Origin of the sequence: Chryseobacterium sp. UNC8MFCol (assembly GCF_000482305.1) — a bacterium.
Lineage (GTDB): Bacteria > Bacteroidota > Bacteroidia > Flavobacteriales > Weeksellaceae > Chryseobacterium > Chryseobacterium indologenes.
On the sequence record NZ_KI535290.1, the window covers coordinates 325,221 to 440,563 of the forward strand.

General features: G+C 36.5%; 97 protein-coding genes, 3 tRNA genes and 1 riboswitch (2 of these 101 cut by a window edge). Of the genes, 40 read left to right on the plus strand and 60 right to left on the minus strand.

The annotated features are described in order from the left end of the window. Nucleotides 1-457, minus strand: partial view of a pyridoxine 5'-phosphate synthase gene (locus M030_RS0115790; RefSeq protein ID WP_027374383.1) — the 5' portion only. Its footprint begins 263 nt before the window's first position; the window shows 457 of its 720 coding nt (coding positions 1-457); its start codon is at nucleotides 455-457; its stop codon lies off the left edge, out of view. 137 nt (nucleotides 458-594) lie between these two features. Further along, the gene (locus M030_RS0115795) at nucleotides 595-1,857 is read right to left on the minus strand and encodes a mechanosensitive ion channel family protein (RefSeq protein WP_027374384.1); all 1,263 of its coding nucleotides are present in this window, start codon (nucleotides 1,855-1,857) and stop codon (nucleotides 595-597) included. A gap of 118 nt (nucleotides 1,858-1,975) precedes the next feature. On the opposite strand from M030_RS0115795, the gene M030_RS0115800 reads away from it, so the two are divergent. After that, complete coding sequence (locus M030_RS0115800; RefSeq protein WP_027374385.1) at nucleotides 1,976-2,467, plus strand: DUF456 domain-containing protein; 492 nt, start codon at nucleotides 1,976-1,978, stop codon at nucleotides 2,465-2,467. Nucleotides 2,468-2,483: 16 nt separating this feature from the next. Further along, the gene (locus M030_RS0115805; protein ID WP_027374386.1) at nucleotides 2,484-2,993 is read left to right on the plus strand and encodes a hypothetical protein; all 510 of its coding nucleotides are present in this window, start codon (nucleotides 2,484-2,486) and stop codon (nucleotides 2,991-2,993) included. Here the strand turns inward: M030_RS0115805 and M030_RS0115810 are convergent. From M030_RS0115810 to M030_RS0115820, 3 genes are all read right to left on the minus strand, one after another. Continuing rightward, nucleotides 2,980-3,621: a uracil-DNA glycosylase gene (locus tag M030_RS0115810; RefSeq protein WP_027374387.1), complete on the minus strand. Its 642-nt coding sequence runs from the start codon at nucleotides 3,619-3,621 to the stop codon at nucleotides 2,980-2,982. The genes M030_RS0115805 and M030_RS0115810 overlap by 14 nt on opposite strands. A gap of 101 nt (nucleotides 3,622-3,722) precedes the next feature. Then, nucleotides 3,723-4,748: an acyltransferase family protein gene (locus M030_RS0115815; RefSeq protein ID WP_027374388.1), complete on the minus strand. Its 1,026-nt coding sequence runs from the start codon at nucleotides 4,746-4,748 to the stop codon at nucleotides 3,723-3,725. Nucleotides 4,749-4,804: 56 nt separating this feature from the next. Beyond that, on the minus strand, nucleotides 4,805-5,323 hold the full coding sequence (locus tag M030_RS0115820; RefSeq protein ID WP_027374389.1) for a GNAT family N-acetyltransferase: 519 nt from the start codon (nucleotides 5,321-5,323) through the stop codon (nucleotides 4,805-4,807). Nucleotides 5,324-5,445: 122 nt separating this feature from the next. On the opposite strand from M030_RS0115820, the gene M030_RS0115825 reads away from it, so the two are divergent. The 3 genes from M030_RS0115825 (at nucleotide 5,446) to M030_RS0115835 (ending at nucleotide 9,342) form a co-directional block, all read left to right on the plus strand. Then, nucleotides 5,446-7,593, plus strand: a complete 2,148-nt coding sequence (locus M030_RS0115825) for an endonuclease MutS2 (protein ID WP_027374390.1) — start codon at nucleotides 5,446-5,448, stop codon at nucleotides 7,591-7,593. Between the two features lie 238 nt (nucleotides 7,594-7,831). Continuing rightward, nucleotides 7,832-8,629 (plus strand): hypothetical protein, encoded by a 798-nt coding sequence (locus tag M030_RS0115830; RefSeq protein ID WP_194295703.1) that lies wholly within the window; start codon nucleotides 7,832-7,834, stop codon nucleotides 8,627-8,629. 33 nt (nucleotides 8,630-8,662) lie between these two features. Next, a riboswitch (cobalamin riboswitch) is annotated at nucleotides 8,663-8,844 on the plus strand. A 114-nt stretch (nucleotides 8,845-8,958) separates the two neighbouring features. Then, entirely contained in the window at nucleotides 8,959-9,342 is a 384-nt protein-coding gene (locus M030_RS0115835) for an acyl-CoA thioesterase (protein ID WP_027374392.1), read from the plus strand. Nucleotides 9,343-9,503: 161 nt separating this feature from the next. Here the strand turns inward: M030_RS0115835 and M030_RS0115840 are convergent, their stop codons facing one another. Both M030_RS0115840 and M030_RS0115845 read right to left on the minus strand, forming a co-directional pair. Next, nucleotides 9,504-10,094 carry an HD domain-containing protein gene (locus M030_RS0115840; protein ID WP_027374393.1) on the minus strand — a complete coding sequence of 197 codons (591 nt, stop codon included), beginning with the start codon at nucleotides 10,092-10,094 and terminating at the stop codon, nucleotides 9,504-9,506. 8 nt (nucleotides 10,095-10,102) lie between these two features. Next, on the minus strand, nucleotides 10,103-10,795 hold the full coding sequence (locus M030_RS0115845; RefSeq protein ID WP_027374394.1) for an XAC2610-related protein: 693 nt from the start codon (nucleotides 10,793-10,795) through the stop codon (nucleotides 10,103-10,105). 387 nt (nucleotides 10,796-11,182) lie between these two features. Here M030_RS0115845 and M030_RS0115850 point away from each other — a divergent pair, with 387 nt between their 5' ends. The 5 genes from M030_RS0115850 to M030_RS0115870 all read left to right on the plus strand — a co-directional run bounded on the left by M030_RS0115850 (nucleotide 11,183) and on the right by M030_RS0115870 (nucleotide 15,865). Then, the gene (locus M030_RS0115850; RefSeq protein WP_027374395.1) at nucleotides 11,183-11,512 is read left to right on the plus strand and encodes a PadR family transcriptional regulator; all 330 of its coding nucleotides are present in this window, start codon (nucleotides 11,183-11,185) and stop codon (nucleotides 11,510-11,512) included. Nucleotides 11,513-11,523: 11 nt separating this feature from the next. After that, on the plus strand, nucleotides 11,524-13,248 hold the full coding sequence (locus M030_RS0115855; protein WP_027374396.1) for a PspC domain-containing protein: 1,725 nt from the start codon (nucleotides 11,524-11,526) through the stop codon (nucleotides 13,246-13,248). Between the two features lie 316 nt (nucleotides 13,249-13,564). Next, nucleotides 13,565-14,149, plus strand: a complete 585-nt coding sequence (locus M030_RS0115860) for a 1-acyl-sn-glycerol-3-phosphate acyltransferase (protein WP_027374397.1) — start codon at nucleotides 13,565-13,567, stop codon at nucleotides 14,147-14,149. Between the two features lie 46 nt (nucleotides 14,150-14,195). Next, a complete protein-coding gene (locus M030_RS0115865) occupies nucleotides 14,196-14,627 on the plus strand; it encodes a PaaI family thioesterase (RefSeq protein ID WP_027374398.1) in 432 nt (143 codons plus the stop codon). Nucleotides 14,628-14,893: 266 nt separating this feature from the next. Continuing rightward, nucleotides 14,894-15,865 (plus strand): chorismate-binding protein, encoded by a 972-nt coding sequence (locus M030_RS0115870; protein WP_027374399.1) that lies wholly within the window; start codon nucleotides 14,894-14,896, stop codon nucleotides 15,863-15,865. 93 nt (nucleotides 15,866-15,958) lie between these two features. On the opposite strand, the gene M030_RS0115875 is transcribed toward M030_RS0115870, so the two are convergent. From M030_RS0115875 to M030_RS25030, 11 genes are all read right to left on the minus strand, one after another. Continuing rightward, nucleotides 15,959-16,156 (minus strand): hypothetical protein, encoded by a 198-nt coding sequence (locus M030_RS0115875; protein WP_027374400.1) that lies wholly within the window; start codon nucleotides 16,154-16,156, stop codon nucleotides 15,959-15,961. Between the two features lie 5 nt (nucleotides 16,157-16,161). Further along, entirely contained in the window at nucleotides 16,162-16,764 is a 603-nt protein-coding gene (locus M030_RS0115880) for a MarC family protein (RefSeq protein ID WP_027374401.1), read from the minus strand. A gap of 44 nt (nucleotides 16,765-16,808) precedes the next feature. Further along, on the minus strand, nucleotides 16,809-18,536 hold the full coding sequence (locus M030_RS0115885; RefSeq protein WP_227533338.1) for a BatD family protein: 1,728 nt from the start codon (nucleotides 18,534-18,536) through the stop codon (nucleotides 16,809-16,811). An 11-nt stretch (nucleotides 18,537-18,547) separates the two neighbouring features. Next, nucleotides 18,548-19,288, minus strand: coding sequence for a tetratricopeptide repeat protein (locus M030_RS0115890; RefSeq protein ID WP_027374403.1), 741 nt, complete (start codon nucleotides 19,286-19,288; stop codon nucleotides 18,548-18,550). Nucleotides 19,289-19,388: 100 nt separating this feature from the next. After that, on the minus strand, nucleotides 19,389-20,396 hold the full coding sequence (locus tag M030_RS0115895; protein WP_027374404.1) for a vWA domain-containing protein: 1,008 nt from the start codon (nucleotides 20,394-20,396) through the stop codon (nucleotides 19,389-19,391). Further along, complete coding sequence (locus tag M030_RS0115900) at nucleotides 20,396-21,388, minus strand: VWA domain-containing protein (protein ID WP_027374405.1); 993 nt, start codon at nucleotides 21,386-21,388, stop codon at nucleotides 20,396-20,398. The genes M030_RS0115895 and M030_RS0115900 overlap by 1 nt, the downstream gene beginning before the upstream one ends. Further along, nucleotides 21,381-22,277: a BatD family protein gene (locus M030_RS0115905; protein ID WP_034722791.1), complete on the minus strand. Its 897-nt coding sequence runs from the start codon at nucleotides 22,275-22,277 to the stop codon at nucleotides 21,381-21,383. The genes M030_RS0115900 and M030_RS0115905 overlap by 8 nt, the downstream gene beginning before the upstream one ends. Nucleotides 22,278-22,331: 54 nt before the next feature. Continuing rightward, nucleotides 22,332-23,195: a DUF58 domain-containing protein gene (locus tag M030_RS0115910; protein ID WP_027374407.1), complete on the minus strand. Its 864-nt coding sequence runs from the start codon at nucleotides 23,193-23,195 to the stop codon at nucleotides 22,332-22,334. Between the two features lie 38 nt (nucleotides 23,196-23,233). Then, on the minus strand, nucleotides 23,234-23,692 hold the full coding sequence (locus M030_RS0115915) for a GNAT family N-acetyltransferase (RefSeq protein WP_027374408.1): 459 nt from the start codon (nucleotides 23,690-23,692) through the stop codon (nucleotides 23,234-23,236). Continuing rightward, nucleotides 23,692-24,696, minus strand: a complete 1,005-nt coding sequence (locus tag M030_RS0115920; protein WP_027374409.1) for an AAA family ATPase — start codon at nucleotides 24,694-24,696, stop codon at nucleotides 23,692-23,694. Before M030_RS0115920 ends, M030_RS0115915 begins: the two co-directional genes overlap by 1 nt. A gap of 316 nt (nucleotides 24,697-25,012) precedes the next feature. Further along, complete coding sequence (locus tag M030_RS25030; RefSeq protein ID WP_051585116.1) at nucleotides 25,013-26,308, minus strand: hypothetical protein; 1,296 nt, start codon at nucleotides 26,306-26,308, stop codon at nucleotides 25,013-25,015. A gap of 287 nt (nucleotides 26,309-26,595) precedes the next feature. Between M030_RS25030 and M030_RS0115930 the strand changes: the two genes are divergently transcribed. From M030_RS0115930 to M030_RS0115965, 7 genes are all read left to right on the plus strand, one after another. After that, nucleotides 26,596-27,885: a peptide-N-glycosidase F-related protein gene (locus M030_RS0115930; RefSeq protein ID WP_185097399.1), complete on the plus strand. Its 1,290-nt coding sequence runs from the start codon at nucleotides 26,596-26,598 to the stop codon at nucleotides 27,883-27,885. Nucleotides 27,886-28,211: 326 nt separating this feature from the next. Then, on the plus strand, nucleotides 28,212-28,682 hold the full coding sequence (locus M030_RS0115940; protein WP_002977558.1) for a DinB family protein: 471 nt from the start codon (nucleotides 28,212-28,214) through the stop codon (nucleotides 28,680-28,682). Nucleotides 28,683-28,770: 88 nt separating this feature from the next. After that, nucleotides 28,771-29,508 carry a 23S rRNA (guanosine(2251)-2'-O)-methyltransferase RlmB gene (gene rlmB / locus M030_RS0115945; RefSeq protein WP_034722742.1) on the plus strand — a complete coding sequence of 246 codons (738 nt, stop codon included), beginning with the start codon at nucleotides 28,771-28,773 and terminating at the stop codon, nucleotides 29,506-29,508. 37 nt (nucleotides 29,509-29,545) lie between these two features. Further along, nucleotides 29,546-30,595 (plus strand): DUF6263 family protein, encoded by a 1,050-nt coding sequence (locus M030_RS0115950; RefSeq protein ID WP_027374412.1) that lies wholly within the window; start codon nucleotides 29,546-29,548, stop codon nucleotides 30,593-30,595. A gap of 72 nt (nucleotides 30,596-30,667) precedes the next feature. After that, on the plus strand, nucleotides 30,668-30,901 hold the full coding sequence (locus tag M030_RS0115955; protein WP_027374413.1) for a hypothetical protein: 234 nt from the start codon (nucleotides 30,668-30,670) through the stop codon (nucleotides 30,899-30,901). A gap of 31 nt (nucleotides 30,902-30,932) precedes the next feature. Beyond that, nucleotides 30,933-33,473: a YfhO family protein gene (locus M030_RS0115960; RefSeq protein ID WP_027374414.1), complete on the plus strand. Its 2,541-nt coding sequence runs from the start codon at nucleotides 30,933-30,935 to the stop codon at nucleotides 33,471-33,473. A gap of 17 nt (nucleotides 33,474-33,490) precedes the next feature. Further along, entirely contained in the window at nucleotides 33,491-34,780 is a 1,290-nt protein-coding gene (locus tag M030_RS0115965; RefSeq protein WP_027374415.1) for a glycosyltransferase family 4 protein, read from the plus strand. Between the two features lie 110 nt (nucleotides 34,781-34,890). Here M030_RS0115965 and M030_RS0115970 read toward each other — a convergent pair whose 3' ends face one another. Then, a complete protein-coding gene (locus M030_RS0115970; protein WP_027374416.1) occupies nucleotides 34,891-35,532 on the minus strand; it encodes a hypothetical protein in 642 nt (213 codons plus the stop codon). 198 nt (nucleotides 35,533-35,730) lie between these two features. Here M030_RS0115970 and M030_RS0115975 point away from each other — a divergent pair, with 198 nt between their 5' ends. Beyond that, on the plus strand, nucleotides 35,731-36,699 hold the full coding sequence (locus M030_RS0115975) for a YpdA family putative bacillithiol disulfide reductase (RefSeq protein ID WP_027374417.1): 969 nt from the start codon (nucleotides 35,731-35,733) through the stop codon (nucleotides 36,697-36,699). Nucleotides 36,700-36,813: 114 nt separating this feature from the next. Here M030_RS0115975 and M030_RS0115980 read toward each other — a convergent pair whose 3' ends face one another. Next, nucleotides 36,814-37,995, minus strand: a complete 1,182-nt coding sequence (locus tag M030_RS0115980; RefSeq protein WP_081735591.1) for an MFS transporter — start codon at nucleotides 37,993-37,995, stop codon at nucleotides 36,814-36,816. Between the two features lie 382 nt (nucleotides 37,996-38,377). Beyond that, complete coding sequence (locus M030_RS0115985) at nucleotides 38,378-40,051, minus strand: glutamine--tRNA ligase/YqeY domain fusion protein (RefSeq protein WP_027374419.1); 1,674 nt, start codon at nucleotides 40,049-40,051, stop codon at nucleotides 38,378-38,380. Between the two features lie 152 nt (nucleotides 40,052-40,203). Between M030_RS0115985 and M030_RS0115990 the strand changes: the two genes are divergently transcribed. The 5 genes from M030_RS0115990 (at nucleotide 40,204) to M030_RS25785 (ending at nucleotide 45,072) form a co-directional block, all read left to right on the plus strand. Then, complete coding sequence (locus M030_RS0115990; protein WP_034735614.1) at nucleotides 40,204-41,334, plus strand: alpha/beta hydrolase; 1,131 nt, start codon at nucleotides 40,204-40,206, stop codon at nucleotides 41,332-41,334. An 834-nt stretch (nucleotides 41,335-42,168) separates the two neighbouring features. Further along, a complete protein-coding gene (locus tag M030_RS0115995) occupies nucleotides 42,169-42,996 on the plus strand; it encodes a phosphatase PAP2 family protein (protein ID WP_051585117.1) in 828 nt (275 codons plus the stop codon). Beyond that, a complete protein-coding gene (eptA, locus tag M030_RS0116000) occupies nucleotides 42,983-44,503 on the plus strand; it encodes a phosphoethanolamine--lipid A transferase EptA (RefSeq protein WP_027374422.1) in 1,521 nt (506 codons plus the stop codon). The genes M030_RS0115995 and eptA overlap by 14 nt, the downstream gene beginning before the upstream one ends. Nucleotides 44,504-44,702: 199 nt before the next feature. Then, nucleotides 44,703-44,858, plus strand: coding sequence for a bacteriocin-like protein (locus tag M030_RS25595; protein ID WP_155857880.1), 156 nt, complete (start codon nucleotides 44,703-44,705; stop codon nucleotides 44,856-44,858). Nucleotides 44,859-44,919: 61 nt separating this feature from the next. Continuing rightward, nucleotides 44,920-45,072, plus strand: a complete 153-nt coding sequence (locus tag M030_RS25785) for a bacteriocin-like protein (RefSeq protein WP_164464860.1) — start codon at nucleotides 44,920-44,922, stop codon at nucleotides 45,070-45,072. A gap of 13 nt (nucleotides 45,073-45,085) precedes the next feature. Here M030_RS25785 and M030_RS0116015 read toward each other — a convergent pair whose 3' ends face one another. Both M030_RS0116015 and fbp read right to left on the minus strand, forming a co-directional pair. Then, nucleotides 45,086-46,090, minus strand: a complete 1,005-nt coding sequence (locus tag M030_RS0116015) for an o-succinylbenzoate synthase (RefSeq protein ID WP_027374423.1) — start codon at nucleotides 46,088-46,090, stop codon at nucleotides 45,086-45,088. Beyond that, nucleotides 46,091-47,107 (minus strand): class 1 fructose-bisphosphatase, encoded by a 1,017-nt coding sequence (gene fbp / locus M030_RS0116020; protein WP_027374424.1) that lies wholly within the window; start codon nucleotides 47,105-47,107, stop codon nucleotides 46,091-46,093. It abuts the gene before it with no gap. A gap of 502 nt (nucleotides 47,108-47,609) precedes the next feature. On the opposite strand from fbp, the gene M030_RS0116025 reads away from it, so the two are divergent. The 6 genes from M030_RS0116025 to M030_RS0116050 all read left to right on the plus strand — a co-directional run bounded on the left by M030_RS0116025 (nucleotide 47,610) and on the right by M030_RS0116050 (nucleotide 53,195). Beyond that, nucleotides 47,610-48,848, plus strand: a complete 1,239-nt coding sequence (locus M030_RS0116025; protein ID WP_027374425.1) for an aspartate kinase — start codon at nucleotides 47,610-47,612, stop codon at nucleotides 48,846-48,848. 22 nt (nucleotides 48,849-48,870) lie between these two features. Further along, nucleotides 48,871-50,712: a lysophospholipid acyltransferase family protein gene (locus tag M030_RS0116030; protein ID WP_027374426.1), complete on the plus strand. Its 1,842-nt coding sequence runs from the start codon at nucleotides 48,871-48,873 to the stop codon at nucleotides 50,710-50,712. Between the two features lie 109 nt (nucleotides 50,713-50,821). Then, nucleotides 50,822-50,894, plus strand: a tRNA-Phe gene (locus M030_RS0116035). A gap of 321 nt (nucleotides 50,895-51,215) precedes the next feature. Continuing rightward, on the plus strand, nucleotides 51,216-52,562 hold the full coding sequence (locus M030_RS0116040; RefSeq protein WP_027374427.1) for a DUF3472 domain-containing protein: 1,347 nt from the start codon (nucleotides 51,216-51,218) through the stop codon (nucleotides 52,560-52,562). 147 nt (nucleotides 52,563-52,709) lie between these two features. Continuing rightward, nucleotides 52,710-52,782: transfer RNA gene (locus M030_RS0116045), tRNA-Phe, on the plus strand. 340 nt (nucleotides 52,783-53,122) lie between these two features. Next, nucleotides 53,123-53,195 (plus strand) — tRNA-Phe (locus M030_RS0116050). A 253-nt stretch (nucleotides 53,196-53,448) separates the two neighbouring features. Here the strand turns inward: M030_RS0116050 and M030_RS0116055 are convergent. The 5 genes from M030_RS0116055 to M030_RS0116075 form a co-directional block, all read right to left on the minus strand. Then, nucleotides 53,449-55,650, minus strand: coding sequence for a peptidase domain-containing ABC transporter (locus M030_RS0116055; protein WP_027374428.1), 2,202 nt, complete (start codon nucleotides 55,648-55,650; stop codon nucleotides 53,449-53,451). A gap of 43 nt (nucleotides 55,651-55,693) precedes the next feature. Next, nucleotides 55,694-56,578 (minus strand): hypothetical protein, encoded by an 885-nt coding sequence (locus M030_RS0116060; RefSeq protein ID WP_027374429.1) that lies wholly within the window; start codon nucleotides 56,576-56,578, stop codon nucleotides 55,694-55,696. A gap of 4 nt (nucleotides 56,579-56,582) precedes the next feature. Continuing rightward, nucleotides 56,583-57,932, minus strand: a complete 1,350-nt coding sequence (locus tag M030_RS0116065) for a radical SAM/SPASM domain-containing protein (protein WP_027374430.1) — start codon at nucleotides 57,930-57,932, stop codon at nucleotides 56,583-56,585. An 88-nt stretch (nucleotides 57,933-58,020) separates the two neighbouring features. Beyond that, nucleotides 58,021-58,164 carry a hypothetical protein gene (locus M030_RS25600; RefSeq protein ID WP_155857879.1) on the minus strand — a complete coding sequence of 48 codons (144 nt, stop codon included), beginning with the start codon at nucleotides 58,162-58,164 and terminating at the stop codon, nucleotides 58,021-58,023. 193 nt (nucleotides 58,165-58,357) lie between these two features. Next, a complete protein-coding gene (locus M030_RS0116075; RefSeq protein ID WP_123840884.1) occupies nucleotides 58,358-58,573 on the minus strand; it encodes a hypothetical protein in 216 nt (71 codons plus the stop codon). Between the two features lie 247 nt (nucleotides 58,574-58,820). On the opposite strand from M030_RS0116075, the gene M030_RS0116080 reads away from it, so the two are divergent. Beyond that, the gene (locus M030_RS0116080) at nucleotides 58,821-60,527 is read left to right on the plus strand and encodes a helix-turn-helix domain-containing protein (protein WP_172523103.1); all 1,707 of its coding nucleotides are present in this window, start codon (nucleotides 58,821-58,823) and stop codon (nucleotides 60,525-60,527) included. Between the two features lie 30 nt (nucleotides 60,528-60,557). Here M030_RS0116080 and M030_RS0116085 read toward each other — a convergent pair whose 3' ends face one another. From M030_RS0116085 to M030_RS0116115, 7 genes are all read right to left on the minus strand, one after another. Next, nucleotides 60,558-61,322: a LytR/AlgR family response regulator transcription factor gene (locus M030_RS0116085; RefSeq protein WP_027374433.1), complete on the minus strand. Its 765-nt coding sequence runs from the start codon at nucleotides 61,320-61,322 to the stop codon at nucleotides 60,558-60,560. Nucleotides 61,323-61,396: 74 nt separating this feature from the next. Continuing rightward, a complete protein-coding gene (locus M030_RS0116090; RefSeq protein WP_027374434.1) occupies nucleotides 61,397-62,716 on the minus strand; it encodes a RagB/SusD family nutrient uptake outer membrane protein in 1,320 nt (439 codons plus the stop codon). Nucleotides 62,717-62,728: 12 nt separating this feature from the next. Next, nucleotides 62,729-66,067, minus strand: a complete 3,339-nt coding sequence (locus M030_RS0116095) for a SusC/RagA family TonB-linked outer membrane protein (RefSeq protein WP_027374435.1) — start codon at nucleotides 66,065-66,067, stop codon at nucleotides 62,729-62,731. Between the two features lie 6 nt (nucleotides 66,068-66,073). Continuing rightward, on the minus strand, nucleotides 66,074-68,659 hold the full coding sequence (locus M030_RS0116100; protein ID WP_027374436.1) for a zinc-dependent metalloprotease: 2,586 nt from the start codon (nucleotides 68,657-68,659) through the stop codon (nucleotides 66,074-66,076). 114 nt (nucleotides 68,660-68,773) lie between these two features. Next, a complete protein-coding gene (locus M030_RS0116105; RefSeq protein ID WP_034722744.1) occupies nucleotides 68,774-70,369 on the minus strand; it encodes a histidine kinase in 1,596 nt (531 codons plus the stop codon). A gap of 218 nt (nucleotides 70,370-70,587) precedes the next feature. Beyond that, nucleotides 70,588-71,154: a cysteine hydrolase family protein gene (locus M030_RS0116110; RefSeq protein ID WP_027374438.1), complete on the minus strand. Its 567-nt coding sequence runs from the start codon at nucleotides 71,152-71,154 to the stop codon at nucleotides 70,588-70,590. Between the two features lie 11 nt (nucleotides 71,155-71,165). Next, a complete protein-coding gene (locus M030_RS0116115; RefSeq protein WP_027374439.1) occupies nucleotides 71,166-72,110 on the minus strand; it encodes an alpha/beta hydrolase in 945 nt (314 codons plus the stop codon). Nucleotides 72,111-72,253: 143 nt separating this feature from the next. Here M030_RS0116115 and M030_RS0116120 point away from each other — a divergent pair, with 143 nt between their 5' ends. Next, a complete protein-coding gene (locus M030_RS0116120; protein WP_034722746.1) occupies nucleotides 72,254-72,628 on the plus strand; it encodes a winged helix-turn-helix transcriptional regulator in 375 nt (124 codons plus the stop codon). An 18-nt stretch (nucleotides 72,629-72,646) separates the two neighbouring features. On the opposite strand, the gene M030_RS0116125 is transcribed toward M030_RS0116120, so the two are convergent. From M030_RS0116125 to M030_RS0116135, 3 genes are all read right to left on the minus strand, one after another. Continuing rightward, nucleotides 72,647-73,315, minus strand: a complete 669-nt coding sequence (locus tag M030_RS0116125) for a hypothetical protein (RefSeq protein ID WP_027374441.1) — start codon at nucleotides 73,313-73,315, stop codon at nucleotides 72,647-72,649. Nucleotides 73,316-73,325: 10 nt separating this feature from the next. After that, entirely contained in the window at nucleotides 73,326-74,345 is a 1,020-nt protein-coding gene (locus M030_RS0116130; RefSeq protein WP_051585119.1) for an alpha/beta hydrolase, read from the minus strand. A 159-nt stretch (nucleotides 74,346-74,504) separates the two neighbouring features. Beyond that, entirely contained in the window at nucleotides 74,505-75,614 is a 1,110-nt protein-coding gene (locus tag M030_RS0116135) for a helix-turn-helix domain-containing protein (protein WP_027374443.1), read from the minus strand. A gap of 274 nt (nucleotides 75,615-75,888) precedes the next feature. On the opposite strand from M030_RS0116135, the gene M030_RS0116140 reads away from it, so the two are divergent. The 3 genes from M030_RS0116140 to M030_RS0116150 are packed head-to-tail and all read left to right on the plus strand — an operon-like array spanning nucleotide 75,889 to nucleotide 77,907. Further along, a complete protein-coding gene (locus M030_RS0116140) occupies nucleotides 75,889-77,064 on the plus strand; it encodes a thioredoxin family protein (RefSeq protein ID WP_027374444.1) in 1,176 nt (391 codons plus the stop codon). Nucleotides 77,065-77,072: 8 nt separating this feature from the next. Beyond that, nucleotides 77,073-77,696: a DUF3575 domain-containing protein gene (locus M030_RS0116145; protein WP_027374445.1), complete on the plus strand. Its 624-nt coding sequence runs from the start codon at nucleotides 77,073-77,075 to the stop codon at nucleotides 77,694-77,696. 4 nt (nucleotides 77,697-77,700) lie between these two features. Then, the gene (locus M030_RS0116150) at nucleotides 77,701-77,907 is read left to right on the plus strand and encodes a hypothetical protein (RefSeq protein ID WP_027374446.1); all 207 of its coding nucleotides are present in this window, start codon (nucleotides 77,701-77,703) and stop codon (nucleotides 77,905-77,907) included. Here the strand turns inward: M030_RS0116150 and M030_RS0116155 are convergent, their stop codons facing one another. After that, nucleotides 77,908-79,104 (minus strand): exo-beta-N-acetylmuramidase NamZ domain-containing protein, encoded by a 1,197-nt coding sequence (locus M030_RS0116155; protein WP_027374447.1) that lies wholly within the window; start codon nucleotides 79,102-79,104, stop codon nucleotides 77,908-77,910. Nucleotides 79,105-79,108: 4 nt separating this feature from the next. Here M030_RS0116155 and M030_RS0116160 point away from each other — a divergent pair, with 4 nt between their 5' ends. Both M030_RS0116160 and M030_RS0116165 read left to right on the plus strand, forming a co-directional pair. Further along, nucleotides 79,109-80,338, plus strand: coding sequence for an ABC transporter permease (locus M030_RS0116160; protein WP_027374448.1), 1,230 nt, complete (start codon nucleotides 79,109-79,111; stop codon nucleotides 80,336-80,338). Nucleotides 80,339-80,473: 135 nt separating this feature from the next. Continuing rightward, on the plus strand, nucleotides 80,474-81,457 hold the full coding sequence (locus M030_RS0116165) for a PLP-dependent cysteine synthase family protein (protein WP_027374449.1): 984 nt from the start codon (nucleotides 80,474-80,476) through the stop codon (nucleotides 81,455-81,457). 50 nt (nucleotides 81,458-81,507) lie between these two features. Here the strand turns inward: M030_RS0116165 and M030_RS0116170 are convergent, their stop codons facing one another. Genes M030_RS0116170 through M030_RS0116180 form a run of 3 tightly spaced genes read right to left on the minus strand, consistent with a single transcriptional unit; the run spans nucleotide 81,508 to nucleotide 83,296 of the window. After that, nucleotides 81,508-82,035: a YcxB family protein gene (locus M030_RS0116170; protein ID WP_027374450.1), complete on the minus strand. Its 528-nt coding sequence runs from the start codon at nucleotides 82,033-82,035 to the stop codon at nucleotides 81,508-81,510. 37 nt (nucleotides 82,036-82,072) lie between these two features. Beyond that, nucleotides 82,073-82,375 (minus strand): chaperone modulator CbpM, encoded by a 303-nt coding sequence (locus tag M030_RS0116175; protein WP_027374451.1) that lies wholly within the window; start codon nucleotides 82,373-82,375, stop codon nucleotides 82,073-82,075. A 3-nt stretch (nucleotides 82,376-82,378) separates the two neighbouring features. Beyond that, entirely contained in the window at nucleotides 82,379-83,296 is a 918-nt protein-coding gene (locus tag M030_RS0116180; RefSeq protein ID WP_027374452.1) for a DnaJ C-terminal domain-containing protein, read from the minus strand. Nucleotides 83,297-83,685: 389 nt separating this feature from the next. On the opposite strand from M030_RS0116180, the gene M030_RS0116185 reads away from it, so the two are divergent. Then, nucleotides 83,686-84,885 carry a dicarboxylate/amino acid:cation symporter gene (locus M030_RS0116185; protein ID WP_027374453.1) on the plus strand — a complete coding sequence of 400 codons (1,200 nt, stop codon included), beginning with the start codon at nucleotides 83,686-83,688 and terminating at the stop codon, nucleotides 84,883-84,885. 6 nt (nucleotides 84,886-84,891) lie between these two features. On the opposite strand, the gene M030_RS0116190 is transcribed toward M030_RS0116185, so the two are convergent. Then, on the minus strand, nucleotides 84,892-85,275 hold the full coding sequence (locus tag M030_RS0116190; protein WP_027374454.1) for a DUF779 domain-containing protein: 384 nt from the start codon (nucleotides 85,273-85,275) through the stop codon (nucleotides 84,892-84,894). A 320-nt stretch (nucleotides 85,276-85,595) separates the two neighbouring features. Then, a complete protein-coding gene (locus tag M030_RS0116195) occupies nucleotides 85,596-87,125 on the minus strand; it encodes an aldehyde dehydrogenase family protein (RefSeq protein WP_027374455.1) in 1,530 nt (509 codons plus the stop codon). A gap of 179 nt (nucleotides 87,126-87,304) precedes the next feature. On the opposite strand from M030_RS0116195, the gene M030_RS0116200 reads away from it, so the two are divergent. Further along, nucleotides 87,305-88,231: an AraC family transcriptional regulator gene (locus M030_RS0116200; RefSeq protein WP_051585121.1), complete on the plus strand. Its 927-nt coding sequence runs from the start codon at nucleotides 87,305-87,307 to the stop codon at nucleotides 88,229-88,231. 87 nt (nucleotides 88,232-88,318) lie between these two features. Here the strand turns inward: M030_RS0116200 and M030_RS0116205 are convergent, their stop codons facing one another. From M030_RS0116205 to M030_RS0116280, 15 genes are all read right to left on the minus strand, one after another. After that, on the minus strand, nucleotides 88,319-89,842 hold the full coding sequence (locus M030_RS0116205) for a RagB/SusD family nutrient uptake outer membrane protein (protein WP_027374457.1): 1,524 nt from the start codon (nucleotides 89,840-89,842) through the stop codon (nucleotides 88,319-88,321). 12 nt (nucleotides 89,843-89,854) lie between these two features. After that, entirely contained in the window at nucleotides 89,855-92,707 is a 2,853-nt protein-coding gene (locus M030_RS0116210) for a SusC/RagA family TonB-linked outer membrane protein (RefSeq protein WP_027374458.1), read from the minus strand. Between the two features lie 489 nt (nucleotides 92,708-93,196). Beyond that, nucleotides 93,197-94,639: a SusD/RagB family nutrient-binding outer membrane lipoprotein gene (locus M030_RS0116215; RefSeq protein ID WP_027374459.1), complete on the minus strand. Its 1,443-nt coding sequence runs from the start codon at nucleotides 94,637-94,639 to the stop codon at nucleotides 93,197-93,199. Nucleotides 94,640-94,650: 11 nt separating this feature from the next. After that, a complete protein-coding gene (locus tag M030_RS0116220) occupies nucleotides 94,651-97,539 on the minus strand; it encodes a SusC/RagA family TonB-linked outer membrane protein (protein ID WP_027374460.1) in 2,889 nt (962 codons plus the stop codon). A gap of 419 nt (nucleotides 97,540-97,958) precedes the next feature. After that, nucleotides 97,959-99,287: a hydroxymethylglutaryl-CoA synthase family protein gene (locus M030_RS0116225; RefSeq protein WP_027374461.1), complete on the minus strand. Its 1,329-nt coding sequence runs from the start codon at nucleotides 99,285-99,287 to the stop codon at nucleotides 97,959-97,961. Nucleotides 99,288-99,453: 166 nt separating this feature from the next. After that, nucleotides 99,454-101,964, minus strand: coding sequence for a M1 family metallopeptidase (locus M030_RS0116230; protein ID WP_027374462.1), 2,511 nt, complete (start codon nucleotides 101,962-101,964; stop codon nucleotides 99,454-99,456). Nucleotides 101,965-101,973: 9 nt separating this feature from the next. Further along, nucleotides 101,974-102,204: a hypothetical protein gene (locus M030_RS0116235; protein WP_027374463.1), complete on the minus strand. Its 231-nt coding sequence runs from the start codon at nucleotides 102,202-102,204 to the stop codon at nucleotides 101,974-101,976. Nucleotides 102,205-102,443: 239 nt separating this feature from the next. Then, nucleotides 102,444-103,883 (minus strand): hypothetical protein, encoded by a 1,440-nt coding sequence (locus M030_RS0116240; RefSeq protein ID WP_027374464.1) that lies wholly within the window; start codon nucleotides 103,881-103,883, stop codon nucleotides 102,444-102,446. Between the two features lie 86 nt (nucleotides 103,884-103,969). Continuing rightward, nucleotides 103,970-104,764, minus strand: a complete 795-nt coding sequence (locus tag M030_RS0116245) for a thymidylate synthase (protein WP_027374465.1) — start codon at nucleotides 104,762-104,764, stop codon at nucleotides 103,970-103,972. A gap of 146 nt (nucleotides 104,765-104,910) precedes the next feature. Further along, nucleotides 104,911-105,561 carry a hypothetical protein gene (locus M030_RS0116250; protein WP_027374466.1) on the minus strand — a complete coding sequence of 217 codons (651 nt, stop codon included), beginning with the start codon at nucleotides 105,559-105,561 and terminating at the stop codon, nucleotides 104,911-104,913. 14 nt (nucleotides 105,562-105,575) lie between these two features. Beyond that, nucleotides 105,576-106,016, minus strand: coding sequence for a GreA/GreB family elongation factor (locus M030_RS0116255; protein WP_027374467.1), 441 nt, complete (start codon nucleotides 106,014-106,016; stop codon nucleotides 105,576-105,578). Between the two features lie 137 nt (nucleotides 106,017-106,153). Beyond that, nucleotides 106,154-107,503, minus strand: coding sequence for an alpha-amylase family glycosyl hydrolase (locus M030_RS0116260; RefSeq protein ID WP_027374468.1), 1,350 nt, complete (start codon nucleotides 107,501-107,503; stop codon nucleotides 106,154-106,156). A 94-nt stretch (nucleotides 107,504-107,597) separates the two neighbouring features. Then, nucleotides 107,598-108,194, minus strand: a complete 597-nt coding sequence (locus M030_RS0116265; protein ID WP_027374469.1) for an IS1096 element passenger TnpR family protein — start codon at nucleotides 108,192-108,194, stop codon at nucleotides 107,598-107,600. Nucleotides 108,195-108,327: 133 nt separating this feature from the next. After that, a complete protein-coding gene (locus M030_RS0116275) occupies nucleotides 108,328-109,359 on the minus strand; it encodes a sensor histidine kinase (RefSeq protein ID WP_027374470.1) in 1,032 nt (343 codons plus the stop codon). 47 nt (nucleotides 109,360-109,406) lie between these two features. Continuing rightward, nucleotides 109,407-110,081 carry a response regulator gene (locus M030_RS0116280; protein WP_027374471.1) on the minus strand — a complete coding sequence of 225 codons (675 nt, stop codon included), beginning with the start codon at nucleotides 110,079-110,081 and terminating at the stop codon, nucleotides 109,407-109,409. 325 nt (nucleotides 110,082-110,406) lie between these two features. Between M030_RS0116280 and M030_RS0116285 the strand changes: the two genes are divergently transcribed. Together M030_RS0116285 and M030_RS0116290 are read left to right on the plus strand one after the other, a co-directional pair. After that, complete coding sequence (locus tag M030_RS0116285; protein WP_027374472.1) at nucleotides 110,407-113,196, plus strand: TonB-dependent receptor domain-containing protein; 2,790 nt, start codon at nucleotides 110,407-110,409, stop codon at nucleotides 113,194-113,196. Between the two features lie 44 nt (nucleotides 113,197-113,240). Then, nucleotides 113,241-114,662, plus strand: coding sequence for a hypothetical protein (locus M030_RS0116290; protein ID WP_027374473.1), 1,422 nt, complete (start codon nucleotides 113,241-113,243; stop codon nucleotides 114,660-114,662). Between the two features lie 331 nt (nucleotides 114,663-114,993). On the opposite strand, the gene M030_RS0116295 is transcribed toward M030_RS0116290, so the two are convergent. Further along, nucleotides 114,994-115,343, minus strand: the end of a protein-coding gene (locus M030_RS0116295; RefSeq protein WP_027374474.1) for an amidohydrolase. It continues 889 nt past the right edge of the window; the window shows 350 of its 1,239 coding nt (coding positions 890-1,239); its start codon lies beyond the right edge, outside the window; the stop codon is at nucleotides 114,994-114,996.

Genomic DNA, 115,343 nt, shown 5'->3' on the forward strand with positions numbered 1-115,343 from the left:
ACAGCTCTATTCTATCGGCTCCTGTTTTTGCAGCAGATTCGATAAGCTCAGGTAACGGATCTAAAAAGATGGAGGTACGAATTCCGGCATTCTTAAATTCCGTAATAATTTCAGTAAGGTACTCAAGGTGTTTTTTAGTATCCCACCCTGCATTGGAAGTAATAGCGTCATCAGCATCAGGAACCAGCGTTACCTGTTCAGGTTTTACCTCCAGCACCATATCAATAAAGCTTTTGTGGGGATTTCCTTCAATATTAAACTCAGTCGTAACCAATGGTTTCAGATCATAGACATCTTTTCTTGTGATATGTCTTTCATCCGGTCTTGGGTGAATTGTAATCCCCTGTCCGCCAAATTCCTGAATTTTTACTGCTGCTTCTGTGACACTTGGTGTCTCACCTCCTCTTGCATTTCTTAAGGTCGCAATTTTATTAATGTTTACGCTTAGTTTTGTCATTTCCTTATTTAGATATTAGATAATATAATTAGGGACATAAATACGGAACCCTATCCTACTGCTTATTTATGTTTTCTAAGTATATTATCATTTAAAATTAAATTAAAAATTATACTGAATAGGTAAGGTTTACTTTGTCAGACCTTAACGCTTACCTGCATTACCTGAAGCTCAAATTCCTTTGATGCGACCAGCAGATGGTCAAAGATATCCGCCTGAATTTGTTCAAAATGCTCCCATTTCGAATCATTGGCAAAACAATAAATTTCCAGAGGAAGCCCTTGTGGAGTGATTTCCAACTGACGGACCATTCTGGTGCCATTTTTATCAACATCAGGATCATTTTCTATATACTTCTGCGCGTAATATCTGAACACCCCGATATTGGTCAATTGCCTGCCATTAATGATTTTATCTCTGTGCTGTAAGCTTTCTTTCTCACTTTTTATTTCCTGCCGTTTCTTTTCCAGGTATTCAGAAATGAGATTGATTTCTTTTAATCTTTCTATATCCTCATCTGTAAGATATTTAAAAGAATTAATATTAAAATAAATAGATTTCTTGATCCTTCTGGTATTGGATTCAGACATCACCTGAAGGTTTTTGATCTCCGTTGTCAGTAAATCGTAAGTAGGAATAGTAGAAACTGTCTTGTCAAAATTGGTGATTTTTGTGGTAAGAAGGTTGATTTCTGTAATATTTCCTTCAATACTGTATTTTGGAATACTGATCCAGTCTCCCACTTTCATATTTTTTGAGGTAGCCACATGGAGTCCGGTTACAAATCCTAAAATAGTATCTCTGAAAACCAATACTAAAACAGCTGTAATGGCTCCTAAACTTCCTAAAATAGTTCCTCCTTTTATCCCGAAAACAATACAGATACCGATAACCGACAGTACAAAAATTCCAAAAATTTTGACTGTTTCAGAAATGGCATTAAGGGTCATGATTTTATAATAATCCTGCTTGATCACAAAGTAGTTTCTGAAAGCTGTCAAAGCCCTGAAAAGCATTCCTGCAATGACAAAGATAGTGGCTACACTTACAATGATTTCCAGCAATGCAAAACTTTTGGGATGTCTGTAAAATACAGACAGTAATGCGTATCCTGCAAAGTTCAGTGCTCCTAAATGAACTACTGAGTTTGTAATTCTTGAATCATAGATTGATTTTAAAACAGGATACTTTTCTTTATCAAAAAAATATTTGAAAACAGTATTAACGATTAATTTAAAGATGAAATCCAAAAGATAGATGAGACCTGCCAGAAATATAAATTTCAACATGATCTGAGTGGGAAGCGCCAAATCAGGATATACATGATCTCTCACAAAATAATGGATCTGATCACTGATATTCTGCAGAAAATCCCGGGTATCTTGTATTTCGTTTTTCATTACAGCAAATTTATGAAATTAAGAATCATGATTTTAGTATTGACAATCAATTTTCATCCCAAATTTTAAAATCTGTTATAAATTATCTTTTTTCATATCTTCGTTTATATTTTAAAGAATGGATACTACAATCATCAATATTCTATGTCTTGTTTTATTATTGGTCGGGATACTGGGAACTTTTCTTCCGGTACTTCCGGGATTATTATTAAGCATCTGTGGTCTTTTGATCTATAAATTCGGGACAGATGCTGATCTTCCTATGATTTATATCTGGGCTTTCAGTATTCTTACCATCGCTTCTGTGGTACTCAGCTATGTCATTCCTGCCAAAACGAACAGAAAATATGGAGGAACCCGCTGGGGAAACATCGGTTCAGTGATCGGAACTATTGTAGGACTGTTCCTTCCCATTCCGCTCGGCTTTCTGATCGGAATGTTTGCAGGAGTGTTTATTGGTGAGATGCTTCATGATAGCAAGGATATGAATAAAGCCCTGCAATCTACCAAGGGAGCGTTGATCGGATTCATTTATGGAACCGGTTTCAGTTTTGTAGTGGGAGTGGCAATGTTTTTGGTGGTACTTTTAAATATGTTCGATATTATTTAACCTAAATAAAGAAACTATGTTCCATAAAATCTTCATACTGAGTCTGGGAATATTTGCATTAACAGGATGCGATGCCCAAAAGAAAATGAAAAACGACCCAAAAAAACCCGATGCGATGTCCGATACAAAAGCAACGAAACCGAATGATCAAAAAGAAGGCATCATTTACTTTACGGAAGGGGAAAATAAATTTCTGAAAGCCTATGGGATGAATGTAACATTCAAGGGAATTTCTGAAGACAGCCGCTGTCCTGAAGGGGTCAACTGTATCTGGGCCGGGGTAGCCGTTGCGCAGATTCAGGTTATGGGAACCGCTACCAGACCGATGACTCTGGAGCTTGCAAGCATGGATCATCCTTCCAGAAATTACCACCAGTCTACAGACTTCAACGGCTATATGATCAGCTTACAGGAAGTAACTCCTTACCCTAAATCAGAAGGAGGTACAGCTGCTCTGGCCGGAAAATACAAAATAGGAATCAGTATAAAAAAGGCTGAAGAACCTTCAGACACTACCAGGAAATAGGCTTCTTGCCTTTAGAAACAAGATATTCATTAATTTTTGAGAACGGCTTACTTCCAAAAAAACCTCTGTAAACAGAGAATGGCGAAGGATGTGCAGATTTCAGAATAAAGTGCTTGGCCGGATCTATCAGTTCGGCTTTTTTCTGTGCAAAAGCTCCCCATAAAACAAAGACTACATTTTCCTTTTTCTCGGAGATCTCTTTAATGATAAAATCGGTGAATTTTTCCCATCCGAGATCTTTATGAGAGTTTGGGGTATGTGCCCGGACTGTAAGGGTTGCATTTAATAACAAAACGCCTTGTTTTCCCCAGTCATCCAGCTCTTTTGACGTTCGCACCACGCCCAAATCATCTTTCAATTCAATAAAAATATTTTTCAGTGAAGGCGGAGCGGCAACCTGCTCGGAAACAGAAAAACACAATCCGTTAGCCTGATAATCATTATGATAAGGATCCTGACCAATGATCACAACTTCTACATCTTCGAATGGAGTAATTTCCAATGCTCTGAAAATCTGATTTTTCGGGGGAAAAACTTTTGTTGTAGCATACTCGTTTTTCACTTTTTCCCAAAGTGTTTTAAAATATTCAGTGCTTTTTATTGGGGCTAAGATTTCTGTCCAGGTCATGATTGATGGGATAATGTGATGATTTAAATACTCCGGCTTTACTTACAAGCAGGTTACAAAAATATCTTTTAATTACCAGAACACCAAATCCCGCTCTTCAGTTAATTAGGCAATAACTTCCTTGCCGGCCTGAATATTTTCACTCTTTTTTCAATTAAGATATAGGAAAAATAAGAGAGTATCAAAGAAAACAGGATCAGGATCAGATTGTTGATGAATACAATATTCACAATGTTTATATATTGTTTTCTGACGATATAATGTATAATGTACAACGAGTATGAAATATTACCCAACAGGTATATTGCTTTGGTTTCCAAAAATGTTTTCACAAAATTCTGTCCTCCTTCGTATAAATTTTTAATGATAAAAGCAGATAATAAAGGGATAAAGAACAATCCCCGATCCGTATACAAAAGTAATACAGACAATATAATGGTAATATAAATGAAATAACCGTCCTTCTTTATCTGGATACTTGAAAAAGATACAACACCAATTCCCAAAAGATAAGAAGAAATTGTTCTTACCAAAGAATTCAACCCGTACGGAATATCAAGATACTTTGAAGATTTCCCTATCTGCATGGGAATATCTGCACCAATATGAAGGGTATCGGGAAGATGTGGAAGAACAAATCTCAGCAACAAACTTGCAATGATTAATATCTCGCTTCGTATTTTGCAACGTATGATAAACCAAAGCATAAAGGGGAAAATCAAATAACAGATCCACTCGGTGCTTAATGACCAATAAACTATATTCAACAGATAATTGGGATTAAAAAAGCATTGTAATAATGCGGCATTGATCAAAAATTTGGTTTTAGAAGTTTCCACGAAAAATAGAGCAATCACCAAAACCGATATAAAATACACAGGATAGATCCTGTTGACCCTCTTTTTATAAAAATCCCAAATGACCTGAAAATTGAGGTTCTTAAATTTCTCAGAATAAGAAACCGTCAGTAAAAAAGCACTCAGGACAAAAAATATATCTACTGCCACATAGCCCTTTCCTACAATACTTCCGATAAGGATATTTTTAAAATAAAAAAAATGAAAAAACGTTACCCATAGTGCTACAATTCCTCTGAGGCCGGTTAATGATTTTACTTCATTTTTCATAAATAGTGTACATGGTTATAATTTATGGCGAATATAAAAAAAAACATTCATAGCCTTTACACTTTCATTCTTTCATTTTTTAACATAAAAAGCAAGTTTTCATTTTTTTCTCCATTATCTTTTGCTTCCTGCAGAACAAAGCCACCTTTTATAAGGAGCCTCTGAGAACTTTTATTATTTTTGTCGGTAAATGCAAGAACTTTTTGCAAATTCAGAATAGTAAATCCATATTGTAAAACAGACCGCAGTGCTTCTGTCATCACTCCCATCCGGTGGTATTCTGGAAGCAGTTCGTACCCGATTTCTGCAGTTTTTCTATCTTGAGAAAAGTTCCACAGGCAAATGGTTCCTATCAGGTTTTGTTGGCCTTTATCAGAAATCCCCCAGAAGATCATCTCTTTATCTTGTGTCTTTTTTCTGATGTGCAGTATAAATTCCAGTGCATCGTAATTATTTTTTGGTGAATTCCTTTTCACATACTGATTAATCATTTCATTACTTCTGATTTTCAGGATATCATCAATATGGCTTTCGTTAATTTCTTTTAATAATAATCGATCCGTTTCTATTTCCATAACTCAAATGTACTAAACGGATTTGATTCAGGAGTGGTCATATTTTGTTCTCTTCGTGTCAAATTGCCTCATTTTCAAACGTGCACCGCATCATATTCACATTTTCTCACTAAATTTGCAGTGTGTATATAGATAAAGAAGATTTAGACGAATTAGAGTTTCCGCAATTGCTCGCGGAAATCTCCCCATTTGCGTATTCTCCGAAAACAAGAGAAAAAATTCTTCAACTTCGTCCGATGGAAATTGACGAGGCGGAACTTTCGTTAAAAAAAACGTCAGAATACCTGTCGAGTTTTGAAAGTTCAAATGCGATTCCGTTTGATGAATATGAGGATATTGAAAGTGAGCTGAAACTGATGCTTATCGAGAATTACCGTCTGGAAAACAGTGCTTTCATCAAAATAAAAACCCTTACGGAGCAAATCGGAAGGCTTCAGAAGTTTTTCCCTACCATGCCTGAAACCTTCCCTGTTTTGATGGAAGAAGTTGCCGTTCTGGAATTCAGAAAAGAAATCATTGAAAAAGTAGATAAAGTTTTTAACCGTTTTGGTGAGGTAAAAAGCGAAGCTTCCCCTGTATTAAAAGGATTGAGAACAGAAATCCAGCATGCTAAAAAAGCGATCCAGGAAAATTTCAACAGAGCACTCACCACCTATGGACAGAGCGACTTTTTGGATGACATAAGGGAAACAATTATTGATGACCAGAGGGTACTGGCTGTAAAATCAGGTTTCAAAAAGAGAGTTCCGGGAAGAACTTTGGGAATTTCAAAAACAGGTTCTATCACTTATATCCAGCCGGATAGTGTGGTAAAACATTATTTTAAACTTCGGGAAAACGAAGAAGAAGAGAAAAAAGAGATTGATAAGGTTCTCAGAAAACTTACTGCTGATCTTGCAGAATTTCAGCCTCAGCTATGGAGATATCAGATGTATATTTTTGATCTGGACCTGACAAGGGCTAAAGCAAAATTCAGTGAATCCATCAATGGAGTGCTTCCTAAGATCAACCGCCACAAAACACTGAAGTTAAAAGATGCTTACCATCCTTTGCTATGGCTTAGAAATAAGGTGGAAAATAAAACTATTTTCCCTCAAACCCTGTCGTTAACGGAGCACAACAGGATTATCTGTATTTCCGGTCCGAATGCCGGAGGAAAATCCATTACCCTGAAAACTGTAGGATTGTTGCAGTTGATGATTCAGAGCGGTATTCTGGTGCCTGTGCATCCAAAATCGGAGATGTTTTTCTTTGAGAAGATGATGACGGATATTGGTGATAATCAATCTATTGAGAACCACCTTTCCACGTATTCTTCAAGACTGAAGAAGATGTCGGGAATCATCCGCGAAGCAGATGCAGATACCCTCCTATTAATTGATGAGTTTGGTACAGGTTCTGATCCGGAACTTGGAGGTGCCTTAGCCGAAAGCTTTATGGAATATTTCTATGACAAAAAGAGTTTTGCCATCATTACCACACACTACACCAATATTAAACTGGTGATTGAGCAACTTCCGAATGCTCAGAATGCGGCAATGCTTTTTAACGAAGAGACCCTGGAACCCATGTACAAACTGGAAGTAGGTCAGGCAGGAAGTTCATTTACTTTTGAAGTGGCTGAAAAGAATAAAATTCCAAGGTTTATCATCCATTCGGCGAAGAAAAAAGTAGAGCATGACATTGTCAACCTTGATAAAACGATTGTCAAACTTCAGCAGGAAAAATTTGAAGTTGAAAAACTGAAATCTGATCTTGCAGAAAGAAAAGAATCTGTAGAAGACAAACGTGATAATCTTCAGAAGCTCAATGACCAGCTTCAGCAGAAGTTATTCAACTTTCAGAAGCTGTATGAGGAAGAACACCGTAAACTTCAGTTTGGAAATAAAATTGAAACGTTCATCGACAGTTACACCAAGGGTAAATCACGAAAAGACGTTGTCAAAGATTTTGTAAAATTACTGGAGCAGGAAAAGTTCAGAAAACTGGGCAGTGATAAGGATGAAACGAAACGTCTTCAGGTGGTTAAGAGAAAGATCACCCAACAGCTTAAAAAGGAAGAAGTGATTGAAAAAATTGCTGAAACCAATGAAAGACTGGAAGAGAAACGCAAAACCGATCGCGAAGTCTGGATGAAGGTAGGACAGAGAGTTCGTATAACGGGAAGTACAAGCGTAGGAACTATTGAGAAAATCTCAAGAAACAAGGTAGTTGTTAATTACGGAACTTTCAAAACTACGATTGATTCGGATGAACTTGAGAGAATTTAATCAATCTGAAAATCCATTGATTCCAATATAAAAGAGAGTGTCTGATGATGCTCTCTTTCTTTTTGATCTCAAACCCTTGTCTATATTTTTATGAATTATCGTAAAAACCATTCAGAATACAAATAAAGCTGTTCTGTTTTCACAAATTTACCATCAAAAAATTAAAACAACTCCTATAACATAAATATCTTTTCAACAATTTTTAATTTATATATTTGGGGATCTAAAATTTGTGATAATGGTTTCAGTAAACAAAGCATTCTACTTATCGGTCTTCAGTATTTTCTCTGTAGCATTGGCTAAAGGACAGAATAAGGTTCCTTTCGGCGTGGTAAAAGCAGAAGAAGGATATGCCAATGTACGTGTACACAAAGATAACTACCGAAAGATTGTAGATAAAATCCGTATGCGCAAAGGAGATGTCTTTGTTTATGTAAAACCTGCTCCCGGAGAAACGGAATGGATATGGATCAAATATCCTGAGAAACAGGATGATGACAAACCTTTTGTAAGATATGAAACTCTTGATAAGGAAGGAATGGTCAACAAAGAGCGTATTGCCTATATTGATCAGCTTCCGGCCTACACTCCCACCAAGTCAAAAAACGGGAAATCTATGATCTTTACAGATAATTCCGACCCTAAAGTTCCTACCGCGCAAAGAAGCAAAGTAGTTATTGACGTCTACCCTTCCAATGCAGGTTACCGTAAAAAGGAAAAGGACGCCGACGGAAAGATTCTTACCATTGATAAGATAAAACCGTGGGGAATAGGCAACGACCTTCCTGAAGGGATGACCGAGATCAAATCTATCAGAGTTCAGCAACCGGGAAGAGGTTCTGTTTTTGTAAGAGAAGCCATTAAGAACATGTTCCAGCCTACTATGGATTTCAATAATGTATCGGTAACGGCTCTTGACAATGATAATATTTTTCTTTATATGATCAATGGTTCAGGAGAAAACAGATATACGACTCTCTGGACGATCAAAAAAGGGAGAGTGATCAGCCAGATTATTTATCATAATCCGGAATAATTTCATTATTTTTGCACCCGAAAAGTTTTATACTTATTCATCATAGAAACTGGTTCTGCTTAACCGCAGATTAAAAGGGAACCGTGTGAAAATCACGGACTGTCGCGCAACTGTAAGTAACAAAAGTCTTTTATAAAAGATCCACTGTGCGGGGCATGGGAAGGAGATAAAAGATGTTACAAGTCAGGAGACCTGCCTTTTTCTTAAACAAGAAACTTTCGCGATCTGAAGTTGTTTTGATCTGATGGATTGTTTCAGGGATTTTTAAAGTTCCTGTCATTATTCTGTTGTTTGATAACATTTCATTTCGCTTTAATTAATAATGAAATATGACTACAGAAGAAAGAATTGAAGCATCCGAAACAAGAATCTTTAAAGCGGTTTTTCCTAACACTACCAACCATTATGATACTCTTTTTGGAGGCACGGCTATGCAGCTGATGGATGAGGTGGCTTTCATTACCGCAACCCGTTTCGCAAGAAAAAGAGTGGTGACGGTAAGCAGTGACAAAATTGATTTCAAAAAACCAATCCCGGCAGGAACAATTGTAGAGTTGATCGGAAAAGTTTCATATGTAGGAAAAACGAGTATGAAGGTAAATGTTGAGATCTTTACCGAGCAAATGTACTCTTACGAGCGAGAAAAAGCGATTATAGGTGATTTTACTTTTGTAGCGATTGATGAATTCAAGAAACCAATTCAGATACTATAATATTCACGAATGACTCGGGCGGCCTTTGGCCGCCCGAGTCATTCGTGAGCTAGCCCATTACAATGTTTTTATTCCGGATTCTGCTTTTAATATACAATAAGCCAGCTGCACAGCTGGCTTATTTATTATTCTAACAAGGATCTTATTTTATGGGTAACCATTTATTTCAAAACTTTTTCAGTTTCCAGGCTTTTGTTCAACAAAAGTTCAAAAGCCTCACCCATTTCATCAGAAGCCCTTGTGATAGCATTTTCCAGCATATTTCTGATTTGTCTCTCCGTTACCCCAGCTTCCGTCCAGCTTTTACCTGAAGTATGCGAATTGAGAATAAAGGGCATGATTCTATCGATAGCACACGCAAAAATTGCATCCGGTGTTTTTTCCTCTTCAAATTCAAGCCATAGATTAAAGAATTCCGTACGCAAAGGTTCATCTAGGATACCAAAAATATTCTGAGCCGATATTTTCTCTCTTTCAAATTTACCTATCATTGCATCTTCATCAAACAGAAAAGTATCTCCTGCTTCGATTTCTACCAGATCATGAATAGAAAGCATTCTTATTACTCTCAATAAATCTATATCCGCGCGGTTTTTAGCATAGGGATAAAGAATCTGAGCTAAAATAATGATCTGCCACGAATGCTCGGCTGTGTTTTCCCTTCTGGAATCATCTGCATTGTAATTTCTTCTTTGTACGTTTTTCAAAGCATCTACTGCAAGGATAAAATCGATCTCTCTCTGAATCTTCATTGTACTTTCTATCTTTTATATTGTTCTGATGAATATACTTTTGTTTTAGTCATCCATTTATTGTTGATTTTCTCTTTCGTAATGACTTTTACGCGGTCTTCCTGCGTCATATCTTCCTCTTTTTCCAGCACTGCTTCCAGTCCCTTATTAGGAATTACAGCATATTCCGTTGTAAAAAACATGCAGCACCCTGATTTGCCCGTAGCAATAAGCCTTTTCCGCTTGTGATCTACGGTAAATAATCCCAGAGAATTGGATCCGATATCAGTCAGCTCTGCACTTTTCACAAAAGCCATTCTCGTACTGTTAAACACATAGACATCGTAGGAATCAGCACTATAATTCCCCATATTTCCGTTTCTGATGGCGATATCTTCAGTTCCGTCAAAATTAAAATCATCAATAATGACCGGACTTTGTTCGTTGGATAGCTGAAGCATCTTACCAGGGACCAATTTCTGCCCCTTTTCTAAATTAAATATAAGATTATCAGAAGTAAAAGTCTGTACTTTAGTGTTTTTGTTATCGTATAATTCTATCGTTCCTTTATCTTTACACCGGTCATCAAAACAATTTTCCACATTGATAATTGCATTGTATTTTTTTGATACATTTTTAATCTCAAACTGGTATTGCCCAAAGCATAAAGGTCCCAATACAATAGCCGCGGATAAAATCTTATACGTATTTAAAATTTTCATAGTAATAGTTAATAGAGATTGGTAATAATTTATAACAAAAATACAAATCATTAAAGCGATCACAAAATCTCCGGGCCATTAATATGGGCAACCAAACACTTTCTTTTTCAAAATTAGTCTGATTTTTCCTCTTTTACCAAGCTCTGTTATAGATATCCACCGTTTTTTTCACTTAAAAAATGAGTTCCGGTAATTCTATCAAAAACAGAATATAAAATTATTTTACTGATTATCAATAGGTTAAATATATTATTTTGAAAATTTTACTACTTTGTATTGCATAATACCATTTTATTTACATATCTTTGTAATGTAAAATTAGAATAGGCTCAACTAGCTAGGGGCACTTTTCTAAAGATTATAACTAATTAACAAAACTTATCAAAGATGAATACTGAAAATACCAAAGCGCAAATGCGAAAAGGAATTCTGGAATTCTGTATTTTAAGTCTCATCAATCATCGCGAAATGTATGTTTCCGACCTTATCGATGAACTTAAAAAAGGAAAGCTGGATGTAGTGGAAGGCACCCTCTACCCTCTTCTCACAAGACTTAAAAACGGGGAATTTCTCTCTTACAGATGGGAAGAATCAACAGGAGGACCACCCAGAAAATATTATCAGATTACAGAAAAAGGAAAACTTTTCCTGAATGAACTACTCAATACCTGGAATGAACTGACGGCTTCAGTCAATCAAATCACTCAAAAAAATTAAAAAACAAAGCTATGAACAAGACACTCTCAATAGGACTCGCAGGTTTTTCTTTTACGATAGAAGAACACGCATATATAAAGCTCAGCGATTACCTGAATGCTCTGAGAAGCTCACTGGATGCTTCGGAAGCAGATGAGGTAATGCATGACATAGAAATAAGAATGGTGGAGATTTTCAATGATTCTCTGGGAAAACGTGAAGTAATCAACGATACTGACGTAGAAAAAGTAATCGCACAAATCGGGACCCCTGAAAAAATTGAAGAACAGGAGGAGGCTTATTTTTCAGAAAAAACATCTACCAGAAAAAACAATTCAGGAACCAATTATACAGATAAAAAACAATTGTTCCGCGATCCTGAAAAGCAAAAAATTGCAGGAGTATGCGCAGGGCTAGCTCAATATGTAGGAATGGATATTACGGCAATGAGAGCAATCTGGCTAGGTATTTTTATCCTTGGCATCTTTACAGCAGCCATTTCATCATCATTGATCGGACTTCTGTATGTTGTTCTTTGGTTAGTCCTTCCTAAAGCTGAAACCGCAGCAGATTTCCTGAAAATGCAGGGAAAGCCTATGAACTTCGACAATCTTAAGAATGAGTCTAATAAATTGGTACAATTTGCCAATGAATCTACTCAGAGGGTCGGAGAGATCTACAACGAAAACAAACCATACATCAATAATGCCAGCAGTGGAATCTGGAATGTATTCAAATATATTGTCGGTGGATTATTGGTATTGATGGCTATAACAAGTATTATCGGGGTATTTGTTTTATTTGGTCTTTTCGGAATGGATACTGATTTTCCGGGGGCCAATCAGATCAGATTCTATATGGATGATAACGGACTTGATAAAGTACTGGCAGCCATGATGATTATCGGTAGTTTAATTCCTGCCATTATCTTCAGTTTACTAAGTATCAAAATTTTCTCACCAAAAACAAAACTGAGAAATATCGGATGGGTAATCGGTGGATTATTCCTGCTACTTATCGGATTAGGAACCTATTTCGGAATCAGTATGGCTAAGAAAAACCTGATCTACAGAGGAAGTAAGGAAGATATTGAAAATGTTGCCATCAACACCAATTCTGATACGGTATATGTAGATGTAAAACAAATCAATATTCCACAGAATTTCAAAGCATATGATGATGATATTTACTCTGATAAAAAAACAGTATATGAAGAAGATTACATCTCTGTGGATGTAACGAGAAAAACAGATATCAAAACACCTTATCTGATCATTAAGAAAGAAGGAAACGGCTACAATTACCCTGTTCAGCTTACAGTTCCTGTAGAAGTAGTGAACAACAAAGTAATACTTCCTAATTTTATGAAGTACCCTTACGAACACAGGTTCAGAGATTACAGAGTAGATTATGAATTGGTTGTTCCACAAAAAACAATTGTACTTCCATTAAAGAAAAACGGAATCCACTTCGATGGAGACTTAAATGGAGACGGTATTAACGACAACGGTGAAGATGATGACTACAACAACCACAACGGAATCAGAATTGAAAAAAATAAAATCACCGTAAACGGTTCAAGCATAGAATATAACTCAGACGATAAAGACAGCATTATTATCAACGGAAAAAAAGTTCCCAATAATCAGGCTAAGAAAGTAATTGATTCTGTAGCATCCGACATCAAAAAAATAAATAAAGATGTGGATATCAAAATCAAAGACGGAAAAAACGAAATTTCCATACAAACTAAATAATTAACTTCAGAGAGTGGCAGAAGGTGTGAATGGATAGCAACCGTTTGAAATTCACACTCTTCTTCTCTCAGAAAAGTGAAAAAAATCATATTATTTAATTCGTCATGTAAAAAAATTGTTTTAATTTCGTAGTACTAAAATTAATAACCAACTCAACAACCAAAAACACTATTGTTATGATCCAATTTGCACTAGAATTCGTAATGAAAATCGTAGATTTAATTAACGGTTTATTTTAAGAGCGATAATATTTCAATATATTTGTAAAGTATAACCAATATTTGGTTATACTTTTTTGTTTTTAATCCAAGAATCTATGAAAAAGCTGATAGGCAAATTGATGTTAAAATTATTGGGATGGAAAGTCGTTCTTCAGGGAGATGTTAATACCCTCAACCGATGTATCCTTGTCGTGGCTCCGCACACCCACAATATGGAATATATTCTAGGTAATTTCGCTTATTGGTCCTTAGGGAAACCCTTAAAAATAATCATTAAAGACGCTCACACTAAAGCCTGGTATGGAAGTGTTGTAAAAGGGCTAGGCGGTATCGGTATTGACAGAAGCCAGAAAAACGATCTTGTTAATTTCGTTGCCAAGCAATTCGCTAAAGAAGATTTCAGCCTTGTGATCACTCCTGAAGGAACAAGGAGCTGGGTTCCGAAATGGAGAAAAGGGTTTTATCATATGGCATTAGCCGCAAAAGTTCCTATTGTACTGGCTGCAGGAGATTTCAAAAGAAATATCGTCTACCTGGGCTACACCATTCCTTACGAAAGAATTGCTTCAGTTCCTTTTGCTGAAATCATGCAGGAAATACAGGACTATTATGTAAAAAATGATATTGTTCCTAAAGTTCCTGAAAACTGGAATCCGGATATTATGGGCACCGGAGAATAAAAGCTGATAAAATCATTTGTAATTAATCATTTATTCATCATAAAAAATGAAAGACCAAACCAAAGAAGAAATCCTTATGTTTTTAAATAACTGGGGAGAGGGTGTAACATTAGCAAAGACACTTGAAATAAAATTTATTGATATTGACGTAGAAAATGAAACCCTTACCGCAACCATGCCCGTCCAGCCAAAAGTACATCAGCCTTTCGGAATTCTGCACGGCGGAGCCAGTTGTGTACTTGCTGAAACATTAGGGTCAAGCCTGTCTAATTTTTTTATTGACGGAAATAAATATTACGGGGTAGGAACCAATATCAACTCCAATCACCTGAGAAGTAAAAAAGACGGAACGGTAACAGCAACTGCGCGTTTTATCCGCAAAGGAAAAACAATGCACGTTTCCGAGATTGAAATTCGTGACGAAAAGGGAACACTCATCAACCATACAACGATGACCAATAATATTATTCTGAAATAAGAAGCATATATCTTCAACGAAAACCCAAGGCTCAATTTTTTTGAGTCTTTTTTATTGGCTTTCGGTAATTTTCTGTCAATATATCGATCCATCACTACCGTATCAAAGCTAAATCAACGCAGGTAAAAATGAAGATATTTCATAAAAAACAGGTGTTTTAATTTTGACATCTTTAAGACTAATAATACCTTTGCAGAAAGGAAAATCAACTTGGGAATTTCCTGTAATATTTCCGGGTAATGATTTTCAAAACCTATCCTAAGCCCATGATTTATTTCAAACTTCCTTTCGACGAAAGATTGTATTCTGCAGATGAAAAAAATAACAAAAACACAATAGATTTTTATTCTTATGATAGCCTGAATCAGATTAACTTCAATGGAAATAAGATAGAAGTTAGCTCAGAGGATTTTGATCAGATTTCAATCTCCAACGGCTCTTTTCCGGAAGACAATACAGGTTTCATCGCGGAAACTGATGAAGAATATTATCAAAATTTACAACAGGTTATCAGGGTGATTAAAGAAAATGATCTTCCAAAACTGGTGTACTCAAGAAGAAAAATTTTTACAGATTTTAATACTATCGACTATAAAAAAAGCTTTACCAATCTATGTGCATCCTACCCGAATGCATTCAGGTACATATTCCACGAGGGGCAAAATGCCTGGATGGGAGCTTTTTCTGAAGTATTGGGAAAATTCAATAAAACAACCCACGAATTTGAAACCATGGCGCTGGCAGGAACTCTTGCTGTATCAGAAGAATGGTCTGAAAAGGAAATTGAAGAACAAAAGCCTGTTAGCACCTATATTCAGGGGATTTTAAAACAGTATTCGGGTGAAATTGAACAGTCTGGCACCTACGACCATATTTCCGGGAATATCAAGCATTTACGTACAGATTTTAAAACCCATATTAAACCGGGAGATTTAGATGCCCTTATACGGGATTTGCATCCTACTCCGGCTGTTTGCGGTATTCCAAAAGATTTCTGTAACGAAAATATAAGGAAGTATGAGAAATTTCCGCGCGAATTGTACGCAGGATATATTAAAGTTGAAACAGAAGAAAGTATCCTGTATTTTGTTAACCTGCGATGTGCAAGGTTGTATAAAGACGCAGTACACATTTTTGTAGGAGGAGGAATTACAGATCAGAGCCAGCCGCAAAAAGAATGGACAGAAACCGAGCTGAAGGCTGAAGCCATATTAAAAAACCTCGTTATTGATAAGTAATATTTATCGTATAACACAAAGAAGATATGTTCTTGAAAATAAAAAAACCTCTTTCCGATGAAAGAGGTTTATATTTATATTGAAATATCCAATTTACTTTTTTGCTCCTATCCTGCTCCAGGTATCCATTACAAAAAGCACAAGAAGACCAAGGGCAGCAGCTGCTGCTGAAAACACAAATCTAACATTATCTTCATCTCCTAAGATATCCGTCTGCCAGTTGATCGCATAAAGGTTGATCGCGATGAAAACAATAAATACGACAAGAAATACTTTATAAAACTTCTTCATGATATTTAAAAATTAATATAATTCTGCACCAATTGTGCAAAGTTTGCGGTGAATAATTTAATTGAAATCGCCAAAAGGATAATTCCGAAAACTTTCTGAAGAATCATCAGGGTAGCATCCCCTATTTTTCTTTCTAACCATTTCGCTGATTTCAGCACCAAATATACGAAAATTGTATTAAGAATAATTCCGCAGATAATATTAATATCGTGAAATTCAGCTCTGAGAGATAAAGCCGTTGTCAGAGTTCCGGCCCCTGCAACCAGCGGAAATGCGATGGGAACGATAGATGCGGCCTTTGCTTCTGTAGTTTTGTTGATTTCAATTCCTAAAATCATTTCCAGTGCTATGACAAAAATCACAAAAGCTCCTGCGATGGCAAATGAATTGACATCAACTCCGATAAGCTTAAGAATTTTATTTCCTACAAACAGAAATACAATCATAATTGCTCCTGCTGTGATTGCAGCCTTACCGGCCTCAATCTTCCCAAACTTCTGTTGAAGGCTTACTATAACGGGAACCGAACCGATAATATCGATTACGGCAAAAAGGACCATAAAACTGGTAACAATCTCTTTAAACGAGAAACCATCAAAAATTTCCATCTCTTTGTAATTAAAAATTTCGCAAAAATATGAAAATAAACTGATTATTTGCTAATTTGTGAATATAAATTAACAATTGTTTTCAAAAGTTCTTCCAACCCTTCAGCAGATTTCACAGGAGCATATTTTTCAATCTGAATTTTCTGCTGCAATTTACTGTAGTCTTCCGCAAGTGAAGCCCCTTTGTGCTTTTCAAGAAAAGTCTTAAACTCCGCAGAAGTACTTTGGAAATATTGATTCCTTACTTCATGATCCAACTCTTCCAATGTAACGAAGAACTTCTCATATTCACCATTATCTTTAAGATTTTCAAGATACCCGAAATAATCATTGATATCTGTTTTCAGCAATTCCCTGATTTCTTTTTCCGTTTCAGCCACTGAACCTAAAGGTTTTGAGGATACAGTTTCCCTAACTAATGTACGTTTTTTTTGCCAAGTCTTAAATAACAGATATAGAATAAACAGCCCGAAAAGAATACCGATATTGATAAAAAGGGTATTCCAGTTGAATTTGCTTTTTTCCTTTACTTTAAAGGAAGTTGTTTTCAGCACCGGTGTATTAACCGTTTCAAGGAGGTTATTGGTATATTCATTAACCTTTTCCACAGTTGTACGGGCCTCCATAATCTGATCATGAGAAAATGCATTCAATGCTAAGGTCTTCTGGCCAAGATCAATATATTCCCTGTTTTCAGGATCAAAGAAGGCAAACTGTTCCGTCTTGATCGAGATCGCTCCGGATTTATTGGGTATGATCACATAATTGGCAAGAATTTCACCTTTCATCCCTGTAGATCCCGGTGAAACTTTAGAGGTGATTTTTGGAGTGAAAATTTCATAATCAGGTGAAGCAGCAATTTTAGGAAGTTCCATATCCGGTAAATTTCCCTCTCCGGAAACTTTCACTACAACATTCAAAGGTTTCTTAGCTTCAGCTTTTTCTTTCGATGCGTTATACACACTTACGTTAAAGTTTCCTACAGCATTTTTGAAACATTCAGGTGCTCCTTCAGGAAGTTTTCTGACATTCAGTTTTACTTTATTGGAAACAATTTTATTTTTACCAGAGTAAGAATTGACGGAAGCTGATACTCCCGGTACTTCTACATATCCTGCCTCATTCGGAAACACCATAAACATGGCCAATACCTGAGAAGCCATATTCCCGTATCCTGAAGGATCAATTTCAGATTTGCTGAAATTAATAGGATGTACATAGATATTATCCTGATGGGGAAGATGAATATTTTTCACCTTTCTCAGGTTATCCATATTCCTGGAATACACTTTCAAAACAGCAATTGTAGGCTGGTCCTGATAAATATCCCTGTCTTCAATTTCCATATTCAGGAATACTTCGCCTGAGTTGTTCGCTGCCAAAGATTTCTTTTCTACGAAATCTTTAACGGTCACATCAAAAGGCTCTGTTTTGTAGATTTTATTATTGACCGTAACCAGTACGGACCCGATTTTTATTTTCCCTTTTTTCTTGGGTTCAAGGGCTATTCTGGAAACTTTCTGAGTAATCAAGGTATTGGTAGCCGGATCAATAACCGTATTGGTTACAGATCCACTGCCTATGATATTAAATTTGGAAAGATCCGGAAGCTGAAATCTTGTCTGTTGTTCAAGGTCAATCCCATTAAGTTCCAGAACAATGGTAAGGTTTACGACCTCCTTACTTCCATATTCGGATTTATCTGCGTCAAGAGAAAGATTTACCTGTCCGTAAGTAATTACGGATGCCAGAGTAAGCAATATGTAAATCAATTTTTGTTGCATCACCAATCTTTCTCGTTGCTTTCAGGCATCGAATAAGAATTTTTGTTTAAAATTCTTCTGGCGGTTTCTTTTTCTTTTTCGTTTATTTTATCTAAGATCGCTTTTTCGAGATTCTTTGGCATCCTTCCTTCATTATTAGGGTTTTGCTGAGGATTATTCCCCTGGTCGCTTTTGCCTTCATTCTGCTGACCATTTCCCTGATCCTGCTTCTGGTCTTTGTCCCCTTTCTGATCATCACCTTTGTTCTGATCGCTGCCACCACCACCTTTACCTGAATTATTTTGCTGGTTTTTCTGTTGTTGCTCTTTTTCTTTCAGCTTGGCAATTTCATAATTTTTTCTGGTTGCCTCACTGTATGGGTTTTGCTTCAGAGATTTTTTATAATAATCTGCAGCTTTTTCCGGCTGGTTCATCTGCATATAAGCATTTCCTAAATTATGAAATGCTGCCGCTTTATCAGGAAGTGTCTGAGAAAGTTTTTCTGCCTTTTCAAACTCTGCTTTTGCCTCTTCATATTTTTTACTTTTATACAAAGCATTTCCCAGATTGTAGTGAGCGGTAAAATCTTTATCATTAGATTTTGCCGCTTCCATATACTTTGAAGACGCTCCATCATAGTCTTTACCGTCGAATTTCTGGTTGCCTTCATGCACCAAAGTTCTATAGTTTTCCTGCCCAAACAAAATGCCTGAGAATGAGAAAGCAACTATAAACGATAAAAAAATGATTTTAGTATTCATCACTTGCAAAATTATTCCTTTAAATGTTAATAAACAGAGTTTTATTTGTTAAAGTTCGGTTAAAGTAGTCTCCAAAAAGACTTATCAACAGTAAAGAAATTTACACATTAAAATCTCTTTTGGGATTAAAAATATAAATTAAAAAGAAAAGTAAGATAGAAACTGCTAAAAAATATTGATAATAATGATTCGCATTCTGTGATTTCACAAGGGTTTCAGCCCCTGTCGACTTCCTATTTACGGCATCTAAAATCCTGTCCGGAGCTTCATTGATATTATTTCCGTCAATGTAGGTTCCTCCTGTAGATTCGGCCATCTTCTTTAAAGCTTCGGTTTGCCTTTTTGATATGACAGTACCTCCGTTTACATCTGTTTTATATCCCATCAACTGCCCGAAAACATATTCAGGTACGGGAGCTCCCTCATCAGAACCTATCCCGACGGACGTTACACTGACACCTTCTTTATTAGCCAATCTTATCGCGGCATTATCATTACCTTCATTATCTTCTCCATCACTCAGTAATATTACTTTTCTGGATCCTTTGCTTACATTTTTAAACTTCGCAACGGCAGCCTGCATTCCTTTTAAAAAATCGGTTCCCTGAATCTGCATTGAATTCGTTTCAATTCCGCTGATATAGGTTTCTGCCGAATTATAATCCGTAGTGAGGGGCATGATTGAAGTAGCCTGCCCGGCGAAAATAACAATTCCGACCTTATCATTTTTCATTTTCTGCATAGTCCTGATCATCAGATTTTTTGCCTCAGTAAGACGGCTTGGATCAATATCTTCTGCGTTCATCGAATTTGAAACATCGAGCATAAAGATTACGTTATTCAGCTTCTGATTCGTTTTTACTTCTTCAGAACCATTAAGAAGATCGATAATTGAAAAGATCAGAAATAATGTACCCAAAAGGTATAATGCCGGGAAAAACTTCGTAAACCCTGAACTTTTATCAAATAAATCGTCGTGAAACTGGCTGCTGGCAAAAATTTCTCTTTTTTTCTTTCTCCATCGTAAAAACCGGATCAGAAAGGATGCTAACAGCGGCAGAAGCAACAGTAAAAGTAAATACCAATAATTTCCTAAAGACCAACTCATCAGCTTAAAATTTTATAAAATACCCATCTCAATAACGCATCTAAAAACAGCATTCCCAAAGCGATCCAAAGGAAAATCTTAAAATATTCCTCATAATTATAAAGCTTTGAGATCTTTACATCCGATTTTTCGAGCTGATTAATCTCATTATATATTTCTTCAAGACTACTGTTTGACGTAGCCCTGAAGTATTTTCCTCCTGTCGTTTGTGCAATTTCTCTCAAGGTATTTTCATCAATCGTAACTTCTGCTTCTGTAAAAACCAGATCTCCAAAAATATCCTGTGCCGTAGGCATTAAGGCATATCCGTTGGTACCAATACCGATAGAATAGACTTTAATATTGTTATTTTTTGCCAGTTCAGCGGCAATCTGTGGAGGTATGGCGTTTTGAATATTGCTCACTCCATCCGTCATCAGGATCACTACTTTACTTTTTGCTTTGCTCTTGATCAAATGATTTACTGCGACTGAGAGACCTTCTCCAATAGCTGTTCCCGGTTCAAGACCATCTGAATTCAGATTTTTAATTTCATCAATGACCACCTGATGATCTGAAGTAACAGGAACTTTGGTAAATGCTTCGGCAGCATAAGCCACCACCCCGATCCTGTCGTTGGGACGCTTCTGTACAAATTTTACTGCAATATCTTTCAATGCTGTGATACGGTCAGGATTAAGATCTTTGGCGAGCATACTTAATGATACGTCAATAGACAGCATAATATCAACCCCTTTTGTCTCGTCTCTGTCCTGGGAAACAGTGAATGTCCTTGGCCTTGCCATTGCAATAATAAGAGCGGAAAGAATGATATACTTTGATATTTTCAATAGAAAAAGTACACCCCGGATTCCATCCCTGTTATCCATATTTTTTGTCGTAGGCACTTTTATCCCTTTTCTTTTCCTTTGTCCTGCATCCTTAATAAAAAGGGGAATAAAAAGAAGAAAAAGCAATAAAAACCACGGACTGTAAAACTCAAAATCAAACATCCTTTCTCAAGTTTTCGAATTCCAGATCTTTAGATGATCTTTTCACAAAATCCCTGATATCAGCAAAATCTTTCTGCATTGTTTCTTCATCAGGGAAGGTCTTGGCAAATTTCACCAAATCTCCCCGTAAAAATACATCTTCTATTATTTTCTCATTGTCCTGCGAAATGGTATTATTCTTTTTGATCACCTCAATCAGATCATCTGTAAGAAGGACATCTGCAGGAAGGCTGTATTGTTTGGCAATAAAGTTTCTCGAGATATCGATCAGCTCCACATAGAATGAACGGAAATTACCTCCTTCAATATATTTTTTCTTTTTAAGAGAGTCTAATTCTTTCAATGTCTGGTTGGTGGCCACTACCGGTGAACTTTTTGCTTTTCTGCCCCATTTTACAATCATAATAATGGCAACAATCAAAGCAATAAGTGCCAATGCTGCAAGAATATAAAACTTATACAGTTCCCAATAATCTTTAGCATCCAGTTTCACCTGCTTATTCTTCATGATATCATTGATCTGATCTGCTTTTTGGGCAGTATTGATGACATCAATTTCGTAAGGAATTGTTTTAAGAATTTTATCCCCTACTTTAAATTCCAGCTCAGGAATGGTAAATTTTCCTTCTTCAAAAACAGCAAATTCTATTTTTCTTTCGTAGGTGCCTGCATTTTGTCCGATACTGTCTTTTGTTTCTTCAAAATGAAAGGGAAGTAATTCGTTTTTAGGAGCAGAAGTTACCTGTTGATCATGAATATTATCAATTTTCACAACGAGATGATTCACTTCTCCCAAAGCGATGGTCTTCTTTTCTACATTGGAGGAAAGTATCTGTGAAAAAGCATTTGCACAGATCAGAAAAGGTAGTATTAAAAATATTTTTTTCAATGTTAAATAATAAATGGCCAAGCCAGATGTTTTTATGTACGGGCAAAACCCGTGTTATTTTTTCTGAAAATAATTATACAGCAATTTTGAATAATCAGCTCCGGTATTAATATTCATAAAACCGGCCGAACTTCCGGAAAAGTCTTCCTCCAAAGCTCTTACTTTTTGTTTCTGAGCCTCCGCAAAGGTATATCGCCATCTTGCGCTGGAAGTATTTGCCCATATTTGCTTTCCTGTCTCTGCATCATACAGAAGTGTATATCCTACGTCAGGAATTTCATTATCCTTTTCATCATAAATTCGCATCCCCAGCAGCTGGTGCTTTTTGGAAGCGACTCTCAACATTTTAGAGTCATATTCATCTTCAAAATCCGAAAATAAAAAAACAAGGGATTTTCTCTTAAAGATTCCCATCATATATTCGAGAGCTTTATCTATTTTAGATTCCGCAGGAACATAATCTGCTGTCAGAATATTGCTGATAATGGAAAGAATATGTTTTCTCCCTTTCTGAGGAGGAATTACTTTGTACACCTTATCAGCAAACAGGATGAGCCCTACTTTATCATTATTACCGGCGGCTGAAAAACCAAGGCTGGCCGCAATTTCGGCAACATATTCTCTTTTCAGCTGGACTTTGGTCCCATAATCCATCGATGCAGAAATATCAACCAGAATCATCATCGTAAGTTCCCTTTCCTCTTCCATTACTTTCACGAACGGCTCGCGGAAACGAGCTGTTTTGTTCCAGTCGATTCTTCTGATTTCATCTCCAAACTGATAGGGACGAACTTCTGAAAAGGTCATTCCCTGGCCTTTAAAGGCACTGTGATATTGCCCCATCAAAGCAGCTTCCGTCTTTTTTCTTGTACGGATTTCTATCTGCTTTACTTTTTTTACAATATCTTTTATCTGCATAGACACTTGTGAGATTTAAAATTGTAAATGGTGTGAATCTAATTTTTAAATTCTATAGAAACATTCAACCATTCATCATCAAACTTAGGGCTGTATTTTTTATAAAAATTTATCGCCGGCTCATTCCAGTTCAATACCTGAAATACCATGCCTGTATATTGGTTTGATTGTCCGTATTCCAATGTAGCATCAAAAAGCAGTTTTCCGATCTGCCTTCCTCTTAATTTTTCTGTCACTACAAGATCTTCAAGATACAACCTTCTGCCCTTCCAGGTAGAATATCGGTCATAATAAAGGGAAATCCCTACTATTTCTCCTTCAAATTCAGCTACAAATGCTCCCCAAACCGGAGATTTTCCAAAACCATCTTCCGTAAACTGCTCAATAGTCACAGTTACTTCATGTAAAGCTTTTTCGTATTCTGCAAGCTCCTTAATAAGGTTTAACATCGCATCGCAATCCTCGTGAACTGCTTTTCGAATTACAACATCACTCATTACGGCGCCTGTATTTTTGCTAAAATTCTGTTGATAATCTCTTCTGTTGAAATTTCCTCTGCTTCAGCTTCGAAAGTAAGCCCCATTCTGTGTCTCAATACATCTTTAGCCAATGCTTTCACATCTTCAGGAATCACAAATGCCCTTCCTTTTAAAAATGCATACGCTCTTGAGGCAATCGCAAGATTGATAGATGCTCTCGGAGAGGCTCCAAAGCTGATATAATTCTTAAGCTCAGACAATCCGTAATTTTCAGGATAACGGGTTGCAAACACCATATCAAGGATATATTTTTCAATCTTTTCGTCCAGATAAATCTGGTTGATCAGTTCTTTTGCATCGATAATATCCTGAAGAGAGATTACAGGTTTCACTGTCGGCTGGTGGGAAGTGGAAACCATTCTCATCACTTGTCTTTCATCTTCAAATGCGGGATAATCTATGGTGCACTTCAGCATAAAACGGTCACTTTGTGCTTCAGGCAACAGATAAGTTCCCTCCTGATCGATAGGATTCTGCGTAGCCAATACCAAAAATGGTCTTGGAAGCTTCATGGTCTCGTCACCAATGGTTACCTGCTTTTCCTGCATGACTTCCAGAAGAGCAGATTGCACTTTGGCCGGTGCACGGTTGATTTCATCGGCAAGAACAAAATTCGCAAATACCGGTCCTTTTTTTATAGAAAAATCATTGTCTTTGATATTGAAGATCATGGTTCCAACGACATCTGCCGGAAGCAGATCAGGAGTAAACTGAATCCTGGAAAATTCTCCGTGCACAGCATCGGCCAGCGTTTTTATCGCTAAGGTTTTAGCCAACCCAGGCACTCCTTCCAACAGAATATGACCATTCCCCAAAAGGCCTACCAAAAGGCGGTCAACCATATATTCCTGGCCAATAATAACTTTATTGATTTCCTGTCTCAGAAGAGAAAACAAGTAGTTTTTTTCTTTTATTTTTTCCGTCAATTGGCGGATATCTTCAGCTTGATATATATCTGACATAGCTTGATTTAAAATAAGTGGTAAATTTCTGATAAATACTTGCATTAATCAACACAATCAATGCCATTTTTGAGTTAAAGTTTGTTAAATATTCCACTATCACTGCTACATTTTTAATCCAACAAACTGATTTGCTAGTATATAAAAACAGGACCGGCCTCTATTTTTATTATAAGCCTTCATTGTTCCACTGAATAGAGAAATTACTTAAAATATTGAAAACCAACAGACAAAAACTCACGACAAAAAAAATGTTATGATCGTACATCACAACATTCTTTATTATCTAAAATGAAGATCGTCTAAAAATGCTTCATTATATCTTAGTAATATCAATCGTAAATGTATCTTCCGGCTTATCCACATCATCCTCAAAGGATCCTACATTCACAAAATATTCAGTCCCTGCAGTGGTGGTAATGGTGATCGTCTCTGCCTGGCCACCACCACCATCATCTTTTGTTCCTACACAAACCAGATTATCACACGCCCCGCTGTAAACTCCGATTTTAGGATCAAAAGAAACTACCGATGTAGATACTTTAATTGTAAATTGGCTTCCATCACCTGTAAATCTAAACCACAGGCCATCATTCATCCCGTTGTCAGCACATGCAGAAACAACCCCGGCATTATTTGTAGAAGATATTGCATCATTCTGTGTGTAAGCATAAGGGAAAGCAGATGCTACCAGAGCACCTGTACAAGCATCATTTACAGGTATCGGAGGAATTGTTTTAAAAGTAATTTCGCTACAGCCAACCGATTCCGCATTCCCTGAAACAGCGTTAATCTTTAAATAATAGGTAGTGTCACGGTTGAGAGGAACAGAAGGGGTAAAACTATTGTTGGCCACCACCTGTTGATTAACCACATCTGTACCGCCGGAACTTGTACCCAATGAAACCTTATAAGAATCTGCACCTGACACGGCAACCCAGCTAAACAAAGGAGACAAAGAAATTTTTTGCGCATTATTTGCAGGGAAAAGAACGATGGGACAGGCAGGCGTAGGACTTGGTGTTAATCCTGAGATAGTTATTGCTGATTTATAATTAGCTCTTATCCCTCCCGGTGGAGCTGATGGATCAACAACCTGCTGATCTCCTTTATAATAGAGAGCAGAATTTGGTAAATGAGAATACACACGAAAAGCCTCATCAAAATTATTAATATCGATACTTGGAGAATTTTCTCTGGCTGCAACCACCAGATTATCGGAATTATTATAAGCAAAGGGAGTGGTAAGACTTACCTCAACTTTATTATTATTTTTGGTGACAGTTCCTGCGAACACCTGAGTCAGCTGTGCAGCAGGAATCCAGTCTGTTCCCGAGGTAAAAGCTGATTTTGTCGTATGCCCGAGATAAACGGTCCAATTGGAAGAATCATTAATTGTTGCAGACGGATCCAGATAAAAGATAAGTCCTGTAATATTTCCTGCGGCGTTGGTATTTATTTCCTGCTTAAGATAAATCTGCTGAACATAAGAATAGGAAAAAAAACTACTCACCGGGGCGGTTCCTACATTTGTACTTCCAATGTTCAGATTAATCTGAGCGTTAACCAGCGATACAAATGGCAACAAAACAAAAAGTAAAACTCTTTTCATAATTAATAATTTTATGATCTCATTTTGCGCTAAATTAATGATAAAATTTAGATTTACATATCAAAAAATTAAATTATTACACCACATTCATTAAAATAATTAAAACAAACAAAAAGCTAAGGTTGAAATAACCGAATTTTAACTACTTCACAATAAAAAAGTATATTTATTACCAATTTAACCAATAAATAATAAAAAACATAATACATATTTTAATATATTTACAACAAATATCAAGTAATATGTATAAAAAATTATTTTTTATTAGTCTTCTCTTTGTCGGCCTTATGAAATCACAGACAACAACAATGACGAATGTGATTTCTCAGGCAATTTATTATGATGGTTATGCAGCAACGGTATCGCAGCCTGTACCTACAGGATTAATCCGGCTTAATAACTCGAGATATACGAGAAAACTTACAGATACTGAACTTAACTCTTTTAAAACAACTATTGCAATGAGGGTTACCATAGGTGCTTTATGCGATAACTATGACCGTTTGGGAGAAGTTTTTCTGGCATTAGTCCCTAAAAACCAGTCAACTTACACTCTAAATGATCCGAATGTCAAGAGAATTGAAGTTGGCCGGTATATTACTCCATTCATGAATAAAAACAGAACTCCTTCAGAAGTTCCCTACACCTATAATGTAAGCAATCTATACAGTATATTTCATGATACGGATTTACGGAACAATTATGATATCTATATGGAGCTTGATGTTTTTGGAGTTCCGTATGCTGCTAACGATCAGGTTACCGGCTGTCGTGATAGAAATGATGTCTTTACGGGAACGCTCACCTTCTTTTCAAATAATTCCGGAACTGCTAGTGATTATAATACTGTAGTTCCCTTACTGACCTACAATAAACTTAATAATTATAACAGTACCGACATTGCTGGTGAAACTGTAAGAATTGTCAACTTCAATCTTCCTGCTGCTGTTGCCAATGCCAACTTCTTTGTTATATCTACTCCACATGGTGCCAATCAGGGCGGAGAAGAATATATCAGAAGACAGAACTATACTTATCTAGATGATATACAAATGCTCACCTACAAACCCGGTGGGATTTCATGTGAACCTTTCAGGGTATATAATACACAAGGCAACGGAATTTACGGAGCGACTCCCAAAACGGAAGCTGACTGGACTTCGTGGAACAACTGGTGCCCGGGAAATTCTGTCCCTATCAGAGGTTTTACGCTGGCTAATCTAACTGCCGGAAATCACACTTTAAGACATACTATACCAACCGCTACTTTTTATCAGGGGGCTGGAGAGGTTTACCTTTCTATATATATGCAGGGAAAAACCAATGCTACTTTAAATGTACAGGATATTAAAACTATTGATGTCAACATTTTCCCAAACCCCACTTCGGATTTTGTCAATATCAAATCAAAAGTTGATGTTGTTTCTTTAATTCTGTACAGTATAGACGGAAGAAAATTATCTGAAACCTATAAACAAGACAGAATCGATATTTCCTCTTATAGTACTGGGATCTATCTATTAAATATCACCCTGAAGGACGGGACAACTTTTAAACATAAAATCATAAAAAAATAAGACGGAAACAGTCTTTAATAATAATTCAGATTTAATAATCCTTCCTGTAAACTGGAGGGATTTTTTTTCAGTGAATTAACAACATATTTGCAGAATATGATCCTGAAAAATGTAACAGATTTGAGTGTTGGCAAGTATATAGAATTAAGCAGGCGGAAAACCGCAAGTATGATCAGGCAGAAGACTATTCATCATAAAAATCTGAAAAACAATGTCATTAACATTCTTTTTTCTAAGCGTTAAAAAACTTTAACTCTAATCCTCCGTCCAAAAAATTGTCATTTCCAGTTTATTAAACTATTTTTGGAGATTAAAAATTTTGCAAAATGAATTATCATTTTCAAGCACACCGACAAGTTAGAAAAAACCTTTTAGACATCCTTCAGAATACATCCCATGAGGACCTGATACTGATTCCGGATGGTTTCAACAATAATATTTACTGGAATATTGCCCACACTGTTGCCACACAGCAGCTTTTGCATTATTACCTGAGTGGAAACCCTTTCCGTATTGATAAATACTGGATTGAAACCTATAAAAAAGGAACTTTGCCTAACTTAAATGTTCAAAAATCTGAAGTGGAAGACTTAGAATTTTTACTGACTGAAACTTCTAAGATCTTAATGAAAGATTACGACAGCGATTTCTTTTCAGATTATACTCCTTATACGACCAGTTTTGGAATGGATCTGAAAAGCATTCAGGATGCTATTATCTTTAACAATATGCATGAAAGTTTGCACTATGGTTATGTAATGGCTCAGAAAAGAGCAATTTTAGGAGAAAAATACTAAGAGGAAGCCGGATAAAAGGGGCCACGAATTGACATACAAATCCTAACCTTCTATCCTAAACCTTAAACATAAAATTTTATACAACTCAATGAAAGACGATTTTATTTTCGGGCTGCGTCCCGTTATTGAAGCAATTGAAGCGGGAAAAACGATTGACAAGGTCTTTGTGCAGAATGCACTCCAAGGACCTATTTATGCTGAACTAAAAGCAATTTTAGCGAAAAATAAAATCCGTCCCAATTATGTTCCGGTTGAAAAACTGAACCGTTTTACAAGAAAAAACCACCAGGGGGTGGTTGCTTTTATTTCGGATGTTCCGTTTCATAAAGTGGAGGATCTTGTTCCACAATTATTTGAAGAAGGCAAAACACCTTTTTTACTGATCCTTGACAGACTTACTGACGTGAGAAACTTTGGTGCCATCTGCAGAACGGCGGAATGCGTGGGCGTTGACGCTGTTATTATTCCTGAAAAAGGAGCAGCACCGATCAATTCCGATGCGATAAAAACTTCTGCGGGAGCCCTTTATAATATTAAAATCTGTAAAGAAAATAATCTTGCCCATACCGTAGACTTTTTGCAGCAAAGTGGAATCACTGTATTTTCAGCCAGTGAAAAAGCGGAAAAACTGATTTATGATGTCAACTTTACAGAACCATGTGCTATTGTAATGGGGAATGAAGAAACAGGAATTTCCAAAGAAGTATTGCATCATTCTGACGAAAAAATAAAACTTCCTATCGAAGGAAAAACTCAATCTTTAAATGTTTCTGTTGCTTGTGGCGCGATTTTATATGAAGCTGTAAGACAGAAAATGTTGAAATAATTTATTCGATAACACACAACACTTAAAAAATTAGAAAATGAAAAACGTAGCAGCAATAGCTCTCATCTCATCTATAGCTCTAGTATCTTGTAAGAAAGAAACAGCCAAAATAACTAAAGTGGATCCTAAGACCGGGAAAACAGTAACAGTAGAAGTACCTGCTGATTCTGTAGCAAAGGTGGTGGAAAATCCGGCAATTAGAGATTCTGCAGGAATTGTAAAACAAACTTTCAAGCTTGAAAAAGGAAAAACATATCCTCTTACCACTTACCAGAGAGATGTAAAGACGATGACTGATCCTCAGGGAAAATCGATCACTGCAACCAGCGAATCTACAGATGAAATGAACTTTACCGTAAACGAGATCAAAGGAAATGTATACGAAATGACCCTTAATCTTGTTGCTAAAAGAAGCTCTCAGTCTGCTCAGGGAAAAACGATTGTTGTAGATACCAAACAACCATTACCAAAGGAAGACGACCTGAAAATGATCTGGAATATCAACAGAGCACTTACCGGAAATAAACTGGCCATGAAAATGGATACCCACGGTAATGTAATCTCTATCACCGGTTTTGATGCAGTGTATACTAAAGTTTCTGCTGCTGTGGGAACTCTTATTAAAGATGCCAATGAAAAGGCAAGCGTTGTATCAAGCCTTAAAGAATCTTTCAATGAAAAAGTTCTGAAAGATCAGTTTAATAAAAACCTGACCATCATTCCTAAAAAAGGAGTAAAGGTAGGTGAGAAATGGACAACTTCTGAAAATGCCGACCCAAGTGGAAGCGTTAAAGTAACTTCCAACTATGTGCTGAAAAGCCTAGGAAACGGAACTGCAGAAATTGCTGTAACAGGAGGTATTCCCAAGAAAACTGAAAAGAAAGCTCAGGGACCTATCACTCACAGCTTAAGCAGTGAGCTTACCCAGAACGGAACTATTAAGTTTGATGAAAACACAGGATGGATTACGAATCAGAACATCAATGTAGTCACTACACAGATTGAAACAATTTCAGACGGAAAACAATCTCAGTCTATGAAAAGTGTTTCAAAATCTTCTGTAATGGTAAATCCATCTGCAAAATAATTCACTAAAAATATTCAGGGTTGGAAACCGGGAAATATAAACTTCCAACCCTGAATTTTAAATCAAAAAGTTATGAAGTACATTCTTGAATTAGTACTGTCTGCCATTGTTATTTTCTTCGTGTGGAATATTCTGAAAAGGATATTCTTTAAAACTTTTTACAGTTATCGATTCAACAATAACAATAATCAGGATAACAGGCAGCAAGATATTCACAACTCGAATAAGAACAACAAGCAAGGTCTTAAATGGGATGCGGAAACCGTAGACTACGAAGAAGTAAAAGAGACCAAAGACAAAAGGTAAAAATTCCAAGAAATAAAAGATAATAACCAGCATGGCGAAAAATAAAAACTTAATTTATATTGCAATTTCATTAGTAGTATTTATAGTTTTAGCATTTTTATATTCCACTCCAGTATTTACAGGAAAACAGCTTTTCCAGCACGATATTGTACAATACAGAGGAGGAGCAAAAGAACTGCTCGACTATAGAGCCGATACAGGAAATGAAACGTATTGGAGCGACTCTATGTTCGGGGGAATGCCAACTTATCAGATGGGTAGCCAGTTTAAAGGTGATATCATCAAAAAAATTGATAGCAATCTGAATTTCCTGCCAAGGCCGGTAAATTATCTGTTCCTGCTTTTTGCAGGTTTTTTCCTTTTGGGAATGGTGGTTGTCAGAAACTGGAAATACGCTTTACTTGGAGCTACTTTCTTTGGATTGTCCACTTATTTTTACATTATTATTGCTGCCGGACACAATGGTAAAGTGAATACTATTGAATATTTTGCTCCGCTTTTAGCCGGTATTTTATTGGTTTATATCCGGAAACAATATATCTGGGGATTCATTGTCACTACCCTTTTCATGGGACTGCAGATTGCAGCCAACCACCCTCAGATGACGTATTATCTGTTTATTGCATTAGGCTTTTTATTCCTTTCTGAACTGATCAGAGCAATTCAGAAAAAAACACCTATGAGGCACTTCCTGATTTCTTCCGGAATCGTTGCTGCATCTTGTATCATTGGGGTTGGGATGAACTCACAGAGAATCATGGCCAATTCAGAGTACGTAAAAGAAACGGTTCGTGGAAAGCAGATTTTAACAAATGACAGCCATACTTCAGGAAAATCCGGAATGGATAAAGAAAGTATGCTGATGTGGAGCTACGGAAAACTGGAAACCTTAAACCTGTTTATCCCAAGATTAATGGGTGGAGGAAGCCAGGAACCGGAAGGAAAAGAAATGATGAACAGAGTTCAGGAACTCGTTCAGGAAAATGTAGGCTCACAGGCAGAAATGGACAGAATTTCCAAGGGTTTCAGCGGAATGACGTATTGGGGAGATCAACCCGGAACTTCAGGTCCGGCGTATCAGGGAGCTATTGTATGTTTCCTTGCTGTCTTGGGCTTTTTCTTTGCCTGGAAAAAGTATCGTTACTGGATCCTGGGAGCTTCTGTTTTAACGGTTTTACTGGCCTGGGGAAGTAACTTTATGCCATTATCCGATTTCTTTATCGACTACGTTCCTTTTTATAATAAATTCAGAGCTCCTTCATCCATCCTGGTGGTCGTTGAATTGTTGTTTCCTCTGATCGCTATGGTAGGATTATACAGGTTCTTTACCGATGAAAAATTAACGGAAGAATATAAGCAGAAGATTCTAATGTATGTCAGCGGCGGAACATTGGGATTGCTTTTAATTCTTTTAGTATTTGGAAAATCATTACTAGGCTTTGCCACCGAAGGTGAAAAGACCTATTTCCCTCCTTTCCTGCTCGATTATCTTGTAGAAGAAAGATATAAACTATTTAGAATAGATGCCATCAAAGCATTTATGTATGTTGCTATTGCTGCTGCTGCCTTATTTTTAAGTTTAAAGAAAAAGCTTAACCAAAACATTGCTCTGGTAGTAATCGGAGTTGTAAGCTTATTTGATCTATGGACGGTTAACAAGCGTTATTTAAATGATGAAAACTACGTAGACAAAATCTTTGCTGAAAATCCTTTCCAGACAGAAAGTTCAGATTTGCTGGCTGAAAAAGTTCAGGCTAACCCAAGTCTGGCCTCTATTTTATCCAATGTAAATATCAACAAAACATTGGAAACAATCGCGGATAAAGATAAAACTCACTATAGAATTTACAACCAGACTTTAGGAGTAACCAGTGAAACCAACACCTCCTATTTTAAATCTTCAATCGGAGGTTATCACGCGGTTAAACTAAGAAGGTATGACGATTTGCTGAACGAATACATCACAACAGCTGATAGCGTAAAAACACCGAATGTATTAAATTTACTGAATACCAAGTATATGATTTTCGGAGGTCCTGACCAACCGCAGGTCGTTCCTAATCCAAAAGCAAACGGTAATGCATGGTTCGTCAGTGATCTGAAATTTGTAAATACTCCTAATGAGGAAATTAAATCTATAGGAACCATTGATAATAAGAAAACAGCTGTTATCGCTTCATCAGACAAATCATATTTTACTGACAAACCTGTTCAGGCAGATTCTACGGCATTCATTAATCTTACGAAATATCAACCAAATGAGTTAGAATTCAAATCTCAGTCTAAAACGCCTCAGCTGGCTGTATTTTCTGAAATTTACTATCCTCATGGCTGGAAAGTCTTAGTTGATGAAAAAGAAGTTCCTTACATCAAAGCAGATTATTTACTTCGTGCCGTACATGTTCCTGCCGGAAGCCACCATATCAGAATGATTTTTGAACCTGAAGTGATTGAGAAAGGAAAATGGCTTTCGTTACTGTCTTTCGGATTATTTATTGCATTGAGTGCTTTTGGAATTTTCTGGATGAATAAAAACAGAAAAAAGGAAACTTTAATTGAACCGAAAGCTTAATGTCTGATTTGATTAAAATGGAAGAAAAGAAAATATTGATTATCACCTATTACTGGCCTCCTGCGGGAGGCCCTGGTGTTCAAAGATGGCTGAAGTTTGCAAAATATCTTCCGGAATTCGGCTGGAAACCTGTGATCTATACTCCCGAAAACCCAAGCTATCCCTTAATAGATGAAAGTCTGATGAAAGATATTCCTCAAAATATCGAAATCATCAGAACTAAGATCTGGGAGCCGTACCAACTGGCCGAACGGCTTAATAAAAGTAATAAAAAGTTTAAGGCCGGGCAGTTTGATGTCGGGAACAATCAGAGCTGGAAATCCAGATTATCAATCTGGGTAAGAGGAAATTTTTTTATTCCTGATGCCAGAGTTTTTTGGGTAAAACCTTCCATTCGATTCCTTGAACACTATTTAAAAGAAAACAAAATAGATGTAGTGGTCACTTCTGGGCCACCCCATTCTTTACATCTCATAGGATTGGGTCTGAAAAAGAAACTTCCTGGACTGAAATGGATTGCCGATTTCCGCGACCCATGGACGGAAATTTCTTATTATAAACATTTAAAATTAACCAAAAGTTCAGATACTAAACATCGTGCACTGGAAAGCGCCGTTTTTAAAAATGCTGATATCACTTTGGCAACAAGTTATACCGATGCAGAGAACTTTCGTAAAGCAGGAGCCCATGCAATATGCATCACGAATGGGTTTGACGAAAGTGATTCTCAGAAAACAGTAAAGGCTCAGATACAGAATAAGGCTTTTACATTAAGTTATATCGGTGTTTTAGAACAGCTCCGCAACCCTGAAAACCTTTGGAAAGCTTTAGACGAACTGGTACAAGAAAATACGGAATTCGCCCGGCATTTCCGCTTAAAATTTGTAGGGAGAATTGATGATAAAATCCTGCATGTCATTGAAAAATCCGGTTTGAAAAATCATATCCTGAATCTGGGCTACCTTTCACATGGCAAAGCGGTGGAAGAGATGCAAAATTCAGAGATGCTCCTGATCACCAACTTTCCCAATGAATCTTCGAAAGGGATCATTCCGGGAAAAATATTCGAATATCTGGCTTCGGGAAAACAGATTTTATCTTTTGGCCCTTCGGGAGCTGATGTTTCAAAAATTCTGGAAGAAACTAATGCGGGGAAACACTTCAGTTACGACGATTCTGAAGCAGTAAAAAGATTTATTCTGGAAAAGTTTAACCTTTGGAAAAATGGTAATCTCCATGAAAACACCCAAAGTATTGAACAGTTTTCAAGAAAAAACCTTACTCAGCAATTAACAAAAATCTTATAATAAAAAAGCGAGAAACAGAAACCTGTATTCTCGCTTTATTTTTTATCTTCAGCCTTATCATTTTAATTTTCAACCCCAAATTCCGACTTACTCCTTTCAACTTTCAATTTTCAAATCGTCCATTGATCGTTTACCACCGCTATCAGATAATATTTCCCCTTAAACTGCTCAAAGACCAGACGAATCGTCTTCCAATCCATTTCACCATATTTCTCGGTGCCTTTCATATAATTTTCCGTAAAATCTGCCTGGGGATAAGCATCTTTTAAATTGTTCAGGGAGTTGCCTCCTCCGATGAATTTGTTCACTGCATATTGTCCGGTTGTAAAATCTTTCGAGAATACCCATTTGTCAAGGTAATCGTTGATCGTAGTTTTATATAAATCCCCGGAACCGTCTTGAGAGCCCCACGTAAATATCATTTTCGTAGGCTGGTATTTTTCAAAATCAGCTTTGGAAAAATGTTTGTCCCCTTTTACATCAACAAAAGCATACATTGAAAATCGAATTCCTTTCTGAGGATGGATGAATGATGCAAAATTTTTATAATCTTTGTTTTTCAGTGCTTGTAAAACCTCATCATTTACTTGTTTTAAAGATTGATCTTTATTTTCTACGGGTTGGTTAATAGTAATACTGTCATTCTTTATTTGCGCAGTAGAATCACTGGCCGGCAGATTAGGTTGATTGTCATTCTTTTTACAGCCAACAGTCAGCGCTACAATAACCATGGAAATAAGTACCTTTTTCATATTCTTAATTTTGTGGTAGGTACAAAAACACCAAAACTGATGCCAGAATGCCGGGTAATAAAGACAGGAAGGCTGGATCTGTAAATGAGTCATGAACTACCAGTTCTATGATCCAAAATCCAAGACTCGGATATCTATCTCCACATATTTACCTGAGTGTATGAATATAATCTAGCAATTACATCGTACCTTTGTTGTATGGAAATTTTGGATATTCTCATTATCGGAGCCGGACCGATCGGCTTAAACTGTGCTATTGAAGCTAAGAAAAACAATCTAAACTACCTTATCATAGAAAAAGGAACTATTGTCAATTCACTATACAATTATCCTTTATACATGAGATTTTTTTCCACTGCCGAAAAACTGGAAATCGATGAGATCCCTTTCATCTCTACAGCACCGAAACCCGGCAGGCAGGAAGCTTTGGAATATTACCAGGGTATTGCCAGGCAAAAACAAATGAATATTCACCTGTATGAAAAAGTCCTGGCAGTTTCGAAAAATGATGGTCTCTTTACCATTGAAACTTCGAAATCAAAATATACCGCCAGACATGTCGTCATTGCTACTGGTTTTTATGATATTCCCAATCTGATGCATATTCCGGGAGAAGATCTTCCAAAAGTCCGACATTATTATACGGAACCTTATCCTTATACCAGACAAAAAATTGTGGTAGTGGGATCCAGTAATTCCGCAGTAGACGCTGCTTTGGAAACCTACAGAAAAGGAGCTGACGTCACTATGATCATCCGACATTCCGAGATTTCAAAAAGTGTGAAATACTGGGTAAAACCGGATATTGAAAACAGAATTGCTGAAGGAAGTATCAAAGCATATTTCAATTCTAAAATTATTGAGATCAAGGAGCATTCTGTTCTGTTCAAAGATGAAAATAATCAGATCCATGAGATTAAAAATGACTTTGTACTGGCGATGACCGGCTATCTTCCCGACTTCGACTTTTTAAAAGGCTCAGGAATTGAACTGAATGGTGACTGCCTGAATCCTGTCTACAATACGGAGACTATGGAAACCAATATTCCCAACTTATATCTGGCCGGAGTGGTATGTGGTGGAAAAGATACGCACCTTTGGTTTATTGAAAATTCACGAGTTCACGCCCGTATGATCGTTAATAACATTCTTTCCGGTAGAGCCTGAAGGGATTACAATAATAATTTCGACCTATTTGTATAATAAAAGTTTTACAGTCAAGAGAAACCCAGCTGAATAGTTTTCAGCTGGGTTTTGTTTATTGGGTAAGAAAATATGAGCTTAGGCTACATTCTTTTCCGCTTTATTCTTGTCCTTAAGCATCCATGGAACAATAAAATAAAATCCTATTGCTATGGCCGTTGCCAGTAGGCCTGTCCCGATCCAAAGTACCGTGAAGCCCAGTTTATCCGCTATCACTGTTCCTATATAAGGTGTAATGATAAAAGCCAGGGAAAACGACATCCCGTTCAGCCCCATGTAAGCGCCTTTATTATTTTCTCCCGACCGTAAAGCTGTAATGGTGGACATAAAAGGCAGGGTCCAGATTTCTCCGATACACAAAATCGTCATCGAAACAAGTAATGCTGCCAAAGTATAATCAAAAGCCAGCATCGCATAGGAAAAACCACACAATAAGGTTCCGGCAAGCATGGTAAATGCCAGTGTGAAATATTTCTCAGCAATCTGCACGAATCCCATTTCAAGCAGGACAATCAGGAAACCACTATATCCAAGAATGAACCCTATATTCTGCTGACTCAGATGCGCGGTATCTTTGTAAAAAATAGTCAGTGTGCTAAATAACTGAAAGAAACAAATGGAAAACAGCATACAAAACAAACTGTATACTAAAAATTTACCATCACGATAGGGAGAGTTTTCTTTTTTTACAACAATGGCTTCTTTTACTTTTTTAGCATTCTGTCTCGCCAATTTCGTACGTTTTTTGAAAAACCAAATATACATAAGCCCTGCCAGTAAAGCAGCTAAGGCATTACTGAAAAACAGGAATTCATATGAAATTGCAGATAAGATTCCTCCCAACGCAGGTCCAATGGAAAAACCCAGATTTACAGCCATCCTGTTTAATGAAAATGCCCTTGTAATATTTTCAGGCTTGGCGTATTTTGTAATAGCCACGGAATTTGCAGGACGAAAAGTTTCACTGACAATACTCTGGGCCAGAATAATTGCCGCCAATCCTACTTCAGTCTTAAATAACGGAATCAGACAGAATAAAGGAACACTCAATAATAAGCTCAAACTCTGCACTCTGTATTCACCTATTTTATCAGTAATCATTCCGCCCAGCCATGAACCAATCACGGATCCAATACCGAAAAAGCTCAGTACAATCCCGGAATTTTCAATACTAAAATGTAGATGATCCGTCATATAAACTCCCAGGAACGGAAGAACCATAGAACCGGCTCTGTTGATGAGCATTACCAACGCCAGCATCCAACTCTCTTGCGAGAGTCCTTTAAAAGAACTCGTATAGATGTTAATTAATCTCACAATAGTATTTAGGGGGAAATATGAAAATGCAAATTTAGACAAAAATAGCCTGAAAGTGCTTTATATAGACCATTTTTTATAAATAACATTCATAAAGACAGACTATCATCTGTGTCTTTAGGAATCAAAATATTGTTACTCTGTAAAAATTGATTACAATTTATACCATTCTTAAATTGTAATCAAAATGAGTCTTGTTAACTTAAAAAGGGCATACTGCTTTTGAGATTGCTTCACTTCCGGTTCGCAATGGCTGTAGTTTGTACCCATAAAAAAGCAGGGCTTTGATGAAGCCCTGCTTTGCATATCATGAATAACCGAGAAATTATTCTGGTTTATAAGAATCTTTTAAAGTCACTGTACGGTTGAATACCAGTTTGTCATCCGTAGAATCCTGATCTTTTGTAAAGTACCCTATTCTCTGGAACTGAAGTGGTTCTCCTACCGCTACTTCTTTTAAGTGAGGTTCAGCAAAGCCTTTCACTATTGTCATAGATTCAGGGTTGATGAAGTTTAAGAAGTCCACATCTTTTTCAGCATCCGGTTGTTCCACCGTAAACAATTGGTTATAGATTCTCACTTCAACCGGAATTGCGTGTTTGGCAGACACCCAGTGAAGAGTTCCTTTTACCTTTCTTAAGCTTTCTTCTGTTCCGCTTCCTGACTTGCTCTTTTCATCGTAAGTTGCGTAAATAGTAGTGATCTCTCCGTTTTCGTCCTTCTCTACTCTTTCCGCTTTAATAATATAAGCTGATTTTAAACGAACTTCGCCGCCTAATTTCAGTCTGAAGAATTTATTGTTAGCTTCCTCTTTGAAATCCTCACGTTCTATATACAGTTCTCTTGAGAAAGGAACTTCTCTGGTTCCTGCATTTTCCTGTTCAGGATTATTTTCGGTCTCCAGCCATTCTTCCTTACCTTCCGGATAGTTTTCGATCACTAGTTTCACAGGATCTACAACCGCCATCACACGTTTTGCCACTTTATTAAGGTCTTCACGAACACAAAAATCCAGCAACTGAATTTCAATCAGGTTTTCTCTTTTGGCAACACCTACTCTTTCGATAAAGTTTCTGATAGCCGTTGCCGTAAATCCTTTTCTTCTCATTCCTGAAATAGTAGGCATTCTCGGGTCGTCCCATCCTGTTACCACTCCTTCTGCCACAAGTCTTTGCAGTTTTCTTTTAGAAGTGATCATATAAGAAACATTCATCCTGGCAAATTCTCTTTGCTTAGGGGCTATTTTATCTTTATCAGATACCTGCTCCAGGTACCAGTTATACAAAGGTCTGTGATTTTCAAACTCCAATGAACATAGAGAGTGTGAAACCTGCTCGAGGTAATCTGACTCTCCGTGTGCCCAATCATACATCGGATAAATCTTCCATGCAGTACCTGTTCTGTGGTGAGGTCTTTTCAGAATTCTGTACATTACAGGGTCACGCATATTCATGTTTGGAGAAACCATATCGATTTTAGCACGAAGTGACATTGTTCCTTCTTCAAATTCTCCGTTTTTCATTCTTTCGAATAGATCAAGGGATTCTTCAATCGGACGGTTTCTGTATGGTGATTCCACTCCCGGTTCTGTAGGATTCTTTCTCTGCTCGGTAATTACCTGGGACGGTTGCTCATCAACGTAAGCCTTTCCTTCTTTAATCAATTGTACTGCCCATTCATAAAGCTGCTGGAAGTAGTCTGATGCATACAATTCTTTATCCCATTTGAAACCTAACCATTCAACGTCTTTTTTGATAGAATCTACGAATTCCTGTTCTTCTTTTTCAGGATTTGTATCGTCAAAACGAAGGTTTACGGGAGCGTTGTATTTTTCACCCAGACCAAAGTTGATGCAGATGGCTTTTGTGTGCCCTACATGCAGGTAACCATTTGGTTCAGGCGGAAAACGGAAACGGATCTGATCTCTTTTCAAACCGTTTGCCAGATCATCTTCAATAATTTGCTCAATAAAATTGAGTGATTTTTTTTCTTCTTCCATTAAATTAGCTTTTATTTTATAGCAAAAAAAGTTGTACAAAGTTACGGAAAAATAAGCGTTTGTGAAAGTGATAATTTAAAAGCTTGTCTGTTGGTAATTCGGTATTTTTCACTAATTTAGAAAAAGCTAAAACCATCAGCAAAGTATTAATCATGGCCGTTTATATCTTAAGCAACCGTAAAATTGTTCGTCATAAAGGCGAAAGAGTGGATTCATTTTCCAATGATGAGTATTCAATTCCTAATTTCAGGATTGCGAAATGTAATTTCGACAGCTACAAAGAGCCCACAGCACAAGCCAGAAAGAAGAAAGAGTATACCAACAGGAATATTTTAGACTATAAGCTATTTTCTGAACCCGAAAAACAGGGCTATGAGGATGTTCTGGAAGTCCTGCTCAGTGAAAAAGGAATAAAAAAATCTTCTCTCACAGCTGATAATCTCGGTGGAACACAAAGAATGTTCTATGAATTGTATAAAAATATGTCTTCCACAAAAGACAGGAGTGATGTTCTGATTTTTATTCACGGATATGCCTATACTTTTGATGATGAATTGAAAGCAATGATTGATCTTAAAAAACTTTTCATAGATAATCCGCTTTCTCCGGTAGAGCATATTTTATTCGTAAGCTGGCCGGCATCAAGCAGCATAGTACCTATGACCTATTTTGATGATAAAGCATCAAGTATTAATTCAGGAACATCATTATTAAGGCTGTTTTACTTCTACACCCAGTTTTTAAAGGATATTTTTTCCAACCGCGATCTGGTTCCCTGCAATCAGAGAATTCATATTATGGCTCATTCTCTGGGAAACAGGGTTCTTCAGAGTATGTTGTATAGCCTTAAGCGGGAAAATATTCTGCGGGTAATTGATCAGGTGATTCTACTTAATGCTGATGTTTCCTATAAAGTATTTGAAGATTCTGAGGACTCTTTTAATAAGCTTCCCCTGCTGGCCAACCGAATATCCGTATACTTAAACAGACAGGATTTAATTCTCGGTATATCCCAGTTCACTAAAAATATTCTCACTCCGAGGTTAGGTAAAAACGGACCAAGTGATATTGATCCTTATAAAGATATTGTTTCTATCATTGACTGTACTTTTGTAAAGGATGATATTTTGAGTAGCCTTAAATTTGAGATCGGAAATCACTGGGGATACCTTTCCAGCTCACAGGTTCAGAATGATATTTTTCAGAATTTATATGGCATAGACAGAAACCTTATCACCAACAGAATAAAAAACAACGAAAATATTTTCACAATTATTTCTTAATCATTAATTAAAAAAAACTTATAAAATTAAGTCTATGTTAAAGTTGTTATAAATCAAAAGGATGGCATAAAGATTGCCAAATCATATTACGGGGATTTATAATTTTTTTTATCATGAAACAAATAAAAAAGCAGTTTTATTTTATATTAGATTATATAAAAAAAACAATTTTCGTAAAAGACGTGATTTAACTTAAAAAAAAAACAACCTTAAAAAAACCGGAATTTATCCGATCCTATCATTACTTTACCCGGTAAACAACCTGACTAAAAATGAATATTCCTGTAATTCTATATTGCAGGAATTTATTTTGCGATTTATATTGAAATTGTCAAAAAACAAATAAATAATATAAATATATTCAATCAAAACACAATATATTAGACTTAAATAAATTAAGTTTAGTTTAAAATTTCACATAAACAATTCGAAACACAAAAACCACTGAAGCTGCTTGACCGGGTTAACTTTTAAAAAGCTTATGACATACCACAATAAATAGCGTCAATATGAAGTTATAGAAGTAAGCCTTGAAAAAAATATTTATAGTAAAAAACGCAAATTCTTATACCAATTTTAACGGGTACCAGATTTCCAATAAGCATTAATTATTCAAAAATTACGGCCACTCCGGATACGATTAATTAAGAAATACGCAACAAATACACAATATAGAATAAGGATTATTTCGTACTATAAAGTTTATTTTTGCAAAAAATACATTAAGAATATTTTACTGAAATTCTGTCAAGGAAAATGTTTTCAATGCGAACATTATAATATAATATACAGCTAGGGATTAAGAGAATAATATAAATAGGTAAATCAAGCATTATGAACAAAACTGTTATTACTACTTACGTTCCAACATGTCTGTCATTATTATACGTACCCTTATTTTTTCTGACTATCATTCTTTTTTTTCTTTATAAGCAGGACGCACTCAATATCGATGCCTATATTGGAATTCAGGAGCATTGGTTCTTTTTCCTCAATTCAAAATTATCGAAATATCCTGTGCTTCAATACAACTTAACGCAATTGGGAGATGCGCTGGTCCTTTTACCTTTTCTATCGATCTTCGTGATCTATGCCCCAAAAATCTGGCAGTCTTTACTATCAGCGTCTCTAGTATCTGCTTTCTTCTGTAATATTTTAAAAAAATTATTTACTGTGCCCAGACCGGCAGCTGTCTTTGACAATGAAGCGTTTGTAATCATTGGAAAGACTTTATCAGGGCACACCAGTTTACCCTCCGGTCATTCCATCACGATTTTTACAACGATTACCATTTTGATGTTTGCCTTTATGCCTCAAAAATTGAAATATAAAGTTATTTGGTGCAGTTCCTTGCTTATATCAGGGCTGATTATAGCTTTTACAAGGGTTGCTGTAGGCGCCCACTACCCTCTTGATGTTATTATTGGCAGTATTATTGGGTATATTTCAGGACTTTTAGGTATTTTTATCAACCACAGATATAACATATGGGAATGGATTAATCTTAAAAAATATTATCCTGTATTTATCCTATTATTCAGTATCTGTGCCATGATCCTGATCAACAAAATCCTGAATGAAAATTTAATCATATTTTATCTATCACTCATCAGCTTACTAACTTCACTCTACATAATCACCTATTCCTATGCTAAAAAATAATTTGAAATTACTGGATTTCGCCCTTTTGATGAGCGTTCTAAATTTCTTATTCTTTCATATTCCTTTTTTTACCTTTGTTTTCAGTAAGGTTGATTATAAAAGTCTGAACGGCGTCGCCATCATCATCAGCCTGATGATCCTCATGGTTGTTGCCAATGCTTTCACTTTCTATCTTATATTTTTTCTGTCCAGAATTGTCGGAAAAATTTTGCTGGTGCTTACTTTTATTATCAGTTCGATCGCCGTCTATTTTATTAATACTTATAATGTTATCATAGATGAAAGCATGATCGGTAATATATTCAACACCAATTATGAAGAATCAAGCAGTTTTTTTTCTCTAAAGCTTATTTTATACCTTGTTTTCCTCGGAATACTTCCCAGTATATATATTATTAAGGTCAACATACTAAAGGTCCCTGTAAAAAAGTTTTTGATTACTACTTCATTGACCCTTTTATTCATGGTAATCGTGGCTTTTGCCAACGCCAGTAATTGGTTATGGATTGATAAAAATTCAAAGACATTAGGTGGTTTGGCCATGCCCTGGTCTTACACCGTCAATACTTCTCTTTATTATATTCATGAATACAAAAAAAATGAAAAAGAAACTTTATTGCCCGATGCCACCATCAAAGACAATGAGAAATCTGTAGTAGTATTGGTCATAGGAGAATCTGCCAGAAGTCAGAATTTTTCTTTATACGGATATGGGAAGAACACGAATCCGCTGCTTTCAAAAGAACAGAACTTACATACCTTTAACGCTACATCCTGTGCCACGTATACCACGGCAGGGGTGAAATGTATTCTTGAACATACCAATACTGATGAACTGTATGAAATCCTACCCAACTATTTATACCGAAATAATGTAGAGGTAATCTGGAGAACGACAAACTGGGGTGAACCGCCGGTTCACATTAAAAATTACCAGAACAAAGAACATTTAAGTACAAATTGCAAAGGTGAAGACTGCAATTATGATGGGGTCCTTTTGAATGGCCTCAAAGAGCAAATAGCTGCAAGTAAAAAGAATAAAATACTTATTGTTTTGCACACCAGTACAAGTCACGGCCCTACATACAGCAAAAAATATCCATCGCGGTTCGAAACCTTTAAACCGGTCTGCAATAGTGTTGAATTGGGTAATTGCTCCCAGCAGGAGCTTATCAATGCTTATGATAATACGATTGTGTATACAGATTATCTTTTATATAATGTTATTGAGGATTTAAAACAACTAAAAGATTATAAAAGTACAATGCTTTTTGTGTCTGACCATGGTGAATCCCTTGGAGAAAAAAATCTGTACATGCATGGCATGCCTTTAAGTATTGCACCCAGAGAACAATATGAAATTCCTTTTATGGTTTGGGTGTCTGACGGTTCAAAACAACTCAAACCCAACAAAACCTTATCACAAAACCATGTATTTCACAGTGTTTTAAACTTCCTTGGAATACAAAGTCCGGTTTATAAAGAAGAGATGAACATCTTTAAGTAATGTATACTTTCACTCCTTTTCTACCGATTATTTCAGAAGAATGATGAATAACTCATGTGCTTTTATACACACATTTTATCATTACGCTGTTTAAATTAATAAAATTCACCATTTAGTTAAATATTCATAAAATTCCACATATAATATTGCACAATTGAGAAGTATTTTCGATATTTACTTATCAATCAAAAACTTAACCATGAAAAATTGCAAAAAATTAAACAAAGCAGCATTAAAAACAATTCAGGGAGGTTTGATTCCTCGCGGCTGCATCAGCTGGGATTTTAAACTTAAATGTTGCAGAGACTGGGATCCCATCTTTTGGGGTAATCCGGTATGTCCGGAACCTTATTAATATACTGTTCTGCATTCACTTTATTTCAAGATCAATTCACCAAACTTTTAAAATATCAATTATGAAAAATTTCAAAAAACTAGCAAAACGAGAATTAAAAACAATTAAAGGAGGTATTATCCCAATCGGATGCAACAATTGGGATAATAGAAAAAGATGTTGTAGAGAATGGGATGCTGAGCATTGGGACAATCCTGTTTGCCCGGGTACATAATCCTAGTTTTTAGTTATATTTTGAACCATAGCAACTCATTTCGAAGCTCCAAACTTGATTCAAAATTATTTACAAATAAAGCTCCGGTGCCTAATCCTTGAGGCATCGGATTTTTTTTTGTGAACGTATACTGGGCAATAGCATTAAGTCCGATATTGCTTTCCAAAGCAGAAGTAATCCACCAGCCGATATTTTGCTTTTCCGCAAGCGAAATCCATTCATCAGAACCGGAGAACCCTCCTACCAGTGCAGGTTTTAAAATAATATATTGAGGATTTATTCTTTCCAGCAATTTTTTCTTTTCTCCGGAATCGATTACTCCTATCAATTCTTCATCTAAAGCAATAGGTGTGGGTGTTGTCGCACATAGATCAGCCATATCATCCCAGTTTCCTGCCTTAATTGGCTGCTCAATAGAATGAATATCTAAATCGGCAAGTTGCTTCAAAACAGATACGGCTTCTTCTTTACTAAATCCTCCGTTGGCATCTACACGTAACTCCAGTTGCTCTTTAGAGAATTTTGCTCTTAACTTTTGCAGAACGATATGCTCTTCCTTCCAGTTGACTCCGATTTTTAATTTAATACAATGAAAACCTTTTTCCAGCTTATCCTGGATCTGTTCTTCCATATAGCTGATATCTCCCATCCAGATCAAACCATTGATGGTAATGGCAGATTTCCCTTCGGTAAACGCAGTAGGAAAATACAAATGATCCCCATATTTCAGATTTAAAACAGCTTGTTCATAGCCAAACCAGATCGAGGGAAATTCTTTTAATTCTTCTTTTAAATAAAAGAAATCTTTATCAATATTTTCACAAAGCCATTGTAGCTTATCTTCATAATCAGGCATGTCATCAAAGCTCAGGCCTCTGAAAACAGCGCATTCTCCAATACCTGTCTTTCCATTCTCTGAAATTTCCAGAATAAAGGTTTCTTTATCAAGCAAAACGCCACGAGATGTTCCACTCGGGCGTTTAAATTCTAATAAGTATCTTTTGTATGATGCTTTCATTTATTTTACGCTATCAATACGCATAAATTCTTCTGCTTTTTCTACCATATCTACGCTTCCACAGAAAAATGGAATCCTCTGGTGCAGTTCTGTTGGCTCAACCTCCAGAATTCTTCTGAACCCGTCTGTAGCCTTTCCACCTGCCTGTTCTGCAAGGAATGCCATTGGGTTGCATTCGTATAGCAATCTTAATTTACCATTCGGAGCCTGGGAATAAGAAGGATAAATATAAATTCCTCCCTTCAGCATATTTCTATGGAAATCGGCTACAAGCGAACCGATATATCTGGAAGTGTAAGGGCGGTCACCCTCTTCCATCTGGCAATATTTAAGATAATTTTTTACTCCCTGAGGAAATTTGATGTAATTCCCTTCGTTAATTGAATAGATTTTACCTGTTTTTGGAAACATCATATTAGGATGAGAAAGATAATAAGTACCTAAAGACGGATCCAGTGTAAATCCGTTCACCCCGTTTCCAGTCGTATAAACGATCATCGTAGAAGAACCGTAGATTACGTATCCGGCAGCAATCTGATTCACACCTTTCTGTAAGAAATCTTCAAGCTGTACCGGAGTTCCAGGCTCTGTCACCCTTCTGTAAATAGAGAAAATAGTTCCTACAGAAACGTTAACATCAATATTGGAAGATCCGTCCAAAGGATCGATCAATACTACGTATTTGCTTAAATGACCGTTTTCTCCACATTTAATGTCTATAAAATCATCATTTTCCTCTGAAGCAATACCACAAACAACCTCCCTTTGAGACAAAGCCGTAATAAAAATCTCATTCGCGATTACATCAAGTTTCTGCTGTTCCTCGCCCTGAATATTCTGGTTTCCTGCAGCTCCTGTTATATCTACAATTCCTGCTTTATTTACTTCTCTGTTTACCACTTTCGAAGCCAATCTTATTGCGCTCAGAAGACGGGAGAATTCACCTGTAGAATACTGAAAATCGTCCTGTTTATCTATAAGAAATTCTCCTAAAGTCTGTAATGGTTGATTTGACATATTTTTCTTTTTACGTTTTCCCCAAATTTCGGAAAATTTATTACATTAAGAAAATTTAATTAAAAAAGCCATTACCTACTGTATTCCAGCCCAATACAAATACAAAATTGCAGAATATAAAATAAAAGCTATTGGCAAATTGACCCAAATACTTATCCCGACCTGATGAAAAATTTAAAATGCTCTGTAAAAGAATTGACTATGAGTCCTGATTCAGAAAAGTGCATAAGTAGTAGAGTTGTGATTTTTTTCTAAAAAATAAGATCTATTTTACCTTCTCAATCACAATATGTTGTTTTATATTTTTCGTTGAAAAAAGCATAGTAAAGCCATGACCAGCAACCTGTTATAAACCAAAAAAAGATGCACTCGTATTATTTTAAGGAAATCTTAATTCCATCGGATTGGTTGACTATTTCATATCTCGTTGTAAATTTATAATTTTGACGTCCGTAAAAAACTCATGTAATTTTTATCTAACAATTTTATTTTTAACAATTTAATGAAAATTTTCAAGTTTGGTGGAGCGTCTGTGAAAGACGCCGAGAGTGTGAAGAATGTGTCTATGGTTTTAAAAAGCCAGGGATTTGCCAAATGTTTGCTGGTAATTTCAGCAATGGGCAAGACGACAAATGAATTGGAAAAAGTGGTAGAGCTTTATTTCAAAAAGGATAACTATCAAACTGAGATTGAAAAGATAAAACGAAAACACATTGAGATTGCGGAAGGTTTGTTTCCCGAGAACCATGCTGTTTTTGCGGAAATCAATCTCTTTTTCGATGATATCGATTCTTTTTTAAGGAGAAATAAATCTCCAAACTACAACTTTGTGTATGATCAGGTGGTAAGTTGCGGAGAAATGATTTCCACTAAAATCGTAAGCGAATACCTGAACGAAATTCAGTTTACCAACCAATGGCTGGATGCCAGAGATTATGTCAAAACAGATAATTCTTACAGAGAAGGTGTTGTAGATTGGGCAAAGACAGAAGAGTTTATTTCTCATCTAAACTCTGAAATCTGCTATGTTACCCAAGGTTTCATCGGTTCAGACGACAACAATTTTACAGTAACATTAGGGAGAGAAGGTTCAGACTACTCTGCTGCTATTTTTGCTTACTGTCTGGATGCTGAGCTGATGACGATCTGGAAAGATGTACCGGGAGTAATGACCGGAGATCCGAGAAAATTCAACGATGTCTCTCTTCTTTCCAACATATCCTATGAAGAAGCTATTGAGATGGCCTATTACGGGGCGAGTATTATTCACCCAAAAACATTACAGCCATTACAACAAAAAAATATTCCTTTCTATGTAAAGTCTTTTGTGGACCCTACTAAGGAAGGAACAAAAGTAGGCGCTTCAGACAAGAATCAACAGGAAGAATCTTATATTTTAAAAGAAGACCAGGATCTTTTAAAGATCTCAACAAGAGATTTCTCTTTTATCGCAGAGGATCACATGAGCTTGATTTTCAATCTTTTATCTAAATACAAAATTAAGGTTTCCCTGATGCAGAATTCTGCCATTTCATTGGCATTATGTCTGGAGGATAAATTTAACCATATTGAAGAACTCAACGAAGAGCTTCAAAAAATTTTTAAAACCGAAGCAATTAAAAATGTATCTTTATTCACAGTAAGAAATGCGAAGATGGATCACATTGATAGATTTTACCACGAAAAAAATGTATTATTGGAACAAATTTCCAAGAATACTCTTCAAATGGTAACACAATAATATTAATTGCGACTAAACACACATGAGTTTAATTTCGAAAAACGATCTGATCAAAGCTTCCGGCTTAAGTAAAATTGGGTTCCTAAAGAATCCGGTAGCATCTGCTGTGATGAGCATTGCTAAAATAAATGAAGTAAATAAACTATACGATAAACTAAAAGATAAGGAAGGCAAAGACTTTTTCGACTCATTTGTAAGAGAAAGGAATCTAAGCTATGTTGCTTTTGAAGAAGACCTAGCAAAGATCCCTAAAACAGGACCTTTTATTCTGGTTTCCAATCACCCGCTCGGGGCCATTGACGGAATCCTGATGTGCAAGATCCTTACAGAAGTACGTCCGGACTTCAAGGTTATGGGTAATTTCCTTTTGGATAAAATCCGGCCTATGGCTCCGTACGTAATCGCAGTAAACCCTTTTGAAAACAGAAAAGATGCTTACAGCAGCTCTTCAGGAATGCGTGAAACACTTAAGCATTTACAGAATGGCGGTTGCGTAGGTATCTTCCCGGCAGGTGAAGTTTCCAACAAAAACAATCCGTACGGGGAAATCTTAGATAAAGAATGGGAAAAAACGGCACTTAAGCTTATCAGAATGGCTAAAGTGCCGGTTGTTCCTATGTATTTCCATGCTAAAAACAGCCGTCTGTTTTATCAGATCGCTAAACTTCATCCTAGTTTACAGACATTGATGCTTCCCGCAGAAATGATGAATGACAGGGAAAAACCTATCAGAATCAGAATCGGACGCCAGATCACCGTGAAAGCTATGGATGAAATGGAAACCATTGAGGAATTGGGCGAATTTCTGAAACGTAAGGTATATATGATGAAGTCGTACTACGAGAAAAGAAAATCACTTGCTCAGAGTATAAACCTCCAGAACCTTTCTGTAAAATTTCCTTTGCTGAAAGAAGAAAATATCGTCCAGAATATTATTGACGAAACTCCTATTGAAGATATCATCAAAGATGTTGACAAGCTGAGGGGAACCGATAAAATGTTGTTCAGTAACGGAAATTATGAGATTTACTTTACAACTTACGAAGAAATACCTTCTATAATGAGGGAAATCGGACGTCAAAGAGAATTAACTTTCCGTGCAGTAGGGGAAGGAAGTAATCTTCCTTTTGACCTGGATGAATACGATAAGCATTACCATCATCTTTTCCTCTGGGATAACGCAGAGAAAAAACTGGCAGGAGCCTACAGAATGGCCCTGGGTAGAGAGGTAATGAAAAAATATGGCATTAAAGGATTCTACACAAGCTCTTTATTTGAATTTGAGCAGGATATTCACCCTTTCTTTAAAAAAGTAATTGAAATGGGACGTGCTTATATTTGTCAGGAATATCAGCAAAAACCACTTCCACTTTTTCTTCTATGGAGAGGTATCGTGCATGTATGCCTGAGAAATTCTGACCATAAATTCCTGATGGGAGGAGTAAGCATTTCCAATAAATTTTCAGAGTTCTCAAAATCTCTGATGATTGAATTCATGCGCTCAAACTACTTCGATTCTGCAGTTGCTCAGTATATCACCCCGAGAAACGAATACAAAGTAAAACTCCGTGACAGAGATAAAAGTCTTTTCTTTGACGAAATGGAATCGGATCTTAACAAACTTGATAAGATTATTGATGACCTGGAACCCGAATTGAGATTACCTGTTTTGATTAAAAAATATATTAAGCAGAATGCTAAAGTAATTGCATTCAATGTTGATCCAAACTTCAATGATGCTATTGACGGATTAATGTATATCAGGATCAGTGATCTTCCGGAAAGTACGATCAAACCGGTGTTGGAAGAAATGAGTGAACAAATCAGAAAGGAACAGGAAAATAATCCGGCTGAGAATCAGTAAGTTTTTAGCTTTATTTAAAAAAAGTACGATGAATACTTGCTTTGTATACTAAAACTTACTACTTTTGCATCACTTTAAAACAACGAAGTAAGTCAAACAAAAATATAATGGTTTCTTAGCTCAGTTGGTAGAGCAATGGATTGAAAATCCATGTGTCCCTGGTTCGATTCCTGGAGAAACCACTTGAAAACCTCTGATTATTCAGAGGTTTTTTTGTTTTTATATACTTACGTTAAAAAACTCCAAGGGCTCTTTCACAGATGGCGCAGATCGAGCAGAGCTTAAAGAATCTTTATAGTCTGCTAAATCTGTGGGAAGTTTAGCGGTAAACGCAAGATGTATAAATCATGCAAATTATTTCAGGAAGCAAAATTTCTTTTTCTTTACTTTCAACTTCATATAAAATTTTTCACAATTTTTAATCAAGATCATGTGAAATAAAACATGCATTATTATCTTAAAAATTTTAAATTAGCTATTGTAAACCAAAACACAATTACATTATGAATCCAAAAGCATTAGCTATTCCGTTTTTTTGCTTTGCTCTGCTCGTTTTTCAGTCATGCAAAGACAATACTGCTGCAACAGAAGATAGTATTTCTAAACAGGAAAAAATATCATCGTCGCGAATCAGCTCCTCATTCAATGTACCGGTATCGGGAAATTCATTTTTAACTATAAAACCTTCGGGAGCAAACGAAGTGATCACTCCCACCAACCTTGGTAACTGGACGAATTCTAACACGGTTATCAGTACTTATTTCAGACTAAGTAATACGGGAACATTAAACATCGGATTAAAAGCTTCTGTTCCTTCAGGAACAAGTGTGGTTAAAGTAACCATAGGTAACACATCCAAAACAATTACTTTAACAGGAACAACTTCTAAAGAGTATACCGTTGGAGATTTTACCGTTTCCAGTCCGGGGTATGTAAAAGTTGATCTTCAGGGTGTATCTAAAACCGGAAGTTATTTTGCCGATGTTACGGATATCACTTTCACCGGGCCGGCTTCTACGGGAAACAATATTTTCAGTAATGATCCTTCTTATTATTACTGGGCTCGCCGGGGACCTTCCTGCCATCTCGGTTATACAGTTCCTACAACCAATACTATAAGCTATTATTATAATGAAGTGACCGTTCCTGCAGGAGAAGATAAAATCGGCTCATACTTCATGGCTAACGGTTTCAATGAGGGATATTTCGGAATGCAGGTAAATTCTGCTACTGAAAGAAGAATTCTGTTCTCTGTCTGGAGTCCTTTTGAAACAGATGATCCAAATAATATCCCTCCTGATCATAAAATACTATTGAACAAAGCCGGCAGTGGTGTTACCATTGGCGAGTTTGGTAATGAAGGTTCCGGAGGACAAAGTTATTATAAATACAATTGGACCGCGGGCAAAACCTATAAATTCTTACTAAAAGGCGAACCTGACGGTAACGGGAAGACAGATTATACGGCATGGTTCCTTCCTCCCGATAATACGTCATGGAAACTTATTGCCAGCTGGAAAAGACCGCAAACCAGTACTTATCTGAAAGGTTTTTATAGCTTCGTGGAAAACTTTAATTCTGAAAACGGATACCAGGGCAGAAAAGCAGAGTTTAAAAATCAATGGGTAAGAACGACTTCAGGAAACTGGATGCCGGTCTCGGGAGCTAAGTTCACGGTGGATAATACCTATAACGCAAAGCAGAGAATTGATGCTATGGGAGGAACAAATGGTAATGCATTTTTCCTGCAAAACGGAGGATTTTTTAATACTGTTGTTACTCCGGGAACACTATTTTCCGTTACCGCCCCAACCCAGGCACCGGATATCAATTTCTCAACACTTCCATAACAACCTGACTTATAGAAAGAAGCCCGACATTATTTAATATCGGGCTCTTTATTTTCATTTATTTTAAATTTTCTATTGCATGGTATCATAAAAATTGTCATTTTTGCACCCACTTTAAACGACGAAGTACGTCAACAAAAATATAATGGTTTCTTAGCTCAGTTGGTAGAGCAATGGATTGAAAATCCATGTGTCCCTGGTTCGATTCCTGGAGAAACCACTTAAAACCTCTGATCATTCGGAGGTTTTTGTTTTTAAACACTGATTCGGCTTGTAGATTTAGTATAAAAAACGAAAAAGTCTGATAATAAACATTGAGTTCTTCAAGATTCAGTTTTTGATTTTCTCATTTGTACATACAGAAATACCCATTTTATCGGTATTTTATTACCTGTAAAAAAGATCTTCCAAACATCCTGATGAACAGACAGTTGAATTAAAAAAACGTTTGTAACACCATCTTTTTTAAAAAAACAATGATCAAAGCTTGCACGGTATTACAAAATGTTATACTTTTGCATCACTTTAAAACAACGAAGTAAGTCAAACAAAAATATAATGGTTTCTTAGCTCAGTTGGTAGAGCAATGGATTGAAAATCCATGTGTCCCTGGTTCGATTCCTGGAGAAACCACTTAAAACCTCTGATTAGTCAGAGGTTTTTTTGTTTTTATAGCTCTTTTGGTCTTTCCTTTCACACTACCTCGGACGTTGCGGTTAAGCTGAATGGTAATTATTCCAAAAATGTTTAATGCGTAAGAGTAGAGGGCATTACTGAGCCGACTCCAATCAATTTCACCCTCAAAATTGTAGAACTTTACTATTTATTTCCATTAAATTACACAGGAATAAGTATTCCTCTTCCCTAGCCTGTTTAGAATGGATTTTTAATTTCCTAGTTCCAGCTGATTTTTAACAAGATTATAGTAATCCGATTTCCTGGAAACAAGCTCCTCATGGCTCCCTTTCTCGACGATTTCTCCATGCTTCAACACAATAATCTGATCGGCATTTCTTACAGTAGAAAGTCTGTGCGCTACAATAACGGCTGTTTTTCCTTTAAAAAAGGACTGCAGATTATCATGAATGATTTTTTCATTATCTGCATCGAGTGCAGAAGTGGCTTCATCAAAAAAAATAAAATAAGGATTTTTATATACTGCTCTTGCGATAAGTATCCGTTGTTTTTGCCCTCCTGAAATTCCGTTACCTGAAGCTCCGATTTTGGTTTTCAGTCCCAGGGGCAGCTCTTCAACAAATGATTTAATATTTGCGATATGCAATGCTTTTTCAAGTTTTTCATAATCTATATTTTCATCCCCGGCAGCAATATTTCTTTCTATAGTATCAGAAAATATATAACCTTCCTGCATAACGGTTCCGCAGTTCTCCCTCAGATCTTTGGGTGAAATATCTTGAGCGTTCAAGTGATTAAAAAAAACATCTCCTTCAACCGGTTCATAAAATTTCAGAAACATTTTGATAAGAGTCGTTTTTCCACTGCCGCTCGCCCCCACTATTGCTGTTATTTTTCCTTCAGGAATAAACAGATTGATATTTTTTAAAACATAAGGAGACCGGGGACCTTCGTATTGAAAAGATACATTTTTAAAATAAATTCCTCTTTCTATTCCGTTCTGCCGGGTATATTTTTCACTTAATAAGGGTACATGATATTCTTTTTCTTCTTCAGCATAATCATGGACCTCGTGCAACCGCGATAAACTTAATTTAGCATCCTGTAAAGACCGGAAAAACTGAATAAGCTCATTCACCGGCGAATTCATTTGTCCTATAATATAAGAAACACTTAATAACTCCCCCAATGTCATACTTCCCTTCACAACAAAGGAGGCAGCGAGAAAGGTGACAATAATATTTTTGAGCTGATTGATGAATTCAAAGCCTGAAAGTTGTATCTGATCCAGTTTCAGGATTCTGATGTTAACTTTTAATAGTTTTTGCTGTATTTCTTCCCACTTTTTTCGTTTGTAATTTTCAAACTGGTTAAGCTTCATCTCTGATACCCCATTAATGATCTCATAGATAGATTCCTGATTTTCACTCCGCTGCTGAAAGCGGAAATAATCGAGCACTTTTCTTTTTTTCATCCAAAATAAAGACCATAAGACAGATATGGCAGTCAATGCTACATAGACCAGTAGGATGGTAAAATCATAATACCAGAGAACACCGAAAAATACAGTAAAAGTAATGGCTGAAAATAAGGTAATAAGGCTTTGAGAAGTAAGAAAACTTTCTATTCGTTCATGATCCTGGATGCGTTGACTGAAATCTCCCATCAGTTTAGTATCAAAAAACTTAATGGGTAATTTTAAAAGCTTTTTCAGAAAGTCAGAAATAATACGGATATTGATATTGGTTCCTACGATCAGCATAATCCAGTTACGAAATATATTGAAAATAATATTTCCTAAGAAAAATGCCAATTGAGCAATAAGGATATATGATATGACGGAAAGGTCTTTTTTGCTGACACCCTCATCCATCAGTTTTTGGGTGAGAACAGGAAATACCAAGGTGGTTATCGTTCCAAAAAGCAAAAGCAAAAGCATCTGAAGCATTTGCCTTTTATAAGGTTTCAGATGGTTCAGCAGGAATTTTACTGATATTTTTTTTTCCTGACGGGAGGATTGTTTATAGAATTCTTCTGTGGGCTCCAAAAAAAGAACTACACCTTTTTCTTCACCTGAAATCCAGCTTTTTTTTAATTTTTCTTCAGACAGATTAATATATCCATGTCCGGGATCCGCGATTTTAAACACTGGTTTACGGGTAAAAACATTTTTAGAGATCTTATGCAAAACCACAAAATGATTTTGGTTCCAATGGAGAATACACGGCAAAAGCGAATTGTCTACATATTTCAGCTGTGATTTGACAGCAACTGTTTTCATTCCTATTTTTTCCGCAGCTTCACAGATTCCTAATAACGATACTCCTTCTTTGGTCATAAAGCTTTTATCCCTTAGATATTGCAGCCCAAAATCAACCCCGTAATGAGAGGCTATCATGGCGAGGCATGCGGGGCCACAATCCATTTGGTCATGTTGGGGAATAAAATTCATGAAAACAGGTTGTTTTAAAAGTTATGTTGAGACTGCATTTATTTCAGTTGAGAAAGTCCTTTTTTATATCGTTATACAATGAATCAATAGCTGTAACAGAGGTATAATCTGCTGATCCGGCAATGAATTGCTGAAGTAAGTCTATGTTCCATTCCTGACGATTTATACTGTTTTTTTTGAGTTGTACCCAGTATACGAAACTCTTCAAGTCATCATGCACAGCAGATTCTTTTTGAAGCACCTCATCAAAAGTACGGTCCAGAACTTCCTCTTTATTGCCGCACTGATCTAAAAAAGGGATGTATTCATTGGTAATCTGCACCAGCATAAGCTTTCTTAATTTCTTTAAAGATTCAGAATGATCTTCATAACAAAATTCTATATCCCGGTAACGTACTTTTTCAGAAAGCAATAGGCTTCTGTACAACAAATTAAAGATTTTACAGACATTCTCAGCATTCTGTTCTTTCATTTCTATCCTTGATATATTATGCAGTTGCTGTATTTTATGATAGGATACGGAAGCATTATATTGTTCCAGTTTTTCATCCAGTAACATGGTTTCATAAGTCTGTTGTTTTGCTAAAGAATAATCGCTTTTCTTATAACTTATAAAAGCCTGGATAGGTATGCTGATAAGATCATACAAATTTTTTTCTTCAGGTTGTAATGAGTCGCAGTCAATGTATTTTTTAGCACGAGTGATAAGCATTTCTGCTTTTTGAATATTCCCGGTGCGTCCCTCGTTCAGCGCTTCATGATAATTAAGGCTGTAAAAATTAAAAGCTTCTTTATCATCACACACAACATCTATGAGCTTATCCATTTCTTTTTGAAAAATGAAATCATCTTTATAGTGCACAAGATTAGCTGTGACCAGAATTTTATGCTGTTGCAGCAATGCAATGATATACTCACTATTTTCCATTATTCTAACTCATTAAGTATTCTGTTCCTTTTTCCTGAGTAATATAATTAATGGCCAGTTTATCCTGAATATTGAATTTATTGGAAGGACAAGCTATAATGCCTTCTTCCCACGATTTAGGACATCCGCCACCGCACACAGGAAACATTTTACAGGTGTGACATGGGTAACCTTTCTGATCGGTAAGTACAACATCGTTCCAGTTTTGCAGATGAAGTGAACCGAATTTCTGATCAATTTTAATATCTTTTATGTTACCCAATTTATGCTCTGTGCTTTCATATGCAGGAACGTAAGGAACTTCTGTACAGTTGTATATATTGCCAAATGCATCTATTAATTCTGCATCCGGATTTGTAATCATGCAGAGTTCATGATTTCTCACAGGAAGAACGGATGGCGAAAAACCATATTTATACTGCTCCAGAATCCATTCTATTTCTTTTTCGGCAAATGTCTCTTTTTCCAGGGATACCAGATGAGCTTCATTTCCCCATGAGTGAATAGGTGCCACATAAAAGTGTGAAATTTTTTCGTGAAAGCCGTGTTCATGCATAAGTTGGAGCAAAGGAACTACTGATTGGTAATTGGTACGATCTACATTACATCTTATGGAAATACGTGCTCCCAGTTCTTTATAGTTTTCAATACTGAAAATATCTACTAAATTTTTAAAAATAAGATGAAATGAGTTTTCACCGGATTTTACAAATCTTCTTTTATCATGGAATTCTGCAGTGCCATCTAAAGTCACCTCTATGGTTTTTACATCATGCTGATTAACCAATTCCAGAAATATGTTTTTTTTCAACGCCAAGCCGTTGGTGGTCATTTTAGCACTGTAATCAATACCCAACTCCGAACTTATTTCTTTTAACTTTCCCGTTACTTTTCTAAGGGTCTGCAGGCTCATCAAAGGCTCTCCTCCAAACCAGCCGATCAGCAAAGCTCTGTAATCTTTCAAAGAAAGTTTATGCCTGATCCGCTCAATAAGTTTTTCATAATCTTTTGCCTGCAAATCATTTTTGGTGTGTTCCTGTCCGCAATAGTCACAGCCTAACTGGCAGTTTGAAGAGGGTTGTATCACCTGATAAAGGACATTATTAGTATCAATCATCATTTTATTTTCTTCGACAATTTCCATTAATTCATTTTCAAAAGAAGGAACTAAAATAAGTGCGGTAATCAGTTGATTCTTTATCTCCACAGTAATGGTATCAAAGTGTCCGTTGATCAGGGACTGGTAGTTTTCTTTTTGCAGAAGAAGAACTTTACAGCTTCTCGTCGAAAAGATCACATATTTATCTTCCGAAACCTGGGTAGAAACAGTATAATGAGATAGTTTATAGTTCATGGAATTCGCTTTTAAAATGAAAAGAAAAGTGTTCATAGTTTAGAGACATTAAACACAGTCGGTCTGTTGTACGTTTTGGTAGTGCGGGCTATTGCTTCGCCAAGCATCCGGAATTACATACCAGGTTAAGTGGTGCTGTACCTCCTTTTATTGAAGATAATTCTCCTTCTTTTAATGTTGTAACGTCTCCTGAAATTTTAGTCAGCAGGTTCTGTAATTTTGAATTTTTCATTTTAATTAATTTTAGTAATTGGATGTTAGAATCATAGTTTTTAAAGTGATTAATTCTTTCGACTTTTTCACACTTTCCTTGCAAGGGGTATTTATTAAATGTTTCGTTTGCATAGTACTCTACAAACTATTCCATTTGATAAAATCATTTTAGAATCATGAATTGAAACCGGCTTCCATTAGATAAAGCAGTTTTATTTTTTCGGAGGAATGTTCTTGGGATCTTCGCTGGCTGAATCATTTATAGAAACAGCATCTCCGATGTTTCTGACTACATCGGAAGTATAAAGATGCTGTCTTTCAGAAGGATCTACAGCAGATCCGGAAAGATTCGGCTGATTTTCATAGCTGTATGAACTCACGAGTAATAAAGCCAAAATAAGTATAAAATAAAAATTAGCTTTTTCCATAAAAATTAGTTTTGTTTTCTGTTTCGAAATGTATACAGGTAAAATGAAATTCACAAAATTTAAATTCAGCCGCGACACTATCAGAAAAAAAAATAATTATATATCGGCAAATAAGAATACTATAATGATAAAAAAAATTACTAAAATCATAAATCGAAACTTATAACAATCTGTATTTAAATATTTTATATTTTTATCACCAATGAAAGAAAAATTTATTTATTTTTATATTGTTTTACAGTTACAAATGAACAATTTAAAGTATATTTTTCTAATATTATTCACTTTTGTAGGATTTTATACCACACTACATTCACAAAATACTCAAAAGAAAATCAGCAATACAAGTTATTCTGATCTGGAATTGGCTATAAAAAAATCAGAAAATAAACAGGACGAGCAATGGAAATATATTAATCATTTTATACAAAAAGCAAAAAAAGAGAAGAATACTGAAAAAACGAGAAGAGGATACGTCCTGGCCACTTTTAATAAGAGAGGAGATGAACAGATAGCATATGGTGACAGCGTTGTCATTATGGCCCGCAAAATCAATGATAATAACCTTATCGGAGACAGTTATCTGTCCCTGGGAATGTCTTTTACAAACAATGAAAACTACCCTAAAGCATTAGATGCTTTTGTTAAAGGATATGATTATATCAAAAAAAACAAAAACCCGTACTTAATTCACAGTGTCGAATACCAGATTGCCCAGACGAAATACTACCTCGGACTCTATACTGAAGCTCATTCACTGTTAACGGGTTGTGTCTCATTTTTCAGGAAACATCAGGAAAAAATCGGGGATACCCACTATACCTATTATTATCTCTATTCTTTGATATCACTGATTGAAACCAACAGTCATTTATCAAGCTTCAATGCCAATAAGGACCTGATACAAGAAGGAATAGAGTTTGTTACAAAGCATCAGGATTTTAAAGAATACCACGCTTACTTCATTTCTTCCCAGGGAACAGATTTTTATTATCAGAAAAAATATGCTCTGGCCTTAGCAAAACTCCGGGAAGCCATAAGGTTATATAATGACTCATGGAAGCACCTGACCGATAAGTTTTATATCGGAATGTCATTGTGGAAACTGGAAAAAAAAGAAGAAGCACTTCCCTATTTTTTATTGCTTGATCAAGAATATAACGAAACCAAAAAACTGGATCCTAAGTTCCGGCCTGCTTTTGAAATGCTTATCCGATACTATTCGGAAAAGAATGACACCAGCAAACAACTGGAATATACTGATAAGCTGATTCTTCTCGACAAAGCCTACGAAAAAGATTATAAATATCTCAATTCTACCTTAAACAAAGAGTATGATACGAAAAAACTCTACGAGGAAAAAGAAATCCTGCAGGATCGTATTCACCGGGAAAGACTCATTTACATTACCCTCATTGGTTTTGGTCTTGTACTTATTATGTTCCTGACATTTTTACATCTTAAGTATAAACACAAGCATTTTTCCGGATCTTATGAAAAACTTACGGCAATTCAAGATGAAGAAATTGTGTATGGGAACGAAGAAGCCAAAAGTAAAAACGATGAACCTATTATTGATGACCAACTGGGAATCAACCCTTTAATTGTCGAAAACGTTCTTAAAATACTGTCTGATTTTGAAAAAGAGAAACAGTTTTTAAAAAAAAACATCTCTCTTGCCGGCATGTCAAAATTGTGTGGAACGAATACCGTTTATCTTTCGAAAATCATCAATTTTTATAAGAAAAAAAGCTTCAATGAATACCTCAATGAACTGAGGCTCGATCATATTGTTTCCCAGTGGAAAAGCAAGCCCAAAACAAGATACATCAGCATTCAGAAAACAGCTGAAAATGCAGGCTATAATACCACTCAGACGTTTACAAAAAACTTTCAGGAGAAATACCATATTCCGCCTACTTATTTTCTGAACCGACTTAATAAGGAAAATTAATTCACCCGACGGCTGGCTTTTTAATCACGTTCAGGTATTCAACCAGGTTAAACAGTCTGCAATCTGTACTTTGCTGATAAAAACTTCCGCATTTACTTCTGGTTCGGGTGAAAGTTTAAGTTCTACTTTCTGGCTTGAATGCTTGATAATTTCTGTGACCGCCTTTTTATTAATGATAAACTTACGGTTTATTTTAAAGAAAATCTCAGGATTCAGTTTTTGAATGATATCTTTGATGGTGTCGTCATAAATGTACGTCTGATGGTCCTTAGTCGTTAGGAAAAGATATTTTCCCGATGCAAAAAAATAGGCTGTTTCATGTTCGTCGATTGACTTGAGCTTATTTCCCTCCCGTACCATAAAACGCTTCATCATTCCGGAGTCATTGGTCTGATGTAAGGTAGACATCGACTTCAGGACCGGTTCCGGATCAAAATTATTCCGTATGGAAATAAACTTTTGCAGAGCTTGATGCAAATCGGCTTCCTCAAAAGGTTTTAAAAGATAATCAATAGTAAAATGTCTGAAAACCCTCATCGCATATTCATCAAATGCGGTAATAAAAATGATGGGGGTGAATAATTCTACATGCTCAAAAATTTCAAGACTCATCCCATCGCCCAAATGGATATCCATAAAGATGAGATCGGCAGCATCATTTTCGAAAAATTCAATTGCCTGCTTTTTTGAACGGAGAATAACGATTTCGGTAACAGGAACGATATCCTGATGATCTAAAAGATTCTTCAGATAATTCACAGCCAGCAATTCGTCTTCTATAATGGCAATTCTCATAACCCTGCAAAAATACAAAAAAACCGCCAGAACGATCAAGTTCAAGCGGTTTCAGGGGTTGTTAATATGAAATGTTATAAATTAGGATTATTCTTTTTCGCACTCATCGGATATTCTATGGTATATCTCGGATCATTCTGCTGAAGAATATATTCTTTGCCCAATACGGTATGTACAATTTTTTTCTGGTCGGCCCTTCTTAAATCAAACCATCTGTGACCTTCCATTGCAAATTCTCTGAACCTCTCATCCAGAATAAAATTCATGAAATCTGTTGTATTCATTCCATTGATCTGGCTCTGAACAGAAGTATAACCTTCTGCAGTATATCTGTTTTTCAGCACCGGAAGTATTGCCTCTTTAGCCTCATCAAGTCGGTTTAGCTTTAACAATGCTTCAGATTTGATAAAATATAATTCAGCAGTTCTGAAAGATACCCTGAAATCATTGCTTCCTCCTTTGATCGCCTTATACCGATTTTTGCTTTTTTCAAAATAAATACCAAATCTTTTGTCTGTAGTCGTATTATATTTTGAAATCAATTCCGGAGAAGCAAAAATTACATTCTGAACACTGTTATTCAACGGATTGTCCAATGCTAATATAGATTCCGCCGAAGCATAATGGTTGGGAGCGGTATTGGTGGTATTCAAATTACTAAGCTCTCCCTTTACAGCCAGTAACTCCTGCGAGTCATTCAATGCTTTATTCCAGTCTCCCTGATAGAGAGCCATTCTTGCGTTCAGTGCCATAAGAGCATTTTTGGAAAATTTATAATTATTTCCTGCTGTTTGCTGCTGTTCTACCATCAAGCCTTGAGCCTTTTCCATATCTGCATGAATCTGATTGTAAACCTGCTGCACTGTAGATGGCTTCAGTACCGCTTCCATATCTGTTTCCAGGGTAATTGGAACTCCCCTGTCTGAAGACGCTGTAGCGTTATTGTAAGGTTTTGCGTACAGATTGATCAGATCAAAATAAGAATAAGCACGCAACGCGTAAGCTTCTGCCAGAATCTGGTTCTTTTCAGGAGAATCTTTCATCGTTTTACTTCCCTCGTTGATGGCCTGATTAAGGTAGAAAATTACCGTATAAAAGTCGGCCCAATGGAATTCTTTTGTTTCAGCATCATAGTTACTGTCCTTCCACATGGCAAGTTCGCGGTAGTAAGGAAAATCGCTGGTATCTTCATCGATCACCATCTCATCTGTACGAAGTGCAGATAGAGATTTATGGATCGGATATTTGGCATATGCAGAGGTAAGTATTTTTCTGTAATCCTCAACACTGGTTGGGATCACTTTTCCTTCCGGCTGTATATCCAGGAAGCGATCACATCCAATACTGGTAAAACTAATGAATGCCAGTGCAACGAATGTAGTTATTTTTCTCATTTTTTTCAAGTTTTAAAAAGAAACATTAAAGCCGATTGTCACTGATTTTGCAATAGGCTGTGCATAAATATTACCATAGGTTTCCGGATCGAAATATCCTTTATGACCATTGCTGAATACAAAAAGGTTACGACCTTCCACACTTAGCCTCAAACTACTGATTCCCATAGGATTCGTAAATTCTTTTGGAAGCGTATATCCCAAACGAATACTGCTGATTCTCAGATAGCTGATCTCTTTCGCCCAGATATCAAGAAGGCCATATGCATTATTAGGGCTGTCGGTAAGCCACTTGTTCCCCATCCATCCCGGATTGTTTTCCATATTAGGACTTGTAATCGCCGGAAGTGAAGCACCAGCTTCAAAGATATCCCTGGTATAATTTCTTCCTCTGTCCAGATCCATCCCTCTGTATGAAGGTGACCTCATCACCGTCTGTTTAAAGCTGAATGCTGCAGAAACAGTTAAGTCGAAATTATGGATTTTAAAAGTGTTGATAATACCTCCTGTAAATTTCGGATCTCTGTCACCAATATAAGTGAAGAGGCCTCTCATCTCCTCAGAAGTAAGCTTCGTTCCTACGAGCTGTCCCGGAAGAAATTCCTCATATACATCATAGAGTTTAAAGAAATCTTCAATTTTCACCTTTTCATTACCTTTCCAGAACATTGGATTTCCGTTTTCGTCCATCCCAGCTGTTTTCAAAGCAAATACTGCATTTACAGGAAGGCCTTCTCTTGACGGAAGCATAGAATTTTGGCGTGGCTGCTCAGTAATAACGTTACTCTTGTTATGAGCTAAATTAATAGTGGTAGACCATTTGAAATTTTCTTTCTCTATATTTCTCGTAGATATTGCTACTTCAAAACCTTTGTTTGTAAGACTTCCCCAGTTCATCATTGTATAGTTGAATCCGGTTTCAAGGGGTGTTTCTCTCATACTGATCATATCTGTACCTTTTCTGCTGTAGACATCTGCAGTAAGGCTGATACGGTTTTTAAACAGTCCCAGATCAATTCCGAAGTTCACATTGGTTGTTTTTTCCCAACGAAGCTTGTCATTCGGAGAGGTTATTACATTAATGATTTCATGCTTTCCTCCCGGAAGAATCGTTGCTTCCCCGTATTCTCCGATAAAAAACGGCGATGTATTACGGTCAATATTTCCCTGTAAACCATAGGAAGCTCTTAATCTCAAATTAGAGATAAGAGAAACATTCTTCATAAACTCTTCCTTACTTACCAGCCATGACCCGGAAGCCGCCCAGATCGGCAGATACTTGTACTTTTTATTCATTCCGAACAAATTGGTTCCGTCGTATCTTACACTTCCGAAAAAGGTATATTTCTGGTCGTAGGTATAAGAAGCAGTCGCAAACATTGAAGCATAAGCATTCTCTACAGTAGGCATTTCACGATACGTTTCGTACTTTTTATCTCCTGCAAAATCGGAATTGGGGAATATAATCGGTGTCCCTGTTTTGGTAAGGCTATTAAAACCAAAAGCTCTGGTGACCTGAGTATTATCGATGGTTTTACGGATTTCAGTTCCGGCCATCAAATCGATCTCATGTACTGAATTAATTCTTGTGCTGTATAACCCCTGTAATTTCCAGTTATACTGAAAGAAATCATTATCCCAGTTTTGTTTTACGCCACCTGCCGGAAGGAAATAATTTGCTGTTCCGTTTTTAAAATAACGGGTTCCCTCTTTCATCTTTCTTGTAAAATAGGTATTTTCTGCGGCAAACTTCTCCGTTTTATTGGTGTCATACTGAAGTCCCAACTGTGAAACGAATTTAAGGCTCTTAGATACTTTATATTCTAAGTCTAAAATCCCTTTTAATGAGTGGTTTTTCAGGGTATAGCTGGTATTTTCTCTTTCTTCCAAGAAGTTAAAGGGAATGTAAGCATCTCTTGTTCCATCGATATCCGGATCATATTTATAGCTTCCGTCTGCATTAAAAGGTGTCAGATAAGGATTGGCATTTCTGGAATAATTAATAGGATTGGCTGCAGCATCTGCATCCGTCATGAATGATTCTTTCTCACTCTGAGTCCCAAAAATAGAGATCCCTGCACTAAATTTGTCGCTTATCTTATAATTGTTCTTTAAAGTAAGGTTATATCTTTTGAAACCTGTTCCTATCGTTGTTCCTTCTTCATCAAAATAACCTAATGAGAAATAATAATCTGAACGGTCGCTCCCTCCGGAAAGGCTTAATCCATATTGCTTGTTTATAGCATTTCTGTACAACAGTTTTCCCCAGTCGGTATTATTATTTCTTAAAGCATCAATCTGCTGGCGGGTGAATGGGTCCAGACCGGCTAAACCTCCGGCTCTGAAAGCATCAAGCTGATTGTTTTTATTCAGGATTCTCATCACTTCTCCTTTATCGGCACGATAGGTCAGATCGGCACGCTTTGCAAGCATCAGCTCAAGATCAACTTTTTCACTGGAATTCAAAAGATTAAGCTTATCAAAATCAGGACGTGATGTAATGAAAGTGTCTGCAGAAAAATTCAGTCTCATACTTCCTTTCTTTCCTTTTTTCGTGGTAATGGAAATCACCCCGTTGGCTGCTCTCGCTCCGTAAATCGCTGTTGCTGCAGCATCTTTTAAAATAGTGATATCTTCAATATCATTAGGGTTTAATCCTGCAATGGAAAAATTCTGAAGCTGGTCAATATTATCTTTGTCACTGAAATTCGGGACATCATTTCCTTCTAACGGAAGACCATCTACTACCCATAGCGGATCCTGCGGGCCGGATAAAGAAGCCGTACCACGAATTCTGATCTTGGCAGGTCCTCCTGGCGCTCCTGTTTCAGGAGTCACCACGACACCGGCGATTTGTCCGGACAACATCTGATCAACGCTGGCAACACCGGCCTGGTTGATCACATCCATTTTAACGGTAGCAACTGCTGAAGTCTGCTTACGTTTTTCAATTTTCTGATATCCTGTGATGATCACTTCCTGAATCTTATTTTTATCAGAAACCTCACCAGCCACCGGCATCAGTGATATATTATAATTTGTCTGATCTTCGTCAATCTGAATCAGCCTAGATTCATATCCAAGGTAGCTCACCAATACGGATTTCGTACCTTCAGGAACCTCCAGAGTAAATTTTCCGTTTTTATCTGTTATCGCTCCTACAGCCACACTTTCAATGATCCCGTCACGATTGGTACTGGAAGACACAGACTGGGTTTCAATTTTTATGGATGCTCCTGCAATTATTTTGGAGGTATTGCCGTCCTGGACTTTACCTGTGATGATTTTCTTTTGTTGGGCAAACGCAATATTAGCAGCCAAAAGAGGTAAAAGTATTAGAGATTTTTTCATAGCCGATTATTTATTTAAAGCCTCTTCGATTCGAATGATTAAGTCTGTGTAGTGAGCTCTTGATGAGTCATCACCTTTGTATCTGCGTGCATTCAGTAAGTTTAATACCTTCTGCAGTTCTGCCCTTTTATAAGTCGTGACTTCAGATACTCTTTTCATGGATGAATAATTGATATTTCTCAGGTTGTGATCTTCTCCATGGAAATTGCAGATGGTTGGGATCGTTAATGTCTGATCAACCTTCAATCCTTTTACCGCTGTTTTTTCGAATAATTTATTCACTGAAACAATCAGAGCATCTACATAATTCTTTTGGGCCATTTTTTCCAGGATGGTCAGACTTCCTTTTTTATTAAAAACAGCTCCTCTCACCTGATCAAATAAATTTTCAACGGTGTAGATTTCTTCTTTTGAACCGGACATTTCATGTTTCAATTCATTTTCGAGGATTCTCAATAATCTGTCGTCCACAAACAAAGAATAGATATTGGCATACTGCATTCCTCTTGCTAAAGTATACGGAGTCTGCTCGAAAGGTCCCATCGGGGAGTTCTTAACAGGATATGTCTTTTCTGTTATCGGATTAAAAAACAACCATTCCGGAAGGTTGATGGCATTTTTTATAAGATAGTCAACCGCTCTTTTCTGAGTTTCAGCCGGTACGGCTTCGTACGCCTTCTTTTTACTTCCAAAAACTGTATTGTTAAGATAAATTCCCCCTACATTCGCCATCACATGACCGGTATACAAATCCCATTGCCCGATAACTCCAAAGTAGAGTTTACCGGCATCAGTGTATTCTTTTCCATCTTCATAGCTCCATTGTAAAAGATTATTAACAACAATTTTCAGGTTTTTCAATCCATATTCACTGGCCTTCATTGCATCGTCGCCCAAGTCTTCGGACTGTGAACGAGGGTCAATCGTTTCCAGATAACTTTGTTGCTCACCATAGAAATATAATGGATCATCCTGATGTTTTTCTATTAAATTCCTAAGGGCTTTCTTTTCTGAAAACTCATCCGGATACCAACGATAGCCCCATTCGATAGCATATTTATCATAAATCCCGATTTTTGGAGTGATCGCCGTCACACCATCTTCAGGTTGTGCTACATAATTATATCGGGCATAATCCATAATAGAAGGTGCTGTACCTCCCATTTTATCGGTAAATTCTTTTGAACGTAAAGATTCGACAGGAAATGCAAAAGAGGATCCCATATTATGTTTTAATCCAAAAGTATGTCCTACTTCATGGGATGATACAAAACGAATGGCTTCTCCCATGTAGTCATCACTGAATTTATTTCCTCTCGCTTTCGGATCGATAGGTCCGATCTGAATCCTCATCCATTCCTGAAGAGAGGTCATTACATTATGCCACCAGATGATATCAGATTCTATAATTTCACCACTCCTTGGATCAACTACAGACGGTCCCATCGCATTTGATTTAGGGGAAGCAGCGTAAGTAATTACGGAATATCTTACATCATCAATATCGAAGTCTTCATCTTTTTCATCCGGCATTTTTGCAATGACAGCATTTTTAAAACCGGCCTGTTCAAAAGCTGCCTGCCAGTCATATACTCCTGCAATAATTTTCTCACGCCATTGTTTTGGAGTGGCAGGATCAATATAATAAACGATTTGTTTTTTAGGTTCTACAAGCTCTCCTCTCAGATATTTTTCTTTGTCTTCATCTTTAGGTTCAAGGTTCCATCTGGTAATGAAGAATTTCTCGTCCATCTTCTGCTGGCGGTCATTAAAAGCCCAGTGTTTTTCATTGAAAAATCCAACTCTTGCATCAGAAATCCTGGGTTTCATGGGTATCTTGGAAAGCAATACCAGGTTGGTGGTCACTCCCAATGTCACAGGCAGATCAACTCCTCCTTCATTGACTGAAGTGGTCAGCTGAGACTTTACCACAAGGTTCTGAGGGAAAGTTTTAACTCCTTCAATGTAAGAAAGACTTGACTTTACGGAACCTCCAAGCCCTACATTCGCCAATACATCATTAAAGCTCTTCTGATTACCATCGAAAACTTTATTCACTTTAATAGCTACCGACGTAGAGTCATTGCTTTGTGCTTCAATATCAAAAACTTCAATCACAGATTCTGAAAAGTTATCTTTTACAGATCTTGTAATCGCATCATTCTTAGGAGAAGATACCTTTACATCTGACGTTTTCACCCAGACTTTTTTGGCAACGTTATCACGGTGAAAAGAGATGATTTTATTTTCATAATTCATTCCCTTGTTCAGACCGGCCTCATTCACCTGCATGGGCACCTGAGACAGCTTGTTAACGACCAAAAATTGTCGTCCCATCAAACTGTCAGGAATTTCGAAATAAACATCCGTTTTAACCTGGATCGTATTAAAAAGGCCTTTTTTATAAGTTCCTTTTTTGATCAGGTCTTCAATTTTTTTGGTTTTCTTTGAGGTTGACGATTCTGTTTTATCAATTTTGTCTTTGTTGACTTTCACTGTATCTTTTTTCTGTGCTATTGCCATCGGTGAGGCCATTGCAAGTCCTAAGTACAGTGCCAGTCTGTAATTCTTCATTAAAGTAGTCCGATTCATTCCAAATAGTAAATATCTTAGTTTCAGCCGGCAAAGCTATAGGTACAATAAATAATATGGGTATTATTAGGGAGTGAGAGGTTAGTTTTCGGGAGTGAGTGGATTTTTTTAATTTCACTCCATTAATGGCAAAAAGCATATAAAATATTCACCATCTACAGAAATATTAAGAGAATTAATTTTAAAATATTCATAAATTTGATTCAAATAGTTAATCCCGAATTTTTCTCCCTGTACAATCTCTGTTTTTGGCTGCCAAGTATTCTTTACTATAATCCCGCCCTCTTCTACCGTTATGATAATCTCCAGCGGTTGATCTACGGTCGCAATATTGTGTTTTACAGCATTTTCTATAACAATCTGAAGCGATAAATAAGGGATCCGTTTTTTGAGACTTTTCTCATCCTGAATGGTCATACTGAAGATCAGCTCTTCATCAAACCTGCTTTTCAGGAGTTCCATATACTGTTGAATAAACTGAACTTCCTGAGAAACCGAAACAATATTTTCTTTAGGAGGCACGATGAGATATCTGTAAATCCGGGAAAGATTCATGGTAAACTTCCGGGCATTCTCTTTATTGATCCCAATAAGCATATACAATGAATTGAGTGAATTGAAAAGAAAATGGGGATTGATATTATTTTTAAGCTGCTGAAGCTGGTTGATCACTTCTGCTTTATGCATTTTTTCATTCTCAACCAACAACAGGTTTTTTTCAGATTGTATCTTTTCTTTTTCCCTGTATGCTATATTGGTTGATCTTTGAAACAGAATGAAGACCGTGACAATAAGAAACAAAGCTGCTACGAAAATATAAACCGTATAAGCTTTTACCTTATTGGTATTTTCATCAATGATAAAGTTGACATGGTTCACCACTGCATAACCGTCAAAATTTTCTGTCTTCAAGGGTTTTATAAAGCGGGTAACTTCTACTCCAAGATATTCTGAAACGGCTGTTTCTTCCGTATAACCTGATTTAGCTTTTGCGCAAAGCGTGTCTTTTGGTTTAATATCTGTAAAATCAAAAACACGTTCTCCAATGTATTTTTTTTCAGGATGCGTAATGCAGATGCCTTCTTTAGTAAAAACATAGGCATAGGTATTTGAACTTTTGTCAACATTGGTAAAGTATTGATGCAGATCATCTAAACTTACTGTTGATCCGTAATACAAAACATTTTTTTCAGGCAGCACAAGAGAATCATAACTTACCCAGAACATACTGTCTTTACGACTGATCAAAAGATCTTTAAAGTGTCCGGAACCATTATTCTTTATTGTAACGGATCTTTGTGCCTTTTTCCGCTCTTTGAAAAGATCAGATAAAGGATTGTTGCTTTCATACTGCCCGGTTTTGTTGTTATCATAGTAATACCAGCTGTAGGTAAGCAGATTTCTTTTTTTATTTAAATCATTTAAAACCAAAGAATAATCTCTGTAGTTTTTAAGTCCGTCTTTCTGAATCAATTCACGAAGCAGATACTGATAGTCCTCAATATTCCTGAATTCATTTTCTACCGATTCATATTTTCTAAAGAAGGTTTTTCTCGCAAAATCTTCTGTATTTTTACGATTATCCTCAGCAATCAAATGGCTTAAAACAGCAAAAGCCACGACTGCAATTAAACAGGTGGATAAAGCGGCAACGTAAATATATTTTGGGGATAAGGCGTGTTTAAAGGTAATACTCAATTTCTTCTGCATTCATATTACCATAAAAGAAAATCTGGCGATACGTACAATAAAGCCTATATTTTTACAATCTCTTTTGTGGATAATTTATTAGTTTGCAAAGATATAACAAAGATTCCTGGACCCAAAAGTGAATTATTTTTTTTCACCAATTAAACACTTTTCTTTTTCTAAAAATAAAAATACGGCTAAAAACAGACCTTTGTAATGTATCAATTTTTGATTTTTATCTATAGTTTTTTTAATAATTCTTCCGTATTCAGGATTGTTGCAAATTCGTCGCTCAGATTGGCTAACGCCATCAGATGAACTAATCCTGCATCATATTTTTCTCCATTGATTCCCACTTTATCAAAAGCAGCTGTAGCATCAGAAACTACATAGGTTTCATACCCGAAATTTCCTGCCATTCTTGTGGTAGTAGACACACAATGATTGGTTGTAATTCCTAAAATCACCACCGTATTTATCTTCTGAAGGTCTAATTTTGCTTTCAGATCAGTACCTATAAAGGCACTGTTTACTTTTTTGGTAATCATACATTCACCATTTTGAGGTAAGACATAATCATTAAATTCAAATCCTGGATGCGTTTTATGCAATTTTGAAGAAAGATTTGTAGAACTATGCCGGATGTGAAATATCGGCAAACTCAAGCTTCGCCATTTTTCAAGTATCTTTCCGCTGATTTTTTCCGCATCTTTATTATTCCTGTTTCCTCCCCAATAATCTTCATCAAGAAATCCTTTTTGAACATCAATAAGGAGCAATGCCGGGTTTTTATCTCTTAATTTCATATTTTTAAAACTTATTTGAAAAGTCTGTTCAGAAGAAAATCTTTATATTCATCATTCATGGAAGAATCAAAGAGGTCAAATACATGCAGCGCTCCGGGAATCACCCATAGTTCAGTTTTTACACCTGCTTTATATAAAAGCTGAGCATAATCGATATCTTCATCCCTTAAAGGATCAAGTTCACAGGCAACAATGGTAGTCTGCGGTAACCGGGAAAAGTTATCATAATAGGTCAGATCCGAATATCTGATACTTTTATCTTTATTCTCTTTCCCCAATATATGCAGCCACGCAGTCTGGGCATACTTTTTATTCCATAGCGGGATATCGGTAAATTCTTCCATTGAAGAGGTATTCAGCTTGTTATGAATCACCGGATATAATAAGAACTGATGTTTTATATTCTGAATGCCACGGTCTGCAGCCATTTGAGCCACTGCTGCGGCCAAGTGCCCTCCGGCACTTGCCCCGAATACAGTAATACCATCAGGATTCACTCCCAGTTGATCTTCACCATGACCAATCACCCATTGCAAAGCATCAAACCCATCCAAAACCGGCATTGGAAACCGATACTGAGGTGAGAGTCTGTAATCTACGGAGATGATGGTCGCATCTAGTTGATCTGCTATTTCAAACATTTGATGGTCCACTTGTTCTGGAAGTCCAAAAACATATCCTCCTCCATGAAAATAAAGAAGAACCCTTTCCCGGTTGAAATTTTCAGACTGATAAACATGAAGCCTGATATCATATCCATCTTCTGAGCTTGGTATAAAAATATCTTTCACAAGGATATGATCCGGTTTTTTAAAAGGATGAGCTTTCGCAAATTCTTTTCTTTCCTGCTGAATAATTTCCGGAGCATTCAAAAATAAATTTCCATCAATTTCCAATGAATAAGGAACATTTTCAATACTGTATTTCAATTCTTTGTCTATTCTATTAAAATCCATCCTATTATGAATATTTTATTGTACATCTATAATAAAGTCTCTTTTGGGCTCTATATTTCCTGTTTTTATTTGTAAATTTATTCTATCAATAGAGTGCTTTCCAAGTATACAAAAGATTGTATGGAACGAACAAAAATGTAAGTATGAGTATTAAAGAATCATCTACCAATAATGAAAATAAAAAAACACTGGAGTACAGCTGCTCAGAAATATATGCTGTCAATCTGATCAGTGGTCGCTGGATTCTCTCGATCTGTTATCATCTAAAGCAGGAGAAACTCAGATTTTTTGAGTTGAAAGATAAGATCCCCAACATTTCCGAAAGAATGCTTACCCTACAGCTGAAAAAAATGGAACAGGAAAAACTTATTATCAAGACCATATATCCAGAAGTTCCGGTAAAAGTAGAATATGAACTTACTGAAATTGGAAAAAAACTGCTTCCGGTTCTGAATCAGCTTGAAATATGGGGTAAGGAACATAAAGAGATCAAAAAAATAACGGATCATCCTAATTAAAAGACGACCCGCCTGTTTTTACAGTTTATAATTATAACCTATCTGCACTAAAAAAGGCAATCTAGGTTTAGTTTTAAAATCCTCTGACACAATATTTCCCAGTTTCACATAGACTTCCTGTCGGGAGAAAGAGTACCCTCCTTGTATTCCATAATAAAAATTGCCTCCCGTGGCCGGCTCATACCATCCGTTTTTTACTGCGGGATAGATTTCTTTATAATGTTCCGAATGTCTGAAATGAGTCACAATAGCTTTATCAAACCCTACTTCACCTCCAGCAAACCAGGTAGGTCTGTAATAACCGATCACTCCCGCCATATCTACTCCAAAATTGGAAATAGCAACATTCTTATTTTCAAACTTCCGGAATATACCCTGGATCCTTGTTGAAAACTGAACATCATGAATTTTGGCCCAGCGTACATGAGCACCTGCCTTCACCTTAAAATCATCCAACAATGTGTTCCCTGACGGAATAGACGCTTCAGCTCCTATTATTAATGGGAAAAACCTGTTGTCGAAATGGTAACCATAACCCAATCCGAAAATAACCCCATATTCTGTTCCAATATTGGCATTGAGTATATGTTTTTCTTTGGCATTCAGTGCATACCAATTTACTGTTTGTGACCTGATGGGATAGGTAACCATCATCATGATCCAAACTAATAATATATTTTTTTTCATGATATTCATTTTAAAGACTGCCAATGAGAGTAATGATTTGGGGTTTTGTATAATTATCCCAGGCATTAAGATTGCTAATAATGCCGTCATGCCCCACTCCAGGGATTTTTACTTTGGTCACATTCTTATAACTGGATGTTATTTTTTGAGCCCATGAATCCGGGTACGCTTTATTTTTTTCGCTATAGAAAAAAAGAACCGGACCATTATAGTTCTGCAGTCCTTTAGAAAAATCTATGTTATATTTATCTCCACTTTCAAAAAGAGCATCCATAATAACAGCTCCGCTCCTCCAGCTTATACTTGGATCAAAATCGCCTTCGCCTGTAATACTGTTCTTTGAGGCCAGCATAAGCATCTTATAATCTAAAATCTCATGTTGATCTTCTTTTCCAGAAATAAACTGATCCAGATAGGTTGCATCATTAAGGATTTCGTTCCATATTTTAAATGATCTGGATTCTTTTACATAATGAGTAACGTCATTCCAAACCAGACCTCCAGGCTCACAAAGAATAAGCCCCTGGATATCATTAGGATATTTCCCTGCATAGCCCGACGCCAACATTGCACCCCAAGAATGCCCCAAAAGCACCACTTTTTGTTCAGGTTTTTTACGATAATAAGCAATAACAGCATGCAGTTCGTCATACATCAGCTCCATAACTTCTGCCCCTAAAGACAGATAAGACTGTCTAGAAAATCGTTGAGAAAGTCCAGATCCTCTTTGATCATAAAACACAACCCTGTATCCATTATTTATAAGGTTTTTACAATTAAAGAGATAACGGTAGTCTCCACCTGGTCCTCCATGAAGTGGAATGACAATTGTTCCGTCTTCAGGACCAAAAGCTTCGGAATGAAGTTTAGCCCCGTTGATGGAGATGAAAGGAAGAGAAGTATCCTGATCTACGGTTTTTGGAACCAGATTTCCCGGTTCATCAATAGCCCTCCCATCTGTACATGAAAGTAACATGATAAGTGACGTTAAAACTGCCAATGCGGAATTCTTTTTTATAAAAGCAATCATACTTTTGGGTTTAAAAGTTATGATGCAAAGATTCAGCATTTTCCAAAGCTGGTCGCCCCATCAGGAAAGTTGGAACATCACAACACAAAAACACAAACGATTGATTAAATGAACGTTATGAGAAATGAAACGTTTACCCTGAGCGATGGAACTCAGGATTCAGACTTTCTGGTACTCACTCGGAGTGACGCCGGTATATTTTTTAAAATTTCGGTTGAAAGATGTTTTGGAATTAAAACCACAGTCTAATGCAATAGAAAGTAAAGTATATTGTTTGCTTTCAGGCTGTGAAATTCTCTGTAAAAATTCTTCAATTCTTTTTTGATTAATCAGTTCATAAAAATTTTTATTTTCGACGGAATTGATAACCTGAGATAAAGAATTCGGATGAACTTCCAACAATGTGGCAAGTTCATTCAGCGTAAGATTAGGATTGATAAACGGTTTCTCTTCATCCAATACCTTTTGAAGCCTTACATGGATGTCTTCAATACTTTTTTCTGTAAGTCCTGATTTCTGGTACTTCTTTTCAATAGGTAAAAAATCTTTTCCTTCAACTTCAGAAACCGTATTTATTTCATTTTCAGCAAGTAAAAAGACCAATGCCGGCTGGTTGAAGACCTGCACCTGTTTGATTCCAAAGTATCCCAGCCATAGGATAAATACAGCAACAGCTCCGTAAATAATATCTGTATTTGAAAAAAGGACCAGTCCCCAGATCAGCGTGATCCATAGAATAAGATACAGCAACCAGTTAAAGTTGATCTTTTCCGTATTGGAAAACTGCTGAACCATTTTGTTCCGAAATAGGTATAAAGTCCGGAATGAAAGAATCACATAGGCTACTCCTGAAATATAAATAAAATAAAGTCTCAGCAGCATTTCGGTTTCAAATCCGCTTCCTTTATGTTTAAAAATTTCCACCCTTTCCTCAAAAGGAGCTGCATAAAAGGAAAGAAACATACAATTACAGATCAGAAAAGGAATAAAATGCAGCAGATATTTCCACGAAAAAGGCTCAGGAGATGTTTGTTTTTTAACATATATATATAAAAAGGGACCGTATAAAACCGGTAATATAAATCCAAGAAAAATAAATGACGGGTATTTGATATACTGGCCGGTAAGAAGCATATAGTGACCTGCCAGATTCAGACCAATCGCTGCCAGCCATGTAGCAAGAATAAGATCAGCAGTATTTCTATTTCTTTTTGTCATTAAAAGAAAAGCCAGAAATAAAGCGAGAAAAACGCCGGACAAGTAAAGCATAACGCTCTAATATTTTGTTAGTTGCATCAATAAAAGCACTGACTGTTACAAAAATAAACATAATTTTAAAGCAAAAATCAATCGCAAATTAATTTCTGTAATAATACAACGAAATAATGATAAGAGGTAAAATTATACCCCTACAAGAAGATGAAATGACTTCTCTTCAGAGCGTCACTAAGTCTTAAAAATAGTTAATATACGCATCCGAACGGTAGATTCAGCATTTTATATTTCTAAAATTAATTATCTTCGCTCACAAATCAAATTTGAAATGAAGAAGATCATCTCCGGGATATCTATTTTTTGTGCTGTGATTATTTCTGCCCAGGAAGCTATCCAATTTCAGGAACTGCCATTTAAGGATATTCTTGCAAAGGCTAAAAAGGAAAAAAAATTGGTTTTTGTAGATGCCTATGCTTCATGGTGTGGCCCATGTAAAATGATGGAGCACAACGTATTTACCAAAAAATCTGTCGGAGACTATTACAACGCCAATTTCATCAATGCAAGATTTGATATGGAAAAAGGAGAAGGAAGGGAAATTGCAGCTAAATTTGGAGTTCGCTCTTATCCCACCTATCTTTTCCTCAATGGTGAAGGGGAGCTTGTTTCGCGAAATACCGGATACATGGAGGAGAGTCTTTTTGTGGCGATGGCTCAGGATATCAACTCACCAGGTAATAAAAAAGGATCTCTTAAAGATAAATTTGCCAGTGGTGAAAAAGATCCTGATTTCCTGATCAATATTATGAAGCTTAATTCCAGCTCTGATTATGAATTTGCCAAAAAGGCCTCTGAGAGATATTTTGATAATAAAAAGAAAACTGAGGAACTTTCCAAAGAAGAAATTGGTTTTTTATTGTATTTCCTAAAGTCTACAGAAGATTCCAATTATGCAACTTTCGTATCCAGAAAGGCTGATATCACCAAGTACCTCCCGGAAGAAACCTATAAAGAATTTGATGCTCAATTAAAATTATCTAAAATAGTAGAACAGGCTATTGATGATAAGAATAAAAGGATCAACGATGATTACTTCATGAAGATCGCCGAGCCTTTAGTAGGGAAAGAGGCGGCACATGCAAAACTCAATCAGACCAAACTTAGCTATTATGAAGTAAATGCTAATTTTCCTGAGTATGAAAAAGCAGCGCTGGATTATTATAAAAACCCGGACACTTTTGAACCCAATGAACTTCTGAGAGCCGCATGGGTATTTGCTGATCATGTGAAGACTCCGGCCTCCCTAAAAAAAGCAACAGAATGGGCTGAAAAATCTGTCATGAGGGGAGAAACTTCCGAAAACACTTATATTCTTGCTAAACTTTACTTCCTGACAGGAAATAAGGAAGTGGCAAAAAATTATGCAGAAATGTCTAAAAACATAGCCGTTCAGGCCAACAAAGATTCGAAACTGGCAGAAGAATTACTTACGCAAATAAAATAACACTCAGAATGAAATATAAATTATTGACAGCTGCGCTGGCTGTCTTATCGATAGGAACGATTAATGCTCAGGAACAACAAGAACAGGATAAAAGTTTATACATTAAAGGAAATGCTCTATTCATTCCGATAGGTATTTTAAATGCAGGCATCGAAAAGCAGATAAGTCCTAAATATACAATTCAGGGAGATGTATTTATTTCACCATGGAAATCGTTTGCAGGGCACAAATTGCAATTTTATTCTGCCTCAATTGAGGGAAGATATTATTTTAAAGAAGCATTTAAACATTGGTATATAGGAGCAAATCTTGGTGTTGCAGCCTATAATGCACAAAAATGGAATTATTGGAAGGATGATATATACACAAATGATAATGGAGAACAATTCATAACTTCCAATCTATATCAAAAGGGGTTTTCAATAATGCTGGGAGTAACTGGCGGCTACCAATTCCAACTATCAGACCGATGGAATCTTGACGTTTATGCTACTGTTGGATCATCTCAAGGTTTTTATAAAGGATATGATCGTACAACAGGCCAGCGTTACGACCAACCTAGCGGATTGAACAGAAGTGGAGAAATTATTCCTTACAGAGGAGGTGTAATGATTTCATACAAACTAAAATAACATTATGAAACCTTTCGGAAAAAATCATATTATTATCTCCGTGATCACTTTTGTGATCCTTTTTTTAATGAATTATCTGGGAAATGATCTTCCGGATAAATTACAAAGAGCTTTACTGACTGCGTTTGCAGGTGTTGTAGGCTTGACGATAGGGTTGTTTATCTTAAACAAGGGCAAGAATGATAAAAATCCGCCCCATAATTTTGATTAATTAATCTTCATAAGTCACATATTTGACCCTGATCTTTTCAAAACTTTCCAGGTCAGCTTTCCATGATGCTTTAATTTCCGGAATTGATCTGCCAGCAATAATTTGTTTTCTGAGCTCATCAGTTCCGGAAAGTGTATCGAACCACAGATTTTTTAAAAAGAAATCCTGTTGGGAATTTTTGTAATTCCTATATGCTTTAAGCACCCACTCAAGATTAAGCTCTCTCAAATCTTTTGGATAATTTGAAAGGTTTTCGCCATAGCATAATTTCCCGTTGAGGAAAGGATCTTTTGCCCCATAACTTGGCTTGGGTGTAAACTGGTAAGGTAAATTGACTGTCCACGGAGAACCATAAATCTGAAAAGGAAGCTCCGTACCTCTTCCGACAGAAACCTGAGTTCCTTCAAAAAAGCATAAACTCGGATATAAATTGATAGCTTTATCATTCGGTAAATTGGGAGAAGGCTTATCTAAAATAGGATAACGCTGCTTTTTATGATAATTCTTCATCGGGATAAGGGTATATTTTGCCTGAACTCCATTTTTTAACCACTTTTCACCATTGACCATTTTTCCATATTCTCCAATAGTCAGTCCATACACTACAGGCACTTCATGCATCCCTACGAAACTGGCCCATTTCTTTTTCAAAACCGGCCCGTCTGTATAGCCGTCATGTGGATTGGGTCGATCCAGAACCATAATCTCTACTTTATTTTCAGCGCCAGCTTCCATCAAATAACTTAAAGTTGAAATATAAGTATAGAATCTTACCCCTACATCCTGAATATCAAAAACGACAATATCAATACCTTTCAACTGCTCTGCTGTCGGCTTTTTATTATTTCCATATAAAGAAACGATAGGAATTCCCGTTTTGATATCTACTCCGTTTTTCACTTTTGCGCCTGCGTCTGCATTTCCTCTGAAACCATGTTCCGGAGCAAAAATAGATTTAATGTTAATATTATTCTGTACTAAAAAATCTACCAGGTGTGTTCTGTCACTCATCAATCCAGTTTGATTCGTTACAATTCCCACCGTTTTATTTTTCAGCAGAGGCAAATACACTTCAGGTTGGTCTGCACCGGTTTTAAAATCCCGTTGAACTTGAGTCTGAGAATAATATTGACTGAATACTCCTAAAAAAATTAGGCAAATAAGAAGTAAATTTTTAATTTTGAAATCTAAATTCATAAGCTTGAAGTTTCCTTTATATTTCTCTAGAAAAATAGCATTTTCCAAAGATAACAAAAATAACCTTTCAAGGGTTATCATCTTCATTGGCAGGCTCTCCGTGGCACTCGGGATCATTGTCTCCCTTATCACAGTAGCTACCGGTTTTGGCTCCAAAAAAGCAATTAAAGAGAGACTTGCAGATTTTAGCGGACATATCACGGTACGATCAACCCGTTCCAACTCCTCATACAATACCTCAGTATTGGATAATCAAGGCCTTAATCTTGCAAAAATAAAAGAACTTAAGGATGTAGAAAGTGTACAGAAATATGTGACCGTTACAGGTATTATGCGTAACGAGCACAACTTTTCCGGAATTATTTTTAAAGGAATAGGAAAAGATTTTGACAGTTTACGATTCAAAAAATTTCTGATTGCCGGTACTACACCTAAAGTAACAGAAGAAGGCTTTAACAATAATGTAACAATCTCTCAGAAAATAGCAAACGATCTTCATCTTAAGTTGAATGACAGTATTGTAACTGTATTCTTAAAAGCTGACCAGAAACCCCTTTACCGTAAATTCAGAATTATTGGAATTTATAAAACGGATATTAAACTGATCGACGAACAGTTTGTAATAGGGGGAATCAACCACGCAAGAAAAATTCAGGACATGAAGAATGATGAAATTGGTGGAATTGATATTTTCCTGAAAAATGTAAATGATATCGACAAAGATTTCCCGGAAATTGAAAAATTGATCGGGTATAAAAACTATGCTGAAAAAGCAACTGAAAAATTCCCCCAGATTACAGACTGGATTAGTATTTTCGATACCAATATTGCTTTGATCATCATTATCATGCTTATTGTAGTGGTTATCAATATCATCATGGTACTTCTGATCCTTATCATCGAAAGAACCAATTCCATTGGTCTTCTTAAAACATTGGGGGCCAGCAATTCCCAAATCAGGGCAACCTTTATCAATTATACTCTTATCATTATGATTCCGGGTCTTTTATATGGAAACGGTATTGGTCTCGGCCTTATTTTGATTCAAAAATTCTTTGGTATTATAAAACTTAATCCGGAAAATTACTACGTCAGTACTGTTCCTGTAGATCTTAATCCTGTCGCGATTATTTCTATTTCAGTAGGAATTCTGATCATTTCAGGACTCGCTTTAATCATTCCGAGCTACCTGATCAGTAAAATTTCTCCGGTTAAAGCAATTAAGTATAACTAATACAATAATTAATAATTAATAATTGATAATTGATAATTGATAATGAAAGCTAAGCATTATATCAATTGTCTCCGACTTTATCTGGTGCAGCGGTAATTTTAAAAGCCTTATCTTTGCATCGCTTATAAAACATTTATGAAATACGCAAAAAATATTCTTGAAACGATAGGTAATACTCCACTTGTACAACTTAACAAAGTATTGGGTGAAGACTTTCCAGCCTTAGTTTTAGCAAAAGTAGAAACATTCAATCCCGGGAATTCGGTAAAGGACAGAATGGCTCTTAAAATGATAGAAGATGCCGAAAAAGACGGCAGATTAAAACCTGGAGGAACCATTATAGAAGGAACTTCCGGTAATACAGGAATGGGGCTGGCCCTTGCTGCCATTATCAAAGGTTATAAATGTATCTTTGTAACCAATTCTAAACAGTCAAAAGAAAAGTGCGATATCCTTCGCGCTGTGGGAGCAGAGGTGATTGTTTGCCCTACCGATGTAAAGCCAACCGATCCTCGTTCTTATTATTCAGTATCCAAAAGGCTGGCAAAAGAAACGGAAAACGGATGGTACGTAAACCAATATGATAACTTGTCTAACAGAGCAGCTCATTACGAATCTACTGCTCCTGAAATCTGGGAACAAACGGAAGGAAAACTGACTCATTTTGTGGTAGGAGCCGGTACGGGAGGTACTATTACAGGATGCGGAACTTTTTTCAAGGAAAAAAATAAAGATATTAAGGTAATCGGAGTTGACACCTATGGTTCTATCCTTAAGGAGTTTCATGAAACAGGTGAATTACACTACGACCATGCTTATACTTACATCACAGAAGGAATTGGTGAAGACATTATTCCAGAAAACTATGATATGTCTGTTATTGACCATTTTGAAAAAGTAACGGACAAAGACGGAGCTATCTATGCCAGAAAGCTGGCTAAAGAAGAAGGAATCTTCTGTGGATATTCTGCGGGAAGTGCCATTGCTTCTTTGGTTCAGATGAAAGACCAATTTACAAAAGATGATGTCATCGTGGTTTTATTGCATGACCACGGATCAAGATATGTAGGTAAAATCTACAATGACGAATGGATGAAGGAAATGGGCTGGTTAGAATAATAAAAGTTCATTGATACATACAAAAACGGAGCAAAATTTTGCTCCGTTTTCTATTTCCTGATACGATCTTTCAGTATTTTTTTCAGGAGATCGTAGTCTTTTCCGCTCATTGATTTTTTGGGAAACATATAACTATATTTTCCTTCAAGAGAAATGAATTCGTCATTAGCATCACAATATTCAAAGTCAGTCCACTCACTGGTTTCTTTTTCACCGTCGATATTGACTGTGAAGAAGTTCCGATCAAACCTTATTTCATAGATTTTACAATTCTCAAGCATACTCAGGTACTGATTTACCTGTTTTTTCCATCTCGAAACTTTATTAACACCTACTGACAAAAAAATAGCACAAAGCAGGAATATAAAACTTAAAAAGTATAAAATTCCTACACTGTCATCATTTAGATATCCTTTTAAAAGGAAAGCAATAAACAAAACAGCTGCAGCAATAAGGGTTGTTATCGTCTTGGATCTTGTAGCAGGTGAGAAAAGTAAACTCCCCTGATTTCCGCTAAAATAAATCTCTTCAAAATTCTTCCTGTCAGGTTTTAATGTAATAACCTTTTCCTCATTCATAAAAAAGTAATTTGCTTTAAAAACCTACAAAGCTAAACTAAATATCTTCATATTGATCCTTTATTGCAGAAAGTTTATTCATCAGCTCTCTGTTTCTTTTATTCAATGCGTCCAGTTTTTTCAGCATATTATGAATAACTTCCAATCCCGGAAGATTTATTTCAAGGTCATAATGCCAGTTGGCAAACTTTTCAAGGTCAGGTAAGTCTTCGTACATCAAGTAATGAACTTCGTTTTCTACCTGCACATGTAGCAGCCCATACTCTACAAGGTCATCAAAAAAAGTGATTTCTATATTGTATATTTTTACGAGTTCTTCGCGTGATATTCTTTCACTCATAGCCTAGGAGTTTTTTAGTTGTTCAAAAAGTTCTTTCTGCTTATCTGTAAGATTCGTTGGCAATTTTACTTCATAGGTTACAAAAAGATCACCATACTCTCCCTCTTTTTTGTATACAGGAAAACCTTTTCCTTTCAATCTTACCGTAACTCCGTTTTGGGTTTCCGGTTTTACTTTGAGATTTACAGTGCTATCTAAAGTATTCACTTTTACATCACCACCTAAAACAGCAGTATATAAATCAATAGGTACTTTAGTTTTTAAATCATCACCAATTCTTTCAAAGTCCGGATCCACGGGAATATTAAAGGTAATATACAAATCTCCGCTAGGGCCTCCGTTTACTCCCGGATTTCCATGACCTTTCAATTTGATCTGTTGCCCGTCATATACTCCTGCCGGAATAGTAATTCTTACTTTCCTTCCGTTGATTTCGAAAGTCTGCGGATGTGTTTTTGCGGCATCTCTTAAATTAAGGTTCAACTCAGCCTGTATATCCTGCCCTTTGAACTTCCCGGAAGCCCTTCCTCTTGAGTTTCTTCCAAAACCTCCTGTGCTGCCGCCAAACATATCCTGGAAGAAATCAGAGAAATCTTCGCCTTCGCCAAAATCAGCACCGGAGAATCCTCCGCCATAATTCTGATGCTGGCGTTGATACTGTCTTTGCTGCTGCTGGGCTTTTTCATACTCTTCACCATGTTTCCAGTTTTCTCCATATTTATCGTATTTGGCACGATTTTCAGGATTACTGAGGACTTCATTAGCTTCGTTCAGCTCTTTAAATTTTTTTTCTGATTCTTTATCATCAGGATTGAGATCAGGATGCAGTTTTCTAGCCAGCTTACGGTAGGCTTTTTTGATGTCATCCTGTGTTGCGCTTTTATCTACGCCTAAAATTTTATAGTAATCTATATAAGCCATAGAAACGATATTTACTCAAATTTATGAATTTTATCTTTGAAACCCACACTCGAAAAAGCTTAAAAACAAAAAAAGTAAAGACTGGCAGGACATGTTGTGAACAATTATCTATGGATAATATTAAGTAGTACCTCGTATTTATCATGAGGTAGCCTGTCATGAGATGGTCCCCTTATGTGTATGTATTCATTTTACTGTACATCCCCTGTTTTGCCATCTATATTTATAGATACAAACAAGGAATTTATAGAAAAATAATCCATTTTTAATTATTAAAACAATAAGAACTACTTTAGTATTTCACAATTATGATAAAACATATTTGAAATTACTAAATTCGATTTCTTCATACCCATATAAAAAAACTTATCTTTGATAAAAACCACCGCATGAGAGAGGTACTAAAAAATTACTCAGGAATCATCTTTTTATTATTAGGAATTACTATTGGAAGTATTATCGGAATTGTAACCCCTGATTTTGTGGAATATATAAAGCCTGTCGGAGATATATTTCTTAATCTCCTATTTGTAAGTGTGGTCCCACTCGTATTTTTTGCAGTATCCAATTCTATCGCATCTCTTGAGCAACAATCTGAATTTGGAAGAATTATTCTTGTAATGGCCCTTACCTTTTTGTTTTTCATTTTGACAGCGGCCGTTTTTACGATCGGTGCGGTCTACCTTTTTCCTGTTTCAGGAATTTCGGGAAGTTCGCAGGTAGTCACAGAGACAGCCAGTGACGAAAGCTGGGGAAACAGAATTGTCAGTTTTTTCACGGTAGGAGAATTTACGGCTCTTTTTTCAAGGCAAAATATGCTGGCGCTACTTATTTTTGCTTTCATGACAGGTTTTGCAGCCAGGAAAACGGGAGAAGCAGGACAGCCTTTCAGAGTTTTTATTGCTTCGGGGTATGAGGTAATGAAGGAATTGCTCTTACTGGTTATGAAGCTTGCCCCTATCGGTTTGGGTGCTTATTTTGCATTTCAGGTTGCTACTCTGGGGCCACAGCTTTTTGGATTTTATGCTAAACCTTTGGGGCTGTATTATATTGCAGGTATCATCTATTTTCTTGTTTTCTTTTCACTTTATGCGTTTATGGCGCAAGGCCAGAATGGAGTTAAAAACTTTTGGAAGAATGCGATCTATCCTACCCTGACAGCAATCAGTACATGCAGCAGTTTTGCTACCATGCCTGCCAATTTACAGGCGGCTTCCAAAATTGGAATTCCCAATCCTATTGCCAATCTTGTGATCCCGATCGGTACCACGTTGCATAAAAACGGGTCTTCTATGTCGTCAATTATTAAAATCTACGTTGCTTTTCTTATTATCGGAAAGGATTTTTTTGATCCTGCCAACTTACTTTTAGCTTTAGGGATTACTGTATTTGTCAGTATTGTAGCAGGCGGAATCCCGAACGGCGGATATATTGGAGAAATGTTGATGATCTCTGTATATAAATTACCACAGGAAGCTATCCCGGCGGTAATGATTATCGGGACCCTGGTTGATCCTCTGGCCACTGTTCTGAATTCTGTGGGCGATATTGTCGCTGCAATGTTTGTGAACCGGTTTGTGAAGGTGTAAAAAATTTTATTCACTGCGTTGTACAGGTTCAAGGTTTTCATATTCTTCCGGGGTGAAAAGCCTGTAGAGCACTTTAAAGGTTTTACCGAGTGGGGTTTCCAATGAAAAGCCGCCGGGACCAAATCCATCGGTGACGTCAAGTGTAAAATGGGAATATTTCCAGTATTCAAAAAGATCACGGTCTATCCAGAATTCGTGGTTATTGATGGTTCCGATCATCGCATCATTCATTCGCGGAAAAAAACCACCTTTTTCAAAACATTGCGGCTGTATTCCTTCACAGCAACCTCCTGCCTGATAAAACATCAGGGGCCCATACTTGTCTTCAAGGGTATGTATTACTTCAAGGGCCTTTTCAGTAACGGAAAGTCTTGATATTTTTGTTTCCATTTTCTTTATTTTTAAAGTAATGTACAGAATGCTTGGGGGTTTCTACTCAAAAGGTCCGGCAAAATAAATTTTGCCGAACCTGAGCATTTGATTCTGTTTAATGTGAGTATCTGATTACATTATGGTAAGCCATATACTTTAGTATTTTTAGTCTTCCAACAGTTTGAAGGAATACCGCTTTCTGCGTGAGGGATAGTAAGGGCGGCGAGGAACGAGCCGGTACGCAATGTAATGAAGTACCGGAACGAAGTGCAGCCCTGCATAGCCCGACCGTTTGCCCGGGACAAGGCCAGGGCAATCGGGCACGCCCTACATTAATATTAAAAGAAACCTAACTTATTTTTGTTGTAGGAGATCAACATATTCTTGGTCTGACGATAATGATCCAGCATCATTTTATGATTCTCTCTACCGATTCCGGATTGCTTATAGCCTCCGAAAGGGGCACCTGCCGGATATGAATGGTATTGGTTTACCCAAACTCTTCCTGCCTGGATCTGACGCGGAATATTGTACAACTGATGGGCATCCCGGGTCCATACTCCAGCTCCTAATCCGTAAATGGTATCGTTGGCAATTTTTATTGCTTCCTCTTCGTCTTTAAAGGTGGTAAATGCCAGCACAGGACCGAAGATTTCTTCCTGAAAGATTCTCATTCTGTTGTTTCCTTTGAAAATAGTCGGCTGAATATAAAACCCATCCTCCAGATCTTCTCCGAGATTGTTGACATCTCCTCCTACAAGAACTTCTGCTCCTTCGTCTTTTCCTAACTGGATGTAGGAAAGTATTTTATCTTTTTGAATCTGTGAAGCCTGAGCGCCCATCATAACTGTTTTATCAAGCGGATTCCCAACTTTGATCGCATTGACTCTTTCAATTACTCTATCGATGAAGGCATCTGCAATACCTTCCTGAACCAACAGTCTTGAAGGACATGTACAAATCTCACCCTGATTCAACGCAAATAAGACAGCTCCTTCAATAGCTTTATCGAGAAATTCATCATCTGCATCCATCACTGAGTTGAAGAAAACATTGGGCGATTTGCCACCAAGCTCCAGGGTTACGGGAATAATATTTTCTGTGGCATATTGCATGACCAGACGTCCTGTTGCTGTAGAGCCCGTAAATGCGGCTTTTGCCACTTTCGGGTTGGTTACCAGGGCTCTTCCCAGTTCTGCTCCGAAACCATTGACAATATTTATCACACCTGCCGGCAACAGATCACCAATCAACTCCATCAGCACCATGATGGAAACGGGAGTACTTTCTGCCGGTTTCAAGACAACACAGTTTCCTGCAGCCAAAGCCGGGGCTAATTTCCAGACAGCCATCAGTATGGGAAAATTCCATGGAATGATTTGTGCAATTACTCCAAGCGGTTCGTGTACGATAAGAGACACGGTATCCTTGTCCAGTTCGTTATGAGATCCTTCTTCTGCACGGATCACAGAGGCAAAATACCTGAAATGATCAATCGCCAAAGGCATATCTGCAGCTAAGGTTTCTCTTACTGCTTTTCCGTTATCAATCGTTTCTACGGTAGCGAGATATTCTAAGTTTTGCTCAATACGATCTGCAATTTTATTGAGGATAATGCTTCTTTCTGTAGAGGAAGTATTTTTCCAGGTCTGAAATGCTTTTTCTGCAGCGTCCACCGCCAGTTCCAGATCTTCTTTAGATGAGTGTGCTACCTGAGTAAAAGTTTTACCGTCAACGGGAGAAACTACATCAAAATACTGCCCTTTAACGGGTGGTGTAAATTTTCCGTCAATATAATTATCATATCTGCTTTTAAATTCAGGACGCTGTAAGAGCGTCGCGGATCTAGGTTCTGTAAGGGTGCTCATATTAAGATTTTTTGTTTGTTCTATCGTACCAAATTACGCTTCCGCACAAAAAACGTATAGCACAATCGTATAAAAAAAGTGTAAAATAGTACAGGGTTTTAATTTTAGTATTTTGTTAACAGCAACGTTGGGTCAAATTTTCTATATTTGAGTAAGTACCTTCTAAAAAATATTTAGAAATGAATAACAATAGTAAGATTTTATTAAATACTCCAGAATTACGTAAGGAGAACCAACTATTGAGTCTTGTTGAAAACCAGACAAAATTCAATCTAAACAATTGTGAATTCAGTATATATGAGACTCACCAAACTGCCTTTGGTGTGAAACTTCATTTTGAAAATATTGCTTTTACGGCTATGCTTCGCGGCAAGAAACATATGAAACTGGATAATAAAACTAATTATTTTGATTATTTTCCGGGAGAAAGCATTCTGGTCGCTCCGGGTGAAACGATGGTTATTGATTTCCCAGAATCTGATGAAACCCCTACACAATGTATTTCTCTAAGCCTGAATCCAGAGTTTATAGAGGATTCTCTTAATCATTTGAATTATCATCTTCCTAAAGTGGATGATGACTCCCAATGGAATATACAGCTGGATGAATATTTCCTTTTTAATAATAAGGCATTGGCATCCGCTACGAACAATATCATGAGAATTGCCATGGATGATAATTCCCAGAAGGATATCATGGCTGATTTTGCCCTAAAAGAGCTTTTAATTCGGCTTATGCAAACCCAGGCAAGAAGCATGGTAGAAAAGAATATTGTAAAAAATAAGTCAAGGATCGGTTTTGCCGTAGATTATATCAGAAGAAATCTGCACCAGAAACTCTCTATTGAAAGTATCGCCAAGCTGGCATATGTAAGCAAATCCAATTTCTTTAAAATGTTCAAGGATGAACTAGGAACTTCCCCGAATGATTTTATTCTTCAGCAAAGGATCAGTAGGGCAAAAGAACTATTGGCAGGTCAGAATTCCATTAAAGAAACGGCCTATCAGACAGGTTTTTCTGACACCAACTATTTTACGAGGGTATTTAAACAATGGGAGGGTGTTACTCCGAAAAGCTACCAGAACATGAAACTTATTCGTAAGTAACATAATTACCTAAAAATAACCCAAAATACATTATAAAAAAAGAGCCCCACAAAAAATGGGGCTCTTAATAATAATATTGACTACTGACTAATAGCCTTTATTTTGTTCAACGTTTGGATTTGCTGAAATTTCTTTGATAGGAATAGGTAATGTAAACTTATCATCACCGATTGGAAGGTTGTTTGTAGGAATGATATCATCTGTATCATTTCTGTCCATTCCAACATTTGCTGCTCCCGCAAGTCTTTTTAAATCAACATAACGGTGCCCTTCAAGAGCTAATTCAATTCTACGTTCTTTCAGAATATCTGCATAAGCAAATTGAGCATCTGTATAAGCAGGCGTTACAGCTTTTCCTTCAGAGTTTCTTGCTTCTCTTACTTTCTGAATAAGATCATGAGCTGCTGTAAGATTCCCCGCTGCTGTTTCAGCTTCAGCAAGGATGAAATACATTTCAGATAATCTGAAAACTTTCACATCATTTCTTGTAGGAGTACCTGTCTTACCTGGATATTTATCGATAACCAACTTATCGTCTCTTGTAGCACCTGCTGTAGCGCTTGCATAATTAGGATTTGGAACTGAAGTAATATCTACATACGATGTTTTTCTAACATCTCCAGGAATATTCTGGAACAAATTGTAAAGATTTCTTCCCCAGAACCACATTGGTGTACCATCGATATTAGATTGGTTGGTATTCCATCTTGCACCGATAGCTTGTCCAGCTCCTAATGGCAGCCTGTTTAATGAGAAAATAATCTCTCCTCTTGCAGTGTCATTCCATAAGTTGTTATATGAATCAGCTTTAGTAAGGGTCAATCCTGATTTTGAAATTACATCCTCTGCATATTGTTTTGCTAAAGCTGTATTTCCTCGATAGAGATTAAAACGTGCACTAACTGCGTTTACAAATCCTTTATCTGCAAAATATCTTGCCGATTGACTGCTAGAGTATTCTAAAATACCTCTCGCGAAATCTAAATCCGCATTAATAAAATCATATACATCCTTGTTTTTAGCTCTTGGAAGTTTTGCATCTGTAGATGGAACATCTTTCAGAAGTATAACTCCTACGCCATCAGAATTTTTCATATCTTTTGCAAAATATGCTTCTAACTGTACGTAACAGTATGCTCTGATTGCTCTTGCCTGTGCTAGGATTTCATTGTATGTTTTCTTCTCTTCGGCATTTGCAGGTGTAATTTTCTTTGCTCCTTCAAGTAATCTGTTAACTCTGTTGATAACTCTGTAGTTATTCATCCAGATTCCCTCACTTTGAACAGTACTTACCGTTCCACCACCCGTTACGATAACAGAAGCTGGATCAAGGAAATATCTGTGTAATGAATACTCCTGACCTCCGCTTCCTGATCCAGGTTTTACCTCGTCTGTAAATACAGCGGTAAAGTAGATTTCATCAATCGGATCCAACTGAGCGTATACAGACCCGTTTAGTACTTCACCTAAATTGGCCACACTTGTATATAACTCATGTTCCTGTAATTCTCCCGGCTGTCTGATATCCAATGCATCCTGGCAGCTGTTTAATGTAAATGCAGCAGAAGATAAAGTTGCTACAACTAATATGGTATTTATAATTCTTTTCATAATTTCTTTCAATTAAAAATCAACATTTAACCCTACTGATACAGTTTTTGGGTTTGGATATACATTCAATGAATAAGAAGTAATTGGTTCCGGATCAAATCCTTTCCATTTTGTCCAGGTATAAAGGTTTTCTGCCTGAATAAATACTTTTATTCCTCTTACTGGTAATTTACCTAATTGATTTTTATTAAAGCTATATCCTAAAGAAACATTTTTAAGTCTGATAAAGTCTGATCTTCTTAGGAATCTGTCTGAAGATCCTAAGCTTGAATTCGTTGCTTTTAATCCTGGTACATCAGTATCTTTATTTTGAGGTGTCCATGCATTCAACAGATCTGCTGAAAGGTTTCTGTTTGCTGCTGCACTTGGATCAAACACCCATGATTCTAAGTTATCATAAATCCAACCACCTTGTTGGAAAGAGAACAAAGTATCAAGGTACCAACCTTTATGCTGTAAATTGAATCCGAAACCTCCTGTAAACTTCGCATATCTTGACTTTCCTGTCAGTCTTCTGTCTGCAGATGTTGGCTTTTCAGTGATGTTACCATCTTTATCAAGGAATTGCAGATTTCCGTTTTCACGATTCACTCCGATATATGGATATAACTGATACTGACCAGCAGGTCCGCCAATTGCATTTACTACATCTCCTGCAAGGTTTTCGCTTCCCATAGAAACGATTTTGTTAGAGTTGTATGCAGCGTTTGCGAAAATAGATAATCTTGTATTTTCAGTTCTGATCGCATTGTATTTAATTAATCCTTCAATACCTTTGTTATCAAGTATTCCATCATTACCTCTGATTGTATAATAAGCAGTAACTGATGATTTTTGAAGATCGTTGAACATTCTGCTCGTTCTCTTCTGATAATAATCAACGCTACCTTCGATCAAACCTTTATAATTAAAGTCAATACCAATGTTTGTCTGTTTTACCTGCTCCCATCTTAAGTCAGAATTAGAAAGGTTCACAAAATTATATCCTAAGATATTCTGGTATCCTGAAAAACCGTTGTAAAGATCAAGGAAGTTGTTTGGTAATAATGCTAACGGGTTAGAATTATCTGTAGCAATTCCTAAGTTTTGGTTACCAGTTGTACCAATAGACGCTCTTAGTTTTAGCAATCTGAATCCGGAATTAGCCATGAACTCTTCTTTATCAATATTCCATCTTGCTGCTAAAGACCAGAAAGTCTCCCATCTGTTGGTAGGAAGGAAACGGTAAGATCCATCTCTTCTGATCACCCCACTTACTCCATATTTGTCTTTGAAGTCATAATCTACTGTTGCAAAGTAAGCTAATGTACCCGCAGTAACTTTTGTAGCACTTACAGAAGGTCTGTAAAAGTTGGGAGTATCCGGGTTAAAAGGAATATAGCCCGTTCCTGCACCAAATTCCCATTGTAGAGGATTCAGGCCATTTTGTCTCTGGAAAGTCGTATTAACATGAGCTTTTACATAATCCATATAAGCCCCTGCATTAATCGTATGATCTCCAAAAGACTTATTGAATGTAATATTCGTAATACTGTTGAATGTTAAATCTCTTGTAGTGGTAAAATCTTCGTTACCTCCATATTTAGATCCATCACCGTTTGCAACACTTATCGACAGATATCCTAGCGGAGATCTTGCAAAAAGTTTTTCGTATTGTTTATATTCAATCCCTGTTCTGTTACCAATGCTTAAGAAATCTGTAATTTTATAATTTACATTGGCATTCGCAGAGATGCTTAATTCTGTAAATCTGTTTCTGATTCCTCCATTGATATTATCCTGAAGGACCCATTGTCTGTTATTCGTTGCATCTGATTTAATAGCATTGAATAATTCCTGACCATTTGCATATGGAGAAGGTCCTATGTAAGGTCTTGAAAGAACACCTCCGAATAATGGATTTTGAAGTGTATTAGCTGCAATCCCTGTGTTCGTTTCATCATCAAGCTGGTTTCTTTTGGAGAATCCTAAACCAATGATAGAACCGAACGTTAGTTTTCCGTCTTTAGATTTACCGTTGAGATTATTTCTCATGGTAAACCTTTTGAAATCTGTAGATCTTACAGTACCTTCACTTTCAAGATAACCTAAAGAGAGAAAGTTGTTGATGTTTTCACCACCTCCAGTAATGGAAAGGTTGTGCTGCTGAGAAATACCAACACGGGTAAATTGTTTATTCCAGTCTGTATTAGTTCCCCAATTATCAATCTGATCTTGTGTAAGGGTTTTACCTTTACCAGTCTGCAAATTTTTCTGAATCTGTAGCAACTCTCTACCATTTGCCATGTTGTATTTTGTATCAGGCAGCTGGCTAAAAGAAGTTAACGCGTCATAAGACACTTTTAGTCCGGAATTAAATCTTCCTCCTTTAGTGGTAATAACAACAACTCCGTTAGCAGCTCTGTTACCGTAGATCGCAGTTGCTTGGGCATCTTTAAGGATACTGAATGTTTCAATATCATAAGAATTCAGGTTTCTAAACTGAGAACCCGAAGTGATTACCCCGTCTACAACATACAAAGGATCTGTAGAGCCGTTAAGCGAGCTAGTTCCTCTGATCAGGATGTTGAATTTACCGGAACCCGGAGATCCTGATGCTGAATTCACAACAATCCCGGGAGCAGTACCCTGAATTGAATTCAATACAGAAATGTTAGGTCTGTTTTCCAAGGTCTCAGCACCCACTGTTACCGAAGAAGTTGTAGTTTTAGCTTTTGTAGATGTTTTACTATATCCTAAAACAACTACTTCCTCAATCTTAGTCTCTTTGTCCTTACCGTTCTTAGATTCTTTTTCTTGAGCAAATACAGCCTGACCTGTAAAAAACAGGACCCCTGCTGTCAAAACACGCAATTTCACATTCATATTAACAAATTTTAATATATTCAAGGTGACAAATATGTTAATAAAAATTAACAACATCAATTTATAAAGTGTCTAAAACTGCCTGTCATAAGGGAAACATCCTCACTTAATTCACAAAATCAATACAAAATCAATTTAATTATATTTAAAATATTAACAAAAAATAAATCAATTTCAACATTAACGGAATTTTAAGAAAAAATGAAATTAAAATTAAAATCCTTTAATTAATTAAATACAGTAAAAAAAATAAACCTAAACAGGAATTAATAGCGAAAAACATTAAATTAAATCTTTCACTAATTTTGAAAAAACAGTGAAAAAACCGATGATATTTTAAAAATCCGATTAAAAAAACAGAAGAAAACAGCAAGCCGACTACCTTTGTAAGGCAGTCGGCTTTTAAGTTGGGATTAAAAATTTGTTAATTATTTAATATCTGTCTCATTACGTATTTTGCTGATAATAGAATATGTAAAAAAATTTAATCTACTGATCCCACCACACCTTAACTTTCAGAGATTCAAATGGCACAGGTATCCCTGGTCCATTAGCCAAAGATGTCCCATTTACATTTACTTCTATCTGAGGGTATGATAATCTCCGAGGAATTACTCCTGATGTTCTGTTAAATGAAGGGGCGACTAATACAGGAAAACCAGTTCTTCTCCAATCAGTCCATGACTCATATGCACCTTGAAACATAGTAATCCATTTCTGTTCCATAATTCTTTCTAAAGAATTATTATATGCAACATTTGCTCCAGCTAAATAAGTTGAAAGTTTTGCATCAAGTCCAAGTGATAGAAAGTCTTGTGTTATGGCAGCGCCATAAGCTGACTTAGCTTGCGACATATTACCAGATCTAAAATATATTTCAGATTTAATAAAATTTACTTCTGCTGCACTCATTAAAACTACAGGAGAATCAGTGGATGCGTAAGCAGATCCAACACGAGAAAATAAATTTTCACCTGAATCATCTGTGTCTCCTCCCGGAATATTACCTCTATATTGTCCCTGAAATCCGGATCCATTATTCATTACTTTTTTAAAATAAACATCAATTCTTGGATCATTCAATGATTTTAATTTATCAACGATTGTTGAAGCTATTGCATTATCTTTTCTACCAGAAAGCACATCAAATTGATAAATAGGATTAGCATTTGAAGCAGAACTACCAAATTTCACTTTTGCATTAGTTCCAAATACTTCTATTAGGGATGGATTAGTTTCCAAAAACGCGGTTGCTCCATTAGGATTTTTTTTACTCAAATGATTAAGTAACCTTAATTTCAGAGAGTTACCAAATTTAATCCAATTATCAGTATTTCCTGAGTAAATTATGTCGTCAGTTCCTGGTTTCATACCCTCTTTGGTATTTATATTTGTAATCCCATCTTCAATCATTTTTACAAGTGCCGGATAAATCATTTCTTGTTTATCATAGGCAGGTGTTATATTAGCTAAGCCCTTCAATGCCTCCGAAAAAGGAACATCTCCAAAAATATCTGTTGTTATACTAAATGTGTAGGCTTGTAAAATTTGAGAAATCCCTACATACATTTTATCTCCAGATTCATTTCCTTTATTCTGTATTTCTCTTAAATCCATGAGAATATCATACATATTTTCCCAAAGACCATCAGTAGAAGAGGAAGTTATATTATACCTACCATAATCCAATGGTTGCCCTCTATGTCCAGAATAATATTGTACGATACTCGCAGGCATTCTTGTTACCTCACCACCTACAGTGTACCCCAAATGGACCTCAGCCGCAGTTAAAATAGTATTAATAGGAACGTTCGTAGGCTTATTAGGATCATTATTAATATCCAGCTCCTGGCTACAAGACTGAGTGAATGTTAGCAAAGAAACGCCTATTACAAAAGCAACATATCTGAAAAAATTATTTGTCATTTTCATTTTTAGATTAATTAGAATTGAACTTTTAAACTAAAACCAAATCCACGAGTAGTTGGAAAAGCCATACGTGAGACACCTTGAGCATTACCTGTACCAAAAGAGCTTGATTCTGGATCTATATGAGGAACCTTAGTCCATAAAAATAAATTCCTTCCATACAATCCGATGTCTACATTTTTTATATAATCAATCCCAGGAAGTTTAAAACTATATCCAATAGTAACCTCTCTTAATTTTACCCAATTATTTTTGTATACATATTCTTCGTTAGGATAAGCATTATTATACCATGTTGAATTTCTTTTTAAACTTATATCATTATCTTCCCCAGTTATATTACTTACCCCTGGAAAAATATAATTTTCTTCACGATTTAATGTTTTCTTTAATACTCCATAGGAGTCTAAAAGCTGTTCAGTTCCATTATAAATATACCCTCCAAATCTCATATCTAATAATGCTGTAAGATAAACTCCTTTATACTTAAATGATGTATTCACTCCTCCTGTCCAATCCGGTTCAACATAACCCAAATTCTCGCCGCTTTTCCACATTGGATATCCATAACTATCTGTTAAGATTTGTCCTTGATCATTCCTTGCATATGCCGTCCCTATAATAGAACCATATCTTTCACCTTTAATACCATAAATTGCAGGGTTTCCACTAAAGCCTCCTAAATATATTTTATCAACTCCAGGATATATTTCTTCTACCAATGAACGAATTCTGCTGAAATTAAAGCTAACATCCCAAGAAAAATTAGTTGTTTTTATTGGGGTAGCTCTAAAGATAAATTCAATACCATTAGAAGATGTTTTTCCACTATTAATTATTGTTGCACTTGCTCCTGAAGCAGGAGAGATGTCCAATGGAATAATACCATTTGTATTTACATTTTTAAAATACGTAAATTCAAGTCCTATTTTATCCTTAAGAAATCGAAGATCTGTTCCCACTTCATATTCCGTTGTGAATTCGGGTTTTAGATTAGGATTGTTTAAAGTATTGGCAACGGTATATCCAGGCAGATCCATAAATGGGAATGTTACCCCCGCTGTAAATCCATCCGCAAAAATACCTTTACTGTAAGTATTATAAATAGAGTAAGGACTTGCATCCCTTGCTGTACGAGAGATTCCGAATCTGACTTTACCATAATTCATAATATTTTTATTAACTCCAAAGGCATCCGTGAATATAAATGATAAACTTCCTCCAGGATAAAAATAACTTCTATTATTTTCTGGAAGAGTTGAGCTCCATTCCTGCCGGCCTACGAGATTTAAATACAAATAATTTTTATAGCTAAGTGTTGCATCTGCAAAGAGACCAAATAAGGTTCTTCTACTATTATAATAATATCCAGGATCAAAAATTTTAATATTATTTGTATTAATAATCTCCGGAAGCACTAAAGCTGTACCCGTAATGGTACTATTCTTATATTTCCTTATATTATAGTCTTGCCCCAAATTAAAAGTTAGATTTAGATCCTTGGTAATATTTTTATTAATATTTGCCATGAATGTTGAAGTCAGTTCTTCTCTTGTAATATCATCATAAACCAACTTACCATTTGGATTACCACCTGTATTAATATCCCTGAATAACACTCTACTATCTGTGAAGTAATCATTTCCAACCCGATATGTTAATTTTAACCAATCAGAAACATCATATCCTAAATTTACTCCCATAATAAAGCGATTACTTGTCGTTTTTGCTGAGTTTTTATTAACTGACCACAATGGATTATCAAAAGACCCTCCTCTAAAATTAATCTGCCTCCCATTATCTGGTCGTTGATAACCATATCCGTTAAGATCCCAGCTTACCGGTACATGAAATATTGAAAAAATTGGATTATTTCCATCCTGTCCCGCAAAAGGAACATTTCCCCATGATCTAATATAGGAAGTATTTATCCCTGCACTTAAACGTTCTGTAAGTTTAAAATTACCATTAAACCTGAAATTAATCTTTTCATATCCTTGATTAGGAATAATGGAAGTCTGGCTGTTGTGCCCTACAGAAAAAAATATATTTGAATTATTGATTGTTTGCGCTAGAGAAATATTATTTTCTTTTGCAATTCCACTTCCAAAAAAAGCTTTTCTTGGGTCATGCACCTTCAGTGATACAGATTGAGGGGGTATCCCCAGTATCGCTCCAGCAGCAGGACTTGTCACTATTTGACCTCCTATTCGTGGGCCAAAAGAAAGAGATGTACCTTCTGCGTATGTTCCATTATTTCCTTGAGCATACTCTGTTTGATAATCAGGTAATTTCAATGCATTATCTACACCATATCTTGTTGTAAATGTAATAAGAGGTTTATTCCCTCGTGTTTTCCCGGATTTTGTTGTAATAACAATAACACCATTTGAACCACGATTTCCGTAGAGTACAGCTCCTGCTGCACCTTTTAATACAGTAATATTTTCAATATCCTCCGGATTAATGTCTGCAACACGATTAGGAGAAGCCATACCACTAACTGTATTAGAATTCCCGTCGTTTGCATTGCTTATCGGAATTCCATCAATAACATACAAAGGCTCATTTGAATTAGTTAGAGACTTATTACCACCCCTTATCACTAAGCGACTAGCTTGTCCAGGAGCCCCTCCAGAAGCAATAACTTGCAATCCTGTAACTTTACCACTTAAAGAATTTACAACATTCTGATTGGCGACCTGTGTCAGTTCTTCACTATTTACTTTTGAAGCAGAATACCCCAGTGATTTTTCTGCTCTTTTAATACCTAACGCAGTTACTACAACTTCTTCAATTTCTTTCACCGAGTTTGTTGTGTCTTTCTTTGCTTTCTGCGCGGAAACCCCCTGTCCCAGAAAAAACAGTGCTCCGACACTTAATACACATAATTTCACATTCATGTTTAACAGTTTTTAATATATATGGAGACAAATATGTTAATAAAAATTAACAGACTCAACCGTTAAAATACTGGTAAACAGATGTTTAATGTAAAATTATTTCGTTAAAAAAACAAAATTTAAAAATAATCAAATAGTGATATATTTAAAAAAGGTAAAAAAAACCACACATTTCGATATTAACGGAATTTTAAAAATTATTAAAAATTCCTTCAACATACACATATTTTAAATAATTAATAAAAAAAGTAAATTTAAAAAAGAATTTTGATAAAAAAAATACAAAAACAAGTACTATATATTTTCAGTAAAAACAGATAAAAAGTATACACAAACCTATAAAAAATGAAAAAATAAAGCATTCCATACGCTGGAATGCTTCATTTTATATTTATTCTTAGTTGTACTATAACATTATTTTATTTCTGATAGCTGTAATATCTTGCTCCTGTTAAAACAGGATTTTCCGTTTCTACAGAGACAAGCCCGAATCCCTTGTAATTTTTGTTAACAGACTCGTTCAACAACTTTCGGTGAAGTTTTTCATAGGTATCAAAATCAACTGCTGTTCTTTGTTTCAAACTTTCGAATAAGTTCCATTTTTCCGCTATCTTTCTCCAGTTCTCTGAAACCCTTCCTGCAAAAATCTTTGATTTTGAACCACTTCCATATCCCACAAAGCCAATTTCTTTTCCGGAAAGATCTTCGTTTTCGTTAAATGAGGTCTGTAAGGCTGATAAAAAGGCCATAAAAACAGAAGCTGTATACATATTTCCTATTTCCGAGGATGCTCTCTGCGTTTTCTCAATTTTATCATTGATTAACTGTAAATAGCCTTCAGACTTCGCGACTGCTTTTTGTTCTTCCGGAGTTCCGTAGGGAAGTTCGTTTTCAAGACTGTAAATTTCAGTAAAGACCCTTTTCCCATGGAAGGCATAGGGAAGGTGAAAAATAATATATTTCCAATTATCATAGGGTTTCTCCTGACCTGTAATTTCTTTATAGTGATGGTAAGCCTCACGTATCCTATCCTGATAGCATTGATTAGAATATTGTCCGTCAAAAACAGGTTCATCGGTAAAAATTTCGATTTTTTCAGGGTAGGTTTCCGGAGCTCCCTTCAGGTCCTCTTTTTTATACATTCTTCTTGGTTTGAAAAAGTCAAAGACACTTTCTGAAGCAACACCCCAGTTGTTTTCAATTTCAAGAAGATCCGGTTTTGATGAAACCAAAAGAGCTACCGCGCCGCCGCCTTGCGTATATTCACCGGAAGAAGCCAGTTCATATTTTGCGTAATCACTGGCAATGACAACTGCTTTTTTATCCGGATTTACTCTTACAAAGTCCAAAGCATTATGCACTGCATCTACTCCTCCTACACAGGCAAAAGTCATATCTAGTACGTCACAGTTTCTGAAGCATCTGGTTCCAAATTTTTCCTCCAATACTTTTTCTACCATCTGTACAGCATACGAAGCTGTAGGTTTTGCAGCATCCAAAGCACTTTCTGTTCCCAGATACACTCTTGCTATTTCTTTCGGATTGATATCATAATCTTGTATAAGCTTCAGTAATGCTTCTGCTGCAAAGGTTGCAGCATCCTCATGGACATCAGAAAGACCCATTTTATGAAGACCTAAGCCTTTTTCCAATTTTGCTGGTTCTATTCCTCTTTTTTCTGCTAAATCCTTAATCTCCAAATATAAACCAGGCACATAATAGCCCGCTGCCTCAATTCCAAAACTCATAATTGTCTAAATTTTGAACGAATTTATGAAAGATAACGCAAAAAACAGCAGGAAAAAGTACTGACTTTTATAACCTCGTTAAAAATCAATATATTTTAAAAGATAATCTGACAGTTTAGAATTCAGCAATAAAAAGAAAAGCCGATAAATCTACCGGCTTCTTTCTTTATTTATAGTTTTCTATAGCTTTATTGAGAACATCTATTTGCTTGTTGATGCTTGCTGCGTTCTGTGGATTCTGTTTCAGCAGCTCCATTTTTTTACTTAAACCATCCTTCAGCATCTGAACGATCATCATTTTTGCCTGTGGGTTATCTTTCATCTGGTTTTTCGCATATCCCACCATTTTGGTAATGTTTTGAACAGCTTTCAGGTTATCGGAACTCATGATCCAGTTATAACCTTCTTCTGCTGTTTTACCCAATTCAGGGTTCTGGAATTTTACAAAGGGATAAAATGCAGCCAGTGGAGCAATATATTCCATCTGAGAAGCTACTTTATTTTTCACAATAATAGGAAGGAAAAGCGCCAGCAGCTCATCTGAAGCTCCTTCCAGACTAATTTTGTCGGCCAAAGAATTAGCCCTTGAAGGATCAATTGTGAGAACTGCACTTAGGGAATTTCCCTTCACCGCCTCGGAAACAGCATTTATTCCTTTTTCAAAGATGGGAAGATATTTTTTATCTTTTGTTTTTGATAAAGCAGCAATAGCAGCTGCCTGAGCTAATGTTTTAGGATCATTTGAAGCTATTTTTTCAACTTCAGCTCCTAATGTCTTCATTTGTTCAGGATTAGTAAGATCAATTAATTGCAATGCTTTGATTCTTATCCTAAAAAAGGGATCTTTCAAAGCGGCGGCAAGTAATTTTGTAACGGCCGGGCTTTTCCCTGTCTGGTCTTTTATACCTTCCAAAGCGGTGTATCTGCTCTTGAATTCCTTAGAATTGGTAAACTGCAACAGGTTTTGTTCCGGTGTTTTGGAATCGGTAATATCTGCCAGCAAGACTCCGTCTGCATTGATATTAACCAAATCAGGAGTTTTAGAAACATCTAAATTGAATGTATTTTTTGCTTCAGCATTTACCCAAACATTATATCTTTTGGGTTTTCCGTTATCATACACATCAATAGCCAACGGAAATTCAAACAGCTGATCCTGGGTCTGGTTGATCGTTACAGCTACCTGTTTTTTTACCGGTTCAAAGGTAAATGAGTAATTGATTTTTGGATTACCGCTACCAAAATACCATTGATTAAAGAACCAGTTCAGGTCTTTTCCTGAAACTTTTTCAAAAGAAAGTCTTAGCTGATGGGCTTCTGCGTTCTGATATTCGTTGGTTTTCAGATAATCATTCATTCCGGCAAAGAAGGCATCATCGCCCAGGTAGTTTCTCAACATATTGAGGATTCCGCCTCCTTTCTGATAAGTTACCAGATCAAATACGTCTTCACGGGAATCATAATTGAATCTTACCAGATTTTTCTTAAAATCACTTGGATTATGGATGTACATATTCACATCGCTCATTAAATGGTAATCTGCCTGATCCTTTCCGTATTTATATTCGTTCCACAGATATTCGGAATAGTTGGCAAATGATTCATTAACGGTAAGGTTGCTCCAGCTCTCTGCGGTAACCAGATCGCCAAACCAGTGATGGAATAATTCATGGGCTATGGTATCTTCCCATTTATTTTCGTCGATCAGCTGTCCCGGTTTTTGAAGGATATCACTTCCATGAAGGGTTGCCGTAGTATTTTCCATCGCTCCGCTTACGTACTCTCTTCCGGAAATCTGAGCATATTTTGCCCACGGAAAGTCGTAATTCATTTTTTTAGAGAAAAAATCAATCATTTCAGGGGTATTACCATAGATCTGCTTTGCGTAAGGTTCGTATTCTTTTTCAATATAATAATCTACCGGAATATTTTTCCATTTATCCTTTACGATCGCATATTCTCCTACTCCCATAAAGAAAAGATAGGTAGAGTGTCTTTTATCCATTACCCAATGATCGGTTCTGAGGCCATTCGATTCTTTTTGGGAATCTTTTAAAATTCCGTTGGAAAGTGTTACATATTGATCGGGAACGGTCATATATATTTCCTGGGTAGTCTTCTGATTGGGTTTGTCAATCGTAGGAAACCAGGCAGAAGAAGATTCTGTTTCTCCCTGTGTCCAGATCTGTGTAGGCATTTCAGGATCTGTTCCCTGTGCATTGATAAAATAAAGGCCTTTGGCATCGTTGATTGCCATACTTCCTTTTTGTTTGACCTCGTTGGGACGGGAAGTATATTTGATGTAGACAGTATAATCCTGATTTTTCTGATAGGTTTTATCCAGATTAATTTTCAGGATGTCATCTTTATATTCGTATTTTAGAGGAGATTTTTTTCCATTGTTATCAAGGGCCACTTCGTGGATCAACATTGCCTTAGCATCAAGAATCAATTCATTTGCAGGATAGAAATAGGGTGAGGCAGTAAGCCATTCTTCTCCGTTCAGCTGTTCTTTCTGATAATCGAAATTTACTTTGAGTTTTGTATGTTTAAGCTCCGTTACTTTGGTGTGCGTAGCTCTGTATACTTTTTCTCTTCCTGAGGTATCGGTTTGTGCGGCTACATTTGCGGAAAATAAGATTCCAAGTATGGCAATGGATAAAATGGCCTTTCTCATCTCTCTTTATTATTTTTTAGAATTATTTTTTGTCAGTATGTCAAAAATATCATTGACTAAGGTTTCATAGTCTCCTGTTTTCAGCTGTTCTTTTGTTTTGGCAAAAGCTTTCTTCAGCTCACTTTCCGGATTTTCCTCGTCGATAACTTCCACTGAAGCCACTCCTTTTAATTGAAGGATTACATTTTTTAACAGTTCGGTATCTGTGTTTTCTTCAGTATTTATTTTTAAGTACTTCATGATCTGTTGAAATTAAAATCAAGTTCTTTCAAATTTAAAACTTATTTTAAAAACAATAGCCCTGTTTACCGCTTTTTTACAGGATATCTTCGTTTAAAATGAAGAAGACAAGGTGACCTATTCAAATTGATGATAAAAGGAAGATTATCAACTGTAATGACCTGATTTTAAAAACGCTAAATCAACTTAAAGATTTTGTGAAATTTTCCAGAAAGGTGGCTGCAGAAACTTTTCTTACCCTATTTTATTCTGACAACTTTTCCGTTTTTATAAAGAAACACCATTTCGCAATCTATTTTTCTTTCCCGATTATAAACATGAATTCTTCTGGAATCGATCCCCGCCCTTTCGCTTAACATAGGCCCCTCCCAATCATTATAAAAAACAGGTTCTCTCAGGGTAAAATGAGAATTATTTTTAAGTTCATTAAACATATTATAATCTAAACAGACGTTTCCGCTTTCAATATGATTTTCGTCCAATGATGTTTTTAATTTACTGAACAGTTCATCATTAAACCGACTTGCGTATATCCATGAGTTTTTCACGCTGATATTGGTCGCGATCAGGAGAAAAGCTATCACTGCAAAAGCAGCAGCAATGATCTTATTACCCAATTTTATTCTGACCGATGCATAGATGATTATTGAAATGACAAACAATGTATAAAAAAGCCTTATCGCTCCGAGATTTCGGTTATCAAATCCAAAAATCGTCGGGATATATGATGAAAAAAGGAAAATACTGAACCCACAGAGCAGAGCCAGGAAAGAGATTACAGCAATGTTTCTAAGCCGTGCTGACTGGCTTTTAAAATCATAAACAGAGAAAACTTTGTACACGGTTGCAGGAATACTGAGAGCCAATATCCATTCTAAAATACCAAGATTTTTCAAATTCAAAATACCTCTGTACAAACCTGCAAAAATATCTTTGAAGAATAGCTTCCCTGAGAAGACCGCAATCTGCACCACTCTTTTCATCTCAAAAATCTTACTGACCTCATCCCTTTGATAAGAGTTTACAAACAGAAGGGGCTGAATCACTTTTCTAAAAAGAACCACACTTCCCAAGGTGATTATTACAAACAAAATTCTTTTTTTATTTTCTTTAATCAAAAACAGATGCAGCAGTATAAGGGGAAAGAAGATTTCATAACTTAAGATGGAAGCAATAAAAAGCAGAGCGCTTACCAGGATTTTATCCCGCACATATAAGAAGTAGATACTCAATGAAAAAAATACAGTCGCAAGATTAGAATTGAGCATAATCGGAGAAAACTGAATACTCGTCCCGATGACAGAGCATGAATACAACAATGTAATAAGACCGGCAAGCTCCTCAGATAGGATTTTTTTGGCCACCATATACAGAACAGCTAAAGAAAGGGGAAAAAAGATTAATCCAAGTAAATAAACAGATTCATCGTATTTTGAAAGATAAATTAAAGTTCCTGTTACAAATCCCGATACCGGCCTTGCTGCCATGGTTGTAGAATCCAGAAACGAATAAATATAGGTGAAATAAGATCCTGAGATCAACTTAGATTCATAGACCTTACTTAAATCATCCGTTACAATAACTTTCTGTTTAAAAACAGAAAGACTGATGTAGAGGGTATACACAATTATCAGAATATTCAGGAATATACCATAATTGTTGCTTTGATTTTTCTTCATATTGTTTTTGACGCTGGACGAAAATTTATTTCACCAATGCCAAAAATAACAGAATTATAGCAATTAAAAAAAGAATACCGGAAATATTAAACCGCTACAGGAGCTTTGATCCCCGGATGCGGATCATAGTTTTCCAACGTAAAGTCTTCAAATTTGAAATTGAAAATATCCTTGATATCAGGATTCAGCTTCATTGTCGGAAGCGGTCTTGTTTCTCTGGAAAGCTGTCTGTTTACCTGTTCGAAATGATTATTATAAATATGAACATCCCCGAAACTGTGGACATAATCTCCTACTTCAAGATCACAAACCTGGGCCACCATCATTAATAATAAAGCATAACTTGCAATATTGAACGGTACACCAAGGAAAACATCGGCACTTCTCTGATAAAGCTGTAATGATAATTTTCCGTCTGCCACATAAAACTGAAATAGAGCGTGACAAGGTGCCAGCGCCATATTCGGAATTTCGGCAACATTCCATGCTGATACGATCAGCCTTCTCGAATCGGGATTTTTTTTGATCTGGTCGATCACTTCTGTAATCTGATCTACCACTTTTCCGTCTGCTCCATGCCAGCTTCTCCATTGGGCGCCATATACGGGACCTAAATCTCCGTTTTCATCTGCCCATTCATCCCAGATACTTACTCCATGATCGTTAAGGTATTTGATATTGGTATCTCCGTTCAAAAACCAAAGCAGCTCATAGATAATTGATTTCAAATGCACTTTTTTAGTAGTTACCAAAGGAAAACCTTCTGACAAATCATATCTCAGCTGATATCCGAACACACTCCTTGTACCGGTGCCTGTTCTATCGGTTTTATCTGTTCCGTTGTCTAAAATATGTTGTAAAAGATCCAGGTAATTTTGCATTTTGAAAGGAATTTTATGGTTCAAATTTAGTAAAAAAGCATTAAAAAAAGCACCCATATGATGAATGCTTTTTATGAGACGAATATCTCTTATCTATTAGACATTGTGTATCTGCATACTAGAGATCAACTTTATCGGATAATTTTTTATAATATAAAAACACTGATATCATCATTATTGCCGTTGATGGATTTTACCTGTCCATATTTTGATTTCTCAATGAATTTATCATTCCAGTAATCAAGGCGTACCGGACCAAATTTAATCAGTTTCTGATATTGGCTGTCGTCGATAATATCCTTCAACCCATAATCAACGGAAATATTCCCTATAGATTTAATTTTTCCGTATCTGCTGTTATCCATAATATCCTTAGGCCAGTAATCGATAGTATAACTTCCTATTTTCTTTACTTTCCCGAATTTTTCTTCATTGAAAACAGGGTTGTCCCAATATTCGAACCTGATATTACCGATACTTTTTATTTTACCGTATTTCTCACTTTGCTGATCCATGTCGTCCCAGTAATCTATTCTTATATTGCCGATACTTTTAATTTTTCCGGCTCTGTACTGATCAAAACTGCTGTTGTCATAATAATCAATTCTTCCGTTCTGCTTCGGGGAATGGAAATCTGTAATGGCTCCCTGGGAATCTATTGTAATAATAAAATCATCTACGGTAAGGCTGACAGAGGTAAGGTCATAACTTTTTGCCGAAACACCGGCACGAATTTGTGCATGGATCCAAAAACTGCCTAATAAAAAGGCAAAGAGAAGTACATTTTTATATTTCATAATGATAAAATTAACTACCAGATATTTTCAATGGTCTGATTGATAGTATTGATGGTAAATGTCTCTCCCATTTTCTTGCCAAACATCGCTTTTACCAGAGGTGATTCTGCAGATACCGTCATGACCTTCTGATTTTCAGATCTGATTTCTCCCATGGAAGCAGAAATGTAAAACAAACCTTTATCCGTTTTGACTATGGCACCATTCTGAACTTTCTCTGAAGGATCAGCAGTTATTTTCTGTAGGATCGCCTGTTGATTCAGTACTTCATTCAGCTGGCGTTGAAGATTGTTGATTTCCTGCTGAAGCATTTCACGACCGGTTTCATATTTATCTCCCATTGAGCTTTTTGTATCGTTATTGGAGGCCCTTGTTTCAGCAATAAGATTTTCAAAATACTGTATTTTGTCTGATATTTTTGTTTTTACGATGTTGATTATTTCTTGTTTGTTCATGGGTTGTTATCGGGCTTTTGGTTATGATACTTCGATCGTCCCTTCAAGGTCGCGGATCTTGCCACTCTTGGAGTACCGCTTTAATGATAGTAATTAAGATGTCATTGTTGAATACGAAACAGTAAAGGTTCCACTATTCACTTTTCAAAAACGACGTAGTCTGAAACTTTGAAACTGAAGGCTTTACCTTCGTCAAAATTTCTTCTCGTTTTATCGAAAACATTATTGAAAGCTCCGGATAAGTTCTGATCTTCTATCGTGAAATCTACAGGTTCTTTCGACATATTCAAGACAACCAACACTTCATTCTCTCCGTTTTTCCGTACATACGCAAGAATCTTATCATTGGCTGTTGTATTCAGGAAATAGGTAGTAACATTAGGATCTCCGCCTCTTAATGCAGGATTGGATGCTTTTAAGTTCAACAATGTTTTATAGAAATCAGCCATCAGATAGGTATTGGTCCATTTAATGGCATCTTTCTCAAAGAATTCCAGTCTTTTCATATTGGGAAGCTCCTGTCCTGAATACAATAGCGGAATACCATTCCATGTTGCTGAAAAAACCGCCATAGGCTTGGCAATTACTGCATATTTTTCATATTCTGAGCCGTTCCACGAGTTTTCATCATGATTAGAGGTAAACCATGCTCTCATCGAAGCATCTCCGATATTGGAATATTGAATGAGTAAATCTTTTAATTCCTGAAGAGGTTCATTGTTTTTGTAGTAATCTGCCGACTTGTGCATCCATTTCCATGAGTAGCTGGCATCAAAGACTTTTCCGTACTCTGGGCTTTCCAACTCATCAAATTCTCCCAGCCAGAAAAGGGGTTTTATTTTTTCTACTTCGGGACGCGCCTGCTCCCAGAAATCTACTTCTACCCACGAAGCCAGGTCGCATCTGAAACCGTCAATACTAGTTTCTCTCACCCAGAATTTCATAGCTTCAATCATAGCTTGCCTCATCTCCTGATTTTTGTAATCCAGTTCGATGATGTCATCCATGCCGGAAGCAATATGGAATTTTCCGTCCGGATCTTTTATATAAAATTCAGGATGTATTTTTGTCCATACATGATCCCAACCGGTATGATTGGCTACCCAGTCAATAATAACCTTAAATCCCAATCGATGTGCTTCATTCACCATATCTTTAAAATCATCCAGAGTCCCAAATTCAGGATTAACAGAGGTGTAATCAGCGGCAGCATACGGACTTCCCAGACTTCCTTTTTTATTGTGTTGAGCAATCGGTGTAATGGGCATCAACCAAAGTGTCTGCACGCCCATTGACTTCAATCGGGGCATTTCTTTTGCAAATGCTTTAAAAGTTCCTTCCTGGGTATATTGTCTGATATTTACTTCGTAGATATTTGTGGTATGTTTCCAATCTTTTGGCAATACTGTCATTTTTTTGGTTCTTTTTTGAGTGGTACAGGAAACAATTCCCAGACCAATGATAGCTAATAAAATTAATTTTTTCATTAATCTATTTTTAACAAAAGTAGGGATTGTTTTTCAGGTGAAAGGCTAAAAAAAGCCCCGGATTAAAATCCGGGGCCTATATTGTATTTCACTCTTACCTTTCGTCGTCGTTATCATCCTCATCATCGAAGACATCATCATTGTAGTCTTCTTCTTCCTCGTCATCGAAGCTGTCGTCCTCATCAGAGAAATTTCCGGTGGCACCGAAATCATCATCGAAGCCAAACTCATCATCCGTCAAAGGCATTGCTGATTTCTTTTTAGAACCACCTGCACTCCCGTTTTTGCTAGGCGCTTTTAGAGGAACATTTCCAAATCTGTATACTGTAATCGGGTAATTTACTGCTTTTGTTTCTTCAATGACTTCTATAAGTTCACAGAAGAACTCCCAAAGATCAAGAAGCCCGTACTGGAATTGTGCTTTGTCGCCTACATTTTCAAAAGCTTCATCAATGTATACGTCTGACATGATCTCGCCATCACCATCATCACTCATATCTTCCAATGGAACACTTTTTACTATCGTTCCGTCATTTTCTAACAGATTAAACGTAGAAAGCTCATCGCCCTGCAGACTGAATGCACTTTTAATTCCTAAATGTAAGTTCCATAACGTTTGTTTTCCCTTAACTTCAATGTCGCGGAAAATATCCTCTTTCGCATCTAATATTACGCGGATCTTGTAAACCATATCAGTTTCTTAAATTACTTTTTGCCTTTATAATTATGATAAATCTCTGGTGCAAATATATAATAAATGACATGTGACAAAAAAATATTTCTGGATTTTTTAAAATATTTTTTTTTCTTACATTTTGCCGGAATTATTTACTTTTTTCAAGCATAAAACTAAACTTGGTTCCTTCTAGATAAACGCTTTCTACGGTAATGTTTTCGTTATGAGCCTCAAGAATATGCTTTACGATAGCTAATCCCAACCCGGAACCGCCTTCTCTCCTGCTTCTGCTGGTTTCGACACGATAAAATCTTTCGAAAATCCTTGGAAGAATTTCAGATTTGATCCCCATTCCGTTGTCGATGACTTCAATCAGGACTTTATTTTTTAAAACACTGGTTTTTACAATCACCTTTGCTTCCTGCCTGTTGGCATAGTGAATGGCATTGGAAATAAGATTAATAAATACCTGTGAAATTTTCTGTTTGTCTGCTTCAACAAAAATCTGTGGATGCAGGGTTTGAATTTGCATCGTCGTGTTGTGTTTCTCTGCTTCCAGGTCAAGAAGGTCAAAGATTTCACTGATAAGAAGGTTTACATCAAATCTGGAAACGGTAAGGTTGATCTCTCCGGCCTCCAACCTGTTGATCATATCAAGATCCGTGACAATGGCGATAAGTCTTTCAACGGAAATATCGATTCTTTCAAGATATTTGTCTCTGATGGTAAGATTATCCACACCGCCTTCCCTCAGGGTTTCAACGTAACCCTGGATAGAAAACAGAGGTGTCTTAAGCTCGTGAGATACATTTCCGATGTATTCTTTACGGTAACTTTCCATTTCCTTCATCATATCGATTTCTGTCACCTTTTGTTGGTTAAAATCGGAAAATCTTTCTCCCAGTTCTTTAATGGTGATATTTTCGTCGTTATCATGCACAATTTCCTGAGGGAGAATCTGGGAAAGTCCTTTTACCTGTTTTCTACCGTAATAATTGAAAAGCAGCTCCAGTACTACACAATTAATAATAAAGATCAGGACAATACATATTACAAGGCCCGTTGTAAAGTACGGAGTGCTGTAATAGATATCCTTTAGTGAGTCAAAAATAACTACTAAGAAAAGCATTACCAATGTCAGCAGACATGAGGCAACAAGAGTAAGCCTGTAAAATTTCAATTTTACAACGTTTTAAGATTGAACGTAAAGTTAGGATTTTTAAATGATTAAACGATCAGTTTATATCCGATTCCTTTTAAAGTCTGAATGGTATTGATCCCTAATTTTTCTCTAAGTCTTCTGATATGGACATCAATGGTTCTCTCTCCTACAATCACATCATTGCCCCAGACTTTTTCCAGAATTTCTTCTCTTTTGAAAACTTTTTCTGTGTTGGAAGCCAAAAGGTAAAGCAGATCAAACTCCTTTTTAGGAAGAAGAAACTGCTGACCGGCTTTGGAAACTCTGAAGTTATCTTTATCAATAACAAGGTCACCGATTTCAATAAGTTTTGCATTATCGGAAACCTGAGAGGTCAACTGTAATAATGCGTTTACTTTGGAGATAAGGATTTTCGGTTTGATCAGTTTTACGATATAATCATTGGCACCAGCCTGGAAGCCTGCCAACTGGGAAAACTCTTCGCTTCTTGCGGAAAGGAAAACAATAAGTGTTTTTTGAAGTTCTTTCACTTTACGAAGTTCCTGACAGGTTTCAATACCATCTTTCTCAGGCATCATTACATCTAGTAGGATCAGATCCGGAATAATTTCCTTTGCTTTTTCTATACCTTCGTTACCATTGGTGGCGGTATAGATATCATAACCTTCTTTTTCCAAATTGTAAGACAGAATCTCTAAAATGTCCAGTTCGTCGTCTATTAAAAGAATTTTTTTGCTCATCTTCTAGTTTAAGAATTCCCACAAAAGTAGTTATTTTCGTCGGGCTTCTTCATTTATGTTATGTTAACTAATTATTAAAAAACCTTCCACCAGCTTTTAATTTAAAAATTAATAATAAAAGAAGGTAAAAAATACACATAAACCAAATATACGAAACAAAGTTTGAAATAAACAAAAAAAATAACATCATAAGAAACATATTTCCACAACAAAAAATTAGAGTTATCTATTAACTTAAACTTCACAATTAATTAAAATTCTCCTAAAGTTTTCTTAAAAACTTAGCCTTTATTTTGCCCTTGAAAAAGAAGTAAAGAGAAGTAAAATGAAAAAACAACTCCACAAGAGCATTATGCTACTTGCCTTGTTTTCTGCTGGCTATGCTTTTGCACAAAGTCAGATTCTGGAAGGTAGGGTATTGGATGAGAAAGACAACACTCCTATACAGGGAGTAAAGGTAAAAGTAAATGATCAGGAAGTAACAACTGACATTTCCGGCTACTACTCTATCAATCTCTCGCCCGGAACCAATTATATTATAACGGTATCCTCCAATGGATATAACAAGAAGGAAATCAGTGAGGTTATTGTAAAAAATGAAGGTAACACTCATCTTGATATTGTGATGGACAAACCGTCTTTGAAAGAAAAGGAAATCGATGGAGTTGTCATCAGATCCAATGCTAGAAAAGAAACCATTGCCTCTACCATCGGCTTACAAAAGAATGCAGGTGTGGTTTCACAGGTAATCGGAGTGGAAGCGATTAAGAGAAGTCCGGACAGAAACACAGGAGAGGTTCTGAAAAGAGTTTCAGGGGTGAGTTTGTTTGACGGAAAATACATCGTTGTAAGAGGTTTATCCGATCGTTATAACCAGGCCATGTTGAATGGTATTCAGTTATCGAGTACTGAACCGGACAGAAAGACTTTTTCATTTGACCTTTTCCCGGCCAACGTTATTGAAACCCTGGTAATCAACAAAACATTTATTCCTGAATATACAGGTGAATGGGGAGGCGGTTTGATCCAGGTAAATACTAAAGACATTCCTAATAAAGATTTCTTCAATGTACAGGTAGGTGTAGGAGGAAACACGATCACCATGGGACAGGAATTTTTGATGCAGAAAGGTGGGAAATGGGACTTTTTAGGTATTGACGACGGTTTCAGAAAACTTCCTACGAATATGCCGGCAAAGAACGGATTCAGTATTTTGAACGAAGCTCAAAAAACTGAGATCGGTAAAGGATTTACTAAAAACTTTGGATTCAACAGTGTAGGTTATCCGGAAAATGTAAGTTTACAATTAGACGGAGGTTTCAATACTAAAGTTTTCGGGAAGGATCTTGGAGTGATTGCCGTTTTAAACTATAGCAATAACAAAAGAAGAACCGAATCCACTAACCGCTTCTTTACGATCAATGATCAACTGGCTGATACCAACTTTGATTATTATACTGAAAAATACAGCAACGATGTTATCCTTGGGGGAATGTTGAACCTTTCTTTGAAGCTCAATAACAACAACAAAATCTCCTTAAAAAACATTATTACCAATAATACCGTGAACCATATGTCCTTCAGAACAGGAAAGGACTTTGAATTTGACCCGGTAAACGGAACCAATATTATCGCCAGAGAAATTGGATTTAAACAGACTACTTTTTACAACTCTACCATCAATGGTACTCATAAGATAGATGCTCTTGGCGGACTTACTTTTAACTGGTACGGAAGCTTTGGAATACTGGATCAGTATATCCCGTTATTGCAGCGTTTACAATACAACCAACACCCTGAAATGGCTGGTAGCCCTTACCTTGCTTTGATCTCTAACGGTCTTTCTCAAAAATCAGGTAGTGTTTTCTATTCTACGTTGAGTGATTACCTGTATAATGCCGGTGGAGACGTATCCAAGACTTTTACGTTATTCGGAGAAAAACAAACCATTAAAGGTGGATATTTGTTCCAGGTAAAAGACAGGATATATAATTCAAGACCATTTTCTGTGAGACTTGAAAGATATAACCAGGGATTACTTTCTCAATCATTCGAAAATATTTTCAATCCTGAAAATTTTGGTACAGACGGGAGGTTTACATTTGATGAAATCGCCGGAAACCAGTACAGATATATTGCCAATACGATTCTTAACGCAGGATATTTACAGTTCGACAATAACTTTACCCCTTGGTTGAGAGCGGTTTGGGGATTGAGAGTTGAAAATTTTGACCAGTTAGTGGGAAGTGCAAAAAAGAGTGATGACCGTTTTGTAAACACGCGTGTCACAGACTTCTTACCTGCCCTTAACCTTACCTTTAAGGTAAATCCAAAGATGAACATCCGTCTTGCAGGTTCTCAAACTGTGGTAAGACCGGAATTCAGAGAGGTTTCTCCTTTAGCATATTATGATTTTGATTTAGGTGCTACGGTAATTGGTAACAAATTTATTGAAAGAACAAAAATCACCAATGCAGATCTTCGTTGGGAATATTACCCGAGAACAGGAGAGATTTTCTCAGTGGCAGCATTTTATAAGAACTTCAAAAAACCAATCGAACTTTATTTCAACCAGTCTGGTGTAGGAACAAGTAATACCTTCAACTACCTTAACGTAGATAAGGCCGATGCCTATGGAATTGAAGCTGAATTCAGAAAAAAACTTGATTTCACAAGTGCTTTGAGAAATTTCACATTGGGTGGAAACTTCGCTTACATCAAAAACAAAGTAACGGATGAAGCTACTAAAATTGACAGACCAATGCAAGGACAGTCTCCTTACACCATCAACCTGAGCCTTCAGTATGACGCTGAAAAATCAGGATGGTCTTCTACAGTGCTTTTCAATATGATCGGAAGAAGAATCCTTTATGTAGGAAATGACCAGGTTCCACCAATCTGGGAAGCTCCAAGACCTCTTCTGGATTTCCAGGTAGCTAAAAAGATCTGGAACAAAAAAGGTGAAATCAAACTTAATGTTTCCGATATCCTGAACCGTCGTGCCAAATTCTATCATGACCTTAACGACAATGGTAAGTACGACAGCAAAGATGCTCTTGCTATAGAAAGAGTAACAGGAACCAATATCAGTTTAACACTGGGATACAATTTTTAATACAGTCAATATAATCTAATAAAAATAATTTAATTCTTTATAACATGAAAAAGTTCGTTTTATATTCTTTAATGCTTGGTGCTTTGGTATCCACTACCGCATGTAGAAACATAGAAGAAGATGGACCAACCATCATTCAGGGTGGAGGTAACGGAAACGGAGATTCTGAAAACCTTATTCTTTCAGGAAAAATCACATCCAATCTTACGCTTAAAGCTAATAAAATCTATAAGCTGAGAGGACTAGTATATGTAACAAACGGAGCAACTTTAACAATCGAGCCGGGTACTAAAATTGTAGGTGAAGCTGATAAAAATGGTGCTCTAATTATTACAAGAGGAAGTAAAATCATGGCAGAAGGTACTGCTGCCAACCCAATTATTTTCACATCAGACAAACCAAGTCCAAAAAGAGGTGACTGGGCAGGATTGGTGATCTTAGGAAATGCTCCTACCAATGCTTCTTTCAACAACCAGGCAGGCGTTGGAGAGATTGAAGGAGGAATCAACAACACTGAAGGTCTGGGTCTTTACGGAGGTAACAATGCCGCTGATAACAGTGGAGTTTTAAAATATGTGAGAGTAGAATATGCAGGCTATGCATTCTTACCAGATAAAGAGATTAACGGAATTACTTTCGGAGGTGTTGGTAACGGTACTGTTGTAGATTATGTAGAAGTTGCTTATGCTAATGACGATAGTTTTGAATGGTTCGGAGGAACGGTAAACTGTTCTCACCTAATTTCTTACAAAGGTCTTGATGATGATTTCGATACAGATAACGGTTTCTCCGGAAATATCCAGTTTGGTATTGCGGTAAGAGACCCTCAGGTAGCAGACGTTTCCGGTTCAAACGGATTTGAGTCCGACAATGATGCTAACGGATCTGCTTTAACGCCTCAGACATCGGCTACGTTCTCGAATATGACGATTATCGGGCCAATCAATTCTTCAAGTACCAGTACAAACGCAGGATCTATCAACTCTTTATTCCAACATGGATTACAGATCAGAAGAAACTCTTCAATTTCTGTATTCAATTCTGTATTTACAGGATTCCCGATCGGTTTATTTGTTGATGCCACTAAAGGAACACCTACAGATAAGAACCTTACCAGTGGAAGCCTTGCTTTTGAAAACAATATTTTAGCAGGAAACACAACTCCTTTAAAATACGGAGCTTCTACTTCTTCTTCTACAGGATACACTTTGGATAACCTTACGACGTTATTTAATTCTAAAGGAAATACCATCCTTGCGTATACAGCTGACGTAAAACTGGCGGGTGCATGGGCTCCTGCAGGAACAACTCCAAACTTCTCTCCTGCATCTGGTTCACCACTATTGACAGGAGGAACATTTACTCATGCTAAGTTGACTTCTTGGTTCAAACCGGTAACATACAGAGGGGCTGTAGCTGATGCTAGTGATACCTGGTATGCAGGTTGGACAAACTACAACCTATAAAATATAGTAGTTAGATTAATTTTATAAAGAGCTTTCGGAAGTATTTTTCGAAGGCTTTTTTTGTATAATTACGTTAAATAACAGATTTCAGGAATATTTTACATTAAGAGATGTTAATATTAGAAGACATCAATATCCAATGTTAACGATATAAGTTCTCGTTAATTTCTATTGCTTTATTAAATTTCGGCTAAAGCCAATGAAATCTGGATTATTATATTTGAGTGAGCTAAAGCCCGCTCCTCCTGATGTCAATATTGATAAAAAGGCCACCGGAAAATTCCGGTGACCCATTACAAAAAACAAGTGTATAAAAAAATATACTATATCATTATTTTCTCCAAAACAGATTCCCGTCATTCATCAGGGCTTCTATCGGCGACATTCTGGAAACAGCTTCTGCAGAACATGACGCATCAGCCAAAACAATAGCCGCCTCATCTCCGGCCTTCGGCCATTGCTGATTTCCTTTATCATCCAAAGGAAGAATGCTTTGAGTGGCAAACTGTAAAGCCCTTGACAATGCAAATTCTGTGGCATAACCATATAATTCTGCAATAAGATTTGCTTTCTGAAGCATGTTGCCAGATCCGAAAGTACTCCAATAGTCCTGTACATTATCATTTCCTACTAAAACATTTACCCCATATTTCTTCAATGTCGGAACAGGCATAATGGTTC

Excerpts from the sequence above, each read along its gene's own strand:
- M030_RS0115965 (WP_027374415.1), top strand. The coding sequence starts at position 33,491 with ATGGAAGAAAAGAAAATATTGATTATCACCTATTACTGGCCTCCTGCG.
- M030_RS0116015 (WP_027374423.1), bottom strand. The coding sequence starts at position 46,090 with ATGAAAGCATCATACAAAAGATACTTATTAGAATTTAAACGCCCGAGT.
- M030_RS0116195 (WP_027374455.1), bottom strand. The coding sequence starts at position 87,125 with ATGAGCACCCTTACAGAACCTAGATCCGCGACGCTCTTACAGCGTCCT.
- M030_RS0115795 (WP_027374384.1), bottom strand. The coding sequence starts at position 1,857 with ATGAAAAACGAAATACAAGATACCCGGGATTTTCTGCAGAATATCAGT.
- M030_RS0116090 (WP_027374434.1), bottom strand. The coding sequence starts at position 62,716 with ATGAGAAAAATAACTACATTCGTTGCACTGGCATTCATTAGTTTTACC.
- fbp (WP_027374424.1), bottom strand. The coding sequence starts at position 47,107 with ATGTCAAATCAACCATTACAGACTTTAGGAGAATTTCTTATAGATAAA.
- M030_RS0115990 (WP_034735614.1), top strand. The coding sequence starts at position 40,204 with ATGGCCGTTTATATCTTAAGCAACCGTAAAATTGTTCGTCATAAAGGC.
- M030_RS0115950 (WP_027374412.1), top strand. The coding sequence starts at position 29,546 with ATGAAAAACGTAGCAGCAATAGCTCTCATCTCATCTATAGCTCTAGTA.
- M030_RS0115820 (WP_027374389.1), bottom strand. The coding sequence starts at position 5,323 with ATGGAAATAGAAACGGATCGATTATTATTAAAAGAAATTAACGAAAGC.
- M030_RS0115910 (WP_027374407.1), bottom strand. The coding sequence starts at position 23,195 with ATGCAGATAAAAGATATTGTAAAAAAAGTAAAGCAGATAGAAATCCGT.
- M030_RS0115875 (WP_027374400.1), bottom strand. The coding sequence starts at position 16,156 with ATGAAGAAGTTTTATAAAGTATTTCTTGTCGTATTTATTGTTTTCATC.
- M030_RS0115895 (WP_027374404.1), bottom strand. The coding sequence starts at position 20,396 with ATGAGTTGGTCTTTAGGAAATTATTGGTATTTACTTTTACTGTTGCTT.
- M030_RS0116100 (WP_027374436.1), bottom strand. The coding sequence starts at position 68,659 with ATGAATCGGACTACTTTAATGAAGAATTACAGACTGGCACTGTACTTA.
- M030_RS0116235 (WP_027374463.1), bottom strand. The coding sequence starts at position 102,204 with ATGAAGTACTTAAAAATAAATACTGAAGAAAACACAGATACCGAACTG.
- M030_RS0116080 (WP_172523103.1), top strand. The coding sequence starts at position 58,821 with ATGAACAATTTAAAGTATATTTTTCTAATATTATTCACTTTTGTAGGA.
- M030_RS0116190 (WP_027374454.1), bottom strand. The coding sequence starts at position 85,275 with ATGGAAACAAAAATATCAAGACTTTCCGTTACTGAAAAGGCCCTTGAA.
- M030_RS0115900 (WP_027374405.1), bottom strand. The coding sequence starts at position 21,388 with ATGTTTGATTTTGAGTTTTACAGTCCGTGGTTTTTATTGCTTTTTCTT.
- M030_RS0115815 (WP_027374388.1), bottom strand. The coding sequence starts at position 4,748 with ATGAAAAATGAAGTAAAATCATTAACCGGCCTCAGAGGAATTGTAGCA.
- M030_RS0116130 (WP_051585119.1), bottom strand. The coding sequence starts at position 74,345 with ATGATTGCTTTTATAAAAAAGAATTCCGCATTGGCAGTTTTAACGTCA.
- M030_RS0116175 (WP_027374451.1), bottom strand. The coding sequence starts at position 82,375 with ATGAGTGAAAGAATATCACGCGAAGAACTCGTAAAAATATACAATATA.
- M030_RS0115850 (WP_027374395.1), top strand. The coding sequence starts at position 11,183 with ATGAATACTGAAAATACCAAAGCGCAAATGCGAAAAGGAATTCTGGAA.
- M030_RS0116180 (WP_027374452.1), bottom strand. The coding sequence starts at position 83,296 with ATGGCTTATATAGATTACTATAAAATTTTAGGCGTAGATAAAAGCGCA.
- M030_RS0116110 (WP_027374438.1), bottom strand. The coding sequence starts at position 71,154 with ATGAAATTAAGAGATAAAAACCCGGCATTGCTCCTTATTGATGTTCAA.
- M030_RS0115960 (WP_027374414.1), top strand. The coding sequence starts at position 30,933 with ATGGCGAAAAATAAAAACTTAATTTATATTGCAATTTCATTAGTAGTA.
- M030_RS0116095 (WP_027374435.1), bottom strand. The coding sequence starts at position 66,067 with ATGAAAAAATCTCTAATACTTTTACCTCTTTTGGCTGCTAATATTGCG.
- M030_RS0116215 (WP_027374459.1), bottom strand. The coding sequence starts at position 94,639 with ATGAAAATGACAAATAATTTTTTCAGATATGTTGCTTTTGTAATAGGC.
- M030_RS0116210 (WP_027374458.1), bottom strand. The coding sequence starts at position 92,707 with ATGAATGTGAAATTGCGTGTTTTGACAGCAGGGGTCCTGTTTTTTACA.
- M030_RS0116280 (WP_027374471.1), bottom strand. The coding sequence starts at position 110,081 with ATGAGCAAAAAAATTCTTTTAATAGACGACGAACTGGACATTTTAGAG.
- M030_RS0116085 (WP_027374433.1), bottom strand. The coding sequence starts at position 61,322 with ATGAGAATTGCCATTATAGAAGACGAATTGCTGGCTGTGAATTATCTG.
- M030_RS0116025 (WP_027374425.1), top strand. The coding sequence starts at position 47,610 with ATGAAAATTTTCAAGTTTGGTGGAGCGTCTGTGAAAGACGCCGAGAGT.
- M030_RS0116290 (WP_027374473.1), top strand. The coding sequence starts at position 113,241 with ATGAAAAAGTTCGTTTTATATTCTTTAATGCTTGGTGCTTTGGTATCC.
- M030_RS0116230 (WP_027374462.1), bottom strand. The coding sequence starts at position 101,964 with ATGAGAAAGGCCATTTTATCCATTGCCATACTTGGAATCTTATTTTCC.
- M030_RS0116140 (WP_027374444.1), top strand. The coding sequence starts at position 75,889 with ATGAAGAAGATCATCTCCGGGATATCTATTTTTTGTGCTGTGATTATT.
- M030_RS0115805 (WP_027374386.1), top strand. The coding sequence starts at position 2,484 with ATGTTCCATAAAATCTTCATACTGAGTCTGGGAATATTTGCATTAACA.
- M030_RS0115920 (WP_027374409.1), bottom strand. The coding sequence starts at position 24,696 with ATGTCAGATATATATCAAGCTGAAGATATCCGCCAATTGACGGAAAAA.
- M030_RS0115855 (WP_027374396.1), top strand. The coding sequence starts at position 11,524 with ATGAACAAGACACTCTCAATAGGACTCGCAGGTTTTTCTTTTACGATA.
- M030_RS0115880 (WP_027374401.1), bottom strand. The coding sequence starts at position 16,764 with ATGGAAATTTTTGATGGTTTCTCGTTTAAAGAGATTGTTACCAGTTTT.
- M030_RS0116220 (WP_027374460.1), bottom strand. The coding sequence starts at position 97,539 with ATGAATGTGAAATTATGTGTATTAAGTGTCGGAGCACTGTTTTTTCTG.
- M030_RS0115890 (WP_027374403.1), bottom strand. The coding sequence starts at position 19,288 with ATGAATACTAAAATCATTTTTTTATCGTTTATAGTTGCTTTCTCATTC.
- M030_RS0116260 (WP_027374468.1), bottom strand. The coding sequence starts at position 107,503 with ATGAAAAAATTAATTTTATTAGCTATCATTGGTCTGGGAATTGTTTCC.
- M030_RS0116265 (WP_027374469.1), bottom strand. The coding sequence starts at position 108,194 with ATGGTTTACAAGATCCGCGTAATATTAGATGCGAAAGAGGATATTTTC.
- M030_RS0115845 (WP_027374394.1), bottom strand. The coding sequence starts at position 10,795 with ATGAAAATTTTAAATACGTATAAGATTTTATCCGCGGCTATTGTATTG.
- M030_RS0116250 (WP_027374466.1), bottom strand. The coding sequence starts at position 105,561 with ATGAAATATAAAAATGTACTTCTCTTTGCCTTTTTATTAGGCAGTTTT.
- M030_RS0115870 (WP_027374399.1), top strand. The coding sequence starts at position 14,894 with ATGATTTATTTCAAACTTCCTTTCGACGAAAGATTGTATTCTGCAGAT.
- M030_RS0116170 (WP_027374450.1), bottom strand. The coding sequence starts at position 82,035 with ATGAATGAGGAAAAGGTTATTACATTAAAACCTGACAGGAAGAATTTT.
- M030_RS0116245 (WP_027374465.1), bottom strand. The coding sequence starts at position 104,764 with ATGCAAAATTACCTGGATCTTTTACAACATATTTTAGACAACGGAACA.
- M030_RS0116285 (WP_027374472.1), top strand. The coding sequence starts at position 110,407 with ATGAAAAAACAACTCCACAAGAGCATTATGCTACTTGCCTTGTTTTCT.
- M030_RS0116135 (WP_027374443.1), bottom strand. The coding sequence starts at position 75,614 with ATGCTTTACTTGTCCGGCGTTTTTCTCGCTTTATTTCTGGCTTTTCTT.
- M030_RS0115915 (WP_027374408.1), bottom strand. The coding sequence starts at position 23,692 with ATGAGTGATGTTGTAATTCGAAAAGCAGTTCACGAGGATTGCGATGCG.
- M030_RS0116065 (WP_027374430.1), bottom strand. The coding sequence starts at position 57,932 with ATGAACTATAAACTATCTCATTATACTGTTTCTACCCAGGTTTCGGAA.
- M030_RS25785 (WP_164464860.1), top strand. The coding sequence starts at position 44,920 with ATGAAAAATTTCAAAAAACTAGCAAAACGAGAATTAAAAACAATTAAA.
- M030_RS0115800 (WP_027374385.1), top strand. The coding sequence starts at position 1,976 with ATGGATACTACAATCATCAATATTCTATGTCTTGTTTTATTATTGGTC.
- M030_RS0115970 (WP_027374416.1), bottom strand. The coding sequence starts at position 35,532 with ATGAAAAAGGTACTTATTTCCATGGTTATTGTAGCGCTGACTGTTGGC.
- M030_RS0116075 (WP_123840884.1), bottom strand. The coding sequence starts at position 58,573 with ATGGAAAAAGCTAATTTTTATTTTATACTTATTTTGGCTTTATTACTC.
- eptA (WP_027374422.1), top strand. The coding sequence starts at position 42,983 with ATGCTAAAAAATAATTTGAAATTACTGGATTTCGCCCTTTTGATGAGC.
- M030_RS0116060 (WP_027374429.1), bottom strand. The coding sequence starts at position 56,578 with ATGGAAAATAGTGAGTATATCATTGCATTGCTGCAACAGCATAAAATT.
- M030_RS0116055 (WP_027374428.1), bottom strand. The coding sequence starts at position 55,650 with ATGAATTTTATTCCCCAACATGACCAAATGGATTGTGGCCCCGCATGC.
- M030_RS0115955 (WP_027374413.1), top strand. The coding sequence starts at position 30,668 with ATGAAGTACATTCTTGAATTAGTACTGTCTGCCATTGTTATTTTCTTC.
- M030_RS0116200 (WP_051585121.1), top strand. The coding sequence starts at position 87,305 with ATGAATAACAATAGTAAGATTTTATTAAATACTCCAGAATTACGTAAG.
- M030_RS0115840 (WP_027374393.1), bottom strand. The coding sequence starts at position 10,094 with ATGAAGATTCAGAGAGAGATCGATTTTATCCTTGCAGTAGATGCTTTG.
- M030_RS0116255 (WP_027374467.1), bottom strand. The coding sequence starts at position 106,016 with ATGAACAAACAAGAAATAATCAACATCGTAAAAACAAAAATATCAGAC.
- M030_RS0116125 (WP_027374441.1), bottom strand. The coding sequence starts at position 73,315 with ATGAAAAAAAATATATTATTAGTTTGGATCATGATGATGGTTACCTAT.
- M030_RS0116040 (WP_027374427.1), top strand. The coding sequence starts at position 51,216 with ATGAATCCAAAAGCATTAGCTATTCCGTTTTTTTGCTTTGCTCTGCTC.
- M030_RS0116240 (WP_027374464.1), bottom strand. The coding sequence starts at position 103,883 with ATGAAGAAAAATCAAAGCAACAATTATGGTATATTCCTGAATATTCTG.
- M030_RS0116225 (WP_027374461.1), bottom strand. The coding sequence starts at position 99,287 with ATGAGTTTTGGAATTGAGGCAGCGGGCTATTATGTGCCTGGTTTATAT.
- M030_RS25030 (WP_051585116.1), bottom strand. The coding sequence starts at position 26,308 with ATGAAAAGAGTTTTACTTTTTGTTTTGTTGCCATTTGTATCGCTGGTT.
- M030_RS0116185 (WP_027374453.1), top strand. The coding sequence starts at position 83,686 with ATGAGAGAGGTACTAAAAAATTACTCAGGAATCATCTTTTTATTATTA.
- M030_RS0115835 (WP_027374392.1), top strand. The coding sequence starts at position 8,959 with ATGACTACAGAAGAAAGAATTGAAGCATCCGAAACAAGAATCTTTAAA.
- M030_RS0116105 (WP_034722744.1), bottom strand. The coding sequence starts at position 70,369 with ATGCAGAAGAAATTGAGTATTACCTTTAAACACGCCTTATCCCCAAAA.
- M030_RS0115940 (WP_002977558.1), top strand. The coding sequence starts at position 28,212 with ATGAATTATCATTTTCAAGCACACCGACAAGTTAGAAAAAACCTTTTA.
- M030_RS0115810 (WP_027374387.1), bottom strand. The coding sequence starts at position 3,621 with ATGACCTGGACAGAAATCTTAGCCCCAATAAAAAGCACTGAATATTTT.
- rlmB (WP_034722742.1), top strand. The coding sequence starts at position 28,771 with ATGAAAGACGATTTTATTTTCGGGCTGCGTCCCGTTATTGAAGCAATT.
- M030_RS0116115 (WP_027374439.1), bottom strand. The coding sequence starts at position 72,110 with ATGGATTTTAATAGAATAGACAAAGAATTGAAATACAGTATTGAAAAT.
- M030_RS0115985 (WP_027374419.1), bottom strand. The coding sequence starts at position 40,051 with ATGGAAGAAGAAAAAAAATCACTCAATTTTATTGAGCAAATTATTGAA.
- M030_RS0115830 (WP_194295703.1), top strand. The coding sequence starts at position 7,832 with ATGGTTTCAGTAAACAAAGCATTCTACTTATCGGTCTTCAGTATTTTC.
- M030_RS0116120 (WP_034722746.1), top strand. The coding sequence starts at position 72,254 with ATGAGTATTAAAGAATCATCTACCAATAATGAAAATAAAAAAACACTG.
- M030_RS0116155 (WP_027374447.1), bottom strand. The coding sequence starts at position 79,104 with ATGAATTTAGATTTCAAAATTAAAAATTTACTTCTTATTTGCCTAATT.
- M030_RS0115995 (WP_051585117.1), top strand. The coding sequence starts at position 42,169 with ATGAACAAAACTGTTATTACTACTTACGTTCCAACATGTCTGTCATTA.
- M030_RS0116165 (WP_027374449.1), top strand. The coding sequence starts at position 80,474 with ATGAAATACGCAAAAAATATTCTTGAAACGATAGGTAATACTCCACTT.
- M030_RS25600 (WP_155857879.1), bottom strand. The coding sequence starts at position 58,164 with ATGAAAAATTCAAAATTACAGAACCTGCTGACTAAAATTTCAGGAGAC.
- M030_RS0116145 (WP_027374445.1), top strand. The coding sequence starts at position 77,073 with ATGAAATATAAATTATTGACAGCTGCGCTGGCTGTCTTATCGATAGGA.
- M030_RS0116205 (WP_027374457.1), bottom strand. The coding sequence starts at position 89,842 with ATGAAAAGAATTATAAATACCATATTAGTTGTAGCAACTTTATCTTCT.
- M030_RS0115865 (WP_027374398.1), top strand. The coding sequence starts at position 14,196 with ATGAAAGACCAAACCAAAGAAGAAATCCTTATGTTTTTAAATAACTGG.
- M030_RS0115975 (WP_027374417.1), top strand. The coding sequence starts at position 35,731 with ATGGAAATTTTGGATATTCTCATTATCGGAGCCGGACCGATCGGCTTA.
- M030_RS0116150 (WP_027374446.1), top strand. The coding sequence starts at position 77,701 with ATGAAACCTTTCGGAAAAAATCATATTATTATCTCCGTGATCACTTTT.
- M030_RS0115930 (WP_185097399.1), top strand. The coding sequence starts at position 26,596 with ATGAAATCACAGACAACAACAATGACGAATGTGATTTCTCAGGCAATT.
- M030_RS0115980 (WP_081735591.1), bottom strand. The coding sequence starts at position 37,995 with ATGCTGGCGTTGGTAATGCTCATCAACAGAGCCGGTTCTATGGTTCTT.
- M030_RS0116030 (WP_027374426.1), top strand. The coding sequence starts at position 48,871 with ATGAGTTTAATTTCGAAAAACGATCTGATCAAAGCTTCCGGCTTAAGT.
- M030_RS0115860 (WP_027374397.1), top strand. The coding sequence starts at position 13,565 with ATGAAAAAGCTGATAGGCAAATTGATGTTAAAATTATTGGGATGGAAA.
- M030_RS25595 (WP_155857880.1), top strand. The coding sequence starts at position 44,703 with ATGAAAAATTGCAAAAAATTAAACAAAGCAGCATTAAAAACAATTCAG.